Source organism: Gammaproteobacteria bacterium (assembly GCA_009845905.1).
Classification (GTDB): domain Bacteria; phylum Pseudomonadota; class Gammaproteobacteria; order Steroidobacterales; family Foliamicaceae; genus Foliamicus.
Genome location: VXYS01000006.1, coordinates 253280 through 368622 on the forward strand (window position 1 = coordinate 253280; position 115343 = coordinate 368622).

General features: G+C 64.6%; 108 protein-coding genes and 2 tRNA genes (2 of these 110 running past the window's edge). 72 read left to right on the forward strand and 38 right to left on the reverse strand.

Annotated features, from left to right (window positions below):
• The 16 genes from dnaE to prfB form a co-directional block, all read left to right on the forward strand.
• Positions 1–1636: the 3' portion of a DNA polymerase III subunit alpha gene (gene dnaE, locus F4036_06675; protein ID MYK37419.1), read on the forward strand. 1865 nt of this gene lie to the left of the window's left edge; only the last 1636 of its 3501 coding nucleotides appear in the window; the start codon falls outside the window, past its left edge; the stop codon is at positions 1634–1636.
• A 62-nt stretch (positions 1637–1698) separates the two neighbouring features.
• Positions 1699–2655, forward strand: a complete 957-nt coding sequence (locus F4036_06680; GenBank protein MYK37420.1) for an acetyl-CoA carboxylase carboxyltransferase subunit alpha — start codon at positions 1699–1701, stop codon at positions 2653–2655.
• 20 nt (positions 2656–2675) lie between these two features.
• Positions 2676–3575 carry a DUF1838 domain-containing protein gene (locus F4036_06685; protein MYK37421.1) on the forward strand — a complete coding sequence of 300 codons (900 nt, stop codon included), beginning with the start codon at positions 2676–2678 and terminating at the stop codon, positions 3573–3575.
• A 20-nt stretch (positions 3576–3595) separates the two neighbouring features.
• On the forward strand, positions 3596–5149 hold the full coding sequence (locus tag F4036_06690) for a tannase/feruloyl esterase family alpha/beta hydrolase (protein MYK37422.1): 1554 nt from the start codon (positions 3596–3598) through the stop codon (positions 5147–5149).
• Positions 5121–6146 carry a tRNA lysidine(34) synthetase TilS gene (tilS, locus tag F4036_06695; protein MYK37423.1) on the forward strand — a complete coding sequence of 342 codons (1026 nt, stop codon included), beginning with the start codon at positions 5121–5123 and terminating at the stop codon, positions 6144–6146. The genes F4036_06690 and tilS overlap by 29 nt, the downstream gene beginning before the upstream one ends.
• A gap of 222 nt (positions 6147–6368) precedes the next feature.
• Complete coding sequence (locus F4036_06700) at positions 6369–8021, forward strand: CTP synthase (protein MYK37424.1); 1653 nt, start codon at positions 6369–6371, stop codon at positions 8019–8021.
• A gap of 6 nt (positions 8022–8027) precedes the next feature.
• A complete protein-coding gene (kdsA, locus tag F4036_06705) occupies positions 8028–8894 on the forward strand; it encodes a 3-deoxy-8-phosphooctulonate synthase (GenBank protein MYK37425.1) in 867 nt (288 codons plus the stop codon).
• Complete coding sequence (locus tag F4036_06710) at positions 8882–10174, forward strand: phosphopyruvate hydratase (protein MYK37426.1); 1293 nt, start codon at positions 8882–8884, stop codon at positions 10172–10174. Before kdsA ends, F4036_06710 begins: the two co-directional genes overlap by 13 nt.
• Positions 10164–10499: a cell division protein FtsB gene (locus F4036_06715; protein MYK37427.1), complete on the forward strand. Its 336-nt coding sequence runs from the start codon at positions 10164–10166 to the stop codon at positions 10497–10499. The genes F4036_06710 and F4036_06715 overlap by 11 nt, the downstream gene beginning before the upstream one ends.
• Before the next feature lie 7 nt (positions 10500–10506).
• On the forward strand, positions 10507–11250 hold the full coding sequence (gene surE, locus F4036_06720) for a 5'/3'-nucleotidase SurE (protein ID MYK37428.1): 744 nt from the start codon (positions 10507–10509) through the stop codon (positions 11248–11250).
• A complete protein-coding gene (locus tag F4036_06725) occupies positions 11247–11939 on the forward strand; it encodes a protein-L-isoaspartate(D-aspartate) O-methyltransferase (protein ID MYK37429.1) in 693 nt (230 codons plus the stop codon). Before surE ends, F4036_06725 begins: the two co-directional genes overlap by 4 nt.
• Before the next feature lie 14 nt (positions 11940–11953).
• Positions 11954–12535 (forward strand): DedA family protein, encoded by a 582-nt coding sequence (locus tag F4036_06730; GenBank protein ID MYK37430.1) that lies wholly within the window; start codon positions 11954–11956, stop codon positions 12533–12535.
• Positions 12520–13416: a peptidoglycan DD-metalloendopeptidase family protein gene (locus tag F4036_06735; GenBank protein MYK37431.1), complete on the forward strand. Its 897-nt coding sequence runs from the start codon at positions 12520–12522 to the stop codon at positions 13414–13416. The genes F4036_06730 and F4036_06735 overlap by 16 nt, the downstream gene beginning before the upstream one ends.
• 43 nt (positions 13417–13459) lie before the next feature.
• Entirely contained in the window at positions 13460–15073 is a 1614-nt protein-coding gene (locus tag F4036_06740) for a long-chain-fatty-acid--CoA ligase (protein ID MYK37432.1), read from the forward strand.
• A complete protein-coding gene (locus tag F4036_06745; protein ID MYK37433.1) occupies positions 14872–15435 on the forward strand; it encodes a hypothetical protein in 564 nt (187 codons plus the stop codon). Before F4036_06740 ends, F4036_06745 begins: the two co-directional genes overlap by 202 nt.
• A gap of 41 nt (positions 15436–15476) precedes the next feature.
• Positions 15477–16572 (forward strand): peptide chain release factor 2 gene (gene prfB, locus F4036_06750; GenBank protein MYK37434.1). Its coding sequence is split into 2 segments (ribosomal slippage): positions 15477–15548 and positions 15550–16572, totalling 1095 coding nucleotides; the frame shifts between segments, so codons are not numbered across the junction.
• On the opposite strand, the gene F4036_06755 is transcribed toward prfB, so the two are convergent.
• From F4036_06755 to F4036_06780, 6 genes are read right to left on the reverse strand one after another with little or no spacing between them, the layout of a single operon-like run.
• On the reverse strand, positions 16556–17932 hold the full coding sequence (locus tag F4036_06755) for an amino acid permease (protein ID MYK37435.1): 1377 nt from the start codon (positions 17930–17932) through the stop codon (positions 16556–16558). The genes prfB and F4036_06755 overlap by 17 nt on opposite strands.
• An 11-nt stretch (positions 17933–17943) precedes the next feature.
• On the reverse strand, positions 17944–18222 hold the full coding sequence (locus tag F4036_06760; GenBank protein ID MYK37436.1) for a hypothetical protein: 279 nt from the start codon (positions 18220–18222) through the stop codon (positions 17944–17946).
• 14 nt (positions 18223–18236) lie between these two features.
• Positions 18237–19436: an aminopeptidase P family protein gene (locus F4036_06765; GenBank protein MYK37437.1), complete on the reverse strand. Its 1200-nt coding sequence runs from the start codon at positions 19434–19436 to the stop codon at positions 18237–18239.
• Positions 19433–20326, reverse strand: coding sequence for a DUF4437 domain-containing protein (locus F4036_06770; protein ID MYK37438.1), 894 nt, complete (start codon positions 20324–20326; stop codon positions 19433–19435). Before F4036_06770 ends, F4036_06765 begins: the two co-directional genes overlap by 4 nt.
• Before the next feature lie 57 nt (positions 20327–20383).
• Positions 20384–20935 (reverse strand): ureidoglycolate hydrolase, encoded by a 552-nt coding sequence (locus tag F4036_06775; protein MYK37439.1) that lies wholly within the window; start codon positions 20933–20935, stop codon positions 20384–20386.
• Positions 20936–20972: 37 nt separating this feature from the next.
• On the reverse strand, positions 20973–23594 hold the full coding sequence (locus F4036_06780; protein ID MYK37440.1) for a TonB-dependent receptor: 2622 nt from the start codon (positions 23592–23594) through the stop codon (positions 20973–20975).
• An 11-nt stretch (positions 23595–23605) separates the two neighbouring features.
• Here F4036_06780 and F4036_06785 point away from each other — a divergent pair, with 11 nt between their 5' ends.
• The 8 genes from F4036_06785 to F4036_06820 are packed head-to-tail and all read left to right on the forward strand — an operon-like array spanning position 23606 to position 30148.
• Entirely contained in the window at positions 23606–24694 is a 1089-nt protein-coding gene (locus F4036_06785; GenBank protein ID MYK37441.1) for a class I SAM-dependent methyltransferase, read from the forward strand.
• Positions 24625–25080 (forward strand): hypothetical protein, encoded by a 456-nt coding sequence (locus F4036_06790; protein MYK37442.1) that lies wholly within the window; start codon positions 24625–24627, stop codon positions 25078–25080. The genes F4036_06785 and F4036_06790 overlap by 70 nt, the downstream gene beginning before the upstream one ends.
• Before the next feature lie 25 nt (positions 25081–25105).
• Entirely contained in the window at positions 25106–25948 is an 843-nt protein-coding gene (locus F4036_06795) for a DUF4437 domain-containing protein (GenBank protein MYK37443.1), read from the forward strand.
• 2 nt (positions 25949–25950) lie between these two features.
• Entirely contained in the window at positions 25951–26775 is an 825-nt protein-coding gene (locus tag F4036_06800; protein MYK37444.1) for a hypothetical protein, read from the forward strand.
• A gap of 10 nt (positions 26776–26785) precedes the next feature.
• A complete protein-coding gene (locus F4036_06805; protein ID MYK37445.1) occupies positions 26786–27619 on the forward strand; it encodes an alpha/beta hydrolase in 834 nt (277 codons plus the stop codon).
• A gap of 22 nt (positions 27620–27641) precedes the next feature.
• Positions 27642–28505: a DUF4437 domain-containing protein gene (locus tag F4036_06810; GenBank protein MYK37446.1), complete on the forward strand. Its 864-nt coding sequence runs from the start codon at positions 27642–27644 to the stop codon at positions 28503–28505.
• A 15-nt stretch (positions 28506–28520) separates the two neighbouring features.
• A complete protein-coding gene (locus tag F4036_06815) occupies positions 28521–29726 on the forward strand; it encodes an aminopeptidase P family protein (GenBank protein ID MYK37447.1) in 1206 nt (401 codons plus the stop codon).
• A gap of 8 nt (positions 29727–29734) precedes the next feature.
• A complete protein-coding gene (locus F4036_06820) occupies positions 29735–30148 on the forward strand; it encodes a hypothetical protein (protein ID MYK37448.1) in 414 nt (137 codons plus the stop codon).
• 41 nt (positions 30149–30189) lie between these two features.
• Here the strand turns inward: F4036_06820 and F4036_06825 are convergent, their stop codons facing one another.
• The 7 genes from F4036_06825 to purU all read right to left on the reverse strand — a co-directional run bounded on the left by F4036_06825 (position 30190) and on the right by purU (position 37683).
• On the reverse strand, positions 30190–31434 hold the full coding sequence (locus F4036_06825) for an alpha/beta hydrolase (protein ID MYK37449.1): 1245 nt from the start codon (positions 31432–31434) through the stop codon (positions 30190–30192).
• Between the two features lie 70 nt (positions 31435–31504).
• The gene (locus tag F4036_06830) at positions 31505–32068 is read right to left on the reverse strand and encodes a hypothetical protein (GenBank protein ID MYK37450.1); all 564 of its coding nucleotides are present in this window, start codon (positions 32066–32068) and stop codon (positions 31505–31507) included.
• Between the two features lie 85 nt (positions 32069–32153).
• Positions 32154–33881, reverse strand: coding sequence for a hypothetical protein (locus F4036_06835; GenBank protein ID MYK37451.1), 1728 nt, complete (start codon positions 33879–33881; stop codon positions 32154–32156).
• A gap of 40 nt (positions 33882–33921) precedes the next feature.
• Positions 33922–34632, reverse strand: a complete 711-nt coding sequence (locus F4036_06840; protein ID MYK37452.1) for a hypothetical protein — start codon at positions 34630–34632, stop codon at positions 33922–33924.
• Between the two features lie 78 nt (positions 34633–34710).
• On the reverse strand, positions 34711–35532 hold the full coding sequence (locus tag F4036_06845) for a DUF1838 domain-containing protein (GenBank protein MYK37453.1): 822 nt from the start codon (positions 35530–35532) through the stop codon (positions 34711–34713).
• A gap of 23 nt (positions 35533–35555) precedes the next feature.
• Positions 35556–36794: a hypothetical protein gene (locus F4036_06850; GenBank protein ID MYK37454.1), complete on the reverse strand. Its 1239-nt coding sequence runs from the start codon at positions 36792–36794 to the stop codon at positions 35556–35558.
• Between the two features lie 40 nt (positions 36795–36834).
• Positions 36835–37683 carry a formyltetrahydrofolate deformylase gene (gene purU, locus F4036_06855; GenBank protein MYK37455.1) on the reverse strand — a complete coding sequence of 283 codons (849 nt, stop codon included), beginning with the start codon at positions 37681–37683 and terminating at the stop codon, positions 36835–36837.
• A gap of 74 nt (positions 37684–37757) precedes the next feature.
• On the opposite strand from purU, the gene lysS reads away from it, so the two are divergent.
• The 6 genes from lysS to F4036_06885 all read left to right on the forward strand — a co-directional run bounded on the left by lysS (position 37758) and on the right by F4036_06885 (position 44715).
• Entirely contained in the window at positions 37758–39272 is a 1515-nt protein-coding gene (gene lysS, locus F4036_06860; GenBank protein MYK37456.1) for a lysine--tRNA ligase, read from the forward strand.
• 42 nt (positions 39273–39314) lie between these two features.
• Positions 39315–40859 (forward strand): BCCT family transporter, encoded by a 1545-nt coding sequence (locus F4036_06865; GenBank protein MYK37457.1) that lies wholly within the window; start codon positions 39315–39317, stop codon positions 40857–40859.
• 23 nt (positions 40860–40882) lie between these two features.
• The gene (locus F4036_06870) at positions 40883–42271 is read left to right on the forward strand and encodes an MFS transporter (protein ID MYK37458.1); all 1389 of its coding nucleotides are present in this window, start codon (positions 40883–40885) and stop codon (positions 42269–42271) included.
• An 18-nt stretch (positions 42272–42289) separates the two neighbouring features.
• On the forward strand, positions 42290–43207 hold the full coding sequence (locus F4036_06875) for a DUF1684 domain-containing protein (protein MYK37459.1): 918 nt from the start codon (positions 42290–42292) through the stop codon (positions 43205–43207).
• A gap of 44 nt (positions 43208–43251) precedes the next feature.
• Positions 43252–43875 (forward strand): pyridoxamine 5'-phosphate oxidase family protein, encoded by a 624-nt coding sequence (locus tag F4036_06880; protein MYK37460.1) that lies wholly within the window; start codon positions 43252–43254, stop codon positions 43873–43875.
• Positions 43876–43950: 75 nt separating this feature from the next.
• Entirely contained in the window at positions 43951–44715 is a 765-nt protein-coding gene (locus F4036_06885) for a hypothetical protein (protein ID MYK37461.1), read from the forward strand.
• Between the two features lie 6 nt (positions 44716–44721).
• On the opposite strand, the gene F4036_06890 is transcribed toward F4036_06885, so the two are convergent.
• Positions 44722–45690 (reverse strand): threonine dehydratase, encoded by a 969-nt coding sequence (locus tag F4036_06890; protein ID MYK37462.1) that lies wholly within the window; start codon positions 45688–45690, stop codon positions 44722–44724.
• 50 nt (positions 45691–45740) lie between these two features.
• Between F4036_06890 and F4036_06895 the strand changes: the two genes are divergently transcribed.
• Positions 45741–48500 carry a TonB-dependent receptor gene (locus tag F4036_06895; GenBank protein ID MYK37463.1) on the forward strand — a complete coding sequence of 920 codons (2760 nt, stop codon included), beginning with the start codon at positions 45741–45743 and terminating at the stop codon, positions 48498–48500.
• On the opposite strand, the gene F4036_06900 is transcribed toward F4036_06895, so the two are convergent.
• Genes F4036_06900 through F4036_06910 form a run of 3 tightly spaced genes read right to left on the reverse strand, consistent with a single transcriptional unit; the run spans position 48501 to position 52183 of the window.
• Positions 48501–49973 (reverse strand): aminotransferase class I/II-fold pyridoxal phosphate-dependent enzyme, encoded by a 1473-nt coding sequence (locus F4036_06900; protein ID MYK37464.1) that lies wholly within the window; start codon positions 49971–49973, stop codon positions 48501–48503. It lies immediately after the preceding gene.
• Between the two features lie 33 nt (positions 49974–50006).
• Positions 50007–51302 carry an MFS transporter gene (locus F4036_06905; protein MYK37465.1) on the reverse strand — a complete coding sequence of 432 codons (1296 nt, stop codon included), beginning with the start codon at positions 51300–51302 and terminating at the stop codon, positions 50007–50009.
• A gap of 14 nt (positions 51303–51316) precedes the next feature.
• On the reverse strand, positions 51317–52183 hold the full coding sequence (locus F4036_06910; protein ID MYK37466.1) for a folate-binding protein YgfZ: 867 nt from the start codon (positions 52181–52183) through the stop codon (positions 51317–51319).
• A gap of 20 nt (positions 52184–52203) precedes the next feature.
• Here F4036_06910 and sdhC point away from each other — a divergent pair, with 20 nt between their 5' ends.
• The 8 genes from sdhC to F4036_06950 all read left to right on the forward strand — a co-directional run bounded on the left by sdhC (position 52204) and on the right by F4036_06950 (position 61783).
• The gene (gene sdhC / locus F4036_06915; GenBank protein MYK37467.1) at positions 52204–52602 is read left to right on the forward strand and encodes a succinate dehydrogenase, cytochrome b556 subunit; all 399 of its coding nucleotides are present in this window, start codon (positions 52204–52206) and stop codon (positions 52600–52602) included.
• Positions 52365–52976 (forward strand): succinate dehydrogenase, hydrophobic membrane anchor protein, encoded by a 612-nt coding sequence (gene sdhD, locus F4036_06920; protein MYK37468.1) that lies wholly within the window; start codon positions 52365–52367, stop codon positions 52974–52976. The genes sdhC and sdhD overlap by 238 nt, the downstream gene beginning before the upstream one ends.
• Positions 52977–52995: 19 nt before the next feature.
• Positions 52996–54771: a succinate dehydrogenase flavoprotein subunit gene (locus tag F4036_06925; protein ID MYK37469.1), complete on the forward strand. Its 1776-nt coding sequence runs from the start codon at positions 52996–52998 to the stop codon at positions 54769–54771.
• Between the two features lie 58 nt (positions 54772–54829).
• Positions 54830–56338, forward strand: coding sequence for an anthranilate synthase component I (locus tag F4036_06930; protein MYK37470.1), 1509 nt, complete (start codon positions 54830–54832; stop codon positions 56336–56338).
• 86 nt (positions 56339–56424) lie between these two features.
• A complete protein-coding gene (locus F4036_06935; protein ID MYK37471.1) occupies positions 56425–58314 on the forward strand; it encodes a hypothetical protein in 1890 nt (629 codons plus the stop codon).
• Positions 58311–59564, forward strand: a complete 1254-nt coding sequence (locus F4036_06940) for a cytochrome P450 (GenBank protein ID MYK37472.1) — start codon at positions 58311–58313, stop codon at positions 59562–59564. Before F4036_06935 ends, F4036_06940 begins: the two co-directional genes overlap by 4 nt.
• A 24-nt stretch (positions 59565–59588) precedes the next feature.
• Positions 59589–60332 carry an SDR family oxidoreductase gene (locus F4036_06945; GenBank protein ID MYK37473.1) on the forward strand — a complete coding sequence of 248 codons (744 nt, stop codon included), beginning with the start codon at positions 59589–59591 and terminating at the stop codon, positions 60330–60332.
• Positions 60332–61783, forward strand: a complete 1452-nt coding sequence (locus F4036_06950) for a hypothetical protein (protein MYK37474.1) — start codon at positions 60332–60334, stop codon at positions 61781–61783. The genes F4036_06945 and F4036_06950 overlap by 1 nt, the downstream gene beginning before the upstream one ends.
• A 123-nt stretch (positions 61784–61906) precedes the next feature.
• Here the strand turns inward: F4036_06950 and F4036_06955 are convergent, their stop codons facing one another.
• Entirely contained in the window at positions 61907–64087 is a 2181-nt protein-coding gene (locus F4036_06955) for a TonB-dependent receptor (protein MYK37475.1), read from the reverse strand.
• A gap of 186 nt (positions 64088–64273) precedes the next feature.
• On the opposite strand from F4036_06955, the gene F4036_06960 reads away from it, so the two are divergent.
• Positions 64274–64876 carry an aminodeoxychorismate/anthranilate synthase component II gene (locus F4036_06960; protein ID MYK37476.1) on the forward strand — a complete coding sequence of 201 codons (603 nt, stop codon included), beginning with the start codon at positions 64274–64276 and terminating at the stop codon, positions 64874–64876.
• Here the strand turns inward: F4036_06960 and F4036_06965 are convergent.
• The 3 genes from F4036_06965 to F4036_06975 are packed head-to-tail and all read right to left on the reverse strand — an operon-like array spanning position 64857 to position 66686.
• Positions 64857–65348: a hypothetical protein gene (locus F4036_06965; protein ID MYK37477.1), complete on the reverse strand. Its 492-nt coding sequence runs from the start codon at positions 65346–65348 to the stop codon at positions 64857–64859. The genes F4036_06960 and F4036_06965 overlap by 20 nt on opposite strands.
• 4 nt (positions 65349–65352) lie before the next feature.
• Positions 65353–65844 (reverse strand): hypothetical protein, encoded by a 492-nt coding sequence (locus tag F4036_06970; GenBank protein ID MYK37478.1) that lies wholly within the window; start codon positions 65842–65844, stop codon positions 65353–65355.
• Positions 65841–66686 carry an NAD(P)H-binding protein gene (locus tag F4036_06975; protein ID MYK37479.1) on the reverse strand — a complete coding sequence of 282 codons (846 nt, stop codon included), beginning with the start codon at positions 66684–66686 and terminating at the stop codon, positions 65841–65843. The genes F4036_06970 and F4036_06975 overlap by 4 nt, the downstream gene beginning before the upstream one ends.
• Before the next feature lie 43 nt (positions 66687–66729).
• Between F4036_06975 and F4036_06980 the strand changes: the two genes are divergently transcribed.
• Entirely contained in the window at positions 66730–67563 is an 834-nt protein-coding gene (locus F4036_06980; GenBank protein MYK37480.1) for a hypothetical protein, read from the forward strand.
• A 5-nt stretch (positions 67564–67568) separates the two neighbouring features.
• Here F4036_06980 and F4036_06985 read toward each other — a convergent pair whose 3' ends face one another.
• A complete protein-coding gene (locus tag F4036_06985; GenBank protein MYK37481.1) occupies positions 67569–69197 on the reverse strand; it encodes a thioredoxin fold domain-containing protein in 1629 nt (542 codons plus the stop codon).
• Positions 69198–69300: 103 nt separating this feature from the next.
• On the opposite strand from F4036_06985, the gene F4036_06990 reads away from it, so the two are divergent.
• The 14 genes from F4036_06990 (at position 69301) to F4036_07055 (ending at position 81655) form a co-directional block, all read left to right on the forward strand.
• A complete protein-coding gene (locus tag F4036_06990) occupies positions 69301–70098 on the forward strand; it encodes a succinate dehydrogenase iron-sulfur subunit (protein ID MYK37482.1) in 798 nt (265 codons plus the stop codon).
• A 10-nt stretch (positions 70099–70108) separates the two neighbouring features.
• The gene (locus F4036_06995; GenBank protein MYK37483.1) at positions 70109–70345 is read left to right on the forward strand and encodes a succinate dehydrogenase assembly factor 2; all 237 of its coding nucleotides are present in this window, start codon (positions 70109–70111) and stop codon (positions 70343–70345) included.
• Entirely contained in the window at positions 70320–70766 is a 447-nt protein-coding gene (locus tag F4036_07000) for a hypothetical protein (protein MYK37484.1), read from the forward strand. Before F4036_06995 ends, F4036_07000 begins: the two co-directional genes overlap by 26 nt.
• A 37-nt stretch (positions 70767–70803) precedes the next feature.
• Positions 70804–71574 (forward strand): signal peptidase I, encoded by a 771-nt coding sequence (lepB, locus tag F4036_07005; protein MYK37485.1) that lies wholly within the window; start codon positions 70804–70806, stop codon positions 71572–71574.
• Entirely contained in the window at positions 71571–72254 is a 684-nt protein-coding gene (rnc, locus tag F4036_07010) for a ribonuclease III (GenBank protein MYK37486.1), read from the forward strand. The genes lepB and rnc overlap by 4 nt, the downstream gene beginning before the upstream one ends.
• Entirely contained in the window at positions 72251–73120 is an 870-nt protein-coding gene (locus F4036_07015; GenBank protein MYK37487.1) for a GTPase Era, read from the forward strand. The genes rnc and F4036_07015 overlap by 4 nt, the downstream gene beginning before the upstream one ends.
• Entirely contained in the window at positions 73117–73845 is a 729-nt protein-coding gene (gene recO / locus F4036_07020; GenBank protein ID MYK37488.1) for a DNA repair protein RecO, read from the forward strand. Before F4036_07015 ends, recO begins: the two co-directional genes overlap by 4 nt.
• Complete coding sequence (mutL, locus tag F4036_07025) at positions 73842–75641, forward strand: DNA mismatch repair endonuclease MutL (protein MYK37489.1); 1800 nt, start codon at positions 73842–73844, stop codon at positions 75639–75641. The genes recO and mutL overlap by 4 nt, the downstream gene beginning before the upstream one ends.
• Positions 75566–76609: a tRNA (adenosine(37)-N6)-dimethylallyltransferase MiaA gene (miaA, locus tag F4036_07030; protein MYK37490.1), complete on the forward strand. Its 1044-nt coding sequence runs from the start codon at positions 75566–75568 to the stop codon at positions 76607–76609. Before mutL ends, miaA begins: the two co-directional genes overlap by 76 nt.
• A 168-nt stretch (positions 76610–76777) precedes the next feature.
• Positions 76778–77017 (forward strand): RNA chaperone Hfq, encoded by a 240-nt coding sequence (gene hfq, locus F4036_07035; GenBank protein ID MYK37491.1) that lies wholly within the window; start codon positions 76778–76780, stop codon positions 77015–77017.
• Positions 77018–77029: 12 nt separating this feature from the next.
• Positions 77030–78274, forward strand: coding sequence for a GTPase HflX (gene hflX / locus F4036_07040; GenBank protein ID MYK37492.1), 1245 nt, complete (start codon positions 77030–77032; stop codon positions 78272–78274).
• Positions 78275–78309: 35 nt separating this feature from the next.
• Positions 78310–79404, forward strand: coding sequence for an FtsH protease activity modulator HflK (hflK, locus tag F4036_07045; protein MYK37493.1), 1095 nt, complete (start codon positions 78310–78312; stop codon positions 79402–79404).
• Positions 79401–80270 carry a protease modulator HflC gene (hflC, locus tag F4036_07050; GenBank protein MYK37494.1) on the forward strand — a complete coding sequence of 290 codons (870 nt, stop codon included), beginning with the start codon at positions 79401–79403 and terminating at the stop codon, positions 80268–80270. Before hflK ends, hflC begins: the two co-directional genes overlap by 4 nt.
• Before the next feature lie 71 nt (positions 80271–80341).
• Positions 80342–81655: an adenylosuccinate synthase gene (locus tag F4036_07055; GenBank protein MYK37495.1), complete on the forward strand. Its 1314-nt coding sequence runs from the start codon at positions 80342–80344 to the stop codon at positions 81653–81655.
• A 10-nt stretch (positions 81656–81665) separates the two neighbouring features.
• Here the strand turns inward: F4036_07055 and paaI are convergent, their stop codons facing one another.
• Complete coding sequence (gene paaI, locus F4036_07060; protein ID MYK37496.1) at positions 81666–82094, reverse strand: hydroxyphenylacetyl-CoA thioesterase PaaI; 429 nt, start codon at positions 82092–82094, stop codon at positions 81666–81668.
• 8 nt (positions 82095–82102) lie between these two features.
• A tRNA-Leu gene (locus tag F4036_07065) sits at positions 82103–82189 on the reverse strand.
• A gap of 120 nt (positions 82190–82309) precedes the next feature.
• Here F4036_07065 and F4036_07070 point away from each other — a divergent pair.
• From F4036_07070 to tsaB, 7 genes are all read left to right on the forward strand, one after another.
• Complete coding sequence (locus F4036_07070) at positions 82310–83803, forward strand: VacB/RNase II family 3'-5' exoribonuclease (protein MYK37497.1); 1494 nt, start codon at positions 82310–82312, stop codon at positions 83801–83803.
• A gap of 102 nt (positions 83804–83905) precedes the next feature.
• Positions 83906–84691: a 30S ribosomal protein S6 gene (gene rpsF / locus F4036_07075; protein MYK37498.1), complete on the forward strand. Its 786-nt coding sequence runs from the start codon at positions 83906–83908 to the stop codon at positions 84689–84691.
• Positions 84688–84915 carry a 30S ribosomal protein S18 gene (gene rpsR / locus F4036_07080; protein MYK37499.1) on the forward strand — a complete coding sequence of 76 codons (228 nt, stop codon included), beginning with the start codon at positions 84688–84690 and terminating at the stop codon, positions 84913–84915. Before rpsF ends, rpsR begins: the two co-directional genes overlap by 4 nt.
• A 7-nt stretch (positions 84916–84922) precedes the next feature.
• Complete coding sequence (gene rplI / locus F4036_07085; GenBank protein MYK37500.1) at positions 84923–85615, forward strand: 50S ribosomal protein L9; 693 nt, start codon at positions 84923–84925, stop codon at positions 85613–85615.
• Positions 85608–87014, forward strand: a complete 1407-nt coding sequence (gene dnaB, locus F4036_07090; GenBank protein MYK37501.1) for a replicative DNA helicase — start codon at positions 85608–85610, stop codon at positions 87012–87014. The genes rplI and dnaB overlap by 8 nt, the downstream gene beginning before the upstream one ends.
• A gap of 156 nt (positions 87015–87170) precedes the next feature.
• Positions 87171–89231, forward strand: a complete 2061-nt coding sequence (locus tag F4036_07095) for an ATP-dependent DNA helicase (GenBank protein ID MYK37502.1) — start codon at positions 87171–87173, stop codon at positions 89229–89231.
• Entirely contained in the window at positions 89228–89986 is a 759-nt protein-coding gene (gene tsaB, locus F4036_07100) for a tRNA (adenosine(37)-N6)-threonylcarbamoyltransferase complex dimerization subunit type 1 TsaB (protein ID MYK37503.1), read from the forward strand. The genes F4036_07095 and tsaB overlap by 4 nt, the downstream gene beginning before the upstream one ends.
• 59 nt (positions 89987–90045) lie before the next feature.
• Here the strand turns inward: tsaB and F4036_07105 are convergent, their stop codons facing one another.
• The 4 genes from F4036_07105 to F4036_07120 form a co-directional block, all read right to left on the reverse strand.
• Complete coding sequence (locus F4036_07105; protein ID MYK37504.1) at positions 90046–91317, reverse strand: O-acetylhomoserine aminocarboxypropyltransferase/cysteine synthase; 1272 nt, start codon at positions 91315–91317, stop codon at positions 90046–90048.
• 54 nt (positions 91318–91371) lie between these two features.
• Positions 91372–92451 (reverse strand): homoserine O-succinyltransferase, encoded by a 1080-nt coding sequence (locus F4036_07110; protein MYK37505.1) that lies wholly within the window; start codon positions 92449–92451, stop codon positions 91372–91374.
• 95 nt (positions 92452–92546) lie between these two features.
• Entirely contained in the window at positions 92547–94010 is a 1464-nt protein-coding gene (locus tag F4036_07115; GenBank protein ID MYK37506.1) for an NADH:flavin oxidoreductase, read from the reverse strand.
• 25 nt (positions 94011–94035) lie between these two features.
• Positions 94036–94428, reverse strand: a complete 393-nt coding sequence (locus F4036_07120) for a RidA family protein (GenBank protein ID MYK37507.1) — start codon at positions 94426–94428, stop codon at positions 94036–94038.
• A gap of 88 nt (positions 94429–94516) precedes the next feature.
• On the opposite strand from F4036_07120, the gene F4036_07125 reads away from it, so the two are divergent.
• From F4036_07125 to F4036_07140, 4 genes are read left to right on the forward strand one after another with little or no spacing between them, the layout of a single operon-like run.
• Positions 94517–95227 (forward strand): SDR family oxidoreductase, encoded by a 711-nt coding sequence (locus F4036_07125; GenBank protein ID MYK37508.1) that lies wholly within the window; start codon positions 94517–94519, stop codon positions 95225–95227.
• A 21-nt stretch (positions 95228–95248) separates the two neighbouring features.
• Positions 95249–96157 carry a DUF1838 domain-containing protein gene (locus F4036_07130; protein ID MYK37509.1) on the forward strand — a complete coding sequence of 303 codons (909 nt, stop codon included), beginning with the start codon at positions 95249–95251 and terminating at the stop codon, positions 96155–96157.
• Complete coding sequence (locus tag F4036_07135; GenBank protein MYK37510.1) at positions 96154–97278, forward strand: hypothetical protein; 1125 nt, start codon at positions 96154–96156, stop codon at positions 97276–97278. The genes F4036_07130 and F4036_07135 overlap by 4 nt, the downstream gene beginning before the upstream one ends.
• Positions 97279–97328: 50 nt before the next feature.
• On the forward strand, positions 97329–98543 hold the full coding sequence (locus tag F4036_07140) for an argininosuccinate synthase (protein ID MYK37511.1): 1215 nt from the start codon (positions 97329–97331) through the stop codon (positions 98541–98543).
• A 2-nt stretch (positions 98544–98545) separates the two neighbouring features.
• Here the strand turns inward: F4036_07140 and F4036_07145 are convergent, their stop codons facing one another.
• From F4036_07145 to hpnD, 5 genes are all read right to left on the reverse strand, one after another.
• The gene (locus tag F4036_07145; GenBank protein ID MYK37512.1) at positions 98546–99562 is read right to left on the reverse strand and encodes an ester cyclase; all 1017 of its coding nucleotides are present in this window, start codon (positions 99560–99562) and stop codon (positions 98546–98548) included.
• A 25-nt stretch (positions 99563–99587) separates the two neighbouring features.
• Complete coding sequence (locus tag F4036_07150) at positions 99588–100190, reverse strand: glutathione S-transferase family protein (protein ID MYK37513.1); 603 nt, start codon at positions 100188–100190, stop codon at positions 99588–99590.
• A 3-nt stretch (positions 100191–100193) separates the two neighbouring features.
• Positions 100194–101228: a nuclear transport factor 2 family protein gene (locus F4036_07155; protein ID MYK37514.1), complete on the reverse strand. Its 1035-nt coding sequence runs from the start codon at positions 101226–101228 to the stop codon at positions 100194–100196.
• A 347-nt stretch (positions 101229–101575) separates the two neighbouring features.
• The gene (locus F4036_07160) at positions 101576–102865 is read right to left on the reverse strand and encodes an NAD(P)-binding protein (GenBank protein ID MYK37515.1); all 1290 of its coding nucleotides are present in this window, start codon (positions 102863–102865) and stop codon (positions 101576–101578) included.
• Positions 102852–103718 (reverse strand): presqualene diphosphate synthase HpnD, encoded by an 867-nt coding sequence (gene hpnD / locus F4036_07165; GenBank protein ID MYK37516.1) that lies wholly within the window; start codon positions 103716–103718, stop codon positions 102852–102854. Before hpnD ends, F4036_07160 begins: the two co-directional genes overlap by 14 nt.
• A 167-nt stretch (positions 103719–103885) precedes the next feature.
• Between hpnD and hpnC the strand changes: the two genes are divergently transcribed.
• The 4 genes from hpnC (at position 103886) to F4036_07185 (ending at position 109395) form a co-directional block, all read left to right on the forward strand.
• Complete coding sequence (gene hpnC, locus F4036_07170) at positions 103886–104773, forward strand: squalene synthase HpnC (protein MYK37517.1); 888 nt, start codon at positions 103886–103888, stop codon at positions 104771–104773.
• Entirely contained in the window at positions 104766–105665 is a 900-nt protein-coding gene (locus F4036_07175) for a hypothetical protein (GenBank protein ID MYK37518.1), read from the forward strand. Before hpnC ends, F4036_07175 begins: the two co-directional genes overlap by 8 nt.
• Positions 105666–105705: 40 nt before the next feature.
• On the forward strand, positions 105706–107004 hold the full coding sequence (locus F4036_07180) for a beta-lactamase family protein (GenBank protein MYK37519.1): 1299 nt from the start codon (positions 105706–105708) through the stop codon (positions 107002–107004).
• Between the two features lie 132 nt (positions 107005–107136).
• The gene (locus tag F4036_07185; GenBank protein ID MYK37520.1) at positions 107137–109395 is read left to right on the forward strand and encodes a TonB-dependent receptor; all 2259 of its coding nucleotides are present in this window, start codon (positions 107137–107139) and stop codon (positions 109393–109395) included.
• Between the two features lie 160 nt (positions 109396–109555).
• Here F4036_07185 and F4036_07190 read toward each other — a convergent pair whose 3' ends face one another.
• A complete protein-coding gene (locus F4036_07190; protein MYK37521.1) occupies positions 109556–110671 on the reverse strand; it encodes a class I SAM-dependent methyltransferase in 1116 nt (371 codons plus the stop codon).
• Positions 110672–110778: 107 nt separating this feature from the next.
• Between F4036_07190 and F4036_07195 the strand changes: the two genes are divergently transcribed.
• Together F4036_07195 and F4036_07200 are read left to right on the forward strand one after the other, a co-directional pair.
• Entirely contained in the window at positions 110779–111096 is a 318-nt protein-coding gene (locus F4036_07195; GenBank protein ID MYK37522.1) for a hypothetical protein, read from the forward strand.
• A 50-nt stretch (positions 111097–111146) separates the two neighbouring features.
• On the forward strand, positions 111147–112109 hold the full coding sequence (locus F4036_07200) for a hypothetical protein (GenBank protein ID MYK37523.1): 963 nt from the start codon (positions 111147–111149) through the stop codon (positions 112107–112109).
• Positions 112110–112154: 45 nt separating this feature from the next.
• Here F4036_07200 and F4036_07205 read toward each other — a convergent pair whose 3' ends face one another.
• The 4 genes from F4036_07205 to F4036_07220 all read right to left on the reverse strand — a co-directional run.
• Complete coding sequence (locus F4036_07205) at positions 112155–113018, reverse strand: bile acid:sodium symporter family protein (protein MYK37524.1); 864 nt, start codon at positions 113016–113018, stop codon at positions 112155–112157.
• 22 nt (positions 113019–113040) lie between these two features.
• Positions 113041–113113 (reverse strand) — tRNA-Ala (locus F4036_07210).
• A gap of 51 nt (positions 113114–113164) precedes the next feature.
• Positions 113165–115162 carry a PQQ-binding-like beta-propeller repeat protein gene (locus F4036_07215; GenBank protein ID MYK37525.1) on the reverse strand — a complete coding sequence of 666 codons (1998 nt, stop codon included), beginning with the start codon at positions 115160–115162 and terminating at the stop codon, positions 113165–113167.
• Positions 115159–115343, reverse strand: partial view of an NAD-dependent succinate-semialdehyde dehydrogenase gene (locus tag F4036_07220; GenBank protein ID MYK37526.1) — the final stretch only. Its footprint extends 1285 nt past the window's final position; only the last 185 of its 1470 coding nucleotides appear in the window; its start codon lies off the right edge, out of view — the gene reads right to left on this strand; its stop codon occupies positions 115159–115161. The genes F4036_07215 and F4036_07220 overlap by 4 nt, the downstream gene beginning before the upstream one ends.

Below are 115343 nucleotides of genomic sequence, written 5' to 3' on the forward strand. Positions count from 1 at the left end.
CGAGTCGCGCGGCATGCGCGACCTGATCCGCGACCTCAGGCCGGACCGCTTCAGCGACATGATCGCACTGGTGGCGCTGTTCCGTCCCGGTCCGCTGCAGACCGGCATGGCGGACACCTACATCAAGCGCAAGCACGGCCAGGAATCGGTCGATTACCTTCACGACGATCTGCGTGAACTCCTGGGCGAAACCTACGGCGTGATCCTCTACCAGGAGCAGGTCATGGAAATCGCGCGCCTGATCGCCGGCTACAGCTTTGCCCAGGCGGACGTGCTGCGACGCGCGATGGGCAAGAAACTGAAGGACGAAATGGCGGATCAGCGCTCGGTATTCGTCAAGGGCGCCCTGAAGCACGGACTGACCCGGGGCAAGGCCGAGCACATCTTCAACCTGATGGAAACCTTCGCCGGCTACGGTTTCAACAAGTCGCACTCCACGGCGTATGCCATCGTCGCCTACCAGACGGCCTGGCTGAAGGCGCACTATCCGGCCCAGTACATGGCGTCCACGATGACCACCGACATGAGCGCGCATGACCGCCTCTACTGGATGACGCAGGAGTGCCTTGCCCTGGGACTTGCGGTCATGCGCCCGGACGTGAACCGCTCGCACGTGGGATTCGGCGCCGTGGACGACAAGGCCGTTCGCTGCGGGCTGGGCGCCATCCGCGGACTGGGACAGGCGGCGGCCCAGGCCATTCGGGCGGAACGCGAGGCAAACGGGCCCTATACGGGCATAGCGGATCTGTTTTCACGAATCAGCGGTGCGGGGCTGCACCAGCGGCAGGCCGAAACGCTGGTCCGGTCGGGCGCCCTGGACAGTTTGTGCGCCAATCGGGCCGCGCTGATCCGGGTGTTGCCCGCGGCGCTCGCGGCAGCGGCGCAAGCTGCCCGCGACGCCGAGAGCGGGCAGGAGGGCCTGTTCGACGAAGGCGGCGATCAGCCGATGCAAATCGAGATTCCCGACGTGCCGGAATGGGGTCTTCGGGATCTTCTGGACGGGGAGCGCCGGAGCCTCGGGTTCTGCCTGAGCGGCCACCCGTTCGACGAATGCCGGGACGAGGCGCGCGCCCTCACGGGCGGCGGACTGCGGGAGATACTGGATCGATCGCAACCGGGCCCGCGGGATGAACGCGACGCGCCGAACGTTACGGTGGCCGGCAGCGTGTTGCGCAAGTGGCGCAGGTCCGGTGCCAATTACTTCGATCTGGACGACGGAGCCACCCGGTTGCCGGTGCGCTTGCCGCGGTGGGACGCCGGCGCGCCGCCCGGCCGCCTGATCACGCCCCATTCCCTCGTGCTGGTGAAGGGTCGCCTGTCGCGCCTGCAGCGCGGTTCGCTCATGCTGTTTGCGGACTCCGTGGAGCCGCTGGACGACGTGATGGAAAATCGCGCCCGGGTGCTGTTGCTCGACTGTCGCGCGGCCGAAAAGCCGGCCGAGACCTTCACGCAGCTCAAGGATCTGCTGCGCCCCCACGTGCCCGGCGGAACGCAGGTTGTCGTGCGTTATTCCGGCCCTGCCGCCGCCGGAAGCCTGCGCCTGGGAAGTCACTGGAATGTGCGCACAACCGGCGGTCTGCGGCATGCACTGGGCGAGTCGCCGGTAATCAGCGAGTTCAGTATTCGCTACGCCTGACACGGCGCTCGCACCAATAAGGGCTTACAATCGCAAGCCCGGCCAGGTCGGACGCACTGCGCATGGAATCATTTCTTGACTTCGAGCAGCCCATCGCGGAGCTGGAAAGCAAGATCGAGCAACTGAGGTTTCTCGACAACGATTCCGGCGTGGACGTGGCCGGAGAAATTCAGCGGCTGCAGCGCAGCAGCGAGTCGCTGACCCGCAATATCTACCGCAAGCTTACGCCGTGGCAGACCGCGCAGGTGGCGCGGCATCCGAAGCGGCCCTATTCGCTGGACTACATCGCCGGCATGACCGGGGAATTCCAGGAGTTGCACGGCGATCGCATGTATGCGGACGATTACGCGCTGGTGGGTGGGCTGGCCCGCATCGAGGGAACTCCGGTGATGCTGATCGGCCACCAGAAAGGACGTGATACGGCCTCGCGGGTGCGCCGCAACTACGGCATGACCCGCCCGGAGGGTTACCGCAAGGCGCAACGGCTAATGCAGCTTGCCGAGAAGTTCTCGCTGCCCGTGGTCACGCTGATCGATACGCCCGGCGCCTATCCGGGAATCGGTGCGGAGGAGCGGGGCCAGAGCGAGGCCATCGCCTCCAGCCTGAGCTGCATGGTGGGACTGAAGACCCCCATCATCAGCGCGATCATCGGCGAGGGAGGCTCCGGAGGGGCGCTGGCCATCGGCATCGCCGACGTGGTGATCATGATGCAATACAGCATCTACTCGGTAATTTCTCCGGAAGGCTGCGCCAGCATTCTCTGGAAAAGCGCCGACCACGCCACCGAGGCCGCCCAGGCCATGGGCATCACGGCCAGGCGGCTGCTGAAGCTCAAGCTCGTGGACGAAGTGCTGGACGAGCCCGTGGGCGGCGCCCACCGCGACCCCACCGCCGCGATAGCGAGCCTCAAGAAGGCGATCGGCAAGCACCTGTTCAAGCTGACCCGCCTGGAACCCGCCGAACTGCTGGAGCGCCGCCATCGGCGGTTGCTCCAGTACGGTGTCTACCGCGAAGCCTAGTCCATGTATTGGGAGGAAATATGAAAACCAACTTGAATCGCCGTTCCATATTGGCAGGCGCGCTTGGTGCGCCGTTTCTGGCCGGGCTGGCCCCCGGTGCGCACGCGGAGGAATATTCGGGACTTACCGATCTGGATCTCACCGACGACGAAATGCTGCACTACTTCGTCAAGCTGCGCAGCAGCCTCGACGACCGGGTGACGATGGGTTGGGTGGACGCGGTCAACTATGCCTTTATCGACGGCGTGACTTACCCGATGTACCGGCTGCTGTCGACCACCATCCGCCAGATGCGCAAGGTCAACGACAGCCTCTACAAGAGTGTCTCGCTGGAAGTGGCGATGTACATGGACATCGAGACCGGCGAGTTGCTGGACAAGCTGACCATGCCGGTTACCGGCAACGTGGTGGACGTGCCCCTGTACCGCGCCGGTCCGTCGCACATGGACATGACCGTTCGGGCCGAGGACACTGCCGAGTTCACGATGGGCCAGGAGACGGTAGACGGCGAATCCTTTTTTGCCACGGGGCAGGTCGAGAGTCAGCGCTACATCAGTCTGCCGCAGTTGCGCGGCGACGACTTCTACATCCGCCAGGACATCAGTGCGCGGGTGTTCCCGGCCGGTGAATCGAGACCGAGTTTCTTCTACCGCGAGTGGACGATCAACCAGGGCAGCTGGAAGGCGCTTTCCGATCCTTCGGCGATTTCGGTGCCCGTTGACGTGGCCTATATCGCCAACACGGCGTTCCGGCCCTGGATGCAGATGGGCGATACCCCCGGTCATACAGTGCAGAACGGGCGGGGAGGCAAGGCGGAAACCCCCGAAGGATTGCCGGTTGAACTGCTCCGTCTGGTCAAGCTCCATCACCCCGACCTGATCGAGGATCCGCGCGGCGTTCTGGCCGGAGAAGCCGCATAGGGTTCGGCGGCGGGCGGAACATGAAGCCGGGCGCGCTCTTTAGCGCGGCGCTCGGCCTCGCACTGGGCGCCATCGCGCCCGCCGCAGACGGCGCCACGTCGCTTTCCGAAGCCGGCTGCGAGGGCCTGGCGGTCCGGGACTGGACCCCGGTTGGGGGCAGCGCGGTCGAAATCCGGACCGCCGCCGCGGTGAGCCCCGACGACGAGGGACTGCCGGACTACTGCCGCGTCCAGGCGACGATCGCGCCCTCCACCGGGGTGGAAATCCGGTTGCCCCTTTCCGGCTGGAACCGGAGGCTGCTGTTCACGGGTTGCGGCGGCTTGTGCGGCGTCATCTATTCCCAGCACATGCCGGACGCCCAGGCGCGCGGCTACGCGGTGGCGACCACGGACATGGGACGGCAGCTAGACGAGGGCGAAGACCCGCGCGAGTGGACGCAGGATGAGCAGTGGCGGACCGACTGGCAGTACCGGGCCACGCATAGCGCCACCGTGCTGGCCAAGGCGGTCATTGCCGAAGCCTACGGCCAGGCGCAGGACTACGCCTACTTCCGGGGATGCTCCACCGGCGGCCGCCAGGGGCTGACCGAAGCGCTGATGTATCCCGAGGACTACGACGGCGTCATTTCCGGGGCGCCGGCCATGCAGATGGTCACGCCCCATAACGTATTTTCCTACGCCTCAAGCAAGCAGCCGGACGGTTCTCCGGTTTTTTCCCCGCAATCGCTGCATCTGCTCGCGGACGCCGTGCTGGAAGCCTGCGACGAGGATGACGGCGTTCGCGACGGCGTTGTGCCGCATCCGCCGGGGTGCAGTTTCGATCCCGCTTCGCTGGAGTGCGCCGACGGACAGTCGGGCGATTGCCTGACGGCGGAGCAGGTGAAAGCGGTTCGGAAAATCCACGACGGCGCCCGCAAGTCCGACGGCAGTCGGTACTACCCGATGGGCTATGCCAGGGGATCGGAGAGGGACTGGATTACGAATTTCCTGGTCGTCGACGGCCGCCCGCCGCGCCGTGCGGGCAGCGCCCGGTTCACGCTCGACAGCAGGATCGGGCCGGACGCCACGCTGGCCGAGTTCGATTACGCGCGACACGGCGTTCAGGGCAGTCCGGTCGGCGGGATGCTTGATCTTGGCGACGACGGCAGAAGGCTGGCGGCGTTCAGGGACCGCGGCGGAAAGATCCTGCTTTATCACGGCTGGTCGGATACCGACGCCACCCCCGCGTCCTCGCTGTTCTTCCACGAGTCGCACGTCCGGGCCTTCGGCCGGGAAGAAGTGTCCGGTTTCCTGCGCCTGTTCATGCTGCCGGGAATGGCCCATTGCTCCGGCGGCGAAGGCGTGCACGCGGCCGACTACCTGACGCTCCTGGAAGAATGGGTCGAGGAGGGAGAAGCGCCCGAAAGCCTGGACGCGTACAAGACGCGACCGTCGCGATCGGGCGAGACTTACCCCGGCTTCCCCCTGCCGCCCGCGGATATCGTGTCCGGACGCCGGCTGTACCCTTATCCGGCGCATTCGGCGTACGGCGGAAAGGGCGACGTCAATGATCCCGCCAACTGGCACAAGCGCTAGGGAAAAAGAAGCTCCGAGCCGGGCGGCAGACGGCCGCGACGCCGTCAAGCCGCTTGTGGAAGCGGCGCTTGACCGTTTGTGCCCCGACTGGCGGGAGCGACCGCTGCTGGTGGCGTTCAGCGGCGGGGCAGATTCGACCGCTCTGCTGCTGGCACTGCATGAGTTGCTGGAAGAATCCGGCCGCAAACGTCTGCGCGCCGCGCACGTCAATCATGGCCTGCACCGGGATTCCGGCGACTGGGCCGCGCATTGCGAGGATCGGGCCCAGGCCCTGGGCGTGCCGCTGGCCTGCCGCGAGGTTGAAGTGCGGGCCGACGGCCGGGGCGTGGAAGCCGCGGCGCGGCGCGCACGCTACGAGGCGCTGGAGGCGCTCATGGAGCCCGGGGAATGCCTGCTGACCGCGCATCACCAGGACGATCAGTGGGAAACGCTGATGCTGCGCATGCTTCGCGGGACCGGCATTGCGGGGCTGGCGGGAATCCGCGAAAAGCGCCTCCTGGGCCGGGGATGGCTGTTGCGTCCGCTGCTCGACGTGCCCCGGGAGGATTTGAGGGCCTGGCTCGATCACAGGGGCGAGAACTGGATCGAGGATCCTTCCAATCGCGAGACCGGGTTTGACCGTTCCTTCCTGCGCAATAAAGTGCAGCCGCTGCTGCGCGGGCGCTGGCCCGGCGCCGCGGCTACGGCCGGACGAACGGCGCGGCTCGCCGCGGACACGAGCGAATTGTTGCGCGACCTGGCCGAGCATGACGGCCGCCGGATCGCGCGTGACGACTTTATCGAATGCGAGGGCCTGCTCAGGCTTTCGCCGGCGCGCCGCGCGAACCTCGTGCGCGAGCGGCTGGCCGCGCTCGGCGTCGCCGCGCCTTCGGAGGCGCGCCTGAATGCGGCGCTGGACATGCTGCTGAACGCGGCGGCCGACCGCCACCCTGAGGCCCGCTGGGGCGGCGTTCGCCTTACCCGCCGCCGGGGCCGCATCTACATCTCCCCGCCGTAGCTCTTCCCTGCCCCCTACCTCCGATCCCGCCCTATGTCATTCCCCCTGCTTCCGGGACACGCCTGCGAGCACATCCCTGTGGGCTCGGCGTCGGCATCCTGCCTCCGACGTTCCCGGAAGCAGGGGGAATGACATAGGGCTTACGCCAGCGCCAAGGAGCGCAGTCTGTGTTATCTTAGATGCCCGATCCCACACTGTGATCGGAGTGGCATGACCCGCTACATTTTCGTTACCGGCGGCGTAGTTTCCTCGCTGGGAAAGGGCATAACAGCCGCCTCGCTGGGCGCAATTCTCGAAGCCCGCGGCCTTTCCATCAGCATGATCAAACTGGATCCCTATCTGAACGTGGATCCGGGCACGATGAGCCCCTTCCAGCATGGCGAAGTGTTCGTGACCGCCGACGGCGCGGAAGCGGACCTGGATCTTGGACATTACGAAAGGTTCGTTCGCTCGGGCAGGCCCGGGAGGGACTCCAACTTCACCACCGGGCGCATCTATAACGCCGTCATCGGCCGGGAACGCCGCGGCGGATACCTGGGCGCGACCGTGCAGGTCATCCCGCACGTCACCGACGAGATCAAGCGCTCGGTCGTACTGGGCGCCGGCGATGCGGACGTCTGCATCACCGAGGTGGGCGGCACGGTGGGTGACATCGAATCATTGCCTTTCCTCGAGGCGATCCGCCAGATGGGCCTGGATATGGGCCGCGAAAACGTCGCCTTCGTGCACGCCACGCTGGTTCCGTACGTGGCCACTTCGCAGGAGATCAAGACCAAGCCCACGCAGCATTCGGTCAAGGAGCTGCGCTCCATCGGCATTCAGCCCGACGTGCTGGTATGCCGTTCGGAGCTTGCCCTGCCGGACGAACAGCGGCGCAAGATCGCGCTGTTCACCAACGTGCCGGAGTCGGCCGTGTTCTCCGCCCGCGATATGGACGACCTGTACGCGATTCCAATCGAACTGCGAAGCCAGGGACTGGACCAGGTGTTGGCCACGCAGTTCGGCATGGACCTGCCGCCGGCCGATCTGTCGGAATGGGAACAGGTGGTGGAGGCCGGCCGGAACTGCGAAGGTCAGGTGACCGTGGCCATGGTGGGCAAGTACATGGACCTGCGCGATTCGTATATTTCGCTGAACGAGGCCCTCGGACACGCCGGGCGGCGCAGCGGCGTCAACGTGCGGGTCCGGCACATCGAGTCGGAGCAGGTCGAGGAGGAAGGCGTCGACTGCCTGGCCGGCGTGCACGCGGTGCTGGTGCCCGGCGGCTTCGGCGAACGCGGGATCGAGGGCATGGTGCGCGCCGTCAAACACGCCCGCGAGAAGGAGATTCCGTACCTGGGCATCTGCCTGGGAATGCAGGTGGCCGTAATCGAGTTTTCCCGCAACGTCGCCGGACTTTCGGGCGCCAACAGCACCGAATTCGACCCGGAAACGCCGCATCCGGTGGTGGCGCTGGTAACCGAATGGCTGGATGAGTCCGGTCAGGTGGAGCGCCGCAGCGAGGATTCCGACCTGGGCGGAACCATGCGGCTGGGCGAGCAGGCCTGCCACCTCGCCAAGGACAGCCTGGCGCGCAACGAGTACGGTGCGCAGACCGTGTACGAACGCCACCGGCATCGCTACGAGTTCAACAATCGCTACCTTGAGGAACTGAAGAAGTCCGGGCTGGGTTTCTCCGGACGGTCCATCGACGGTCTCGTGGAAGTGGTGGAGTTGCCGTCGCATCCCTGGTTCCTGGCCAGCCAGTTTCATCCCGAATTCACCTCCACGCCGCGCGACGGGCATCGGCTGTTCGACGGCTTCATCGCCGCCGCCGTGAACTACCGGCAGCGTGGCGACCTGCCGGCCAAGGCGGCCAGCGCCGCCGGCGCCTAGGCGCCCGTGACGGCGCAAGCTTGCCCCGGCAGGGCGCAGGTGGCGGACTTCACCGCCGGCCTCGACCAGCCGTTGTTTCTGATCGCCGGCACCTGCGTGGTCGAATCGCGGGAATCGGCCCTGGAAACCGCGGGACTATTGGCCGAAACCGGTCGGGAACTTGGCTTTTCCCTCGTCTACAAGTCGTCCTTCGACAAGGCCAACCGCACCTCGCTGGCCAGTTTCCGCGGTCACGGGATGGAGCGGGGCCTGAAGATTCTCGAGGAGGTCAAGCGCCAGGTCGGCGTGCCCGTGCTCACCGACGTGCATGAGAACACGCCGATGGACGAAGTGGCCGCCGTGGCCGACGTGCTGCAGACGCCGGCGCTGCTCTGCCGGCAAACGGATTTCATATTGCGGGCTGCCGCCGCCGGCCGGCCGTTGAACATCAAGAAGGGCCAGTTTCTTTCCCCGGCGGAGATGTCCAACGTCGTGGACAAGGCTCGCTCGACGGGCAATTCCGACATCCTGGTCTGCGAGCGGGGTTTTTCCTTCGGCTACAACAACCTGGTGGTGGACATGCGGTCCCTGGCCGTGCTGAGGGACACCGGTTGCCCCGTCGTGTTCGATTGCACTCACTCGGTGCAGCTTCCCGGCGGCAAGGGCACGTCCTCCGGCGGGCAGCGGGAATTCGTGCCGGTGCTCGCCCGGGCTGCGGTCGGAGCCGGAGTGGCGGGACTGTTCATGGAGACCCACCCGCGCCCGGATGAAGCGCTGAGCGACGGTCCGAACGCCTGGCCCCTGCACCGCGTCCGCGAGCTGATGGAATCCCTGCTGGAACTCGACCGCCTGGTGAAGTCCCGTCCGCTGGCCGAAGGATCGTGTCTGCAATAGCCCATATACACGCGCGCGAGATTCTCGATTCTCGCGGCAATCCCACGCTGGAGGCCGAGGTGGCGCTGAGCTGCGGGGCCCGGGGCAGGGCGGCCGTACCGTCGGGGGCCTCCACCGGCGCGCGCGAGGCGGTCGAGTTGCGCGACGGCGATTCCGGCCGCTTCGGCGGGCGCGGCGTCCAGTCCGCCGTGCGCCACGTCAACGGCGAGATATGCAAGGCCCTGCTCGGCTCCGACGGCGCGCGCCAGGACGAGCTGGACGCGCGAATGGTTACGCTGGACGGCACCGCCAACAGGTCGCGGCTCGGGGCAAACGCGATCCTGGCCGTGTCCCTGGCCGCCGCCCGGGCGGCGGCGGCGTCGCGGGGCGAGCCGCTTTACCGTGGCCTGGGCGCCGGCACGCTCGTTATGCCGACGCCGATGCTGAACATACTGAACGGCGGCGCGCATGCCGACAATCGCCTGGACGTTCAGGAATTCATGGTCCTGCCGGTCGGGGCCGCCGACTTTACCGAGGCGCTGCGCTGGGGGGTCGAGGTCTACCATGTGCTGAAGGGCGTCCTGCGGAAGTCGGGCCGGTCGACGGCGGTGGGCGACGAAGGCGGATTCGCGCCCGATCTGCCTTCCAACGAAGCAGCGCTGGAGGCGCTGATCGAGGCGATTCAGAAGGCCGGATTCAGCGTGCCCGGGGATTTCCTCCTGGGTCTCGACGTGGCCGCCAGCGAACTGTATTCCGACGGCCTGTACCGCCTGGAATCCGAAGGCCGCACCTTTGACCCGGCCGACTTTGCCGGCTGGTTCGTCGAGCTTGCGGACCGCTACCCGGTCGTGAGCATCGAGGACGGTATGGCGGAGGACGACTGGGACGGCTGGGAAGCGCTGTCCCGCGCGCTGGGCGAGAGGGTGCAACTCGTCGGCGACGACCTTTTCGTGACGCAGACGGCGATTCTGGCCGAGGGCATCGAGCGCAACATCGGCAACGCCATCCTGATCAAGCCGAACCAGGTGGGCACCCTTACCGAAACGCGCGCAGCCATCGATGCGGCCGTTGCGGCGGGCTACGCGGCCGTCATCTCGCACCGCTCGGGCGAAACGGCCGACACCTTCATCGCCGACCTGGCGGTGGGTTCGGCAGCGACCCAGATCAAGACGGGCGCTCCGTGCCGCTCCGATCGCACCGAGAAGTACAACCGCCTGCTCCGCATCGCCGAAGAGCTCGGCTCCGACGCCCCCTACGCCGGCCTCAACGCCTTCCCAACCTCGATCAGACATGAAGCCTAAGACTGCCGGACTCGTGTTGGCCGGCCTGGCGCTGGCCGGCCTGCAGTACCCGCTGTGGTTCGCCGACGACGGCCTCCTGAGCCTGTTTCGCGCCCGCCAGGAGGTGGCCGAACAGGATAGCGAGAACGCCGCGCTCAGGGAGCGCAACCGCCGTCTGACCGCCGAGGTCCAGAGCCTCAAGGAAGGCGACGAGGAGATCGAGCGGCTGGCGCGCTCCGAGCTGGGCATGATCGGGCCCGACGAGAAGATCTACCTGCTGGTCGAGGAAGACGCGCAAACCGAAGACCCCGATCAGTCCGAACAACCCGGAGACCCGCGCGAGTAGCGTCCCCGTGCGGGTCCTTCTTTCCAACGACGACGGCTATCGCGCCGAGGGCCTGCAGGCCATGGAGCGCGCGCTGCTCGGGCTGGCCGAAATCATGCTCGTTGCGCCCGAGCGCAATCACAGCGGCGCCAGCAATTCGCTCACGCTGTTCGAGCCGCTTCGGGTCACGAAGCTGGGCACGAACCGCTGGTACTGTTCCGGCACGCCCACCGACTGCGTGCACATCGCCATTACCGGGCTGTTGCCGGAGGACCCCGACATGGTGTTTTCCGGCATCAACCACGGCCCCAATCTGGGCGACGACGTCCTTTATTCCGGCACCGTGGCGGCTGCGATGGAGGCGCGGGTCCTCGACGTGCCGGCGGTCGCGATATCGGTCGCCGGCTACCCGCCCAAAAATTTTGACGCCGCGCAGCGCGCGGTAAGCGAATTGTTCGAGCGACTGAACAGGAACAAGCCGCCGGGCAACATGCTTCTGAACGTGAATGTGCCCGATCTGCCCTGGGGCGACATCCGCGGCTTCAAGCTGACCCGACTGGGGCACCGCCACAAGGCCGCCCGCGTCAAGGTATCGGACGATCCCTACGGCGGCAAGCTGTATTGGATGGGTCTTCCCGGCCACGGGCTGGACGCCGGACCCGGCACCGATTTCTTTGCCGTGCAGGACGGATGGATTTCGTTGACGCCGCTTCAGTGCGACCTGACCGATCACAACCGTCTCGAAGCGACCCGCGACTGGCTGCAGCTATGAACCCGTCGCGCCCGGGACAACGCCGGCGCAGCGGGATTGGCCTGACGTCCGCCCGGGTCCGCGACCGCCTGGCGGATTCACTGCGCGAGCGCGGAATCCGCAGCCCGGAGGTCCTGGAGCAGATACGCCGCACGCCGCGCCACCTGTTCATCGAAGAAGCGCTGGAACGCTACGCCTACAACGACAACGCGCTGCCGATCGGGTCGGGGCAGACCATTTCGCAGCCTTACGTCGTGGCCCTGATGACGCAGGCGTTGCTGATGGAGGAGGACGGCCGGATGCGGCGGCCCGCCAAGGTGCTTGAGGTCGGATGCGGTTCCGGCTACCAGACCGCGATTCTGGCCCCGCTGGTACGGTCCGTGTTCAGCATCGAGCGGATCGGCTCGCTGCTCGCCGAAGCGCGGCCCCTGCTGGCGGAACTGGGCTGCAACAACGTGCGCTTTCGGCACGGCGACGGAATGCTCGGCTGGCCGGGACAGGCGCCCTTCGACGGCATCCTGGTCGCCGCGGCGGCAGCGGCGGTGCCGCAGGCGCTGCTCGACCAGCTGGCGCCGGGCGGGCGCCTCGTCATTCCCCTCGGCGACCATTCCCGCCAGGAACTCGTGCGCATCGAGCGCGGCGAGAACGGTGACGTGCGCGAGAGTCTGGCGCCGGTCGCCTTCGTCCCGCTGTTGCCGGGGCAGGGCTGACGCAGGACCACACGATGGAAACGGCGCCGGCCCGGCTTGTCGATCGCGTTGTGGCATGGGCCCGCCTGCCCGGGGCGCCGGCCGTGCTGAGCGCGGTCAGCTTTGCCGAGTCCATTTTCTTTCCGATTGCCGTGGACGTGATGCTGGTGCCGATGTGCGCCGCGCAGCCGAAGAAGACGCTCCGGCTGGTGTTCCTGACACTCGTGTTCTCGGTGGCCGGCGGCTTGTGCGGTTTGCTGCTCGGTTACCTTGCGATCGACGCCGTCCTGCCCCTGATTCAGGAATGGGGCTGGGGCGAGCAGTATTCCCGGGTCCAGTCCTGGTACGGGCGTTGGGGCTACTGGGCGCTGGTCATGGCGGCCTTTACGCCGCTCCCGTACAAGGTCTTCGCCATTGCCGCCGGCGGCATGAACATGGACGTGGGCGCCTTCGTTACGGCTTCGTTGCTCGGCCGCGGATTGCGATTCTTCCTGGTCGGTTCGCTGGCCGCCTGGCTCGGTCCCAGGGCGCTCCGCGCCATTCGTTATTCGGACCGGGCCGGTTGGGCGCTGATCGGTCTGATTGTCGTCGCAATTGGGTTATGGTGGTATTTATGAGCATGGTGCCTCGAATTCGCAACGCGGGCCGCTTGTGGCTGTTGACGGCCGGAGTATTGCTTCTGTCCGCCTGCTGGAACTGGATTCCGGAAGACCCGGCGCCCGCCGGCCAGGCTCCGCCCGAAGCCATTCCCTCCGCCGCCACTCCATCCGAGTCACCCCGGCAGCGCACGGCCGACGCCGCGGCGGCCGGCGCCGACGGCTGGTACACGGTCGAGGCGGGCGACACGCTTTTCTCCATCGCCTGGCGATTCCGCCATCCGGTGAGCGACCTGGCGGCCTGGAACGGGTTGGGCGACGGCAGCCTGATCCTGGTGGATCAGCGAATCAGGCTCACGCCTCCACCGGGTTATGCCGCTCCGGTCTCCTCTCCGGCGACCCGGGTCTCCGCAGGCGGCGCGCCCGCTGCCCAGCGGGGTTCCTCGCCGGGCGGGGCCGGAACGCGCGCTTCGTCGCCGCAGGGTTCTCCGGCCCCGTCATCTCCGCCTTCCCGGCCGGCATCGGGCGCGACCGGATGGGAGTGGCCCACAGGAGGGAGCCTGGACGTCGAGGGCGCGCGGGCGCGGGACGGCGACTACGGCATCCGTATTCTGGGGACGCGCGGTCAGGACATCATGGCCTCCGACGGAGGCAAGATCATGTACGCGGGAGACGGACTTAAGGCGTACGGACTCCTGGTAATCGTGCAGCATTCCCCGGAGTGGCTGAGCGCCTACGGCCACAACGAGAGGATTCTCGTCAAGGAGGGCGACGAGGTGCGCGCCGGCCAGCCGATCGCGACGATGGGCGTGGGGCCCGGCAATGCGGCGATGCTGCACTTCGAGATTCGCCGTAACGGCAAGCCGGTCGAGCCCGTTGGCCTGCTGCCTCCGCGCGGCTGACGACCTCCGCCCTTCAAGAGCACCAGCGCGAGGTGGATGGCCCATGAAAGGTTTGATGATGGACTACCCGCTGACAGTGACCAGCCTGATGCGCCACGTGGAGGCCCAGCACGGCGCCTCGGAGGTCTATTCGCTGACCGTGGAGAATCCCGCGCACCGGACCACCTATGCGGAAATCTTCCGCCGTTGCGCAAAGCTCGCCAATGCCCTCGGGCGCCTGGGGCTGAAGGAGGGCGACCGGGTCGCGACCATGGCCTGGAACGATTACCGGCACATGGAGCTGTACTACGGCATTTCCTGCATGGGTGGCGTCCTGCACACCGTCAATCCGAGACTGTTTCCCGAGCAGCTTCAATACATCGTCAACCACGCCGAGGACCGTTATCTGTTTGCCGACCCCTTGCTGCTGCCGCTGCTGGAAAAGCTGCACAAGGCCTTGCCGACGGTGGAGGCGTTCGTGCTTCTGTGCTCGAGGGAGGCCATGCCCGAATCTTCCGTTCCGGGGCTGATCAGCTATGAGGAACTGATCGAAGGCGAGAGCGATTCCTTCGACTGGCCGGCACTCGACGAAAACACGGCCAGTTCCATGTGCTATACCTCGGGCACAACCGGCAATCCCAAGGGCGTGCTGTATTCGCACCGCTCCACGATCCTGCACACCTATGCCAGCGGTCTGTCCGACGCAATCAATATCAACAGTACCGACAGCGTTTTGCCGGTGGTGCCCATGTTCCACGCCAATTCCTGGGGAGTGGTGTACTGCGCGCCGATGGTGGGCGCCAGGCTGGTGCTGCCGGGGCCCAAGGCGGGCGATCCCGAAGCGCTCGTAGCGATGATGAACGGCGAACGGGTGACCACGGCGCTAGGCGTTCCGACCGTTTGGCTGGGTTTGCTGAATTACCTGGAAGCCACCGGCCAGCACCTGGAAACGGTGCGGGACCTGGTGGTGGGTGGCGCGGCCTGCCCGCGTTCGATGATGGTGGATTTTGAAGAACGGCACGGAATTCATGTGATTCACGCCTGGGGAATGACCGAAATGAGCCCTCTGGGCAGCGTGAACGCGCCCACTGCCCGTACCGCCGGCATGGACGCCGAGGCCAGACTGTATCAGCGTCTGAGCCAGGGGCGTGCGCCGTACGGGGTGGAGATGCGGCTGGTCGACGACGACGGCAAGGAATTGCCGAGAGACGGAAAGGCCGTCGGGCGCCTGCAGGTTCGCGGGCCATGGGTCGCGAACCGTTACTTCCGCACGGAGGAATCGGCGCTTGAGGATGGCTGGTTCGACACGGGAGACGTCGCCAGCATCGATACGGAAGGATTCATGCGCATCACCGACCGCACCAAGGACCTGATTAAGTCCGGCGGCGAGTGGATCAGTTCGATCGAGCTGGAAGACGTGGCCATGGCGCATCCCGCCGTGGCCGAGGCGGCGGTGATCGCGACGCCGCACGAGAAATGGTCGGAACGGCCGCTGCTGATCGTCTGCCTGAAGGAGGACGCGGCGGTCGATGCCGACGCCCTGCTGGCCTGGTTCGAGGGCAAGGTCGCCAGGTGGTGGATACCCGATGCGGTGGAATTCACCGACGAATTGCCGCACACCGCCACAGGCAAGGTCAGCAAGCTCAAGTTGCGCGAACGATTCGCCGCGGCGGCGTGAAGCTTCAGCTGGAAGCCGGGGGCGCGCTCACCGTGCGGTGGTGGCGTCCGGGTGAATTGCGTATCGGCAAGGACGTCTGGCGCGAACCGGTCCTGCTGAGTCCGGACGAGGTGCGGCCCTGGCCCCTGAAGGACGATGAACCCGTTACGCTGGAGCACCTCGCGCCGCTGATCGAGCACCAGCCCGACGTCATCATCCTGGGCACCGGCGAGATACAGCGTTTTCCCGATCACGACATCGGCGGAAAGCTGCTGGTCAGAGGCATAGGGCTCGAGGTCATGGACACGGGCGCCGCCTGTCGCACCTACAACGTGCTGGCGTCCGAGGGCCGCGCCGTCGCCGCCGCCCTGCGCGTCCGCTAACCCGTTGCATCGCAGAGGGGAGTGCCGTACGCTTCGCCGCCATGGAAACGACTCAGCTCACGCCGCTGCTTGCCGATCTGGGCGCCCGACTCGAGGCGCTTAGGGGGTACCTTTGATTACGCCGGCAAGGCCCGGCGCCTGAGCGAAGTCGAAACCGAACTCGCCGACCCTTCCGTCTGGTCCGATACGCAACGCGCCGGCGCGCTGGGACGCGAACGGGCGTCCCTGCAGACCGTTACGCAAACGCTGGATCGCCTCGCGGCGGATGCGGGCGAACTGGAGGAACTGTTCGAGCTCGCCCTCGAGGAGCAGGACCAGGCCACGCTGGAAGACGTCGGCGAAGGAGTCCAAAGGCTTGCGGAGGAAGTGGAAAAGCTGGAGTTCCGCCGCATGTTCGGCGGCGCCAGGGACGGCTCCAACGCGTTTCTTGAGGTCACGGCCGGATCCGGCGGACACGATGCGCAGGATTTCGCCGAAATGCTGTTGCGCATGTACCTCAAGTTCTGCGAGGCCAACAAGTTCGACGCGCAACTGATCGAGGCTTCCGACGGCGAGGTCGCCGGAGTCAAGAGCGCCACCGTGCATGTGCGCGGCGATCACGCCTACGGCTGGCTGCGCACCGAGACCGGCGTGCACCGCCTGGTTCGAAAGTCGCCGTTCGATTCCGGCGCCCGCCGGCACACCTCGTTCGCCAGCGTTTTCGTCTCGCCGGAGATCGAGGAGGAGGCGGAGGTTGAAGTGGATCCCGGCGACCTGCGTGTCGACGTTTACCGCGCCAGCGGCGCCGGCGGCCAGCACGTAAACCGCACCGAATCCGCGGTTCGCATTACCCACCAGCCTACGGGCATCGTCGTGCAGTGCCAGAACGAGCGCTCGCAGCACAAAAACCGGGCCACGGCCATGAAGCAGCTGCGCGCCAAGCTTTTCGAGCTGGCCGAGCGAGAACGGCGTGCGGAGCAGCAGGCCCTGGAGGACAGCAAGGCCGAAATCGGCTGGGGGAACCAGATCCGCTCGTACGTGCTCGATCAGTCGCGGGTCAAGGACCTGCGCACCGGGGTGGAGTCCGGCAACCCGACGGCGGTGCTGAACGGCGCCCTGGGCCCGTTTATCGAGGCGGGCCTCAAGCAGGGGGTCTAGTCCGGCGGGTGAGCCAGACCAGGAGGCCGGCAGCGCCCCAGCCCAGCACGATGCCCCATTCCTGCGGCCAGACCAGGCTGGACGGGCTGAAGGGCATGAACAGACAGAGCAGGCCGAGGGCTAGCACGATGGCCGATATGCCGACGAAACGCGGATAGCGCAACTTGTAGGGTCGGGGCAGGTCCGGCTGGCTTCGGCGAAGGGCCAGGAACGCGATCGGAACGAACAGGTAGGCCGCCACGACGGCAAAACTGCCGCAGTTGATCAGCCACACCAGGATCGTCCGCCCGAACAGCGGTGAAATGCAGCTCAGCAGTCCGATCGCGAGCACGGCGACATAGGGCGTTTTGTGGCGTGGATGAAGCCGCCCGAACACCGCGGGCAGGCTGCCTGATTCGGCCAGGGCGAAGACCACGCGGCTGCCGCCGATAATGAAGGCGTTCCAGCTTGTGAGCACGCCGCCGATACCGCCGATCGTGAGCGCCACGCCGGCCCAGGACCCGCCCGCGGCCACGGACCAGAGCTTCTTCGCCGCATCCGCCGTAATCAGCCCGTCGCCGGCCAGCTCCTCCGGGGTGAGCGCCACCGCCACCGACCAGGCGATCGCGCCGTACCAGGCCACGGCCATGACCAGCGAGACGATCAGCAATCGCCCGATGCGCTTCGGCGGAAGGTCGATCTCCTCGGCCGATTGCGGCAGCACGTCGAATCCGACCAGCAGGGCGGGGACCATGATCAGGACGGTGAGAATGCCGGTGGCCGGAATGGCGATTTTCGGTTCCGCCAGTTCGGGCGTGCCGAAACCGGCCGCCCCCGTGAACAGCACCAGGCCGGAGACGAAGATTGCGACGGTGACGATGCCCTGGACGATTGCCGCGGTTCGGATGCCGACAACGTTGATCCAGGTCATCACGACGGCGCCTGCCAGGCCCACGAGAATGAACCCCGCATCGACGGGTGCGCCGGCGACGTGCCAAAGGGCGCCCATACGGATGGCGGGTATCAGGTACTCCACCGCGGTCGGCAGCGCCACGGACTCGAAAACGCACACGGTCACGTAGGCCATCAGCAGCGCCCAGGTGCACACGAACGACCATCCGGCCCCCAGACCGGCGTGCGTGTAGACATGCTCGCCGCCGGCCCGCGGCATCGCGGAGGCCAGCTCGGCATAGGTGAGCGCAATGAACCCGATCACAAGGCCGCCGGCGGCGAACGCGATCAATGTTCCGAGACTTCCGGCATTGCCGACCCAGTAGCCGGTCATCAGTATCCAGCTCCAGCCGATCATCGCCCCGAAGGAGAGCATCAGCACGTCGCGCGTCTTCAGCACGCGCGCAAAGCGAGTCGTTGCGGCTTGCATGTGGACGGGGTTCAGGCTTCGGCGCCGGGATCCGCGGGAGTTTTGTCGAGCGCGCGCGACAGAATGGCCTGGATGAAGGCGTCGCGGTCGCGCAGGATTTCGTCCCGCTGGCCTTCATCGGGCTTCCAGTTGTCGATCTCTTCGCGATCCAGCGCGCCGCGGCTTTCGAGCACGCGCTCCATCACCTGCAGGCGGTCCCGCGTCACGTACAGCTCCTCGGCCAGACCCATGATGACGTTCATCATGCGGTCCAGCATCTCGTCGCCCAGCCAGTCGTTTCGTTTCGCCATCGGGCTCTGTTCGCTCAGCAGGGCAGGTGTATCAGTTCGCGGGGCATATCGCAGAGGTATTCGGGGCCGTTAGGCCCGATCAGCAGGGTGTTCTCATAGTAAATACCGCCGAAACCGATCTCGCACACCTCCATGTCCATGTTCACGACCATGCCTTCCTCCAGGTCGAAGCCGCTCAGGCCCGGCGAAGCGCTGGGCAGTTCCAGGTGCTCCAGTCCCAGCCCGTGCATGAAGGCGTGGCGGAACCCCTTGATCCCGCCGCGCTTGCCGACTTCCAGCGCCAGCTTGCGCAGGTCCACCGTGTTCACGCCCGGTCGCATGGCGTCGAAGACGGCTTCCGCGGCGGCGTAGGCGGCGTTCCAGTAGCGCTTCAGCTTGGCGCTGGGCGCACCCATGACGCAGGTCCGCTGCATGTCGCCGAAGTAGCGTTGCCAGGTCAGCATGGAGTCGAAGCAGAGCTGGTCGCCCTCGCGAATCGGGTAGTCGTGGTCGTGCCACAGGCCCATGCTCTTGTGGCCCGCGCCGACGTATATACACCAGGGCATGCAGTCCTGCTCGGCCACCGAGAGGTGCCAGGCGCGGCGAATGTCCGACCACTTGACGCCCACGCCCGCCGCGTCGATGGCGACGCGCAAGGCCTGCTGATTGCGGCGGCCCGCCTCGCGCATCAGTTCCAGTTCGGCCGGCGTCTTGACCGCCCGGATCATCGTCATCAACTCCGGGCGGTCGAAGCATTGAACGTTTGCCAGTCGTTCGGCGCACAGCGAGGCCAGGCGCGCGTCATCGAAGCCTAGCCTGCGGTACCCGCCATCGCTTAGCGCCTTGAGGATCGCCTCAACCACGCCCGTGCTGGCCGTGGCGCGCGTCGCTTCCATCAGCGCCAGCGTCTTGCGGTCGGCTTCCTCGAGTTCCGCTTCCTCGTCCACCGTGTAGTGACTGAAAATGTCGTCGCCCACCTGCGTCTCATAGACCCGCAGTTCCGGCATCCAGCTCGGGTGCTCGGCCAGATTGGTCAGCTCGACGTCGTGCACGATCAGCGTGGCGGGCCGGTCCTCGGACAGCGGCAAAATCGCGCAGCCCGCCCACTGGTAGTCGAACAGCCAGTCGGACTCGTAGCCGCTGGCGTAGTAGACGTTGATCGGCTGCACGCACACCAGAGCTTCGAGGCCCGCTTCCTCCATCCTGGCGCGCGCGCGTTCGAGATTGACGATCACGCCCAGGGGTGGTTTCGGAGATGCTTGCGGATGAGGTCCATGGACCGCGGGTTCTCGCTGTAGTCGATACCGAGCAGGCCGTGGGTGAAGCAGAGGTTGACGTTGCCGTTCTTGCTGGCCAGCGGGCCGTGAATGACGCCGGCGGGCCGGCACAGGTAGCTGCCCACCACCATCGTGTAGCCCGCTTCATCGCCGACTTCGCCGATCAGCACGTCGCCCTGCAGGCAGTAGTTCTCCTCGTAAACGGGGTGCGATTCCATGCCTTCCGCGTACCAGCCGGGCATCAGGCCGGCCAGGTGCGTGCTGGCCCTCGTTTCCGGGTCCACGTGCAGGACCTTCACGAAGATGCCGGGGCGAAAGTCCTGCGACGGGTCGCTGGCGTCGAGCGGGTTGTGCCAGTCCATCGCGAAAGAGTCCAGCGACGGGATCGAATCGGGCGCGGAGGAACCTCGATCGGGTTGAAACTCCGGACCCTCCAGGAAAACGACGAATGCGCGTGCGCCCTCCGGTGATCGCCAGCGGCCTTGCCCGGAGCCGGCCGGGTGGTAGCAGAAACCGCCGGGCCCGAGCCGGTTTTCGCCCATCTGCAATTCTCCGTCGATGACGAACAGGCGCATCTCCACGGCGCAATTCAGGCCCGGACCGCTGTCGTAGCCGGGCGGCAGGTCGACCAGTCCGGTAAAGCCGCCACTGGCGGGGTCCCGGGCAAGTGGACGTAGTTGGGCGCCGGACGCGAGGCCCGGCGGGTCCCACGCGATTGGCGTGACGTCGAGTGCCGCCAGGTTTTCTACGTGTTCCTTGGTCATCAATTTGTTTGGCTGAGGAAAACCCCCGTCATTTCCTCGTCCCACCTTTCTTGAGAGACGCCATCCCTGGCTCGATTCCGCCATCCCTGGCTCCAACGCTCTCCAGAAAGGTGGGACGAGGAAATGACTCCCGTATGCGGGCTAGATATCGAACCGCAGGCGTACGCCATGCTGCTTTATCAGGTCCTGTTTCTGTATGTCGGGGCCGCGCACCTCGCCTGTGGCGGGATCGGTGTCGAGCAGGCTCTGCGTCGCCTCGCGTCTCAGCACGACCACGATATCGGCCTCGTCCTCTACCGCGAACGGGAACTCGTGCCAGGTGCCCACCTTCATGGTGAAACCGGCCGAGCCGTCGAAGCGATACGCGCGGACCTGGTCGAGGTCCGGCAGGTCCCCGTCCGTGGGCGGCGCCATGACCGCGACAAAAGGCGCGCCGCCCAGCGGAATGAAGGTCTGGGTGTGCTTGAAATGGCGCTCGATCCAGTGAACCTCGAAGGGCCGGCGCCGCACATGAGCCAGGCTGAGTTCGGTCTGCTCGTCCGACCGGAAGTCCACCGGGCGGTAGGTTTGCACCGAGCCCTTGTAGAACTGGATCGGCAAGGGCTTCGCGCCCGGGTGGCGGCCCAGCATTTCCCCGCACGCGGCCAGGGCCGCGGGCGTGGCTTCCACGAGCGGTACTACGCGGGTTTCCATGAGCGTGCTCCGGTACGGTTTTAGCGCAAGCGCCAAGCTAGAACTCGATCGCGGCGCGCAATCCGAAGGTGCGCTTGTCCTGCGGCACCAGCGTCAGGCCGAGCCTGTTGAAGTTGAAACCGACGCTCAGCACGCGCGAGAAGTCGGTGTACTCCTGACCGGAGCGCCAGTAATCCTCGTCCAGGGCGTTCTTTACGTACGCCTCCAGTCTCAGGTTGTTCCGTTCGACCGCGAACCTGAGGTTCAAGAGCGAGTAGCTCTGCAGCGTCGCCAGGTTGGTCAGGCCGGGAAAGGTCTCGCCCATGTAGGTGAGATCGCCGCGCAGCGACCAGTCCCAGCCGTTCTGGAAGGTTCCCCCATAGGTGGAGGAGACGTTGCCGGACCACTTGGGGAAGCGGCTGGAACGGTGCCCCTTGACGTTGCGGGTGCCCAGCGCGTATTCGGCGGATGCCAGGGGGATGAGGAAATTGGTGAACTCGTTGTCGTTGAACGACCAGTTGAAGCTCAGGTCCCAGTCTTCGCTGATCAGGAAATCCACTTCCAGTTCCACGCCGGAGTACTCCGAACTGCCCGGCGTGCTGACCGGGAAGAAGTTGGGGTTGGTGTTGGGGATCCCGTCGCCGTCGTCGTCGCGGTAGACCGTCACGAAGGTCGGGAAGGGCGCATTGCCCCATTCCTGCCAGTAGGCCGCCACGTTGGCGACCAGCCGTCCGTCCATCCAGGTGGACTTGACGCCGATCTCATAGGCGTCGAGTTCCTGCACCGGCGTCACGTCCACCGCGTCGGGGCCCAGCGCATCGACGTATTGCTGGCACATCGAAGACGTGCTCGGCTGGCCGGTGCGCGGATCGATGAACGGCGCACTGAAGGTGGTGGGGTCGCAGTTGATGATGTTGGAATTGATGACGCCCGGAAGAATGCCGCGCGAAACCGTAACGTAGGCCGTCATGTCTTCGGTGATACGGTACCTGAGCGAGATCCGGGGCAGGAAATCCTTGAAATTGATCTCGAAATCGCCGATGCCGTCGCTGCGCGTATCGTCCTGCCAGCGCGCTTCCAGGTCCACGGTGAACTGCTCGGTGATGTCATACGACACCGACCCGTAGAAAGCTCGCACATCCACGAAATCGCCGCCGTCCACGCCCACAGGTATGCGCGCCGGACTGGCGCACTGCGCGGGCGTGCCGAAGGCTCCGAGGTTGCCGCAGGCCACGACGAACACGCCGCCGTTCGAGCTTGTCAGGAACTCCTGCGTGTAGTAGTTGAATCCGCCCAGCCAGCGCAGTCTCGCATCCGGCGCCGAGGAAAGACGTATATCGATGCTCTCATCTTCGCCGGCCTGCGGGTTGGAGACGTACCAGGCCTCGTCCGGCGTCATGTCCCAGTCGCGCAGATTGGCGGCGGCGTTCTCGTTGTAGGCGCCGGTGGCCACCAGCGCCATGCCGTTGGCGAACTCGTAATCGAGCACCAGGCTGATGCGCGTGATCTCGCGCTCGATGCCGAAGTGGTCGATGTAGGGCACGCCTTCGACCTGCGACGGCGCGTCGATCAGCGAGTCCCGGATGAAGTTTTCGAATCCGCCGGGGAAACTGGCGGGATTCAGGGACACGCTGGGGTTGGGGAAACCGATCTGTCCGCCCGGTCCCGGAATGGTGCCGCAAAGGTACTCCCGCGGCATCAGCGTGGTGGGCTGTCCGTCGGTGGTCAGCCCCGGCATTGTCTTGCCAGTGCAACTGTCGTCCAGCCGCGCCTTGTAGAAGGTCACGCCGGCCGGACCGTCGCTGTCGTCCTGCTGGTAGTAGCGCAGCTTGATGCTGATGTTGTCGGCGGCCTGCACGAAAAGGGTCGCGAATGCCGATTCGGAGCGCTGCTTGCCCACGCCCACGCCCGCGTCGTTGTGGTACATGGCGCCCTTGTTGAAGTAGCGCCCTCCGACACGCAGGGCCAGCATGCCGGGCGCTATGGGGATGTCCGCGCTCACGTCCAGCTCGTGCTGATCGTACTGCCCGGCGTCGGCCTTGATCCTGGCGGAGAATTCCTCCATGTCCGGCGCGCGTGTGATGTAGTTGATGGCGCCGGCGAACGAGTTTCTTCCGAACGCTGCCGATTGTGGGCCCTTGATGACCTCGACTCGCTCCAGGTCGCTCAGCGCCAGTGTCTGCGCGCCCTGGAGGGCAAAGATGCCGTCGACGAACAGGGAGGCGGTCTGCAGCGTGGAATACTCGCTGCCTTCGACGCCCCGGAAACGAATGTTGCTGAACAGCCGTCCCGGCCGCGTTCCGGCCAGTTCGTTGTTGAACTGCATGCCGGCGGTCTGGAACGAGATGTCCTCCAGGTCCACGTAGCCTCCGCGTTCCAGTTCCTCCCCGGTGAACGCCGTGATCGAGAGCGGTACGTCCTGGATGCTTTCCTCGCGTTTTCGGGCCGTCACGACGATTTCCTCGAGCGCGGCCATCTGGGCCGATGCCGTCGGCGCCACGAAGCCGGCAAGCGGGATGATCAGAAATGACGCGACGGCGCCGCAGGTGGTGGTGCGAATCAGGTTCATAGGGTGCCCCCAATGCTCTCGTCCTGGCCTCGGAAAATCGGCGCAGCCCTCAATGCGCCGATCGGTCAAACGTGCGTAACACGCCTCCCTATAATATAGTCCAACTCCCATTGGGAGCCTCGATGACAGCCACTCTCGACATTCAGCGCAGCCGCGCGGAGCAGGCGCGGCTTGACTTTGTGGGGGGCCTGATGGCCTTCAATTCGACCGGTTTCGGCCCCGCGATGGGCGCCTGGTATCGCGAAAACGAGACCCGGCTGGACGATCCGTCGGACATCCGCGAGGTGGGTGCGCTGATGGAACAGGGCGCCGCCTACCGATTCGGCGCGTTCTTCGAGCGCCACAACCACGCGCAGATGTTTCGCGCCATCCTGGACATACTCGAACGCCGGGGCGACGAGGCACGGGCTTGGCTGGACGACTGCAACCGGCCGGGCGCATTGGGAAGCCTGGAACTTGACCCGGAACTGGAAACGCCCCGGTATTACCGCAAGATCGAAATCCATACGCAGCCGGGCAACTATCACGCCGAGTTCGCCGGATTCCTCTATCACTGGATGATCAGCCCGTTCCTGGTGGGCCGCGACGACGGCGACGAAATGGGCTGGAACCTGGCCCGCGCGGTGCCCGGGGGCGACCACCGGCGCATCCTGGACCTGGGTTGCGGGGTCGGCAAGAGCACCTTCCCGTATTGCGAGCTCCACCCTGATGCAGAAGTGGTGGGTCTGGACTACTCCGCCTCCATGCTCAAGTACGGCCACAAGCTGGCCGAGTCGCGCGGTCTCAATGTCCACTTCACCCAACGGCTGGCCGAGGACACCGGCTATCCCGACGCGAGTTTCGACGTGGTCAGCGCCGTGTGGCTGTTTCACGAGCTGCCCGGCAAGGTGCGCGCCGCCGTCGTTCGCGAGGCCTTCCGGCTGCTGCGCCCCGGCGGGGTCTTCGCGATCATGGAATCGCCGCCGTTCGAGGTGCTGCAGAAGGAATACAGTCCGCTATCCGCGTTTCTGCTGGACTCCACCGGGCGGCGCATGGAAGATCCTTTCCTGCCGGGGTTCCTGGCCGAGGACCGGGTGCGCATGTTCGAGGAAGGCGGGTTCAGAGAGGTCCGCGACGTGCCGCTGCCCAATGAATTGACAGGATGGGGGTTCGGCGGCGAGTACTTTTTCGGCGCCTATCCGTGGTGGGCCACGATCGGAGTCAGACCGTGAGCGACGACCTCGAACGCCGGTTTCAGGCGATTACCCACAAGCTGTGGGGCGATGAAATGGGCGAGGAAATCTATCAGTGGATCGTGACCAGCCGCCCCCCGGCGTTTCATGCAAAGTTGCGCGAGGTCATGGTGCCGATCTGGGAGATGGACCGGGTGGACCTGCGCACCAGGATCCTGTGCAGCATCGCGATGTTCACGGCCACGCACAAACAGGAAGTGGAATTCTTCATGAAGATGGCGGCCCATCACGGAATTCCCCGGGAAGAAGTAGAGGAAATCCTGTTGCTGGCGGGCCTGGAGTTCGGTTTCCCTGCCGCGGAAATGGCCATCGACATACTGACCCGCGTGTATTCCGAGCACGAAGCCCGTTTCGGCACGGGCTGACGGCGGCCCGTCCGATCAGGCATCGATGTCGCGTCCGCGGGTCGAATTTCTGCGTCTGGACGGCGTGGCGCTGACACCATCGGCCGCGCCTGCATTCGGGCATGGATTGCGGGCGGCCGTTCTCAGCGCCCAGACGGGCGAACCGGGAGCCTCCAGCCTGCTGGTACGGGCCGAGCCGTACTGGTGCTCTCACGAAAGCGGCGTACTGGAAAGCGATCTCGAAATTCTCCTTCTGGAAGGCGATTTGCGGCTGGGCGAATGTGAATTCGCGCGCGGAAGTTACGCGTTTCTGCCCCGTGGGCTTGTCATTGCCGGTGCCGAATCCGCCAGCGGGTTCGCCGCGCTGTGGATGGGCGAAGGCCGTGCCGGTCTGTCGCCGGACTCCGAACCTGCCGCGGAATATCGGGGAGAACGAAGGGCCGGTCCGCTGGATGTCAACGCCATTGCGTGGCAACCTGTGCCCGATTTTCCCGGCCGAACGAGCGAAGAGGCGGGATCCGGTCTGAGGGTACGAAGGCTGCGCAGCGATCCGGACACGGGCGCCTACACGCTGATGACGCATCAGGCGCCGGGATGGTGCGATCCCAGGCTGGAAGCGCACGAAACCTGGGAGGAACTGGTGCTGTTGCAGGGCGATTACCTGATGGGCGAGACCGGCATGATCACTTCGGGTTCATACATCTTCCGTCCGGGCGAGAAACCGCACGGACCGCAGGCCACGCGCGGCGGTTGCGTGTGGTTCTGCCGCGGCGAGAAGGAAATCGACTTCCGGTTCACCGAGCCGGACTGGAGCGCGCCGCGCTGCCGCGAGTACCTGGCGCAGGCCGCGCCGGACCCGCAACCGCAACTCTGGGGGAACTGGAGCTAGCCATGGCCGGATACACGCGTCCCTTCACGCCGAACGGCGAGGCCTCGATGCTGGAGCCGCTTCCGTGGCGCTTTGCCGGCAACCTTCTGCTGTTTCATTTCCGAGCCGATCCCGACGCGATCGCGGCCTACCTGCCGGAGCCGCTTACGCCTTCCGATCCGCCCGACGAGGCCTATGTGTGGAGCCCGCACCTGAAGTGCTATCCCGAGGGTGTGGAGCCGGCGGACTGGCCGGCGGCGCGCAGTCACTACGACGTTGCGGTGATCGGATTGCCCTGCCGGCTGCACGGCGAGCGCACGATGTTCTCCACCTTCCAGTGGTGCAACCGCGACTGGCTGGTTCTGCTGAGCTGGTTTCTGGGCGCCTGTTCCAAGCTGGCGGAGATCGAAACCAGCGGCCTGCATCCGTTGCTGCCCGGCATGACGCAGGACGGCGGCGTGGGCACGCGGCTCAAACGCGTGGTCAGCCGCAACGGCGAGGCCGTGATGCGCATGGAATTCGAACCGCAGCGCGCGATCGACCTGGCGGAACTGGAGTTCTACACGCGCAACCTGCCTCTCACCTGCATGCGTCACGTCCCGGACTGCCACGTTCCGCCGCTGGGCAAGCCTCTCGTGCACGACCTCACGCAGATGGTGATGAGCGGCCTTGAACAGGGCGAGACGCTGGCCGGCGAAGGGACGCTGGAGTTCTGCCCGGCCGACAACGAGGAACTGATGCCGCTGGCGCCGAAGGAAGTGCTGGGCGCATACTGGATGCCGATGGGGTTCCTGCTCGACGGGGTGCGGATCGTGCACCAGTACGACGCGGCAATCGCTCCGCAGTAGGGAGAACGGCATGCCTAGGGTACGCGTGGATGGCGTCAATCTGTGGTACGAAGTTCGCGGCGACGGCGAGCCGCCGCTCACGCTGATCGGCGGTTTTGCGCTGGTGGACAAGCAGTTCGAGTTCTGCGAGCCGTACCTCACGCCGCATCACCGGATCCTGCAATGGCACTACCGCGGCGTGGGCAAGTCCGACTGGACGCAATCCGAACCGTACTCGGTGGAACGCTGGGTGGACGACCTGGCCGCGATTCTGGACGCAGCCGGGATCGAACGCACGGCGCTCTGGTGCACGTCCACGGGCTCGTCGATCGGGCTGCGCTTTGCGGCCAAGTACCCGGAGCGCATGCACGCGCTGATCGCCTATCCGTTCATCCGCGTGGACGACACCTGGCGCAACATCTACGAGGCCTCCTGGTGGGTGGGCAGGGTGTTCGGCATCGAGCAGCTTTCGCGCCTGTATGCCGGCGTCGTACTCCCGCCCGACGTGCTGTATTCCGAAGAGGGGATCAAGTACGAGCGCTGGGCCAAGAAGCAATACGCCGCCAACGTGAACATGGCCACGCTGAAATCCGTGCTGGACGCCTACACCAACGTGGATCTGACCGCAGACATCCGCAACATCGAGTGCCCGACGCTGCTGCTGATGGGTGACGACAGCGCGCTCAACGAGAACGAGCGCATGGATTCGGCCAGCCACGACACGCTGATGCGCGAGTTTCTGGCCATCAAGTCGGACGTGGACAAGGCCGAGATTGCCGGCGCGGGATCGACCTATTGCATGATTACCAAGCCCAGGGAGTGCTGCGAGGCCGTTGTGGCCTGGCTCGCCGGGCAGCAGGACTGACCGAGAACGAAGGAGCAACGCCATGCCGATGCGCAGAGAAGACTGCCTCGACGTAAGCACCGTCACGCCGCAGGCGCTCAACTCCGGATTCACACCCGGGGCCGCCGCGCGCAACCTGAGCACCGAGAGCAAAACCGGCGGAGAACACCTGGTCATTGACCTGCCCGCGGGCTGGTCCCTGCCGCGCGGCCGAAACGAGGCCGACATCGACCTCTACGTGCTGGAAGGTTCCCTGGAAATCGGCGGCGAAACGTGGATGCAGGGCTGTTACGGCTATTTCCCGGCCGGCATGGCCTGGGGGCCGGCAGGCACGTCCGGCGGCTGCAGGCTCCTGCTGTTCACCAGCCGGCCGATGGCCTTCGAAGAGGCGGTCGACTCGCTGGCCGATGCGCATGTCGACCGGCATATCGGCTGCACCAACACCTGGCACCTGCCGTGGGTCGATCCGATGGCGGACATCGTCAAGCGCTCCACCTGGAAAGACCCGAACACGGGCCAGGAGGCCCGCCCGCCCGGCGTCCTCACCAAGGGGCTGCGCAAGGACGACGGCACCAAGGAGGTGATCGCCCTGACCGCGCTGGCGCCGGGCTTCGTCGATCCGGGCACCGAACATCATCCGCATAACGAATGCTTGTACCTGATCGCCGGCGATTGCTACATCGGCTACACCTTCGACCACAAGCGCGAGGACGTGAAGGAAGACCTCGTGCTCACCAGGGACCATTACATCGGCCGCCCGCCCGGCGTGCGTCACGGTCCCGTGTGCAGCATCAGCGGCGCGTTCTTCCTGATTTATCTCGCCGATTACTACACCGGTATTTTCGGCAAGGTGGACGACTGGGAAGAGCGCGTCAACAGCTACTTCGCCAGCGCCTCCTTCCGCTGATCCGGGGAATTCGGCATGTTGCTGAATCGCGAGCGGGCGATGGAGTTGATGGAGCGCGACGGCCTGGACGCGCTGATCGCGGTCACGCCCAACAACGTCCTGTACTTAAGCGATTTCGACACCGATTTCCTCTACGACGTGCCCTGGGTGGCCTGCGCCATCCTGCCGCGCGACCCGGACATTCCGCCCTGCCTGGTGGCCACCGAGATCGAGGCGGCCGTGCTGGTGCAGCGGCCCACCTGGATGCCGGACAAGCGCCTGTATTACTTCGGCGTGTACGGGGGCGTGCTGAAAGTACACACCTTTGCCGAGGACACCGAACTCAAGGGCGAGGACCTGGCCATCCGGCAGATGGTCGCGCAGCTGGAGGACGAGCCGTACGCCGGGATCAACGGCGCCGTCTGCGCCATGCTCGGCGAAACCGGCCTGGACAAGGGCAGGCTCGGGTTCGACGACACGCGCTTCGCCGGTCTTCTGGGCGATGCCGTGGAGCATGCCGAAATCGTCGACGCGGGAAATCTGCTGATCGAGATTCGGATGGTCAAGTCGCCCGATGAAATCGCGATTCTCAAGGAAGCTGCGGTCAAGAACGAGGCCGCGCTGCGCGCCGCGCTGGCCGCGATCAGCGACGGGGCCACCTGGAACGACGTGTATACCGCCTACGAGGTGCGGGTGGTGGAGCAGGGCGCCCGCCCGTTCGCCACCTTCAACGGCGCGGGTCCCATGAGCGCCGGCGCCGGGCGGCCCGAGCGGGACTACGTGATCCGTCCCGGCGACCAGGTCTGCTTCGACAGCATGATGAAGTGGCGCCGCTACATGGGCGATGCGCAGCGCACCGCGGTCCTGGGCGAGGCGTCACCGAAGCTGGAACGCTACTGGAAGGCCTACATGGCGGGAATCGACGAGGCCTATTCCAACCTGCGTCCCGGCATACAGACCGGCGAATTGCGGAACCGGGTCATCCAGGCGGTGCGCGCCGCCGGATTGCCGAGTTTCGAGCTGGCCTTCACCCACGGCATCGGCCTCGACCACATCGAGGTGCCGTTCATCGCCGGCGGCAACCTGGGCGACTTCCGCATCGAGGAAAACATGGTGCTGAACATCGACATGGAACTGCACGAAATCGGCTGGGGCGGAATGTTCTTCGAAGAATCCGTGCGCATTACCGCCAATGGGTCCGAGCGCCTCTATGACCTCGAACGCGACCTGATCCGCGTTTAGCCGGCCGAATGGGCAGCGCCTACAAACCCTTCTCCGAGGCCGAGCTCGAGCGCGGCCGCGCCATGTTTCTGCGCATCTTCGGGCCCGACTACGGGGCGGAATTGTGCGAACAACTGGAGCAGAACGATTTCAACCGGCAACTGATGACGCGCATCGCGCCTGAGGTCTGGGACCAGGAGGTGGTCGATCTCAAGACCATGATCCTGTGCGCCATCGGGATCGTCACCGCCGCCCGCCACGACGTGGGCTATTTCGTGCGCGCCGGCATCCACCACGGCATAACGCGCGAGGAGATGGAAGCGGTCATCATGCTGGCCGGCCTCGAGGCCGGCTTCCCTTCTGCCGGCGAAGCCCGCCGCCGCCTCGACGAAGCCTACGCCGCCCACCAGACCATGCTCGACCGCCTCCAGGCGCAGGAATAGTCCGGCCAGTAAATTCTCCGATTACGGAATAGCGATGTGCGCTACTTTCCGCAGTAGTTGATGATCAGATCGTTAAACAACACTGGAAATTCGATAAATGGCGCGTGACCTGCGTCGGGCATGACCTCGAGCGTTGTTGAAACACCGGCTTGAACCAGCATTTCGTTGAATAGTTCGCCCAGGCCAAGGGGCACTTGAGGGTCTTTGCCGCCCCAGATCACCAGATTCCTGGCGCTCAGGCCGCCCGCCGCGATTCTGTCATAGGCCTCCTGTTTAAGTGCCTGAAAGCTCGGATGCAGCGGAGTCATTCGCGCTGCCGCCATGTGGTCGCGCGCGATTCTGGTCTTGGGCGAATTGAATTGATCGACAACCCGTTGCGCCTTCTCCGGCGTTATGTTGTTTCCGCTGGGAGACCGCAGGGCAATGGAGCGGCGTGCGCTGTAGAACGTGGGTCCTTCGGGAGGATGGACGAAACCCGACTCGTACATCAGAAACGAGAGTGCCTGCCGCATCAGCGTCATGTCGTCAGGCACCATGACGGTATCGACATTGACCAGGCAATCGACGAGTTCCGGCCGGTTCAGCGCGAGCGCCGTTACCGGCCAGCCGCCCTGGGAATGACCCACCAGGGCCAGGTCGTTGAGGCCCAGCGCCACAACAAAGGCTTCCAGGTGTTCGGCGTCGCGGGCAAAGTAGTCCGCATAGTCTTCGGCAAGCGGCAGGTTTGCGGTTCCCGCCTGAGCCAGGCGGTCAAGCGCAATGACGCGAAAGTGTTCGGCTAGTCCCGGAACGTTTTGCTCCCATTTTTCCGCGTTGTTGTTGCTGCCGCCAGCCTGACCGCCGTGAACAAGCAGCAGGGGCGGCCCCTCTCCGAAGTCGAAATAGCGCGTCTCTATGCCCTGCACGTCGATTACCCTGGCTGCCCCCGGCGGCATGGCATTGACCCATGCGGCTTCGGGCCTGTCGCGTTTGGGCAGTAAGGTGACCGTCGACCGGCAAATTGATGATCCGGTCGAAGGGTCCACGAACCCCACCTCTACCTGACCGTTTCCCTGGTGGGCCTTGAGCGCGATGTGAAATCCGGGGCGATCGTCGCCGGGAGCGCATTTCTCAAGGGAATGCAAGTACTCGAGCGTGACGCCGGCATCGTCGAACCGGATCTGAACCGTTTCGGGCATTTCTGCGCCGCAAAGGAAAAAGTCATTCGTTTCCGCCTCGCGAATGCTGGTGTTCGCAAATCCGCATGGCTCCGCGGCGTAAACCTCCGCGTGGGCGAAGACAAGCATTACGAGAGCAGAAAGAATGTTTCGCACAAGTGAAGCGCGCGTTAGGCGAACCGCCGACACGGGGCCGGAGTTATTTCACGCGGCGTACGCGGATGCGTCCGTTGAGGCCCTCCAGGCGCATCCGGTAGCTGTTCATGAAGCCTTCCCTGATCTCCACCCTGGGATTCGTGGCGCTGTAGTTGCGCCGGGTTCGGTCTGTCTGCTGCCACACCTGGCCGTTCTCGAGCGTAAAGCGCGTGCCCGCGCGCGGGTTTCGGATTTCTCCGACCACCCTCGATTCGAGCAGGTTGTCGCCCGCGTCCCGGCCGGGAAGCATGCCGAACAACCGGTCCGTCAGCGACTGCCCGGAATCCGCTTCGGGCGCCGCCCGGTCGGCGGCTGCGGGAACGCGGATACCGTCGGGCGCATCGGCAATGACGGCCGCGGAGCCATCGTCGCTCGCGCCGGCGCTCGCCCCGGACGGCGCGGTTGCGGCGGAGGCGCTTACCGAGGCCAGCGCGTCATAGCAGGCCAGACGCACCTGCGCGTCCTGGAGTTGCGCGCAACGAAGCAGTTCATCGCGCACATCATCCGCAGAGGCAGTGCCCGCCAGCACGGCGCCCACCGCAAGAAATAAGCCGCCAACCGTCCTCATCACCCTGGGCTCCTCGAATCTTCTCCCCGCCACGATTATGGCGCAAGCGCAGCATCAGTACCCAAAGAAGAGCGGAGCCTTCCTATCACGCCGGGGCCTTCACGTGGACGGTCACGATGTCCACGTCGTGGTATTGCTGGTGGCGAACCGACGAAGCCAGGTGGCGCAGCAGTTGGAGGGAGGCTTCCTGCTCGATCGAAGGCTCGTCGGCCGCGTTCCTCAGGAGAGCGAGGCGGTCCTGAATGTTCTGCCCGATCGGAGCGACCGCAAACTCAAGCACTGCGTCGCCGTCTTTGCGGTACGCCACCAGCCGCAGTCGCCGGCCTGGTCTCTCATCCTCGGCGCCGGGTCCGACGAGGCTGAGCAGGGCTTCCTCGCCGACCGCCTCAAGTCGATCGGCCGTTGCGCTGTCCCAACCGCTTTGGGTCGCGAATGCGCGGAGGAACTCCCCAATTTTCGGCAGCGATGAACGATCCACTTCCGCTTCCATCCGGCTGCGGCGAGGGCCGAACAACTCCACGAACACGGTCATGAAGATCGCCGCCAGTCCGCCGGTCGTCATCGCATTCGCGAACATTCCACCGGCAAATTCGGACACGAGTTCGGGGAATATCATGCCGTTCTGGAATCCGATCCCGATCCAGAACGCGATACAGACGATCAGTCCCTTGCGATAGTCCAGGCCGTCCTGCAGCATGACCTTGATGCCGACCAGGAAGAGCATTGCCATCAGCACAGCGAGGTAGCCGCCGACGACCGGGCCCGGTATCGCCAGGACCACCGCGAGCGCTTTGGGCAGGAGCGCCACAAGCAGGAATACCACACCGGTGGCGATGCCGATACCGCGGGCCGCGACGCCCGTGAGTTCGGTCAGCGACGCGCTTATGGAATAGGTCGTGTTCGGAACGGTTCCGGCGAGACCGGACAGCAGGTTGCTGATGCCCTCGGCATTGATCGTGCCTTGCACGGCCCGGAAGTCCACAGCGCGTTTCCGCCGCCACGAGACGCTCTGAATGGCGACGTAACTGCTGATCGTACGCAGCGTAACGATCAGCGATACCAGCAGGAAGGCCGGAATCATCGACCAGAAGTCCGGACCGAAGCCCAGCTCGAATCCCGGCCACTCGAATGCCGGCAGACCGACCCAGGGAGCGCCGGCCACGCGATCGATGTCGTAGAGACCGAAAAACGCGCCGGCCAGCGAGCCCGCGGCGACCCCTATGACGGGCGCCCAGAGTCGCATCGCTCCCGTGGCCTTGAGCGCGATGGCCACGATGATCACGACCGTGACGGCTGCGCTTGACGTGGCGCCCGCCGCCGTGCCGCCGGAGGCCCCGGTCGTCAGCATTCCGAACACGACCGGCATGGCCGTCACGGGCACGAGCATCAGCACGGCTCCGGAAACGGCCGGAGTGAGAATCCGCCTGAACAGCGCGATTCGCGCGGACAACACGAACTGGAACAGCGCCGACACCGCCACCAGGGTCGCCAGCAGCGCCGGACCGCCTCGCTGGATCGCCTCCACGCACAGCCAGATGAAGGCTGAGGCGCTGCTCATGACAAGAACGTGGCCCGACCCTATGCGCCCGTAGCGGAGCGCCTGCAGCGCCGTGGTCGCGCCGCAGACCGCGACCGAGGCATAGACCGCCCAGTTGAGGTAGGCGTCCGTCACGCCGGCCGCGCGCATTACCGCGGTCGGGATCAATATCGGGATAGCTACGAGGAGCAGCGCAAGCTGCAGACCGAGACCCAGCGTGAGCGCCGGCGGTGGTTTCTCGTCGGGCTCGTAGCGTATCGCGACTCGCGGACTCATGATCTTGCAGTTCTTGTCTCTGTTCTCCGATTGCGGCCGATCAATCCACCCGGTCCGACTTGTGGAAGTTGAAATTCGCCATGGTCATGACGACCGTGTCGTCTTCAAGGCGCACGATCTTGTCGCGGAACCAGAAGGCGTCCCCGGTGATCACGGCTTCGTAACTGAATGCCTGGCCCCCGAAGGCGCAGGCGTTCGTGCGCATGCGCATGTGATAGCGGTTGCCGCGCTGTTCGACGATGAGATCACAGATCCCCGGGAACGGCGCGAGATCGTCCCCTGTTATGCCGTCAAGCATGGAAAGGTCCCGGTACGCTCCGATGTATTTCTCGCGGTCCGTGAAGTTGGCGAGGTTTACCCGGATGACCTGCTCCTCCTCGTCGACGGATAGCGTGTAAACGCGCTGACGATAGGTCTCGGCCGGCTGACCGTCGCGATACTCCTCGACGTAGAGCACGTTTTCGCCGATTGCCGGTGCATCCAGGCGCATGTAGTGGGACGTCACGTTGAGATAGCCCCCCATGCCACTTCCATCGAGACGCCAGACTTCCCCGGTGAAATTATCCTCGCCCATTCGCTCTTCGACTTCGGCTACCTGCCGGTCGTTGTTGTAGGTCCCTGGCCACCACGCCATGATTTGTTCAAGGTCCTGTTCCAGCGGGCTTTCCGCCCTGGCCGGCATCGATCCCAGGCAGGCCGAAACCAGCGCGAAACATGCGATCTGAATTAACCGTCGTGCGTACATGTGCATTCCCCCAAAGTCATATTGATTGCAAACAGCCGGCTAAGCCGGGCACCGGCGTAGCGTTTATTCTTGAGCATGCCCATTTCAATCCCACTCAAAGGGATCGGTCAGGCCTCCGGGATAGCGGTCATCCAACTCTCCAAGGAGCCAGGGCATCAATCCATCCGCGGTTTCGTATTTCTTGCCAAGAGACCGCAGAATCAAGTGTCCGTTGACGCGATCCATTTTCATCCACGGAAACCACGGACTCTGGCTCTGCGATGCGATGGTGGACTGAGCCATTGTCAATTCCGGGTCTTCGAGTTCGGAGAGGCTGCCATGGTAGGTGTGGATGGCTTTTTCGTAACGTTTGTTTCCTGCCGGGTCCGTGTAGATCGAAAACTGCTCGAACGGACACCAGATGTCGTCGCCAAGAACCTGCCAGGGCAGGACGAACGGTCTGTCGAACCATGTGAATTGAGCAGAGCTTGTCCCGCTATATTTCACACCCTGATCGGTGAATGTACGCTTGCCGACGTACGTTACGAAATGCGTCACGTTATTCAACTCGCCCGTGATCGGATTGCTCCACTCATCGATTACTTCGTTGGTCAACGGATCCTGCATCAGCATCCAGCCACGGTATCGCGATTGATACTCGATTTCGCTGATTCGCCGCACTGCACGTACCGTGCACCCCGTGTAGTTGAGAATAGGCTCCGCGAGTCTGCCCTCTCGAAACGCATAAATGCGTCCGGGCTGCACCCAGTATCTCGGCTGGCCCGAAAGGTCTGCCATGAGTTTAATCAATCCATAGAGGTTGTCGGCCGGTTTGGTGAAATCGAGGTTGAGCGACGCGCGCGCCGGCGAAATCAAACCAGCGGACGCCAAACCTGCAAGGGCCAGGAATTCACGGCGTTTGAACATGTGACTCTCCTGGGAGCCTGGAGTCACCCGATTCCGGGAGGCACCAGGACTCCCGCCTCGACCAGACGGCTTACTGTTTCGCGTTGTGCGGCGCGGTGCTCGTCCATGGATGCCAGCGGTGCATCCAGGTGGGTGTCAACGGGCGCGAAGTCCTTAGTGCCGTACATGTCGCGGTGCAAGGGCATCTGCAGATGGCTCAGCAGGTTTGAACCGCCAAGAGACGTGCGCTCGCGACGCAGCGCATCGATATCGATGGTGGCCACCGCATATTCCACGCCGCCGGATTGCGTACCGGCCAGTTTGTTACCCTTGAAGTCGATGATCTGCGACGGCTGGCGCCGGCGAAAGGGCGGCCGGGCGTCGGCGCCTACCGGGCCGAGATCGGACAACAGCACGTACGCCACGTTCTCGTAGGCGCGCACCCGGCGTGTCATGGTGGTGTTCACGGGGACTTCGAAACTGTGATCCGCGGGATAGGTGGCCGATGCCGTGGGGCTCAGGATCACTTCCGCCCCTTTAAGGACCATGCCCCGCGTTATTTCCGGGTAGTTCATGTCACCGGCCACCACGCAGGCGAGCCGGCCGATCGGCGTGTCGGCAACGGGAAACAGACTGTCTTCGCCGAAATGGTCCAGCCAGGCGGACAGGAGGTCCCCGGGGCGGGTCTTGCTGGTGAGGCCCGTGAGCTTTCTGTAGTTGAGGATCACATCGCCGCTGGGCCCCACGATCATGCCCGAAAGAAAGTACCGGCCCGGAAACCTGTCGATGCCTTCCATCGGATTGAAGGCGACATAAGCGTCGGCGTCCTGCGCGGCCTTGCCGATGCGCTCGATTTCGGGTCCGTCGGCGCGGATGGTTCCCGGCCACCACTGGGCCGGCGTCATGGGTGCGCTGGGGACCTGCAGTCCGAACTCCGGAAACGACATCAGGCGCGCTCCATGTTCATCGGCCCCGCGCCTGATCAGGTCGCACATATCGTCGACGTTCTGCTTCAGGGCATCGGGCAGGAAATTTCCCGACGAATCAAACGTGCGAACGACGCCGGATTGCACACAGGCCGCGGGGTAGGGCTGAACTTTGGCGCCCCGCGGTTCAATGCCCGGCGTGACCGGCGGATAGAAGGCGGACGTGTCCTGAGCCATGGCCGTTCTTCTGGGTGCTGCCAGAAAAGTGCCAGCGGCGGCCAATCCGACTCCGGCCAGCAGTGTGGACCGTCGCGTTACCCCTGCTGAGCCGGATTTCATGTTGGAGTCATCGGTCATATACGCCCCCGTTGGTGTCTTGCCGGCGTCGAAATGAACCTCAGCGGAATACGACGGTTCGGCGACCGTTGATGAGAACGCGCTTTTGCGCGTGGTATTGCACCGCACGGGCCAGAACCACCCGCTCGATGTCCTTGCCGACGGCGGCCAGCTCGTCGGGCGTCATGCGATGCCCGACCGGCTGCACGTCCTGCGCGATGATCGGCCCGTCGTCCAACTGCGCGGTGACGTAGTGGGCCGTGGCGCCGATCAGCTTGACGCCGCGCCGGTAGGCCTGGTGATAGGGCTTGGCGCCCTTGAAACCCGGCAGAAAGGAATGGTGGATATTGATCATCCGACCCGACAGCCGCTCGCACAGGGTCGGCGAAATGATCTGCATGTAGCGCGCCAGCACGACGAAGTCGATATCGTGTTTATCGATTTCCTGCACCACGCGCTGTTCCTGTTCCGCTTTGCCGGCCGGCGTGACCGGCAGGTGCAGGTAATCGATGTTGTTGGCATTCGCCAGCCATTCCGCGTCGGGATGATTGGAGACGATCAGCGGAATGTCGATCTGCAACTGTCCGAGGCGCACGCGATTGAGCAGATCGAGCAGGCAATGCAGGTGCTTTGAGACCATGATCAGGACCCGGGGGCGATGGTCGGCCCGCACGAGTTCCCAGCGCATCTCAAGCTCGCCGGCCACGGGACCGAACGACTTGCGGAGCTTCTGCGGCGCTACGTCGCCGGAGAAATGAACGCGCATGAAGAAACGCTCGCGGAAGGGGTCCTTGTAGGTGTCGCTATGCAGTACGTTGCAGCCGTTTTCGAGCAGCCAGCGCGTAACGGCGTAGATCAGCCCGGTCCGGTCCGGACAGGACAGCACAAGCAGGTATTCGGTCAAGCGTATTCCCGCGCCAGTTCAGCCGTGCGTATTATGCGCTCATCCTCGTGCATTCCGCATCAAGCCGTACAATCCGATTCATGCCCGCGCCGCCCAACGAACGGTCGTCCGAGACCGTCCCGGAACACCGTCTGATCGCCGAGCGCCGGCGCAAGCTCAAGGCGCTGCGGGAGACGGGCTGGTCGTTTCCCAATCACTACCGGCCCGACGCCGGGGCCGCGGAATTGCAGCGGGAATATGCAGACACGGACACGGCGGTGCTGAAGAAGCTCGGACGCGAGGTCAGGGTGGCGGGGCGCCTGGTGTCGCAACGCCGGATGGGGCGCTTGAGTTTCATTTCGATCCAGGACGGCAGCGGGCGGATCCAGCTGATGCTCTCGCGCGACACGATGGGCGAGGAGGCCTATGCGCAAACCGGGGGCATGGACCTGGGCGATATCGTCTGGGCGCGCGGCGTCGTGATGCGCACGCGAACCGGCGAGTTGAGCGTCGAAGTCGGCGAGACCGCGCTGCTGACCAAGGCCCTGCGCCCGTTGCCGGAGAAGTTCCACGGATTGACGGACCGCGAACAGCGCTATCGGCGCCGTTACCTGGACCTGATCGTGAACCGCGACTCCCGCGAGGTGTTCGAGCGCCGCGCCCGCGTGATTTCGGCGCTGAGGGAATTTCTGGCCGGCCGCGGGTTCATGGAGGTGGAAACGCCCGTCATGCAGTCCATTGCCGGCGGCGCAGCCGCGCGACCCTTCGCCACGAGGCATCACGCGCTGGATCGGGACCTGTACCTGCGCGTGGCGCTGGAGCTGCACCTCAAGCGCCTGGTGGTGGGCGGCATGGAGCGCGTTTTCGAGATGAACCGCTGTTTCCGCAACGAAGGTCTTTCGACCCAGCACAACCCGGAATTCACGATGCTGGAGGTTTACCAGGCCTACGCCGACTACAACGACTTCATGCGGATGACGCAGGAGATGATCCTTGCGGCGACCGAAGCGGTGCTCGGCGGGACCCGCGTGACTTACCAGGGGGGGGACTATGAACTGGGCGGCGAATGGCCGCGATTGAGCATGGAACAGGCGGTGCTGGAGCACAATCCCGATTTGGACGCGGCGCGATTGCGCGATGCGGGCTACCTTCTCGAATGTCGCAAACGCCTGGGAATCGAGAACGATCCGCCGGCAAACGCGGGCTGGGGCAAGCTCCTGGCCGAGTTGTTCGACCGCACGGTGGAGGATCGGCTTGCCGGGCCGGTGTTCATTACCGGCCATCCGGCCGAGGTTTCGCCGCTTTCGCGGGCCAACGACGACGATCCCGAGATCACCGACCGTTACGAGCTCTATATCGCCGGGCGGGAACTGGTGAACGGATTCTCGGAGTTGAACGACGCGGAAGACCAGGCCCGCCGCTTCCGCGAGCAGGTCCGCCTGCGCGAGAGCGGCGACGACGAAGCGATGCTTTACGACGAGGACTTCGTGACGGCGCTGGAATACGGCCTGCCGCCCACCGCGGGCCTGGGCCTGGGCGTGGACCGCCTGGTCATGTTTCTCACCGACCAGCCGGCCATTCGCGACGTACTGCTGTTCCCGCAGTTGCGCGGCTGATACGAACACGAGTTGATAAGCGATTCCGAAACCAGGACGAGCGTGCCTGCGGTGCAGGTTGACCGCGTTCTGTTCTGGGCGATGGTCGCCGTGATCGTCGCGTGGGGGACCATTCTGCTGGGCTTTCCCGAATTCGCCGGCAAGGCCGTCGACAGCACATATAGCTGGATTGCCGGCGAAGTGGGCGTCGTTTACCAATGGGCCGTCGCGGCGGCGACCATAGTGCTGGCCGTAATCGCCCTGGGCCGCTACGGACGCTATCGTTTGGGCGGAAAGGACGCCCGGCCTGCCTACTCCACGTTTTCCTGGGTGGCAATGCTGTTCTGCACCGGGATCGGTGGCGGCCTGTTGTACTGGGCGCCGATCGAGTGGGTGTATTACGCGGATACGCCGCCATTCGGCCTGGAGCCCGGTTCGGCGGAAGCGCTGGAGGTTGCGCCGGCCTACGCCTTCTTTCACTGGGGCATATCGGCCTGGGCGCTGTACGCCCTGGCGACGGTGGCGATTGCCTATCCGTATTACCAGCGAAAAGTTGCCTACCTGCGGCTCTCCACATCGCTGGTCGGACTGATGGGCCACGATGTGTCCAGCCGGCCCCTCGGCAGGGTGGTGGACTTCATTTTTGTCGTCGCGATGGTGGGCGGAACGGCCACCTCGTTGAGCCTCGCGACCCCGATGGTGGGCGCCTGCATCAGCGCGCTGTTCGGAATCGGCGAGACGTTCGCCATCGACGTGGGCGTGATCGCGATTTCCGTGGCCCTTTTCGCCACCAGCGTGTACCTGGGCATCGACAAAGGCATCAAGCGATTCAGCGAGATCAACGCCATTGCCGCGATCATCTTCGCGATCTATGTCCTGCTGACCGGCCCCACGGGATTCGCGCTCAAACTGGGGACCAGCAGCTTCGGACTGATGATCCAGGAATTCGTCCGAATGAGCACCTGGACCGACCCGATCCTGTCTTCGAATTTCATCGAGGACTGGACGATCTTCTACTGGGCCTGGTGGCTGGCGTATGCGCCCTTTGTGGGCCTGTTCGTTACCCGGATTTCACGCGGCCGCTCCCTGCGGCAAGTGATTGGCGGGATGCTGCTCTACGGTACGCTGGGCTGCGCCCTCTTCTTTGTTTGTATCGGCAACACGGCGCAATGGATGGACACCAGCGGAGAGCTGGCCGTTCGCGAGATTCTGGCCGCGGACGGGCCGGAAACCGCCATTGCCGGGTTTCTTTCCGCCCTCAAGCCCTTTCCCCTGCCGCTGCTGTCCTATGTGGCGCTTACCTTCATATTCATCGCGACCACCTATGATTCCGCCTCGTACGCGATCGCGGCTTCGGCCACCAGGGGACTGACAGCGGGGCTGAATCCGCACCGCTGGCATCGCGTGTTCTGGGCCCTGGCGATCGTGGTCCTGCCCATCGGATTGATTTTCGTGGGCGGATTACAGGCCGCGAAGTCGGCATCGCTGGTAGTATCTCTGCCTTTGCTGGTCATCGGCGTAGCAATGACGGTCTCGCTGTTCCGGCTTCTTCGCGAAGACCGGGCGGACCTGGACGTAAACGGCGCGGCGGCGCCGAAAGGCTCCTGAGGGAAGGGGCGAGGGAGAAAAGCATGACGGATTGGGCTGCGCGGGTTCTGAACTTCAAGCGGGGCGAGTTGCGCCTGGCCTTGCTCGCGTCGCTGTTTCATTTCTGCGTGCTGTGCGGCTATTTCTTCCTGCGCCCGGTGCGCGACGCGATGGGCGTGGCGCGGGGCATGGACGAACTCCGCTGGTTGTTTGCGGTCACCTCCGTTTCTTCCCTGATCCTTGTATTGCTTTTCGCAGGTGTGGTCGCCCGAATGAACCGGCGCCGGTTCATCCCGGCCGGCTACGGGTTCGTCGTCGTGTGTCTGCTGGGATTCGCGGCGCTGCTGTTCGCGAACGCGCAGGCTGGCGGCGGTTTGATCGGCAGCGACACGGAGACGCCGCTGGCGCGCGGAGTCGGATACACGTTCTACGTCTGGCTCAGCACGATCAACCTGTTCAGCACCAGCCTGTTCTGGGCATTCATGGCCGACATTTTTGTTGTGGACCAGGGCAAACGCATTTTTCCCTTCATCACGGTCGGCGGAACGCTGGGCGCGTCGGTGGGGGGCTGGACTACCAATCTGATCAGCAATATGACCGAGTCGGCCTACTTGCCGGTGGGACTGATGCTCACCGGCGCGGCGTTATTCGTGGTGGCGATCGTCGTGATGCTGAGGCTGGACCGGACGGCCGTTCAGTCCAGCGATTCGAGTCTTGCCGATCCGGGGCGTGCGCCCGTCACGATGCCCGGACAGCGAATTGGCGGCGGGTTTTTCGATGGTTTGAGGGCGGTGGGAACGTCGCCGTACCTGGTGGGGATCGCATTGTTCATCGTGTTCATGGCCGTCTCGAACACCCTGATCTATTTCACCCAGGCCAACTTCATCTTTGTTGCAACCGATACGTTCAGCAGCCGCGTGGGCGCTTTTGCACTCTTCGACGCGCTTGCCCAGTCGCTGACACTTCTCACTCAGGTCTTCATCGCGACCCGGGTGATCCGGCGGCTGGGCGTCGGCTGGACGCTGGCGATTCTGCCTGTGGTCACGCTGGCGGGGTTCGCAATTCTGGCCATCTGGCCACTCTTCGGCGTGATGGCTATCTTTCAGGCCGTGCATCGCACTACCCGCTACGCCTTGTCGCGCCCCGCCCGCGAGACTCTCTTCATCGTTGTGCCGCCGGCGGAGCGATACAAGGCCAAGCCGTTGATCGACGTATTCCTCTACCGGGGCGGCGATCTGGCGGGCGTCGGCATCCACGCGCTGCTCAGTGCGCTGGGCAGCCTGGGGGTCATGGTTGCTGCTGTTACGCCGTTCGCCGCCGTATGGAGCGCGCTTTCCGTGGCGCTCGGCCGCGCGCAAACCCGGCGCGATCCGGCAAATCAACCCGATTCGGCCGAACTGCCGGCAGGCGGTCGCGCGGAATCTGTCGGGTAGTTGCACGGAGTCCGGGAAATGAAGCAATTCGTCCTGTGCACGCTGCTTTCTTCGGCGTGGTTCATGGTTGCCGGCGCGGCGCCGCAACCCGCGGAATCACCCGGAGCCGCGGACTATGTCCAATCCATAGCGGATTGGCGCGCGGAGCGGGAGGAGGAACTGAAAGGGCCGGACGGCTGGCTGAATCTGGCCGGGCTCTACTGGCTTGAACCCGGCGCCACGAGTATGGGGGCGGCGCCCGACAACGACATCGTGCTGTCGGGCTTGCCGGCCGCTCCGTACCTTGGCGCGTTTGTATGGGAAAACGGAATAGTCGAATTCAGGGCAGACCCGGGCGCGAAAGTCGTCAGCAACGGCGAACGGGTGACGCAGTTGCGCTTGGTTCACGATGAGGAGGGCGAACCCACCATCCTGACACACGGTTCGCTTTCCTGGCATGCGATCGGCCGCCTGGACCGGATGGGCGTGCGCTTGCGCGACCTGAACCACCCGGCGGTGAGCGCTTTCCCGGGAATACCGGTCTATCCCACCGACCCCGAGTGGCGCGTGGAGGCGCGATTCGAGCCCTATGCGCAGCCCGAGGAGCGCATTCTGACTACGGTTGTGGAAGGGTTGGGCTGGAATCCCACGGCCCCGGGCGTGCTGGCGTTCGAGTTTGGCGGTGAACCTTTGTCGTTGGAAGCCTATGCCGCCGGTCCCGGATTTCTGCTGATTTTCGCCGACCTGACCACGGGGAAGACCACCTATCCGGCGGGTCGCTACCTGTATGCCTTTGCGTCCCGCCGCGCCGGGGGAACCGTGACACTGGATTTCAACAAGGCCATAAACCCGCCGTGCGCCTTCACCGACTTCGCGACCTGCCCGCTGCCTCAGCGCCGTAACCGTTTGAAGGTGGCCATAGAGGCCGGCGAGCAGTACGCAAAGGGAAGTTTTTGATACCGGCTGTAAGATTTTCCCCGACGCGCTAAGGGGTGCTGGAAATGGCGAGACTCAACGCACTGAAATCAGAGGACGAACTGAGAGGGTATTTTCCCGTTTCAGTGGAGCGGGCCAAACTCAAGGTCCTTGACCGGCTCGACAAACACTGCGTCGACTTCATCGCCCATTCGCCGTTCCTGTGCAACGGCACCTCGCGCCCGAACGGTTGCGCCGATGTCTCGCCGCGCGGCGATCCGCCGGGATTCGTGCATGTGGCAAACGCTAAAACGCTGCTGATCCCTGATCGTCCCGGCAACAACCGCCTGGACACGATGAGCAACATCATGCACAACCCGAAGGTGGGCCTGCTGTTCTTCATTCCCGGCCTGGGCGAGACCCTGCGAGTGAACGGCGACGCAAGGATCATCGACGACGAGGCCGAGCTCGCCCGGTTCGAGTTCCGGCGCCACATCCCCAGGGTGGCGATCGCCGTCACCGTCAGGGAAGCCTTCGTGCATTGCGCAAAGGCCATCAGGCGATCCCGGCTCTGGGAGGAAGACGCGAAGATCGATCCGAAGTCATTCACGCGGATCGGCGACATCATTTCGGATCACATCCAGGGCCGCAAGTCCGGTGACGAGATCGAGGAGATCCTCAAGGAGAACTACCGCACCCAGATGTACTAGGGTTCGATTCTCCCGGACGCCAGGCTGGAAAAAGTGATTTCTTCTCACCCGGAGAGGACCCGGGAGCGGATTCGGTTGCTGCAGGCTTACGTGCGCGAACACCTGCTCTCCGGGAACGGCCGGTTCACTTGCGGCAGCTATTCGGAGTGCCGGGCGAGCCGGAGCGCGTTTCCGTTCCATCCGGGGCAGATGAGCCACGTGGGCAGGCATTACGACCTCGAGGTCGATGAACGGGCGATGCGCATTGTCGTGCTCGGGCAGGAATACGGGCAGGCCCGCGAGTGCGTCGATCTGGCGGGGCGCTCGGAAATGCTCGCCCGTTCCGCGGCCGCGGGCTTCCGGGGACGCAATCCGCATATGAAGGGAGTAACCTCGACGCTGCGACTGCTGCTGGGACGGGAGCTCGGCGACGACGAGGAGGGCGAACGCCTCCTCGACGGACATGTCTTCGATGGCTGCGCCCAGGTGAATTACCTGCTGTGCACGGCGTTGACGGCGCCCAGAAGCAGGGACGCGCACGGAGGGGGGCGGGGACACTCAAGCGTCGCGATGCAGCGCAACTGCGCCCCTCATTTTCTGCGCACGATGGAAATCCTCCAGCCGACGGTAATCGTGGTCCACGGCCTGGGGCTCAGGCGCTGGATGGCCAATGCCCTGCTGCTGCCGCCGGCGGGCGACACGTGGGAAACCGCGCGGATTGCCGGCAAGCCGGTGGATCTGCTTACATTCACGCATCCGTCCGCGGGCGGTCATTCGGGTTGGTGGGGGACAACCCCGCGAACCCGCTATCTGCGTGAGACGGTCGCGCCCGCGATCAGCGCCTTTCTGGAGCGGAGCTGAATCGGCTCAGGGTTTCGGCACGCCGCCGGCAAGCACCTCGCGGAACACTTCGGCATCGACGTTGCCGCCGGACAGGATCACGGCGGCGCGCTTGCCCCTCATCCGTTCCCGTTCCCGCATCAGCGCGGCGAACGCGGCGGCGCCGGCCCCCTCGGCGACGTTGTGGGTATTGCGGTACAGGATCCGCATGGCTTCAGCGATGTCTTCCTCGCCGACTTCGACAACGCGCGCGGCGCCGCGCCGCACGATTTCAAGAGGCTCGGCCATCGGCACCCGGCAGGCCATTCCGTCGGCAAAGGTGTCGGCGGAATCGGTCGCGATGATTTCGCCGGCCTCGAAGCTGCGGGCCATGGCAGGGGCGCGCTCCGCCACCACCCCGACGATGTCGGTCTTCAGCCGCAGCAGGTCGCGCGTACGAATCAGTCCGCAAATGCCGGAACCCATTCCGATCGGCACGTAGACCGTGTCGAGATCGGAGACCGCCTCGAACAGCTCCGCCGCATAGGTAGCCACGCCGCGCGCCAGGGCCGGATGAAACGGCGGCAGGAACAGGGCGCCTTCGGCTTCGACGCGGCGCGCCGCTTCCTGGCGCGCCTCTTCGTAGTCGTTGCCGAATTCGACCAGTTCCGCGCCCCAGCCGACCATCGCGGCGTTCTTCTCGGCGCTGTTGCCTTTCGGCGCCAGAACGGTGACCGACACGCCGTGCGGGACGGCCGCGAACGGGATGCTCTGGCCGTGGTTTCCGCGCGTCGCCGTAATGATCCTTTCCGGCATTGCGCCGGCGCGATCGAGTTCGTCCAGCAGCACCAGGCCGCCGCGCACCTTGAACGCGCCGGTGGGCGTGTGGTTTTCGTGCTTGACCCACACGTCGCAGCCGGCGTGGCGGCGCAGACCGGGCCACCGGTACTGCGGCGTAGGGGGCATGACCCGGGCGACGACGCGCCGGGCCTGCTCAAGTCCGTTAGAGTCAAACATGTTTTGGCCGCGCCGGCGCAATATATCAGAGCGATGAGAGGCAGGAGTCGATGAAGTCCCGGCCTTGCATGCAGGAACCGGCGCTTGTTGCCGGATTGTGCGCAGTTTTGGTCGGTGCGCTTTCCGTAGTTACGGCGGTGGGGGCACAGCAGGCAGATAACGATGCCGAAGAGAAGGAGGTGCTGGAGCTGGGGCGCCAGGTAGTCACCGGCTCGCGGATTCGGCGGATTGATGTGGAGGAGGCCCGTCCGGTCGTCGTGATTACCCGGGAGGACATGGAGTTGAGCGGGCGGGAATCGGTGGCCGACGTGCTCAGAAACAACCCGGTCAACACCCTGGGATCATCGCGCGAGCATTCGGGCAATGCCTGGATCGGCCAGGCTACGATCAGCGTTCACGGAATCGGCGCGAACCGCACGCTGGTGCTGCTGGATGGCCGCCGGATGCCGCGGTCGCCGGTAACGGCCAACCAGGCCGTCGATCTCAACATCATTCCGCTGGCGGCCGTGGAACGCGTCGAAATCCTCACCGACAGCGCCTCGGCCATCTACGGCTCCGACGCGATCGGCGGCGTCGTGAACATCATCCTGCGCAAGGACTACGAAGGCATGGAGGTCCAGGCATCGGCCGACCGGCCCACGCGCGAAGGCGCCGACGCGGAATCCGGGGTGCTGACGCTGGGCGGCGCCACCAATCGCGGGCGTTTCCTGTTCAGCGCCGATTTCCGCAACAAGCAGCACATCGCGTCGGCGGACAGGTTCTATACGCTGGGAACCACGGGCTACGAGGCCGGTGCCGCCGCGTATCCGAATGCGCCGTTTCCCGCCACCTGGTATGCCTGGGAGTACGCCGACAACGTGAGTTCATGGGGCAACACCATTTGGCCCCATCTTCTCGCTACGCCCAATTGCGAGCAGGTCGTGGATCCGGCCACGGGACAGCGGGTGCTGGCCGGGCCCTACATTGCCGCCAACGGCGAGGAGCACTGCGGATTCCACTACGCAAGCTCGGCCTGGGAAACAACCGACCTCGATCGTGCGAGCGTCTTTCTGCATGCGGATTACGAGCTTTCGCCGGAGCACGCGCTGCGCCTGCAGTCGATCTTCAGCACTCAGGACGTGCAGGGCCGTTTTGCGTCCCCGCCGGGCGACATCCCGCTGGACGAAGCGGCGGCCGCCGGACTGAAGCGTGGATTCGATTTCGAGGTTCCGTATCCCGAGCTGCTTCCCTACACGCTCCGGCATCGATTTGCCGGCATGGGCAACCGCGACTTCGAAGCCTTGCTCACGCTGTCCGAGACCGCACTGCTGGCCTACGGCAGCGCAGGCATGTTCCAGTACGAACTGGAAGCCCGGCACACCCGTTACGACGGTCGCGAGGACAGTTGCTGCTTCCCCAAGGCGTTCACGACCCTGGAGTACGTTTCGCAAGGCCTGTACAACCCGTTCGATCCCCTGCATCCGGGCAATGCCGGTGCCCTGGCCGCGATTGACGCGAATTCCACCCGCGATTCCCGCGCCGATTTCCGCTCCTGGAGCGGCAACGTGAGTTTCGACCTGTTCCGGGCGCCCGGCGGTCGCCTGGGCTGGGCCTTCGGGTTCGATTACTTCGACGAGCAGTACCGCGATATCTACGATCCCCTGAGCGCGGGCGGTGATCTGCTCGGCCGCGCCGGTGTCAGCGGCCGGGGTGAGCGCCGCATCCGGGCGCTGTTCGGTGAAGCGCTGGCGCCCCTGCTGCCCGACCTGGAGCTGAGTGCTGCGTTGCGCTGGGACCAGTATGACGATTCCGCCGGCAGCGAACTGAGTTCCTACCTGTCGGCGCGCTACCAGCCCATCGACTGGCTGTTGCTGCGCGCCTCCTGGGGCGAGGGCTTCCGCGCCGGCAGCATGAACAACCTCTATGATGGCGCTTCACTCTGGCTGCAGACGGGCTTCGACCTGGTGGAATGCCGCCGCGACGGCATCGCCCCGTCGGACTGCATCGAAGGGGAAGTTCCCACCTACACCGGCGGCAACCCGGCGCTCAGGCCGGAACTGTCCGACAGCTACAACCTCGGCGTTGTGGTGGCCTGGAACTCGCTCACGGCCCGCGCGGATTTCTGGAATGTGGATCTTGAGAACGGGATCGGACTGCCGCCCCTGCAGGGGCTGATCGGCCTGGAGTTCGAGGGGCAATGCCTCGACACCGGGCGGATCGAGAACACGCGCTATTCGGCGACACCGGCGGCGATCGTCCAGTGTGGCAGCGGCAGCCTTCTAAAGCGCGATCCGGCCACCTGGGCCTTGCTGGAGGCCGACGTGTTCTGGGACAACACCTTCCGCGCGCAGTTCCGCGGCGTTGACCTGCAACTGATCTATGACCTGCCGACCGCGAGGCTGGGCGACTTCCAGTTTCGGGCCCACGCGGCGACCATCCTCCGTCTTCGGACCCGCTCGCGGACCGCCGCGGACTGGAGTTCGGGCCTGGGCGCCATCGCCGGGGCCGCCGCGGCCGCCGGCGCCCGGCCGTCGGACCGCAGTTCCGCGGTCATTATCTGGCGCTACGGCGATCACACCGTCTCCAGCTACATCCACTATGTGGGCGGGTTCGGCCTGCCGGAGGCCGAGTTCTCGATATCGGCGCACACCGAGTTCGACCTGTTCTATCAATGGTCCGCACCCTGGGACGGACGCATCACGGTGGGCGTGAAGAACCTTACCGACGAGGACCCGGAACTCGGCTCATTCCGCACGCCGCTGCCGCAGGCGTACAACCTTTACGGCCTCGACGGCCGCATCCTCTATGCGAGCTACCGCCAGTCGTTCTGACTAGCGATTCTGCTGTTTGTCGGCAGCGTTTATTCCGAACCGCTCGACCGCCTGCAGGGTCTCGCGGACGTCCGTCCAGCTTGTGTTGTGGTTGATGATGCAAAGCCGAAGCGAGAATATTCCGTGAGGAGACGCCGACGAGATGAACGCGCGGTCGTCCCAGAACATTCGGGCCAGTACTTGCCTGTTGATTTGTTCCCGGGATTCTTCATCCATGTCCGCGTCCCGCGGGTTGATGCGGAAACACACCACACCCAGTGACGCGGGACTGACCACTTCCAGTATTGAGCTGGCCTCCACGTACTCCTCCGCCCGGCGCGCAAGTCGCATCCCGTTTGCGACCGCGTCCCGAAACGCCGCCATCCCGAAGGTCTGAATCGACATCCAGACCTTGAGAGCGCGAAAGGAGCGGCTGAGCTGAAGCCCGCGATCGGAGAAGTTCGGATGATTCGCACCCCAGACGGTGTCCTGCAGCACGTCGTGGCGCACTTCGAATGCCTTCTCGAGCGTTCCGGGGTCCCTGACCAGCAGGCAGCCGGCCTCGTACGGCTGAAACAGCCACTTGTGCGCGTCCAGCCCTACCGAGTCGGCGCGCTCGATCCCACGCAGGACGGCCTTGCCCTCATCGCAGACGACCGCGAATCCGCCGTAAGCCGCGTCGACATGCAGCCAGATGTCCTCGGCTTCGCAATAGTCGGCCATTTCCGGCAACGGATCGATGGCCCCGGTGCTGGAGGCGCCGGCGTTGGCGCATACCGCCACCGGCGTGTAACCGGCCGCCCGGTCCTCGGCCACCTGGCGCACCAGCGCCGGCATATCGAGTCGGAATCGATCATCGCTGGGAACAACGCGCACGCACTCGCGCCGGATGCCGGCGATGATCGCAGCGCGATAGAACGCCGTGTGGCTCTGATCGCTCATATAGACGGTCGCGCGTTCCGGATGGTCCGCGGCTTCGCGCGCCGCCACGAAGGCGTCCAGGCTGGCGGCCGAACCGCCGCTGGTAAACAAGCCTCCCGCTCCCTCGGGATAGCCCAGCCACCGCCGGAACCATTCGATCACCACCAACTCAAGCTGGCTGGGGCCACTGGCTACCAGCCAGGTGCAGGCATTGATGTTGTAGCCGGCGGCGATGAAGTCGGCCAGCACGCCGGGCCAGGTAGTGGCTGAGGATACGAACCCGAAGGAGCGCGGATGGTCGAGCCTCAACGTATAGGGAAGAATCTCGCGGGCTGCGCGCTCGATCACCTCATCGCCCGGCCGACCCTGTTCAGGCGGCTCCTCCATCAGGGTTGCCAGCAGCCCTTCGCGGAACTCTCCGTCCCAGGCGCCCTCGCCGGGCAGGTTGTGAATCCTGTTGACGAGCAATTCCGCGGCCTGGCGCGCGAGATCCAGCATGGCTTCGGGAGCCATCTCGAGGCCGCTGACGCCTTCGCGGTCTGAGGTGGTTCGGCGATCGTTGCGTTGTGTCACGAGCTAAGGTCAGGGGTGGATGGAGTGCGGGAGTCAGGTCCGGAATCGGAGGAACAAGGCGGCTGCGGCAGCCATGAATAGCGGAATGGCGAATATAAAGTAGAGGTCGGGGCCTGTCCAACCGGTGTCGAGCAGCACGCCCGCTACCGTCGGCGCGGCCACGCCGCCCCATCTTCCTACCCCGATTGCCATTCCGGTTCCGGTCGTTCGCACTTCGGGGGGATACATCTGCGGCACCGCGGCATACGCTCCCATGATGCAGCCGGTGCCGAAGAGCCCTACCAGGAAGGCGAGCGCCAGTGCGGTAAAGAGATCTCCCGCGAGGGCGCCGAATGCAACCATGAACAGGCCGCCGATCAGGGCGTAGCCTGATTGCAGCCAGTTGAGCGGGATTCGCGACGCCATGAGTCCGAGCGCAATTCCGCCCAGGATCGCGCCCCCGTTGAGGAGGATGCCGCCGGAAAGGCCGGCGCCTTCGGAAAGGCCCGCATCGATCAATAGCTTGGGCGTCCACGACATGAAGAAATAGAACGCCAGAAGCGTGCAGAAGAAACAGACCCAGATCAGCAGTGTGTTGCGCGCCCGCCCGTGCCGGAAAAGGCTGTTCAATTTCGCCCTGGCGGGCTTTGCTTGCGTAACGGCGCCCAGTTCCCGGACCATGGTCTTGCCCATTCGCTTCAGCGTGCGGTTTACTTTTTCCAGGGTGTTCGGCGGCCTGCTGCTCAGCAGATAATCCAGCGATTCGGGCAGGAACGCCATCGCAACCGGGATCATCAGTCCCGAAAGTACTCCTCCGAAGACAAAGGCCCAGCGCCAGCCGTAGCCGAGAATGATCGGGGCGGCGACCATGCCCCAGACCATCGCACCGGCCGGAAAGCCGGCCTGCAGGATGATCAATGCCAGCGTGCGCCGGCGATCGGAGGAGTATTCGGACACCACGACCGTCAGGCTCGCAAGCATCGCGCCGATACCGAGCCCCGTGAAAAAGCGCAGTGCGATCAGTTGCGGGTAGTTCGCCGCCGCCGCCGAGGCCAGCATTCCCGCCGTAACCGCAGTCAGCGAAAGAAGCGTCATTCGGCGCCGTCCGTAGAGGTCGGCCAACGGCGCCAGGAACAGGGAGCCGAGAGCCATGCCGATGAGACTGGCGGACAACAGCCATCCCGTAACGGTCTGGCTGAGCGCCCACTCTTCCGCCACGAAGGGCGCCGTAAAGGACATGACCAGTACGTCGTAGCCGTCGAGCATGTTGATCGCCAGGCACACGGTTACCGCCAGCACCTGGAAGCCGCTCATCGGCGTGCTGTTGATCTGGTCCTGGACCGATTTCATTGCTGTTGCGGGAGTTATGTGAGGTCTTGCGCCAGCCGCACTTCGGCCAGGACTTCAGTCTCTTCTCCCGCACGCGCGGCTCCAATGACCATAATCGCACCCAGCTCCGGGTGTTGCGCCCTGGCGCCGTTGCGAATGTCGACACCGGGCGGCAACCGCAGACGGCGCATGCGCCGCTTGGGCCTGCCCCGGTGCTCCATGCGCGCGATGATCTCCTGTCCGACGTAACAGCCCTTGGTGAAACTGACCGCGCCGGACAGATCGAGGTTCAGCGAGTGCGCCAGGAACTTGCCGCTGGTTTCCTCATGGATCCAGGGCAGTTCCGCTTCGAGGTCGGCCAGCCGCCAGTCCTCAAGTGTCCAGCCGGAACCCGGAGCGCCTTCGACATTCGTCGGCGGTTCTCCCAGGAGCAAGGCCCTGTCACCGGTACCCGGCAGCCGTACGGCGCAATACGCTTCGTCCACCTTGCAGGCCCAGGCCTCTGCTCCCAGTGCCTCGATCCCCGCGCAGCCGAATACCCCTGGGGCCGAGAGCGTCCCGTCCTCGCTCCCTGGAGCCTGGTCCCAGCGTTCGATTCGAACCTTCGCGCGCAGGATGTAGCGGCCGAGGCCGTCAGCGCATGTTTGGGCCATCCCGGCCGGCAGTATCAGGAAGATCGCATCCTGCCAGTCGACGGCCACCATCAGGCACAGCACGCGTCCCTGGCGGTTGCACCAGGCTGCCGGAGCGGCCTGCGCAGGCGTGACGCCGCCCATGTCCTGGCTGAGCTGCCCCTGCAGGAAATCCACGCGGTCCTCGCCGCTGACCCGCAATGCGGCAAAGTCCTCCAGGCGCAATTGCCCGGACGGATGCGGGCTACAATTGCTCACCCTCAAGACCATCCTCCCCTAAGATTCAGTCGATGCCTTCCGCCGCCAACCGGCCGCTTTCGCCGCACCTGTCCGTATATCGCTGGCAGTACACCATGGCCCTTTCTATTCTGCACCGCTTCACCGGCGTTGTGCTCTCCATCGGCTCGGTGGCGTTGGTGGGATGCCTTCTGGCGCTCGCGTCGGGGCCGCAATGGGGCGGCAACCTGGAAGGCTTTTTCGGCCTGCGGATCGTGCGCCTGGCGGCACTGGGCTGGACGTACTGCCTCTTCTATCACTTCGCCAACGGCGTTCGGCACCTGGTCTGGGACATCGGCCGGGGATTCGAGCCCGGACACGCCCGGCTTTCCGGCTGGTTCGTGTTCCTGGCCTCGCTGGCCGCAACCGGGGCGTACTGGTGGTGGGGGCCGTTCGAGGGACGGATACTGTGAGTTTGCGCACTCCCCTGGGCCATGCGGAAGGACTCGGCTCGGCCGGTCATGGAACCGGGCACTGGTGGGCGCAAAGGATCAGCGCCGTGGCGCTTGTGCCGCTGGCGCCTTGGTTCCTTTGGCGGTTGGCATCGCTGCCCACCCTGCGATACGAAGACCTGTTGCATTGCTTCCAGGGACTGGGCAACGCCACCCTGCTGACCGCCTTCCTGCTGGCGCTCCTGTATCACTCCGAGCTGGGCGTCCGCGTGGTGCTCGAGGATTATGTGGGTGGCGGGTTGCGGGTGGCCGGACTGATCATTTCCAGGCTGGCGCATGTCGTCCTGGCGCTGGCCGGCCTGCTGGCGATCGCGCGCATTGTTACCCAGGTCTGAACGGCGAGGGGCCACGGGAATGCCGGGCGATTACACTGTAGTCGATCACACCTTCGACGTGGTCGTTGTCGGCGCCGGCGGTGCGGGCCTGCGCGCCACCTTCGGGTTGGCCGAGGCCGGGCTGGACACGGCCTGCATCACCAAGGTCTTTCCCACCCGCAGCCACACCGTGGCGGCCCAGGGCGGCATCAGCGCGGCGCTGGGCAACATGGGCGAGGACGACTGGCGCTGGCACATGTACGACACGGTCAAGGGGTCGGACTGGCTGGGCGATCAGGACGCGATCGAATACATGTGCAAGGAAGCGGCGCGCGCGGTCATCGAGCTGGAACATTACGGACTGCCTTTCTCGCGCACCGAGGACGGGCGCATCTACCAGCGCGCCTTCGGCGGCATGACCACGCATTACGGCGAGGGCCAGGCGGTACGCACCTGCGCGGCCGCCGACCGCACAGGCCACGCGATGCTGCATACGCTCTATCAGCAATCGCTGCGTCACGAAGCGCAGTTCTTCATCGAGTATTTCGCCGTCGACCTGATCATGGTCGACGGGGTGTGCCGGGGTGTCGTCGCGATCGACCTGGAGACCGGCCATCTGCACCGTTTCAACGCCCATCGCGTGATCCTCGCCACCGGAGGTTACGGCCGCGCCTACTACTCCTGCACTTCGGCGCACACCTGCACCGGGGACGGCAACGGCATGGTGCTGCGTGCCGGGTTGCCGTTGATGGACATGGAGTTCGTGCAATTCCATCCCACCGGGATTTTGGGCGCCGGCTGCCTGATCTCGGAGGGCGTGCGCGGCGAGGGCGGCTACCTGACCAACTCCGAGGATGAGCGCTTCATGGAGCGCTACGCGCCGTCCGCGAAGGACCTCGCCTCACGCGACGTGGTCAGCCGCGCGATCACGATCGAACTGCGCGAGGGGAGAGGGATCGGTCCGCGCAAGGAATACGTGCATCTCAACATCATGCACCTCGATCCCGAGGTGATCGCCGAGCGGCTGCCCGGCATCGCCGAAACGGCCAGGGTGTTCGCCGACGTGGACGTCACAAGGGAACCCATGCCGGTCGTGCCGACCGTGCACTACAACATGGGCGGCATACCCACTAACTATCACGGCGAGGCCCTGAAGGACAGGGACAACATCGCGCCCGGACTGCTGGCGGTGGGTGAGGCCGCCTGCGTATCGGTGCACGGAGCCAACCGTCTGGGCTCCAACTCCCTGCTCGACCTGGTGGTGTTCGGGCGTGCCGCCGCGCGCCGCTGCGCCGACACGCTGCTAGGTGAGGGTCCGCCACCGCCGCTTCCGGCCGGCGCCGGCGACGAGTCGATCGCCCATGTGGACCGGATCCGCCACGCCGATGGGTCGCGGCCCACCGCGGAGATCCGCGTGGAGATGCAGCGGCTGATGCAGGACCACGCGGCCGTTTTCCGCACCGGCGAAGTGCTGGAAGAAGGCGTGAACCGGCTGCGCGATACCCTGCAGAGTTTTTCCGACGTGAAGATCGCCGACCGCTCGCTGATCTGGAACACCGACCTGGTCGAGACGCTGGAGCTCGAGAACCTGCTGGGCCAGGCGATGGCGACTCTCGCGTCCGCCGCAGCCCGCGAGGAAAGCCGCGGCGCGCACGCCCGCGAGGACTTCCCGGGCCGCGATGACGAAAACTGGCTCAAGCACACGCTGTCGTGGGTTGACGAGAAAGGCAGGGCACGCCTGGACTTTCGCCCGGTGCAGCTTGAGACCATGACCGACGAGGTGGAAACCGTACCCCTCAAGCAGCGCGTCTACTGAACCCTGGGAGCGAGGGCGTCCCGCCCTCGGAGAAGCGGGACCGCCAGCCTTTTTCGCGATGAAACTCTTCCCGAACCCTGAAGAATTCGCGCACCGTTACGAGGCCGGCGAAAGCCAGGTCATGTGGACGACGCTGGTAGCCGATCTCGATACGCCGGTTTCGGTGTTGCTGAAACTGGCCGGGGATTCGCCGAACAGCTTCCTGCTGGAGTCGGTGGAGGGTGGCGAGGTTCGCGGGCGCTATTCGATCATCGGAATGAAGCCCGACCTCGTCTGGCGCTGCCGCGGGAACCGCGCCGAGATCAACCGCAGCGCGCTGACGCGCGCCGACGCCTTTGAGCCCTGCAGCGGCGATGCGCTGAGCGAATTGCGCGGGCTGATCGACGACTCGCGCATCGAACTGCCCGAATCGCTCCCGCCGATGGCTGCCGGCCTCGTGGGTTACATGTCGTACGACACCGTTCGGCTGATGGAGCGACTGCCTCGACCCAATCCCGACGTGCTGGGACTTCCCGACGGCGTGTTCGTCCGCCCGACGGTGATGGCGATCTTCGATTCCGTCAGGGACCTGGTCACGCTCGTGACACCGGTGCGCCCAGCCGAGGGGATCGCGGCTGATGCGGCCTACGACAGCGCCGTGAACACGCTGTCGGATGCGGTAGCGGACGTCGAGCAGGGCCAATACCACGCACAGGGCCGGCGTGGGGCCAGGCCGGGGCCGTCGGAGCCCTCGTCCAACCTGAGCCGCGAAGCCTTTTGCGGGATGGTCGACAAGGCAAAGGAATACATTGCTGCCGGCGACATCTTCCAGGTCGTGCTTTCGCAGCGGTTCAGCCTGCCGTTCGAACTGCCGCCGTTCGCCCTTTACCGCGCGCTGCGCCGGACCAATCCTTCGCCGTTCATGTATTTCCTCAACTTCGACGGATTTGCGATCGTGGGATCGAGCCCCGAGATCCTGGTGCGGTTGCGGGACGACACGGTTACGGTGAGGCCGATTGCCGGAACCCGCAGGCGGGGAGCGAACCGCAGCGAGGACGCGGCGCTGGCGCGCGAACTCCTGGCCGATCCCAAGGAGCGCGCCGAGCACCTCATGTTGCTCGATCTCGGGCGCAATGACGTGGGACGGGTGGCCAGGATCGGTTCCGTGAAGGTGACCGAGCAAATGGTCATCGAGCACTACTCGCACGTGATGCACATCGTCTCCAACGTGCAGGGCGAAATCGACGATCGCTACGGCGCGATGGACGCGCTGTGCGGGGCATTTCCGGCCGGCACCGTAAGCGGCGCGCCAAAGGTCCGCGCCATGGAGATCATCGACGAGCTCGAACCGGAGAAGCGGGGCGTTTACGCGGGTGCGATCGGCTACTTTTCCGCCAACGGCAGCATGGACACCTGCATCGCCTTGCGCACCGCGATCGTCAAGGACGGAACCATGTACGTGCAGGCGGGAAGCGGCATCGTGGCCGACAGCGACCCCGCGGCCGAATACGAGGAAAGCCGGAACAAGGCCAACGCCCTGATTCGCGCCGCCGAGGAGGCGGTGCGGTTCGCCGCACTGGACACGTAGGCGGAGGCAACCTAAAGTTTGGCGGGGGGCGGGTTTGCCGACTGGCGGACCCGGATCATAGTCAGGCGTGAGCAAGGCGTTTCCAGATGACATTGCGATACACGGTGGCCGGCCTTCCCATGCAGGCCTTCGGCGGGCAGGTCGATAACCATGTCGCGCTGAACGCACGCAGGGCCGGCCAGGCGGTACGGACGCTGCTGTCGGTGAACGAAGGAATCAGGATCGTAGTCCTTCCCGCGTACGTTCTCAGCGGCGGTTTCCGAGAAGTGGCAAAGGACCCGCAGACCGCGCTTCTGGACGAACTGGCCGCCTCTGCCCGGGAGCACGGAATCTATATCGCCGCCTCCGACCGGTTCCTATGCGGGCATACGGCGTTCCTGATCGGTCCGAACGGGGACTTGCTGCTCACGCAGACGGCCGTAGCCGAGCAGGGCGGCGACGTTTCCTATGCGGTGGCTTCAACGCCCATAGGCGACATGGCCTGTCTGCCCAGGGACGACGTCACCTTTCCGGAATACGTGCGAGCCTGCCTGTTCAGGGGCGCGGAGCTGATCCTCAATCCCGGCATCGAGATTCCCGATCACCGCGCCCGTGCGCGCCATCGTTCGCGGGCCGCCCGCTGCTGGGAGAACCATTGCGTGCTGGTTACCGCCGGTCTGACGGCCATCATCGACGAGACAGGGACAGCCCTGCCGGGCGAGCCGGTCACGGGGCTGGCCGAGGTATGGGAGCACAGCGGGGCGCTTCTGGCATCGTCAGGCGACGCGCCGGCCCAGGCGACGATCGACCTTTCTGCGCTTCGCCGGCGTAGAACGGAGCCGTGGATCAATTTCCCGGCGCAGCTGCGCTCCGACCTGTACGCGGAAATGTACGCGCGAGCCGCGGCCGATCCCGGACCGCCGGCGAATGACGATCAGGCCCTCGACGCGCCGGTCTACGACGTATTGCTGATGCAGTGCCATGAGGTTTTCGCCACCGGTCCGAACGACCGCGACCGGGTAATCGCCGACAACATGCGGCGCGGCCTCGGGGCGGCGCGCATGTTCTGTGCACGTCCGGAAACGCGCCTGGTGGTATTCCCCGAGTTCTTCCTGGCCGGGTCCACGCCCGGAGATCTGGACTACTGGGAGAAGATGGGCATCCGCGTGCCAGGCCCCGAAACGGATACGCTGGCCGAATTCGCGAAGGAAACGGACGTGTATCTGTGCGCGCAACTGATGGAATACGACGAGGACTGGCCGCGCCGCTATTTCAATACATCCATCATCATTTCGCCCCGCGGCGAGATTGTTCTTCGCTACCGCAAACTGCAGTGCGCGGACCTCAACGGGCTTTTGAACATCACCACGCCGGGGAACATCTACACGGCGTACGTGGAGAAGTACGGCTTCGACGGGCTGATCCCGGTGGTCGAGACCGAAATCGGCATGCTGGGCACGGCCATCTGCTTCGATTCGAACTGGCCGGAACTATGGCGCGGCATGGCGCTGAAGGGCGTGGAAGTGGTCTGCAATCCCACATCGGAGATTCACAGCGACCGCGTGCCCTACTGGTGGTCGGCCAAGCGCGCCCACGCGGCGGAGAACATGTATTACGTGGCGTGCGCCAATGCGGGCAGCGAACAGTTCACGCCGGATGCGCCCGTCACCCACATGAACCGCGGGCATTCCAGCCTGATCGATTTCAACGGCGAACTCGCGACCCACGCCGACGGGCCCGGAGTCATTCCGCAGATGGGCCGAATCGATCTCGGCGCGCTGCGGCGGGCCCGTGCATCGAAGGCCGAAAACGCCCTGGCCCGGTTTCGCCCGGACGCCGTCGTGCAGGCTTACAGGGAGTTTCCGGGCTTTCCGCTCGACTGTTTTCTCGACAGGCCGATGGAGCATGCAAGTGAAGGTCCGCCACTGGTGCGCCGGCAGATCGAGCGTCTGACCGAATCGGGTATCCTCAAGCCGCCACCCGCCAAGGCCGCATGAGAGAGTCCGCAGCAAGCCCGGATAACTTCACGATCGCCGATCCGGCGGTGCAGGAATGCCCCTACGACTACTACCGGGCCCTGCACCAAAGCGAGCCGGTCCACTACGACCCGAATACCGACCTGTGGATGATCGCGTCGTACGAACTGGCGGTGGAGGCCTTGAACAACTGGAAGGTCTTTTCCTCGGCCATCGACATGCGCAGGGACGTGGGCGGGCCGGACGCCTCGCCAAGCGACGCACTGTTCGAGAAGGAGGGCTACGTTGTCCACGACGTGCTGAGCCAGGTGGATCCGCCGCGGCACACGATATTCCGGAAACTCGTCGACCGCACGTTCACCGGCCCGGTCGTGCGGCGCATGGAGGATTACCTGACGCGCCATACGGAACAGCTCATCGACGGCTTCATCGACCGGGGCCGCTGCGACTTCTTCAATGAATTCGCCGTCCCCCTGCCGCTGGGCGTGATCGCGGACCAGCTCGGCGTCCCGAAGGAGGACATGCCGCGGTTCAAGACCTGGAGCGACGCCTTCATCGAGACGCTCGGCATCATGCTGAGCCCGGAGCGCAAGCTCGAATGCACGCGGCTGATCATCGAATACCAGCACTACTTCGTCGAGCGTATCGAAGAGAAAAAATCCAGGCCCGAAGACGACATCCTGTCCGGGCTGGTGGCAGCGCGGCATGACGACGGCAGCGAGTTGACGACCGAAGAAACGCTTGCCCTGGTGCAGCAATTGCTGGTGGCCGGTAACGAAACGACCCGCAATCACCTCGCCAAGTCGGTGCTGCTGCTTATCGAGAACCCGGATCAGCAGCAGGTCCTGCGCGAGGACCTCTCGCTGGTGCCCAATTTCGTCGAGGAATCGCTGCGGCTGGAGAGCCCGGTCCAGGGCCTGTTCCGCGTCACGACCGAGGATACGGAACTGGGCGGCTACGCAATCCCGAAAGGCGCCAAGATTTACCTTGCCTACGGCGCAGCCAATCGCGACGACCGCAAGTTTCCGCAGGCCGAAACGCTCAATGTCCGGCGCAGGAACGCCATACGGCACCTGGCGTTCAGCCACGGCATCCACAGGTGCATCGGCCAGATGCTGGCGCGCAAGGAGCTGGAGATCGCCATCGGGGCGATTCTCAGGCGGATGACGGACATCGCCCTGGACGAGGCTTATCCGCATCCCGCGCATGCGCCGAGTTTCATTCTCCGGGGCCTGACCAGCCTGCACATCACGTTCAGCAGGGCTGCGTAAGAACCGCGGAAACGGAGCAACACCATGGCATGCGTACTCGTGACCGGCACCAATCGCGGCATCGGCCTGGAATTTGTCCGGCAATACGCCGAGGCCGGCGACAGGGTGATCGCCTGTTGCCGCAATCCGGACACGGCGGACGATCTCCAGGCCCTGCGCGACGCGCATGCCGGCGCCATCACGGTCGAGCCGCTGGACCTGCTGGACTTCGGTTCCATCGACGCCCTGGCGGAGCGGCTCGACAACAGTCCTATCGATATTCTGATCAACAATGCCGGCGCCTTCGGACCGCGCAACGATGAGGCGACGGACCTGTTCGAGCGCCTGGAACACCAGTTGTTCGGCAATGTCGACTACGAGGCGATGGTGGACACGATCAAGGTCAACGCCGTGGCGCCGTTGAAGCTCGTTGAAGCGCTGCACGGCAACATCAAGGCCGGGGAAGGCAGGAAGGTGGTCTACATTTCGAGTTCAGCCGGTTCCATCGCCGGAGGGCTGGCGTGGAAGGCGCCGGCGGTGCCGATGATCTACACGACCAGCAAGTGCACGACCACGAAAGTGGCCATGCAGACTTCGATGGTGCTGAAAAACGACGGCATCACCACGGTGGCGCTGTGCCCGGGGCACGTCAAGACCCGGCTGGGCGGCCCCGAGGCGATGCTCGAGATCGACCAGTCGGTGTCGGCGCTGCGCGGCCTGATCGGCGGGCTGACCATGGCGGACAATGGCACTTTCCGGATGTTCAACGGAGAAACGGTTCCCTGGTAATGACCGCGAGCGGTCCGGCCGGCGTGCAGAACCCGAGCCTGTGGCGGCTTGCGGCGTTCGCCACGCCGTGTACGCCGTGCACGATCGCCTTCGTTCCACTGGTGCTGCTGCTGCCGGGGTTCTATGCCCAGATCCTCGGTTTCGATGTGGCTTCGGTAGGCGCGGCGCTGATCGTCGCGCGCCTCGTGGACGCGGTATCCGATCCCACGATCGGTTTTCTTTCCGACCGCACGCCTTCGCGGTTCGGCCGGCGCCGTCCCTGGATCCTGATCGGCGCGCCGCTGCTGATGCTGGCGGTATGGAACCTGTTCGTTCCGCGCGAGGAAGTCAGCTCGCTGGGCCTGCAAATCGGGATCATCCTGGTCTATCTGAGCTGGACCATGGTGTTCATTCCGCACCAGGCCTGGGGGGCGGAGCTGAACAACCGCTACGGCGTGCGCACGCGAATCAACGTGTTTCTGGCCCTGTTCAACACGCTGGGCGTTTTCCTCTGCCTGCTCATTCCGTTCTTTTTCCTGAGTCCGCAGAGCGCCGTGCTCAAGCAGAAGGTTTTCGGATGGGCCATGGACGGCAGGGTGGATGTTCCGGAGACGCTCGCCCGTATCCTGGCCTTCAGCGGACAGGGCGACGTGCCGTACCAGGACATCATGTTCCTCCTCGCCATTACCGTAATCGTGCTCCTGCCCATCTCCGTCGCGCTGTGCATGGGTTCGGCAAGGGAAGTGTCGAGAGCGCCGGCGCCGATCGACTGGTCGCAGACCCTGCGCCTGTTTCAGCGCAACAAACCGTTCGCCCGCATGGTGGCCGGCAATTTCTTCCTGCAGATCAGCGTCCAGTTATGGGTGGCCGCACAGCCCTTCTATCTCACCTACATCCTGGGCATGCCGCAGAATTTCCTGCTGCTGATCGTCATCATGCAGGGCTTCGCACTGATCGCCGTGCCGGCCTGGGGCGTCGTCGCCCGGCTCTTCGGCCGGGGCCGGGGGCTTGCCCTGGCGGGCGCATGCATGGTGCTGGGTTTCTTTCTTCTCAACGTGATTCCGCCGCAGTCTCTGCCTGCCGCGATCCTTCCCTACCTGCTCCTTGGAGCGGCCTCGGACGGCAAGTGGATGCTGCCCATCGGGCTGGCCTCCGACGCCTCGGACTATGACCACTGGAAGAACGGCAGCCAGGAGGCGGGCCTGCATCTGGCTGTTCTGTTCCTCACCAACAAGATCGGAATCGCGATGGGCGGCCTGACCCTCATCGCCCTGGGCCTGTTCGGCTTTCAGCCCGGCGCGCCGGACAATTCCGAGTCGGCCATCACGGCGCTCAGATACTTCTCGACCCTGGTGCCCCTGGCCTGTTCGTTCATCGGAATCCTGATCATGTGGAATTTCCCGCTAACGCCGAGAGTCCACGAAGCCCTGCGCCGCCGCCTGGAGCGCCGCGCTACTGCTCTGACGCAATAGATCAAGGAGACCCTCATGGACAAGGCCCCGCCCGGCAGTGCCGCCGACCGACAAACCCGTTGAAGCTACTCTTGCGTCAGGTTGAATTGACGCGTTAAGTCCGATCGGGCCCCAGCGGACGACTTATCGGCTGTACTTCACGGTCAGCGACCACATCAGTGGATCCAGGGTGTGACGAATGCCCACCGGCAGACCCAACGACAGGCCGTTCACCCAATCGACATCGTCGGTCAGATTGCGCCCTGCCAATATGACGGACCAATGGTCGTTGCCTGACCGGTATCCGACCCGCGCATTAAGACGCGTTATGACCGATGCCTTCGAGATGTCGCTGTTGTCGGGCAAAGAGAAGAAGTAGTCGCGGTAAGTAAAGTCAGCTCCGAAGAAGATGCTGCCGTTCACGCCCGAAACCGGGGTTTCATAGCTGAAACCAAGAGCCCCCGTCTGATGGGGAACCCCGGCAAGACGCGTTGCACCTGTTCCGGCTATCACCGCATTGGGATCGATCCGGGTGAACTTCTCATCCTGCAGTCCCAAGGTGGCGAAGACAGTCAAACCGTCCGCAAGCAGGGCGGTCATTTCCGCCTCGAAGCCATACAGGTCCATGTCGATCGAGTTCTGAGTCAATGCGTTGCCCGGGAAGTCGGGGTCGAGTATGGGGCCCTGCAGATCGGTCATATCGTTGAAGAACGCCGACAGGTTCAGGCGTGCGCGATTGTCGGCGAAATCAAGCTTCGCTCCGACTTCATAAGCCCATACGGTTTCTTCTGCGAAAGGCTGCTCGATCACGGCCGCCGTACCGCCAAGGCCCTGATAACCACCTGCCCGGAAGCCACGGCTGATGGTGGCGTACAGGAACGTGTCGTCGCTAAACGCGTACTCCAGACCGAACTTCGGCGTGAGCGCCGAATAACTGGTTTCGTCGGCGAAAGGCACGGCCTTGATCCCGGCAATCTCTTTGTTTTCGTCGGTATACCGGGCGCCGATGATGGCCGTTGTCCTGTCGTTGATGGCGTAGTTGATTTCGCCATAGACGGCATAACTGTCCGTATTGACCGTATAGTCGGTCACCGGCAGGGGGATGGCGAAACCGAGGAAACTCAGGAAAAAGAAGTCGGTAAAGGTCTGGGCGCTGTCTTCGGTGAAGTAGTAACCGCCAACGATGTAGTCCAGCCGATCATTCATCGCGGATCCGTAAACCTGGATTTCCTGAGTGAGCTGATCGTTGAGAATCCGGCTGGTCCGGTCGAACACGCCTCGGAAATCACCCGGCATGAATTCCGTGCCGCCGCCCAGATCGAAGCGCCAGCCGTCATCGAGATCCGAATAAGCGGTGATGGACTTTAGCGTCGCAGCACCAAAGTCGTAGGTGAACCGGAAGTTGACGCCGATCTGTTCCGAATCTCCAAACGTATCGACGGGACTTTGCACGACGAAGTAATCGCCGGTCACCGGTTGCAGGGTGGCTTCATCAATCGCCGTTGTAACAAAACCATCGTTTTCCGTGTCGCTGTAATAGGCCGTCAGGACGGCATCGAAGTTGTCCGAGCCGTAGTAGTGAACCTTGGCGCGGATACCGAAGTAGTCCTTCTGGTCGATATCTTCACCGGTGGCGATGTTGTCCTTGACGCCTTCGCCTTGTTCGCGAAAGGCAACCGAAAGCGAGGCCGCCAGACTTCCCGGTGAAAGCGGGCCGCCGATCGCCGCTTTCAAGGTGCCGGTATTGTAGTTGCCGTAGCTGGCTTCAACGTCGACGTAGGTTTCGTCGCCCGGTGTGCGCGAAATCACGTTCACGGCGCCTGTCATGGAGTTGCGGCCGAAAAGTGTGCCCTGCGGGCCGCGCAGCACTTCCACACGCTCTATATCGGCAAACTCGTTGTTGGTGGCCGACAGGCGTGCCTGATACACATCGTCGAGATAGAAGGCGACCGGAGGGTCATCGGTAATGATGCCGCCGCCGCCCGTCCCAAGGCCACGCAAGGTGACATTCAAAGTCGATGGACTGCTGGTTCCGTCCGCGAGGTACATGTTGGGAACGAAGTCGGAAATGTACTCGGTCTTCGTCACCTGGCGCTGCTCGAGCTCCTCGCTGGTGAACGCCGACACCGCAACCGGTGTGGTCTGCAGGTTGGACTCGCGCCGCTCCGCGGTAACGACGATTTCGTCCAGCGTTGCGGTCTGTGCTGCCGCCGGGCCAGCCGTGCTCATCAACACGGCGCCGGAGGCAAACGTGAGAGGGCTGATCACAAAAGATAGAAAAACCGATTTTTTCATGACGCCCCCTGAATTACCGATGCGAGTCATGATTGACCCGACATATGTTGATTTTCATTATAAGCATTGCTTAAAGTGAGAAATTGTTCGGATTTCTCAACCACCGAAGTGGCGCTGCCGCATGGTCCGAAGAAGTCCCCGCGGCTCCGGCAAATCCCACGGCTATCATGATTGGAGAGAAAGCTGCCGATCTGGTTGCAGCAGTTTGACGCCGGAATGCTGGTCATCATCGACAACTACGACAGCTTCACCTACAACCTCGTCCACTACCTCGGCGAGTTGGGAGCGGACTGCGGGGTTTTCCGCAACGACGCCATTTCCGTGGAAGAGGTTCTCGCACTGGACCCTGACGGCATCGTGCTGTCTCCCGGACCCGGCTATCCGCAAAGCGCGGGCATCTGCCTGGACCTCGTGGAAAAGGCCGCCGACACCGTCCCGCTACTCGGCGTGTGTCTGGGCCATCAGGCGATAGGGCAGGCCTTCGGCGGGTGCATAGTCCGCGCGCCCAGGCTCATGCACGGCAAGCTCAGCTCGATCCGCCATGACGGGGATGGCCTGTTCCAGGGCCTGCCGCAAGGCTTCGAAGCCACCCGCTACCACTCGCTGGTGGTCGAGCGCGAGTCGTTACCGGAAACTCTTCAAGTGAACGCGGAAACCGAACATGGCGTCATCATGGGTCTGGCGCATCGGGAGCGCCCCGTCTTCGGCGTCCAGTTTCACCCCGAGAGCATCGCCTCCGAGCACGGTCACGCCCTGCTGGCCAACTTCCTCCGCGCCACCGGGCAAAAGCCCTCCGGAATTACCTCTCCGCAGGCTTGAAGCGCCATTCGCGCCAGCGCTTGCCGTCGCGGTGCTCCACCACCACCAGCGACTTGACGGCCCGTGTGCCGCCGTCTTCCGTGCGGTAGAAGTCCTCCTCGATCTGCACCAGCGTGTTGTCGGTCAACCCCCACTTGTAGACGTTGGCCCCAAGCCAGGCGCCCGAGCCCAACAGCCCGCTGAACTGAGCCCGCACCTGCTCGATGCCGCGCACGATTTCCTCGGCGCCCTGATCGGTGATCTCGTACAAGGTGAAGTCGTCATCCAGGCTGACGATGGAGCTCTCGACGTCATGCGGGTCGAAGTTTTCCTCCGAGCGGGCGATTATTTCGGCGTAGGGATTGTCCCGCTCGTAGAACTGGCCGTAAAGCCTTTCGTATGCCTCTTCCGCGCTGCCCGGGCTGTCGCCCACGAACGCCGCCAACGCGACAACTCCCAGCAGGCCGGCTGCCAGTCCGGTAGTCGTTCTCAAGGGGTTACCGGTCCTGGGGCTTGAAGCGCCATTCGCGCCAGCGCCTGCCGTCGCGGTACTCGACCACCACCAGGGACTTGACCGACCGGGTGCCGCCGTCCTCGGTGCTGTAGAAGTCCTCTTCGATCTGCACCAGGGTATTGTCGGTGAGCCCCCACTTGTAGACATTGGCGCCGAGCCAGGTGCCGGAGCCGAACACGCCGCTCAAGGCCGCCCGCACCTGCTCGATGCCGCGCACCATTTCCTCGGCGCCCTCGTCAGTGATCTCGTACATCGTGAAATCGTCATCCAGGCTGAGGATGGCGCCCTCGACGTTCATGTTCTCGAAGTGCTCCTCCGAGCGGGCGATCACTTCGGCGTAGGAATTGTCGTGCTCATAGAACTGGCCGTAGAGCTTTTCGTAGCCTTCTTGATCCGTGCCGGCCCCGTCGCTTGCGCAGGCGGCCAGAAAGATCGCACCCAGCAGTGCGGCTGCCTTGTCCGGAATCCTTGTCATTCCTGTTCTCCCTCCTGTTGTTCCGCTTCCTGCCGGGCTCTTTGCTCGGCAAGATATTTCTCGATCTCCGCCGCCGGGTCCATGATGGTGTCCGAATACATGCCCAGGGCCATGTTCCAGTAATCCCCGCCGTCCAGGTTGTCCAGAACGAAGGCGGCGAAGTCCTCGTAGGTGATCACGCGCGCGCCCGGCGTATCGCCGGTGGTGTTGAACTTCATGTCATGGCGTGCCGGTTCCTCCACCATGAAGCCGGGCCGCAACAGCATGAAGTCCAGGCCGCTGTTCGCGATCATTTCCTCCATCTTCCACATGTCGTCGTAGAGTTGCCGTGCGAGCCAGCGCCAGCGTTCGGTCAGGTCCCCCGGCGGCGGCCGGGAGGCGTTCACGTCCATGCGGTGCTCCACACCGGTGGAACTGGCCATGATGAGCCGGGTATTGCCTTTCTCCTTCATTGCGTCGATGAGGTGCTCGCCCATCACCGTGTAGATGTCGACCGGGCCGATTTCGGCTGCGGGATCCTCGGGGGCGGGCACGCCGATCATGGACACCACCACTTCGTGGCCTTCCAGCACCGGGTCGATGGTGTCGCGCTCGTAGATGTCGCCCTTGAACAGCGTCAGGTTCTCGTGTTCGATGCCGAGCTTGGAGGGCGTGCGGGCGAAACCCTTGATCGTGTGGCCCCGTTGAAGACCCTGGCGAATGATTTCGCGCCCGGACCGGGCCGTGGCGCCGAACAGTGCGATGACCGGTTTCTCCCCGTTTCCGGCGGCGCGCAGGCGCCAGGGCGCGGTGCTCAGCACGGTCAGCGCCAGCGTTCCGTTGACAAATGTTCTCCGTTTCATGCATTCCCCCTTGAGTTCGGCAATACCACCCTATACTAGCCGGATGCGTCTGCTGGAGATACGTTTCCGGGGTCCGGCGATAGAGCGTGGCAGGCTGCCGGTGGCCCACCTTGCGAATTTCCTGGACAGTTGGCGCAAGGTGGTGCAGCGGACCGGGCGGGTCTTGCGCGGCGAGACCAGGAGCGTCCGGCCGGGTCAGCCGCCTCAGGACCTCAGGTCGGAACTGGAGTTCGAACTGGTCACGTTTGCCGGTGAAGGCGATTCGACCAGCCTGGGGCTGGAGCGCCGCCTGGAGAATACGTCCTTCCCGGAAATGGATTTCGGCCTCAACGTACTGCAAAGCGCGATCGGCGGCTTGCGCGAGATCGGGAGCAGCGACCCCGGCGAGGCGTTGCCGAACGGAATCGATCCCGGCGTGCTCAGGGCCTGGCGGGATGCCGGCGTGCTGCTGGGTCAGGGTGTCGAGACCATCGAATTCACATTGAACGACAGTTCGGGAGCCGTACGTTCGGCGCTGAACCCGGAGGCGCTGGAGCGCATCCGCGAGCGCCTGACGCGGCCCAACGTCAATATCCGCAAGATCGAGGGCCGCCTGCTCATGGTCGATTTCACCGGCAAGGAGGCCCGATGCCGGATCCATCCCGTTGACGGCGAGCCGATCGAGTGCCTGGTGGACGAGGAGCGCAAGGAAGCGGTACTGGGCAACATGCTCAAGGATGTGCTCATAACGGGCGAGGTACGTCTGGACCCGGCCACCGGCAAAATCAGCAGCATCACCATTCAGGACATCGAGAGCCCGGAAATGCCGGAGGAGGGCGCGCCGGAAGAAGCTTCCGAACCCCCGGGACTATTGGACGGCCCCGAGGCGGGCGGCTAGTTTTCCTACATACCCGGCGTCGAGTCGGCGAGGCGTTGCTGCATCGCGGTGCATGCGCCGACGGAATCGTCGCCCGCGTGCTCCGCGCAGATCGCCGCGATGCCGCTGTCCAGGGCGGCCAGCGACAGGCCGGCATGGTGCTCGTTGCGCCATGCCTGCAGAGCGTCGACCAGCCAGCCGAAGGAGCGCAGGTTGCGGTTTGCCAGCGCGTCGGGCTGCCCGCGCATCTCCGCCAGGACTTCCTCCGACGCGGCGATGATGGCCCCGGTGTCCTCCGGGGTCCACTCGGTCAGCGCGCGGACGTAATTCGCGCCGTGCTGAAAGCGCGTGGCCGGACCGCGCGCCTCGCGGTAATAGCGGCCCATCCAGCGCAGTCCTCCGTCCACGTCGCCGGCCTCGAAGCTCAATGAGGCCAGCGGCGACATGAAGTAGTAGGGCTCCTCGGAAATGTCCAGTTCCTTCTCCAGCAGCGCCCGCGCCCGCTCAAGCTCCCCGGCGTCGCGCAGCAGGCTGTAGCTGTAGAAGATCAGGCTCTGGCGTTCCTGCTGGGTCCCGGCATCGGAATCGGCCTGCTCGGCCGCGGCCACGACGCGCGCGAGCAATTCCGGTGACGGCGGGGCTTCGGCGTTATCAATGCGCTCCAGTTCCAGTAGCAGTCCAAGCGAGAAGATCGGCGCGGACTTGCTTCCCGTCGGATTGGCAAGCACCGACTCGATCGCCCCGGCCAAGGCGCCGCGGAGTTCTTCCTGCTGCGCCGGCTCGGTCGCCAGCGTGGCGAAGGCGGCGGAGAGCTTGTCGGAGAACATCATGAGGATGTCGAGGTCGTGCTCCTCAGCCCCCAGCACGTTCATCAATCCCGCGTAGTGATCGGAGTCCACTTTCGGCTCGGAGGCGCCCAGCGCTTCGGACAGTCGCAGCGCCTGAACGCGCCGGCTCAACTCGGGGTCGTCTTCGGGAGTCTGCCCGGCAAGGCGGTCGAACAGCGCCAGGTATTGTTCCGGCGCCAGCGTTCGCCGGTCTTCGTACCAAGAGTGGTAAGCGAGCCGGCGATACTCGGCCGCCGTCAACGCCCGCTCTCCGCTCAGAGCAACTTGCGCCAGTTCGGTCACCGGCGCCAGGCCGGAAGAGGCGTCGTTCAGCGCTGCCAAGAAGGATTCCGGCGTCAGCGTGCTGGGAAGGCGGGTCATCTGCCGGCCGGCGGAATCGAACACGATGAGCGTCGGATAGCCCACCGCGTCGTGCTTCTCGCCCCAGACCTGTGCGCGCTGCGTGTCGCCATCCAGGTAGACGGCCACGAAATCGCGCGTTTTGGCGATGAATTCCGGCTGCTGGAAAAGAGTGCTCTTCATCAGGTTGCAGGGCGGGCACCAGATTGCGCCCCAATAAAGAAACATCGGTCTGGCCGAACGCTCGGCCTCGGCGAAGGCCTCTTCCACGGTTCCGTCATACCAGTCGATGGCCAGGTACTGGTCCGCGTCGGCCGTTGATTGGGCCGCGGGCGCTTCGGTGTCCGCCTGGCAGGCGGCCAGGGTAAGCCCGGTCAAAAGGACGAGCATTGCAGGAAATCTTGAATCAGCACGCATGGGGGACCTCCGGTAAGGGAACGCGCGGCCAGTTGCCTCGCTCGCGGCCATTTGAACGAGTGTAGCAGTACGATTCAAGGCATCGGCCGGCGGATTTTGCTAACATTTCCCGATGCCGGCCCTGCCGGCTGTCTCAATCACACAGGATCCCCGCATGGCGCAATTCCTGCTGCCCAAGAACTCCCGGGTAAGGCGCGGACAGCATCACCCGCTGCCCGCGGACTCCGAGGCCAACGGCGAGCGTCGTAGCCGCCGCTTCAAGGTCTACCGCTACGATCCGGATTCGGACGGGAACCCGCGCGTGGACACTTACGACGTGGACATGAACAACTGCGCCCCGATGGTGCTGGACGCGCTGATCCACATCAAGGACGAGGTCGATTCCACGCTGACCTTCCGACGCTCCTGCCGCGAGGGCATCTGCGGTTCCTGCGCCATGAACATCAATGGAATCAACACTCTGGCGTGCACCCAGGCGGTCAGCGATCTCAAGGGGGACGTGGCGGTCTATCCGCTGCCGCACCTGCCGGTGGTAAAGGACCTGGTGCCCGATCTGACTCATTTCTACGCCCAGTACGCATCGGTCGAGCCGTGGCTGAAGACCAAGACTCCGCCGCCGCCGGACCGCGAGCGGCTGCAGTCGCGCGAGGACCAGGAGAGGATCAACACGCCGGCCGCCTGCATCCTTTGCGCCTGCTGTTCAACCAGCTGCCCCAGCTACTGGTGGAACGGCGACCGTTACCTGGGTCCGGCCGCGCTTCTCGCCGCTTACAGGTGGCTGGAGGACAGCCGTGACGAGGCCGCCGGCGAGCGTCTGGACGAGCTCGAAGATCCGTTCAGGCTGTACCGCTGCCACACGATCATGAATTGCACCGAGGCCTGCCCCAAGGACCTCAACCCGGCCCGGGCCATCGCGGAGACCAAGAAAAGGCTGCTGGAGCGACGCGCCTGACGGACCGCTCATGGGAGAGCACACCAGACTGCGATGGCGTTGCCGCCGCGGGCGGCGGGAACTGGACCTGCTTCTTGAGCGCTACCTGGACGATCGCTACGAGCAGGCGGACGCTGCCGAGCGTGCGGGCTTCGTAGCGTTGCTTGAGCGCAGCGATCCGGAACTGGAGGACCTGCTGACCGGGCGGCTGGCGCCCGAGTCGCCGCAGCAGGCGCGCGTGATTGAGCGGATTCGCCGCCACGGTTGAGATTCGATCGGCCCGGCCGGTCTGGGCCGTACCGGCGCTCGCAGCCGGTCTTCTGCTTGCCGTTGTCGCGGTGCTGATCGCGGACCTGCCGGCCTGGCTCCGCGTTGTCCTGGCCTTGGGTGCCTGCGCGGGAGCGGTGCTTGAATGGCGGCGCGCCAGGCGCGCAGCAATCGCACCCGGAATCGAAGCCGTCTGGCTTACGCCCGCGGGCGATTGGCGACTGGTGCTGGATACCGGCGAAATGGACAAGGCCGAATTGTTGCGCCGGCGTGGATTCGTCTCGCGACGCCTGATCGGGCTTACGTTGCGGCGCGCCGCTGCCGGGCGACGCCGGGATTCAACGGTGCGGGTGTGGCTGACTCCCGCAATGCTCGGCGAACGCGACTGGCGGCTGTTGCAGGTTCGGCTGCGAAATCCATAGCGGCACGAGTCCCCTCCACGGGTAAAATCGCGGGCCTATGGAAATCTGGCTGGTTGGAATTACGGGCCTGGCGCTGGTGCTGTGGGCGGTCGAGCGCTTCATCCTGACGCCGCGGGCCAGGCGCGCTGCCGGGGAAGGCGGAGATTTGCCGCCCAGAGCGAAGATTTTCGAATACGCCGCGGCTTTTCTCCCCGTGCTCCTGGTGGTGCTGTGCATCCGGTCTTTCCTGTACGAACCCTATCGCATTCCCTCGGGCTCGATGCAGCCGACCCTTGAAATCGGCGATTTCATCTTCGTCAACAAGTTCGCATACGGACTTCGTTTGCCGGTCACCAACACCACCGTCGTCGAGTTGGGAACGCCGAAACGCGGAGACGTGGTGGTGTTCAAGCTGCCCTCCGACCCGCGGGCCAATTTCATCAAGCGTATGGTGGGTCTGCCGGGCGATGTCATCGAGTATCGGAACAAGCGGCTGCACATCAACGGCGAGCCCATCGAGGTGAGCGAGCCGGTTCCGCTGAACCCGGCGTCGCCGTATTCGGTGCGCAAGGCCGTGGAGGTTCTGGGTCAGGCCAGCCATGACGTACATTTCATGCCCGGCCGGATCAGCAGGGAAGGCAGTTTCAGGGTTCCCGCAGGCCATTATTTCGTGATGGGAGACAACCGGGACAACAGCAGGGACAGCCGCTACCCGGGAGTCGGCTATATTCCGGAGGATCGCCTTGTAGGCCGCGCTGAGCGCATCTGGTTCAATTGGGAGATTGGCAGCATGCCCGAATGGGGCCGTATCGGCGACGCGATTAATTGACCGGCGGCCGGCAGCTTTCCCGGTGGGCCGGCCGTACGCTAGGGCATGACTTTGCCCGTCCCGAATTGTTGAAACAGGCGCTGACCCATCCCAGCGCCGACGAATGGAACAACCGCCGCCTCGAGTATCTCGGTGATGCCGTCCTGGAACTGGTCGCTTCGGATTACCTCTACAAGCGCCACCGGGAAGCCCTGGAGGGCGGACTGACCCAGTTGCGCCAGCGCCTGGTGCAGCGGGCCACGCTGGCTTCCGTCGCCAGGGAAATGAACCTTGCAAAACACCTGCGCTACAAGGGCGCGGACCTGGCGCCGGACGGACCGGCGCATGAAGCTATGCTGGCGGATGCGCTGGAAGCGGTGTTCGCCGCGGTCTGGCTGGACGGGGGCATCGAGCCGGCGGCGGCCGTGTTCGAAAAGCTGTTTGCCCAGAGGCTGAAGTCCGTCGCGGACCTGCCGCGCGACGCCAAGAGCGTGCTCCAGGAGTATTTGCAGGGGCGGGGATTCAAACCGCCGGAATACCGGCTGGCCGGTTCCCGCGAAGATCCCCAGGCGCCGTCCTTCCGTTCCGTGTGCAAGGTGCCGGAACTGTCCCTTAGCGCCGAAGGCGAGGGGCGAACGATACAGGCGTCGGAAGTCGAGGCGGCGGCGTCCGTGCTGGCCGCCGTCGGCGAGTCGCCATGAGTTTCCGCGCCGGGCTGGCGCCCATTCTCGGCCGGCCCAACGTGGGCAAGTCCACGCTGCTGAACCGCCTGCTGAAAGAAAAGGTCAGTATCGAGACGCGCAAGCCGCAAACCACCCGGCACGCGATTACCGGAGTGCGCCACACGGACGAGTCGCAGCTGGTGTTGGTGGACACGCCCGGGCTGCACGCGCCCGGCTCCCGGCTGCTGTCGCGCAGCATGAACCGCGCCGCGCTGGGTTCGGTAGCCGGCGCCGACGTGGTCCTGATGATGGTCGAGGCCGGCCGGTGGCTGGCGGGCGACAAGCGGGTCCTGGAGGAAATAAGGAAGTCGGGCCTGACGTGCATACTGATCGTCAACAAGATCGATCGCCTGAAGAGCCGCGAAGAGCTCTTTCCCTTTCTCAAGGAGTGCGCCGAGAGAGGCGAGTTCGCCGAGATCGTGCCGATCTCGGCGCTGCACGGCGAGAACCTGGACCGTCTGGGCGAGGTCGTGGCGCAATATCTGCCCGAGGGCGATCCGCTGTATCCGCCCGAAGCGGTAACGGACCGTGACCTTAGCTTTCGAATCGCCGAGATGCTGCGCGAGAAACTGACCCTGAATACGCATCGCGAGGTCCCGTACGATCTGGATGTCGCCGTGACGTCCCTGGATACGCGGGGAAGGGCGGTGGTCGCGGAGCTCGAGGTGCGCGTCAACCGCGCCTCGCAGCGCGGCATCGTGATCGGCCGCGGCGGCTTGCGGCTGAAGGCGGCGGGCCGCCAGGCGCGCATGGAACTTCAGCGCATTTTCAAGCGCCCGTTCCATTTGCGGGCCCAGGTGCGGGTGCGCAAGAACTGGTTCAACAATCCGCGGTACTGTCGATGAACACGGTCCGGCGCGTGGAACTGGCCGAATCGTGGGTTCTTCACTGCCGTCCGTTTCGCGAGACGAGCCTGATCGTGGAGGCCTTCTCAAGGGAATTCGGTCGCATGGGCCTGGTCGCGCGGGGCGGGCGCAGGCCGCGTTCGGCACTGGCCCTCGCCGCACGGCCCTTTCGGCTGTTGCTGCTTTCGTGGACCGGCAGGGGCGAGCTCGCAACGCTGACCGCTGCGGAGAGCGCGCCGCAGCATTCCGCCTTGGCCCCTCCGGCCGGGGAAAGGCTTCTTGCCGCGATGTATCTGAACGAACTGGTGCTGCGCCTTACCCGGCGCGAAGACCCTCATCCGGAACTGTTCGACCACTATTCGCAGGCGCTGGGCGAACTGTGCGCGGCCGGGCCGATGGAGCCGATCCTTCGGCGCTTCGAACTGGACCTGTTGGTTTCGCTGGGCTTCGGACTGAACCTCAGGCACGACATCGAGGGTCGGGACCTGGCCCCGAATGCAGCCTATTGCTATCGTATGGAACAAGGCGCCGAGGCCTTGCCGAACGGCGCGCGGACCGGTGAGGCGATGAATTTTTCCGGCGCCGAGCTTCTGGGCATGGCGCGCGGGGACTGGGGCAGCCGTGACATACGCCGCGCGGCGCGCCGGCTCCTGAAAACGGCGATTGATTTCTATCTGGAGGGGAAGCCGCTGAACACCCGCAAGGTGTTCGCGGCCATGCGATGACGATACAACTGCTGCCGGACCACCTGGTCAACCAGATCGCCGCGGGGGAGGTCGTGGAACGCCCGGCGTCGGTAGTCAAGGAACTGGTGGAAAACAGCCTGGACGCGGGCGCGCGACGGGTCGTCGTGCAGATCGAGAAAGGCGGTTCCCGGCTGTGCCGTGTGCGCGATGACGGCGTGGGTATCGCCGCGGACGAGCTGTCGGTGGCGCTCACCCGGCACGCCACCAGCAAGATCGCCAGCCTGGAAGACCTGCGCACCGTCGCCACGCTGGGATTCCGCGGCGAGGCGCTGCCCAGCATTGCCGCCGTGGCGAGGCTCACCCTGACATCCCACGTTGCCGGCGAGCGCAGCGGCTGGACAGTGAGCAGTTCCGGCGGCAGCACCTCCGGGCCGCAGCCGGCGGCACACCCGCAAGGCACGACGGTTGAAGTGCGCGACCTGTTCTACAACACGCCGGCGCGGCGCAGTTTCCTGCGCAAACCGGTCACGGAAACGAGGCACATCGACCGGGCGCTGCTGCGAATGGCGCTCAGCCGTTACTCGACCGGCGTGCGTTACGAAAAGGACGGCCGCCTGAGCTACGACCTTCCGCCCGCGCAAACCCGCGAGCAGGAGGAGGAGCGGATTGCGAAGCTTTTGGGGCCGCAGTTCATCGAAAACGCCCTGTACTTCGAAGAACGTCGCCAGGACATACACCTGCGCGGATGGCTGGCGCGCCCGAAATACTCCCGCAGCCAGGGCGACATGCAGCACCTGTTCCTGAACGGGCGGGGAATTTTCGATCGCACGGTGGCACACGCCGTGCGTCAGGCTTATGAGGACGTGATGTTTCACGGCCGCCACCCGGCGTGGCTCCTGTACCTGGAAATGGATCCCGCGCTGGTGGATGTCAATGCGCATCCGTCCAAGCTCGAAGTTCGCTTTCGCGAAGGGCGCAAGGTCCATGACGTGGTCCGGCGTACGCTGGAAGCCGTTCTGGCGGGCACCCGGCCCGGCGAAGCGAGCGGGGACGTGGCGCTGGAGGATGGACGAGGCGGAGCCGGCTTTCGCGGTCCGGCGGAACGCGTTGGCGGAGGACCGGGCGGCGCCGGTGCGCTCGCTACGCTGCTGGGCGCCTCGCCGCTCCCCCTGAGTCACGGCCAGGCACACGCGCCCGTGCGTGAACCCCTGGCCGGGGCATCCGAGGGGGAAATGCCGCCCCTGGGATTCGCGCTGGCCCAACTGGCGGGTATCTACATCCTGGCCGAGAACAGCGAAGGCCTGATCATCGTGGACGCGCACGCGGCCCACGAGCGGGTGGTCTACGAGCGGATGAAGGCCCAGCTCGACGACCAGGGTCTGGGCTCGCAGCTCCTGCTGGAACCGGTCCGCCTGCGGGTCGGCCGCGACGACATGGACACGGCCACGCGGCAGCGCGAAACCTGGAAAAGGCTGGGATTCGTGGTGGACCAGGTGGGTCCGGAGACGCTGGCGGTTCGGGAAGTCCCGGCGCTGTTGGCCGGCGGCGACGCGGAGGCCATGCTGCGAGACCTGCTTTCGGGAGCGCAGGCGCGGCAGGAAGCCGGGACCGAGGACTCGGCCGAAGAGTTGACGGGGCGGATTCACCATATCCTCGCGACGATGGCCTGCCACACTTCGGTGCGGGCCAATCGGCGGCTCACGCTGGAGGAAATGAATGCGTTGCTGCGCGACATGGAGAAGACGCCGCGCGCCGACCAGTGCAATCACGGACGGCCGACCTGGCGGGCCTTCCGCATCCAGGAACTGGACCGCATCTTCCTGCGCGGCCAGTAGCGGGAGAGCGGGTGGAGGCGGTGCTCCTGAAGGGGCCCACTTGCGTGGGCAAGACGCGGCTCGTCGTGGATTTGGCGAAGCGGCTGCCGCTCAGGGTGATCAGCGTGGACTCGGCCTGCGTGTACCGGGGGCTGGATATCGGCACGGCCAAGCCCGGGCCGGAGGAGCGGCGCATTGCTCCGCATTACCTGACAGACCTGTGCTCTCCGCACGAGCGCTATTCCGCGGCGCGGTTTGCGGAGGATGCCCGCCGGGAGATCGCGCGGGCGCGGGAACTCGGTCAGGTGCCGGTGCTGGTGGGCGGTACGATGCTGTATTTCCGGGCGCTGGAGCAGGGACTTGCGGATTTGCCAGGCGCCGACGCCGCGCTGCGAAAGGCGATTCAGGCGCGCGCCGGGCGGGAGGGCTGGCCGGCCCTGCATGAGCAGCTCAGGCAGCTTGACCCCGCGGCTGCCGCCCGCATTTCGCCCAACGACGGCGCCCGCATCGAGCGGGCGCTGGAAGTGTTGCGGTTGACGGGGCGGCCGATCAGCGAACTCTGGCTTGACGCCTCCGGAGCAGCGCCGCCGGGTTATCTGAAATTCGCGCTGATTCCCGAAGACCGCGGCGCATGGCGCCGGCGTATCGAGGAGCGTTTCGACGACATGATGAAGAGGGGCTGGCTGGATGAAGTGCGGGCCTTGCATGCGCTCGGAATCGATCCCGGCCTGCCGGCCGCGCGGATTGCCGGCTACCGGCAGTTGCTGGAACATCTCGACGGGCAGTTCTCGCTGGACGAGGCCAAAGTGCGCGGAATCCGGGCCACCAAGGCGCTGGGAAGGCGGCAATTGACCTGGTTGCGGGCCGAGCGGGACATCGTCCGCCTTTTCGAGGGAATTCCCCGATGCGCCGCGAGACTGGAGGAGGAAATCCACTCGCATTGGCGTATTCGCGAGGGTCTGGCCGCGCCTGGAGAGGATTGCAAATGAGAGGCATCCGGGCACCGATGGCGCGATGCGGAAAAACTCGTCAAAACCGCCGAATTTCGACATTGGCGCAGCGCTGGTCTTGCTTCATTCTTGCCTTGATCCGCAAAACAATGCCCCGAAGGCCGCGGCTCGCGAGCCGGGCGTCGGGAGTCCGCCAAGGAGTCTCCCATGGAAACCCGCCAAGACCTGCAGAACCGGTTCCTGAACGCACTTCGCCGAAGCCGGGCGCGCGTTTACGTGTTCCTGGTCAATGGAATCAAGCTCAAGGGCGTGATTGGAGGCTTTGATATGTTCGTGATCCTGCTGCACAATGGCGTTAGCCAGATCGTGTACAAGCACGCCATATCCGCCATCGTCCCCGTTCGCCAGCAGGATCTGGACAGCATTCTGCGCGAGGAGAAGGCGTAGGGCCTTGGTCGTTTGATCGAGAACCTGCCTGACCAGCGGGCCGTCCTGCTGGTGCCCTCGGGCGATGACGCCCGAAGGCTGGAATTCGAATCGCTGGCCGCATCGGCAGGCGCCCGGGTCGCGGACACCGTTACCGCGCAACTGCGCCGACCCGATCCGCGCACCCTGATCCGCAGCGGCAAGCTGGAAGAACTCCGGACCCGTTGCGCGGAATTCGCGCCTGCGCTGCTGGTCGTGGACTTCGCGCTGAGTCCTTCGCAGGAGCGCAACCTTGAGCGCGCGCTGAACTGCCGCGTTGTGGACCGCACCAGCCTGATACTCGACATTTTCGCGTTGCGGGCGCGCAGCCGGGAAGGCAAGCTGCAGGTGGAACTGGCCCAGCTCAGGCACCTGTCAACGCGCCTCGTGGGCGGCTGGACCCACCTTGAGCGGCAAAAGGGCGGTATCGGACTGCGCGGCCCCGGCGAAACCCAGCTTGAGACCGACCGCCGCCTGGTGTCCCAGCGGATCCGGCGCCTGGAAACACAGCTCGACGGCGTCATGGCGCGTCGGCGCCTGGGAAGGGCCCGCCGCAGGCGATCCGACTCCGCGCTCGTTTCCCTGGCCGGATACACCAACGTCGGCAAATCGACACTCTTCAACCGACTGGCCGGCGCCTCTGTAACCGCCCATGACCGGCCCTTCGATACCCTCGATCCCACGATACGCCGGATTGCGCTCCCGCACGGTCAGGAAGTCTTGCTTTCCGACACGGTGGGCTTTATCCGCGACCTGCCGCACGAGCTGATCGCGGCGTTCAATTCCACGCTGGAGGAGATCGCCTCCGCCGATCTGATCCTGCACGTGATAGACGCTTCCGCCTCCGACCAGGTGGAGCGGATCGACGAAGTGGAAAGGGTGCTGGAAGAAATCGGAGCGGGCGACACGCCGCTGCTTCGCGTATTCAATAAGGCGGATATAATTCCCGGAGGGTTGCAAGCGGTCGATGGCGACTGCGGCGCGGCCTGGATCTCGGCGCTCTGCGGCGCCGGTGTTGAAGAGTTGCTTGCAAAGGTTGCACAGCGTTTGTCGGCGGGGCGGCTGCGCCGCACGGTACGGCTAAGCGCAGGTCAGGGAAGGCTCCGGGCATTGCTCTATCGCCGCGGCCGCGTACTCCGCGAACGACTGTTGCCCGGCGGAGGTTGGACACTGGACTTGGAAATGACTAGCCGAGCTTACGAAAAACTGGCCAGCCGCGAGGACATCGGTGCGGCCTAGGCGCTTATTGACGAGCACAACACGGAAAATCTGATATGGCTTGGAACGAACCGGGCGGTGGTAACGGTTCATGGAATCGGGGCGGCCGCCAGCAACCCGACCTGGAAGACGTCGTCCGCGATACGCTGAAAAAGCTCTTCGGCGGACTCGGCGGCGGAGGCAAGCGGTCTTTTCGGCAGACGCTGAGTTGGGCACTTGGAATCCTGGTGGCAATTTGGGCCTTTACCGGCCTCTACCGCGTGGACGAAGCCGAGCGGGCGGTTGTGCTGCTGTTCGGCGAACATGCCCGGACCACGGGCGCCGGCCTGCGCTGGCACATGCCCTGGCCGATCGAATCCGTGGAAAAGGTGAACGTCTCGGCGGTCGACAACTTCAGCCAGCAGACCCGCATGCTGACTGCCGACGAGAACATCGTGGTCGTGGACCTGGTGGTTCAGTACCAGCGCAGCGATCCGGAAGATTTCCTGTTCAACGTGCGCGATCCGGAAGAAACGATCGGCGAGGTGAGCGAAAGCGCCATCCGCGAAATCATCGGCAAGAACCAGATGGATTACATCCTGGGCGAAGGGCGCAGCGATATCGCCCAGCGCACCGAGGACCTGATACAGAATACGCTGGACGACTACCGCACGGGCATCGGCGTGACCCAGGTGAACCTGCGCGACGCCAACTATCCGCAGCAGGTGGAAGCGGCGGTGCAGGACGCCATCAAGGCGCGCGAGGACAAGGAGCGGCTGGCCTTCGAGGCCCAGGCCTACGCCAACGACGTTGTCCCCAGGGCTCGCGGTGAAAGGGCCCGGCGCTTGCAGGACGCGGAAGCCTACAAGGCCCGCGTCATTGCCGACGCCGAGGGTGAGGCGCAGCGCTTCGAGAAGCTGCTGGCGGAATACCTGAAAGCGCCGGAAGTGACCCGGGAGCGCCTTTACATTGAGGCGCTGGAGGCGTTCTACGGCGGCGCCAACAAGGTCCTGCTGGAGGCCGAGGGCAGCGGCAATCTGCTGTATCTGCCGGTCGACCAGTTGATGAAGCGTGGAAGTTCGGGACAGCAGACCGGCACTTTGCCCGAGCAGGAACCCACGGTTACGGAAATGGAAGACGCGCGCATGCGCAGGGGAGGTTCGGGATCATGAAATTCAAGGCCTTGTTTCCTTTGGCGGTGCTGGCCGTCCTCCTCGTGAACAGCAGCCTGTTCGTGGTGGACGAACGCGAGCACGCGGTGCGGTTCCGGTTCGGCGAGATCGTTCAGACCTATGCCGATGCCGGGTTGTATTTCAAACTGCCGATCGTCAATAACGTCGAGTTTTACCCGGACAGGATTCTTACGATCAACAACCCGCAGGAAGCTTTTCTGACCGCGGAGAAGAAGAACCTGCTGGTGGACTTCTTCGTCAAGTGGCGCATCGTGGACATCGGCAGGTACTACACCTCCAACGACGGCGGCAACGAGCTTCGCGCCCAGCAGCGTTTGCTGGAAATCATCAAGGACGACATCCGCGCCGAGTTTGCCAAGCGCACGGTACCGGAAGTGGTTTCGGCGGAACGCCGGGAACTCATGTTCGACATGCTGAACAACGCGCGCAACGCCGCCGCGACGCTGGGGATCGATGTCGTGGACGTGCGCGTAAAGCGCATCGAGTTCCGCGATGAGGTCAGCGAGTCCGTGTTTCAGCGGATGCGCCAGGAGCGGGCCCGCGTGGCCTCGGAGTTGCGCGCCGAGGGGGCCGAGACGGCCGAGCAGATTCGCGCCGACGCCGACCGGCAACGCACGGTAATTCTGGCCGAGGCCTACCGCGATGCGGAAATCCTTCGGGGTGAGGGTGACGCGAAGGCGGCCGAGACTTACGCCGGCGCCTACAACAAGGACCGGGAGTTCTATTCTTTCTACCGCAGCATCAACGCGTACCGCAATTCCTTCGGCAACGGCGGCGACCTGCTGGTGCTGGACAGCGAAAGCGATTTCTTCCGGTATCTGAACGAGTCGGAAAGCCAGGAATAGCCCCGCCTTCCGCCGTCCCCCGGGAGCGAGGGCATGTCCCTCGCGGCGTCCTGCCCTCGGACTCGCAATCTATGTCTGATGCCTCAAACTCTGCCCGCGGCGTTGTCCTGATCGGTGCCCAATGGGGCGATGAGGGCAAGGGCAAGGTGGTGGACCTGATTGCCGGGCGATGCGACGCTGTCGTTCGCTTTCAGGGAGGCCATAACGCCGGGCACACGGTCATTCACGGTGGTGACACGCTGGTGCTGCATCTGCTGCCCAGCGGCATCCTGAACCCCCGCGTGGAATGCCTGATCGGGAACGGCGTGGCGCTGTATCTGCCGCAGCTCTTCAAGGAGCTTGCGTCGATCAGGGAGCGTGGCGTGGACCCGGCCGGCCGGCTGTTCGTGAGTCCGGACTGCCCGCTGATTCTTCCCTCGCACATGGCGCTGGACCAGGCGCGCGAACGACATGCCGGCCGGGGGCGGATAGGGACGACCGGCCGCGGGATCGGTCCGGCATACGAGGACAAGGCGGCGCGCCGGGCGGTTCGCGTCGGCGAATTGTTTGCTCCAGACGCGTTCCGGCGGCGGCTGGGAGCAGCCCTGGACCTGCACAATTTCATGCTGGAAAACTACTACGAGGTGGAGCCGGTGGACGCGGACCGCGTAGCGGAGGAATGGCTGGCGCTGGCGGAGGAACTGCGCCCCCTGGTTGTTGATGTTGCCGGCCGTCTCGAAAGGCTGAACGCCGAGGCTAAGGCGGTACTCTTCGAAGGCGCCCAGGGCGTGATGCTGGACATCGACCACGGTACTTATCCGTACGTGACTTCCTCGAGCACCGTGGCTGCCGGGGCCCTGGCCGGTTCCGGCGCCCATATTGCGCAACTCAGGGAGGTCGTGGGTGTCGTAAAGGCCTACACGACACGGGTGGGCGAAGGACCTTTTCCTACCGAACTGCACGACGAGGTGGGCGAACGCCTGGCCCGCGAGGGTGCGGAATGGGGCGCGACCACCGGACGCGCGCGCCGTTGCGGCTGGTTCGACGCCGTGGCGGTGCGCTCGGCCGCACAGAGGGGTTCGATCGGCAGTCTTTGCATCACCAAGCTGGACGTGCTCGACGGAGTGCATCCGCTTCGGATCTGCACCGGATACCGAACGGACGGAGGAGCGATCGATACGCGCCCGACGCTCATGAGCCGGTACGCGGAGTGCAAACCCTGCTACGAGCAGATGGACGGATGGAGCGGAAGCACACGCGGCGTCGCCCGCTGGGAAGACCTCCCCAACGGCGCGCGCGCCTATATTGAGAAGCTGGAAGCCCTGGTGGGCCTGGAGGCCTGCATTGTGTCAACCGGACCGGCGCGCGAGGAAACGATCGTGCGCCGTCATCCCTTCGATTCCTGACAATCGCGGCTTATTCGACCCACTCGCCGCCGATCGTTCGGCTGTAGCCCCGAAACTCCGCTACCTTCGCGCCTTGATCATCCGTTACGGTCACGTCGAAGATGCCGTTGCGACCATAGACGGCGCGGGCGGACGCATGCGCGCTGAGTCGGGCTCCCGCCGCGACCCTGTCGATGAAGGAGATCGAGCAGTGCATGGTCACCGCCCGCCGGTTCAGGCTGTTGCAGGCGAAGGCGAAGGCCGTGTCGGCCATGGCGAATATGAATCCGCCATGGCACACGCCGTGGCTGTTGAGCATGCCGGGCCTGACGGTGAGGTGCACGGAGGCCTCGCCCGGCGTCACTTCTCCGAGTTCCAGGCCCATTTCCTTCGATGCGCGCTCATTGGCCCACATGAGCCGGGCAGTGGCCTGCGCCACTTCAAGTTCGGTCTTGCTCATCTGTGGATTGGTGCCGAGAAGAGGACTCGAACCTCCACGGGGTTGCCCCCACTGGCACCTGAAGCCAGCGCGTCTGCCAATTCCGCCACCTCGGCACGATGTTGCCTTGCGAGCCCGGCGCGGTTAGCTGACGCCGGGGCGCCAAGGCGCCTGGAACAGGCCGGGATTTTGCGTTTTACCGCTCCATATGTCAATGATTCCCCCACATTACGAACATGCCGACCGCGATCGAACAACTCGTAATCTCTGAGACCGGGCTTCGGGCGTTCTGGCCCGACCGCGTTCGCGGGCATGCAGGCAGAATCGCCGCGCGTCCTCCTTCCGCCGGTGAGCGGGAAGACCTGCGGGAGCTGCCGCTGGTGACCATCGACGGCGCCAACGCCCGCGATTTCGACGACGCAGTTTTCGCCGAGCCCGCGGGCTCCGGCTGGCGCGTCATAGTGGCGATCGCGGACGTATCGCACTACGTGCGTCCGGCGGATCCGCTGGACCGGGAGGCCGCCCGGCGCGGAGTGTCGGTGTATTTCCCGGGCTCGGTGCTGCCGATGCTTCCCGAAGTGCTTTCCAACGATCTGTGTTCCCTCAAGCCCGGCGTGGACCGCCTTTGCCTGGCCTGCGAAATGCGTCTGGACGCCCGCGGACATGTCAAGTCCTGGCGGTTCTTCCGCGCCGTCATGCGGTCGGCCGCCAGGCTCACGTATTCGGGCGTGCACGGTGCGATCGAGGCAGGCGACACGAAGGCTCGCCGCGAGCTGGGCGCGCTGCTGGAAGCGGTGGAACGGCTCTACGCGGTCTGGCGCGTGCTGGCCGTTGGCCGCCGCCGCCGCGGTGCGCTGGAAGTGGACCTGCCGGAAACCCGCGTGCGCCTGGGACCGGACGGAGAAGTGCGTGCGATGGAGCAGGCCGAGCGTTACAACGCCCACAGGGTGATCGAGGAACTGATGATCACCGCCAATGTCGCCACCGCACGATTCCTGGGACGGGCGCGGATGCCCGCGCTGTACCGCGTGCACTCTCCGCCCGACGCTGATGGTTTCGAAGAGCTCCGCCACCTTTACGCCGGCGCCGGACATCCGCTCTCCGAGGCGGCCGCGCGCAATCCCGATGAGATCAGCCGGGCGTTGCGGGCGCTTCGAGGCCAACCCGCGTACGAAGCGATCGCAGTGGCTACGCTCAAGTGCATGCAGCAGGCCTGTTACCAGCCGGCCAATATCGGCCACTACGGCCTGGCGCTGAAGTCCTATGCGCACTTCACCTCGCCGATTCGCCGCTACCCCGATCTGCTGGCGCACCGTGCGATCAAGCACCTGATCGACGGCGGCCGGGGCGAGACAGCGCCGCTGCGCGGCAACGAGCTGGCTCGAACGGGCTCGGATTGTTCCGAAAAGGAACGCCTGGCGGAGAAGGCAATGCGGACGGCCGTAAAGGCCTACAAGCTGCGCTATCTGTCCGGCTGCCTGGGCGACACCCTTGACGCCATCGTGTCGCATGCAAGCGGCAAGGGACTTTTCGTGCAGGTGCCGGAGGTCGGCATGAAAGGACTGATCCCGCGTTGGCGCCTCCCGGCCCGGCACGGCCGCCGCCGCGCCCGCGACCGGAGGGGTGGACAGGGCCTGCACGGCTTTACCCTGGGTCAGCAGGTGCTCGTGCGCGTTGCCCGAGTGGACGAAGACCGGGGGCACCTGGATCTGGACCTGCTCGCCGGTTGATGGTTCCCGTATAATCCCTCCCCCACGCTGCAGGCTTCGGCCTGCGTTTTCTCCTTAGCCGCACCGCGCCGGCGGGCGGCCGAAGACCATTGAGGAGTTCCATTGCGACACTACGAAATCATGCTTCTGATCCATCCGGATCAGAGTGAGCGGGCCCGCGTAATGATGGATCGTTACGTGGGAATCATCGAAGGCGGCCAGGGCCAGGTCCATCGCAACGAGGACCTGGGAAGGCGCATGCTGGCCTATCCCATCGCCAAGGTGCAGAAGGCGCACTACATGCTGCTGAACGTGGAGTGCGGGCAGGACACCCTGGACGAGCTGGTGGGCGCGTTGCACTTCAGCGACGCGGTCCTGCGCCACCTGGTCGTGCGCCGCGAAGAGGCGGTCACCGACAAATCGGTTCTGGCGAGGGCGGCCGAGAAGGAAGCGGCGCGGGAGAGCCGCGAGTTTCCGTACGACAAGGAACTCGCCCACGGACGGCGCGGCAAGCGCGAGGAAGCCGGCGAGTCGGATGACAAGGCGAAGGCAGCGTCTGAAGACGCGCCTGCCTCCGAAGACGCGTCCGAGGCCGACGCGGCCCCGGAAGCCGAGGCCGCCGGGACGGACGGGGCTGAGCCGGCCGCCGATGTGACGCCGGAATCGTCGGACGAGCCCGCTGAAGCGGCGGAAAAGCCGGCCGAGGCGGCAGAAGACGATCAGGCCGCGGAAGACGATCAGGCCGCGGAAGACCCTGAGGCTGCAGAGGAGGAGGCGACGGATACTTCCGCGGATGAGCCCGCCGCGGAAACGGACGATCAGACCGGGGACGAATCCGGGGAAAGCGATGCGCCGGCCGCCGATGTCGCCGCCGGGGACGACGAGGACCCGAAGGAGGAGAAGGAATGAACCGCTACAACCGCCGCCGCCGCTACTGCAAGTTCACGGCCGAGGGCATAAAGGAGATCGACTACAAGGACGTGGGACTGCTTCGGCAGTTCGTTACCGAGACGGGCAAGATCATTCCGGCCCGCACCACCGGAACCTCAGCGAAATATCAGAGGCAGCTCGCGCTGGCCGTGAAGCGGGCCCGCTATCTCGCCCTGCTGCCTTACACTGACCAGCAGAAGTAGAGCCGTCATGCGGATCATTCTCCTGGAAAGTGTCGAGAGCCTCGGCGGTATCGGGGACATCGTGGACGTGCGCGCGGGCTACGGGCGCAACTACCTGCTGCCGCAGGGCAAGGCGGCGCCCGCCACCGAAGAGCAGATCGCCGCGTTCGAAGAACGACGCGCCGAGTTGATGGCAATGGAAAGGGAACGCATGGCCGCCACCACGGCGCGGGCGGTGCAGGTGCAGGCAGTGCTGCCGCTCACCATCATCGCCAACGCCGGCCCGGTGGGCAAGCTGTACGGTTCGGTGGGCCCGGCGGAGATTTCCGCCGGTTTCGAGGAAGCCGGCGTGGAAGTGTCGCGTTCGGAAGTGCAGATGCCCGAGGGCCCGATCAAGGAGCTGGGCGAGCACCACGTTACTCTGAAGCTGCATGCCGACGTGCAGCAGGAGGCCACGATCCGCGTGGTCGGACAGGCCGGCGAGACCGAGGTTTTGCCGGGGGCCGAGCCATTGCCGGCGGACGAGGACGAGGAAGCGGAAGAGATGTTGCCGACGGACGGGGACGAGGAAGCGGAAGAGATGTTGCCGACGGACGGGGACGCGGCCGCGGAAACTGCCGGAGAAGGTCTGGAACCGGAACCGGCGGGCGAAGAGGCGATTGAGGACACTGCCGGGACCGAGCCGCAGGATCAGGCCGCGGATTCCACCGGAGATGGCTGAGAACGGCGATCTTCTTCCCTCTTCGGTTGACGCCGAGCGCGCCCTGCTTGGCGGCCTGATGCTGGATAACGAGTCCTGGGACGAGGTGGCGGACCTGCTGGCGGGCGGCGATTTCTCCCGTGACGACCACCGCCTGATTTTCGGCGCGATAAGCGATCTCATCAACGGCGGCAAGCACTGCGACAACCTGACCGTCTGCGAGCATCTCCGCTCGCGCGAACAGCTGGACGATGCCGGCGGCGCCGGATATGTAGGGAATCTGCTGCTCGGCACGCCCAGCGCGGCCAACGTCGAGACCTACGCCCGGATCGTTCGCGACATGTCGATACTGCGCCAGCTGGCGCGGGCGGGGAGGCGGATTACCGGGCGGGTGCTGAAGACCGGCGGTCGGGAAGCCGAGGAACTTCTGGAGGAAGCCGAGCAGGAAATTTTCCGGATCAACGAGCAGAGCTACAAGGGCGACCTCGACGACCTGGGCATGGGCGAGGCGTTTCGCGCCGAACTGGTCAACTGGCTACGCGAGCGGGAGAAAAGCGGCGAGGCGGTGACCGGCGTGGCCACCGGGCTGACCGACTTCGACAACCTTACGGCCGGGCTTCAGAACGGCGACCTGGTCATACTGGCCGGGCGTCCGTCACTGGGCAAGACGTCCCTGGCCCTGACGATTGCGCAATCGGCCGTGTTGAGCCAGAAGCCCGTATCGGCCCTGCTGTTCAGCCTTGAGATGCCCAAGAAGCAGATCGCGCTGCGGCTGCTATCCTCGCTGGGGGAAATCGACCATGCCGATCTTCGCATAGGGAAGATCGGGCGTAACTGGAGCAAGGTCAACAGCGCACTGAACATGCTGAAGGAAGCGCCGCTTCTGATCGACGATTCCCAGTTGCTGACTCCCGACCGGATCCGCTCGAGGGCCCGGCGGGTATCGCGTTCCGAGTCGCGCGCAGGGCGCAGGCTGGGCCTGGTCCTGGTGGACTACCTGCAACTGATCGACGCGTCGCCGTCCGAACGGCGCGACGTCAACCGGGCCATAGAGCTTGGCGCCATTTCCAAGTCCCTCAAGGCCCTGGCGCGCGAACTGGACGTGCCCGTCGTGGTCCTGTCGCAGTTGAACCGCGAGGTGGAGCGACGACCGGACCGGCGCGTGCAGCTTTCCGACCTGCGCGATTCCGGGGCCATCGAGCAGGATGCCGATGTCGTTGCCTTTGTTACATTGCCGGAGAGTCAGGAGAAACAGGATCTCTACCATGTCAACAAGCGTGTGCTGCACGTGGCCAAGCAGCGCAATGGGCCCACCGGCGAATGCGAGGTGTACTTCGAAAGCGCCTGCATGCGCTTTCGCGACCTGCAGCCCGGCGACGCCGAGGAAGAGTTGCCACCGGCTCCTTCCGTCGAGTATTAGGGCCCGTTAACATCGGGCCCTAAAGCGGCGGCGCGCTGGCGCTGCTATGCGGCCCTTCCTGGAGACGCATCAATTCATCCATGGAGCTTGGTTCCGCCATCCCTGGCTCACATACTCCCGGAAGGGCCGCACAGCAACGCCAGCGAACATCGCAAGTTGCCTCAGGCAGGGGAGGGCGAAATCAGTAATACGGCCGATCGGGTGCTGGAAGCTCTCGCTCCGGACGGACCGCTTTCGTCCGTAATCGAGGGTTTTGTCGCGCGCGAAGGTCAACGCGAGATGGCGCTTGCCGTGGCCGAAACGCTGGCCGACGGCGGTTGCCTGATCGCCGAGGCCGGACCGGGCGCCGGGAAAACCCTGGCCTATCTCGTTCCGGCCTTGCTCGCCGGTCGCCGCGCCGTCATTTCCACACACTCGCGCAATCTGCAGGACCAATTGTTCCTGCGCGACCTCCCGCAGGTGGGCGAGGCGTTGGGACGGCCGGTGAAGGTGCGCATGCTGAAGGGCCGCGCCAACTACCTGTGCCGCTACCGTCTCGCCCTGGCCGCCGAAAAGCCGGGCGAACTTGACGGCAGGGAACGCGTTAACCTGGAAAGCGTCCGGGCCTGGGCCGCGCACACCGTGTCGGGGGACCTGGCCCGGTGCGAAGAAGTGCCGGAGAACGCCCCGATCCTGAGAAGGGTTACCTCTACGCGCGAGAACTGTCTCGGCAAGGAATGTCCGGATTTCGAGTCCTGCCACGTTTTTCGGGCCCGTGAACAGGCCATGCAGGCACGGATCGTGGTGGTGAATCACCATGTGCTGATGGCCGATCTGCTACTCAAGGCGGCTGGCGCGGACGGGTTGCTGCCGAAGTTCGACTGCCTGGTTGTGGACGAAGCCCACGCATTGCCGGAGGTGGCGCGGGAGAGCCTTGCGGTGAGCCTGGGCACCGGACAGATCCTGGATGCCTTGAGGGACGTCCAGCGCGAGGCGCTTGCCGCGGGCGTCTGGGCGGAAGTGGAGGAGGAGCACGATGCGCTGCGCAATGCCGTGCGCGACCTTCGTCTGGCCTGCCCGCGGGATCCGGGAGAGAGCGACTGGGCGCCGGAAATGCTCCGCCGCGAAATCGAGATGCTTGATTTCTCGATGGAGCAGTTGATCGAGTGTTGCGAGGACGTCGCCGAAGAGGAGGAGGATGCCCTGGTTCTCGCCACCGTTGGCCTGCGGGACATGCGCGAACGCCTCGAAACCATGTGCGGAGCCCTCGATGAATTGCGCCGGGACCAGGAGTTCGAATATGCGGACCACGCGTACCCGGACGCCGATTTCGACGCAGACCCGGCCGTGCCGGGGAACCTCCGCGCCGGCTGGATCCGCACCACGCGCAGCCAGGTCAGTCTGAATCTGACCCCGGTGGAAATCGCCGGGGAATTCCAGCGCCTGGTGGCCGAGGCCGAGGCGTCGTGGATCTTTTCCTCGGCGACGCTGAGCATCGATGGCGATTTCTCGCATTTCGCGCGGCGCCTGGGATTCGAGGACGCGCGCGAACTGCTGGTGTCAAGCCCGTACGACTATCGGCGCAACACCCTGCTGTATGTTCCGCAGGAAGTTCCGGTGCCGGGACGCACGGCGGAGGGGTTCACCAAGGCAGTTCTGGAGGCGGCCCTGCCGGTGGCCTCCGCTGCCGGCGGAAGAGCGTTTTTTCTGTTTACCAGTTACCGGGCGCTGGACGAGGCGCGGGAAATGCTCGGCGATGATCCCGCATGGAAGGACCGGTTCGTCGCCCAGGGCGCGGGCAGGCCGCGCAGCCTGCTGCTGGAGGAATTCAGGAGCCGCAAGGATTGCATCCTCCTGGGCACCCGGAGCTTCTGGCAGGGCGTGGACGTGCGCGGTAGCGACCTGATACTCGTGGTCATAGACCGCCTGCCGTTCGAGGCGCCCGTAAACCCCGTTTACCGGGCCCGTCAGCACGCCGTCCGGGCGCGCGGCGGCGATCCCTTCAACGAGATATCGCTACCCGAGGCGGTGCTTGCGCTGAAACAGGGCGTGGGCAGGCTGGTGCGCGGCGAGAGCGACAAGGGCGTCGTGATGATCTGCGATCAGCGCCTGCTGACCAGGGGCTACGGCCACCGCTTTCTGGCCAGCCTGCCGCCGATGCCGCTGACCCGCGACCCCGGCGAAGCCCTGCGTTTCATGGCCCGCGTTGCCGGCGAGCATCGCCGGGAAGCGGCATGAGCGGTTTTCGCTGCCTGGCGCTGGAGACCGGCGTGCGCCCGCCGTCGATTGCCGCCTGCTACGGTGACCGGCATTTCGAGACACATTTGCCCGGCGGCGCAAGGCTCGCGGCCGTCCTGTATGAAACGATGGATGAGGTGCTGGGCCAGGTCGGTCTCTCGCTTGAGGGCCTCGATTGCATCGCCTTCGGGCGCGGCCCGGGCGCATTCACGGGGCTGCGCGTGGCGGCGGCCGCGGCCCAGGGTCTGGCGACCGGACTGGGAATCCGCTTGTGCGCGGTTTCCAGCCTCGCCGCCCTGGCTCAGGAGGCCTGGGACGGAGGCCGTCCCAGGCCTCCTGGAGGGCGGGACGGCCGAGAGGGCGGTGCCCTCTCTCCCGGGGAGGATCGCGCACCGGCAGGCACATGGATTGCGCCCGCGCTGCCGGCGGGTCGGGACCAGGTCTACCTTGGCTGGTACCGGCTCGGCGAATCAGGCCTGGTAACGGCCGACGCCGACGACTGGCTCGCCGATGCGGCCCGGTTCCGCGTCCCGGGGACCGCGCGTTTCATCGCCGCCGGCAAGGTCTGGTCCGAGGACGAGGCCCTGCAGGCTGCGAACGCAGGCCGGATAGCCGGGGTCGCGGACGGCGCCGCTCCCTGCGCCCGCGCCGTGCTTCGCCTCGCCAAGCGGGAATACGCCGACGGCCGCCTGCTGCGCCCGGAGGACGCCCGGCCCGTGTATCTGCGGGGCGCGCTCGGGGACGCGGAAGGTTGAGGGGCTTTCGGCCCGCCGCTGCGGCGGGCCTGCCTGCCCCCAAGCGCCAACCCCCTTGATCAACTTGCCGCCAGGGCCTGGTCCAGGTCTTCGAGAATGTCGTCAATGTGCTCGATTCCGACGCACAGCCGGATCATGTCGGGCGTCACGCCGGCTCCCGCCTGCTCTTCGTCGCTGAGTTGCCGGTGCGTGGTCGAGGCGGGATGCGCGGCCAGCGACTTGGCGTCGCCGATATTGACCAGCCGCCGGAACAGCTTGAGCGAGTCGTAGAACTTCACGCCGGCCTCGAAGCCGCCCTTCACGCCGAAACTCAGCAGGGCCGATGGGCGCCCGTTCGTGTACTTCTGCGCAAGGTCATAGTACGGTGACTCCGGGAGGCCCGCGTAGTGGACCCACTCCACCCGCGGGTGTTCCTTGAGGTAGTTGGCCACGGCGAAGGCATTGTCGATGTGCCGCTCCAGGCGCAGTGACAGCGTTTCGACGCCTTGAAGGATCAGAAAGGCATTCAGCGGACTCAGGGCCGATCCCGTATTCCGCAGTGGCACGGTACGGGCGCGGCCGATATAGGCTTCCGGCCCCAGGGCTTCGCTGTAGACGACGCCGTGATAGGAGGGTTCGGGCCGGGTCAGTCCGGGGTAGCGGTCGGCATGGTCCGTCCATGAAAAGTTGCCGCTGTCAATGATTGCGCCGCCCATGGAGTTGCCGTGGCCGCCGATGTACTTGGTGAGCGAGTGGACCACGATATCGGCGCCGAACTCGAACGGCTTGAGCAGGGGCGGCGGCGTGACCGTGCTGTCGACGATCAGCGGGACGCCATGGCCGTGAGCTATTTCCGCGATCGCTTCGATGTCCGCGATGTTGCTGGCGGGATTGCCGATCGTTTCCGCGAACACCGCGACAGTCTTCTCGTCGATAAGCCGTTCCAGCGCGGCGGGACTGTCGTCCTCGGCCAGCCGGACGTCGATGCCCTGCTTCGGAAGCATGTGCGTGAACAGCGTGTAGGTGCCGCCGTAAAGCAACGGCACCGAAACGATGTTGTCGCCCGCTTCGGCGATGTTCAGGATCGAGTAGTTGATGGCCGCGCTTCCGGAACTCACGGCCAGCGCCGCGACGCCGCCCTCCATGGCCGCCAGGCGCTTTTCCAGCACGTCGTTGGTCGGGTTCATGATGCGGGTGTAGATGTTCCCCGGCACGGCCAGGTTGAACAGGTCCGCGCCATGCTGGGCGTTGTCGAATTCGTAGGCCACGGTCTGGTAGATGGGCACGGCGATGGCCTTGGTGGTGGGGTCGGGCTCGTAGCCGCCGTGAATCGCAATAGTTTCCTGTCGCATTGAAGCGCTCCTTGTGGTTGCAGTTGTAGTTGGGGGGTGGGGTTTGGAGAAAGATCAGGACGCGCAGTCCCGCATGCCGAAAGCGACCTTGCGGTCGACTCCCTGCATGAAGGGCATACAGCGTTCCGAATGAGCCAAGCGGCACACCAGCCCTATCCAGTTGCTGAACAGGGCCTTGCCGGTGTCACCCCATGTGTTGTCGAGGTGCGGCTCCATTCCTCCCTCGGGAAACGCGGGCGCCGAATCGCCTCGCGCCCTGGCGCGGGTTGCCTGGTCCAGGAAAGACTCCACGAGTTCCGCGGCATGGGAGGAAAAGTAGTTGTCCGGGTAGGGCGGACGCTCGCCGGTCTCACCAGCGAGATAGCGAAGAATTTCGCGCTTGTATTCTTTCAACAGGCTGTTGTGGTCGTACTCCGGGTGGCCCTGAAAGAACACGAGCCGGGAGTGATCGGGGCTTACGGCCAGATGCACGCCGGCCTCATCGCTCTCCGCAAGAACGTGCAGGCCCTTGGATTCGAACTGTTCGCGCGTAATCTCGTTGAAGCGGGAATGCGGTACGTCAAAGCGCGTATTGATCCCCTGCAGCAAAGGGTGGCGGCGGTCGGTGGCGCGGTGGCTGTAAACGCCCCACTTCTTGCGGTTCAGCGGGCGACGATCGATGCCGTAGAACTGCTTTACCAGCGCGTGGGTCGCCAGGCAGGAGCAGAGGATGCTCTGCACGTTCTCCTGCGCCCAGTCGATGATCTCCCGGAGCGGGTTCCAGAACGGCTCCCTGTCCAGGGCGGGTTCGCTTACGTTGGCGCCGGATATGATCAATGCGTCCAGCGGCTCCTCGCGTAAACGCTCGAAGGCTGTGTAGTGTTCGGCGATATGCGCTTGCGCGGCGCCGCTGCGCGGCAGGCATCCGACGGAAAAGAAGTGCGCGTGAAACTGCACGGCCTGACTGCAGTTGGCGATCAGGCGCAGGAATTGCCGCTCGGTACTCTCCAGCGCGGCGTCCGGCATCATGTTCAGCACCCCGACATGCAGTTCGCGCGGGGCCAGGGAGAGGCTGCTCCCGGCGGACAGCACGTCGTAGCCCTGCTCGCGCAGCCTGTCGAAAGAGGGCAGATTGTTGTGCGCCACGAGGGGCATGTCGGCCACGAGGTAACGATGCGGGGCCGGTGAGTATAGGCCCGAATGATTTCAGGTCAAGGATGGAGGGCCTGTCGAAACGATGCGATGCCGTTCTATTTCTTCCAGCGGGGGGCGACCAGCCGGCGCTTTCCGTCCCTCGACATGGCGATTTCCTTTTCCTGCAGGTTTTCGCGGTCCCACAGTTCGCAGGTGACCTGGCGGTGGCGCTGGTCGAGCGCCTCGCAGTAGTTGGTGTAGAGGCACAGCCGCACTTCATCGCCGCGGCCTGAGCGGACCTTATCGAACCAGTCGGGATCCGCCAGCGCCTGGCGGGCCAGGCCGGCGATATCGCCTTCGCCGTCGGCCAGCACCTTCTCGGCCTGCTCGAAATTGTGCAGGCCGCCGACCGCGACCGTGGGCGTGTCCAGACCCGCCGCCCGTATCGCGGCGCGCACCTGTCCCGCCGGCTGAAGATTGCGGCCGAACGGCCCCTTCGCGTCGGAGTAGTACGAAGGCATGCATTCGTAGCCGCTGGGTCCGGTGTAGGGGTAGGCGGCCCAGCCGACCTTCGGTTGTTTGGCGTCCTCGAACTTGCCCCCGCGCGACAGCGAGATGAAGTCCATTCCCTGCGCCGCCAGGCGGCCGGCGAAAAATGCGGCCTCATCGGTTTCCATGCCGCCGTTCAGGCAGTCCTCGGTAAGCATCCGACAGCCAACGACGTAGTCGTCGCCCACACGGCGTCGCACGGCCTGGAGCACTTCAACGGGCAGGCGCACCCGGCCTTCCATGCCGCCGCCGTAACCGTCGTCGCGGGTGTTGATCGAGGACAGAAAAGAGGCCATCGTGTAAGCGTGCGCATAGTGCAGTTCGACGCCGTCGAAGCCGGCCTCGCTTGCCCGCTCGGCCGCGTCCGCAAACAGGCCGGGAAGCTTCCGGGGAAGGTCGCGGATGTGCGGCAGTTCCGTGTCGGTAACGCGCTCGCGTGCGCCGTATTGCAGCGCTTCCCATTCGCGCTCGTCCAGCACCTCGATGAGCTCCTCATCGGACATTTCGACCAGGGCGGCACGGATATCCGCCTCCGGAGTGGATTCTGATAATCTTAATATATCAATATGATGAGACGTTATCTTAAGATATTCTTTTAGGTATCTTTCGCGCTTGGGGCGCCTGCGTATGCTAAGGAAGTCGATGACCTGTATGAACAGGCGCGTGTAACCGCCGCTGGCTTTTCGAACGGTCTCGGTCAGTGTGCGCAGCCCGGGCAAAAACCGGTCGTGGCCGATCCGCAGCAGCGGTCCCGAGGGGATGTCGCGGATGCCCGTAGCCTCGACCACGATGGCTCCGGGGCGTCCCTCCGCGAAGCGCCGGTACCAGTCGAGAATGTCGGGCGTGACAATGCCGTCTTCGGTGGCGCGCCAGGGCACCATCGCCGGTACCCAGGTGCGTTCGTTAAGCCGGCACTGGCCGTTGCGCCCCAACGCGAGCGGCTGAAACAAGCGTGACTGACGCGCTTCCTCGCGGGTCGGCCAGCGTCCGGGTTCGGCCACATACTTGATGCGCTCGGCCGGACGCCACATTGCCACGGGGTTTCTCCCTCGCCGGCTAGTCCGGGATCACGGCGGTGGCTTCGATCTCCACCAGCGCTTTCGATTCGACCAACGCTGAAACCTCAACCAGGCTCATGGCCGGGTAGTGCCCGCCCAGCACCCTCCGGTAGGCCGCGCCGATCTCGGACTGCGCGTCCAGGTACGCCTGCCGGTCGGTAATGAACCAGGTAAGCCTGACCAGGTGTTCCGGTCCGGCGCCGGCCTCGGCCAGCACCGCCGTGACGTTCCCGAGCGCCAGTTCCACCTGACCCGCCAGCGTGTCGGAAAAATTGCCGTGGGTGTCCCAGCCGATCTGGCCGGCCGTGAAGACCAGCCTGCCCCGTGCCGAGACTCCGTTGGAGTAGCCTTTGGGGCGCGGCCAGCCGGGCGGTTGCAGGATCTCGCTCATTAGCGGTACTTTATCAGCGGCCCGGGTTTCCGGAAATCGGCTTGCAGGTGTACGATTCGACTCCCGGAAGGCGGGTTGGGAGAAACAGATGTCGTCAACCGTAATGGTCACCGGCGCCAATCGCGGATTGGGCCTGGAGTTCGCGCGGCAGTATGCGGCTGACGGATGGCGGGTGCTGGCCACCTACCGCAATCCGGACGTGGCGGGCGAATTGCTGGAGCTGGCGCAGCAGGACAATGTGCAGGCCTTCAGGCTGGACGTTTCGGACTTCGACGCCATCGCGGCGCTGGCGGAAGATCTGCACGACGAAACGATCGACGTGTTCCTGAGCAACGCCGGCCTGTTCGGACCCAAGCCCGGCGCGGAGTCCGATCTCAGGCAATCGTTCGGGCACATCGATTACGGGATCGTGCGCGATGTCCTGACCGTCAACGCGCTCGCCCCGCTGAAATGCGCCGAGTCCTTCGTGGAGCACATCGCTCGTAGCGAGCAGCGCAAGTTTGTCGCGCTTTCGTCCATCGAGGGCTCGATCAGCCGGGCGCAGCGCGACCTCTACGCCTACCGCAGCAGCAAGGCCGCGCTGAACATGGTCACGCGTCTGCTTTCCGGGGACCTGGCCGACCGCGGCATCACCGTCGTGAGCATCTGCCCCGGATGGGTGAAGACCCGCATGGGCGGCGAATTCGCGAAGCTGGAACTGACGCCCGCGATCCGCGATTTCCGCGGGCTGGTCGCCCGCCTGACGCTGGAGGAAAGCGGCAGGTTCATCGAATCGCCCGGGAATCCATTGGCCTATTGACAAAGGCAGGAGGGATTGAAGATGGGAACGCCCACGACTAATCGACGTGCTTTCATTACGTCGGCGGTCGCCGCAGGCGTGGCCGCCTCGGCGGCGACGGCCGAGAGCGCGAATCGGCGGCCGCTCGATCTGGAGGATCCCCGCGACAACCTGGACGCCTACATCAAGGCCCGCTCCGACGTATCGGGCGCCGACGCGCCGCTGTGGAGCACCGGTCAGGCCTGGAGTTACATACCGGGCCAGCGCAGCAAGCTGCTGTTCAGGACCACCGGCCTGGCCATCTCCAGGACGGTCAGGGACGACGGCGGATATACCTGGCTGAACCGCGAGTGCCTGTATTTCCAGGACCCGGATACGGGCGAGGTCATCGATACCTGGACCAACCCCTTCACGGAACAGGAAGTGCAGGTCTTTCACATCCGCAACATCCACGTCAACAGCCGGTTCGACTACGGGGGCGGGAACAGGCCGGCCCTTCAGACCTACATGGAACACATGGGCGATGTGACTTTCTATTCGGACCTCATGTTCTTCGGTCCATCGCCGCTGAGCATGGAGGACTATCCGGCCTACGTCGGCAGCCCGTACTACCAGGGCGCTTCGGTCTATAACCACCACGTCCGGCGCGACGATCTGGAGAACCTCGACCTGGGCGCGGCGCCGGCGATCGTGTCCTGGATCTCCAACCGCCAGTGGGCGCCGTGGATGGAGATGGGAAGCTGGGCGGGCGGCATGGTGATTTCGACCCGCGGCAAGAAGCTCACGATGGTCACCGACCTGCCCGCCGACATACTCGGCTACATGGAGAAGAACGACCCCGAATACCTGAGGTCTCCGGAGGAGGTCACACAAGACACTACATCCTTCTACGAGGAATTCAGGAAGTACGTGGACGATAAACGCGCCAGGCAAATGGAGGAAAAACCATGACAAACCAGATAACACGCCGCAACCTGCTGTCGGGCGGCGCAGGCGCCCTGGCCGGGATGGCCGCACTGCCGGCGCTGACCGCTTCGAAATCTTCGGCGGCCGAAACAGCCGGTTCGACGGACGGCACCTATCCCACCGCGCCGCTGCGCAGCGACACCGTGAACTTCGGCGTCGTGCAGTCGCGCGTTCATCCCGTGGACGCCGCCAATACGAAGCAGACGCTGAAGAAGAACCTCGACCACATGCTGTGGCTGATCGACCGGGCGCAGTACTACGGCGGGCACAAGGACTTCCTGGCCTTTCACGAGTTTCCGCTGACCGGCTGGGACCGGTGGACGCGCTCGGAAATACTGAGCTTCGCACCGGAACTGCCGGGCGAGGAGACCGAAGCCATCGGCGCCAAGGCCCGCGAGCACAACTGCTACATCTCCTTCGGAACCTACGCGCAGTACAAGGACTGGCCGCGCCACATCATGAGCGTGGCGGTGGTGATCGGGCCGGACGGGAAGATCGTTTCCGAGCAGTGGAAGGCCCGCAACATCCATGGCGTGTTCGTGGGCTTCGAGCTATTCACCACTTCCGTCTACGAGGTGCTGGAGCGCTACGTGGAAATGTACGGCTGGGACGCCGTGATTCCCGTGGCGCGGACCTCGGTGGGCAATGTCTGCATCTCGCCCTGCAAGATGGAGCCGGAACTTTACCGGGCCATGGCGATCAAGGGCGCCGAGATCATCATCCGGACTTCCACGGGCGGATACAACCACCTCGACATGCGCAACGTCTGCCAGTCGAACAAGGTGTACGGCGCGCTGTCGAACAACGCCGTATCGCCGGGCAACAAGAGCTTTTTCGAGACCGCGGGCGGTGGCGGCAGCGTCATCATCGGACCGGACGGAAAGATACTTGCCGAGGTGGAGGGCCATCACGAGGAACTGATCAATTACCGAATCCCGATGGCCGACTTCCGCAGCCGGCATCGGATTCCGGACTTCCACTCCGAGCTCTACGCGCACGTGCTGGACGGCTACAAGTCCCGCTACGCACCAGGCGCGTTCCTGGACTACCTGCCGGAAGGACTCGACGAGGCTTACCGGCAATTCAAGGAAAAGGCCCGCTGGTAGTCCGCCTGAATCGCCGTTTCTTTTGACCGGGCGGTCGCTGGAACTCGGCAATGGCGCGCGCGCAAAAGGTTGTGCTGGCCTATTCCGGGGGGCTGGATACGTCGGTGATTTGCCGGTGGCTGCAGGAGTCCCGCGGCGCCGAGGTGGTGACCTTTACCGCCGACATCGGCCAGGGCGAGGAGGTTGAGCCGGCGCGCGTCAAGGCGAAGTCGATGGGCGTGGAGGAAATACACGTCGAAGACCTCAGGGAGATTTTTGTCCGCGACTACGTTTTTCCCATGTTCCGCGCCAATGCGCTGTACGAAGGGGAATACCTGCTGGGCACCGCCATCGCCCGACCGCTGATCGCCAGGCGACTGGTGGAGATCGCGGAGGAAACCGGCGCCGACGCCATCGCCCACGGCGCCACCGGAAAGGGCAACGACCAGGTGCGCTTCGAGCTGGGGGCCTATGCGCTGAATCCCGACATCGAAGTGATTGCGCCCTGGCGGGAGTGGGACCTGAACTCGCGGGAGAAGCTGCTGGCCTACTGCCGGGAACACGACATACCTGTGGACTTCGAGCAGCAGGATCAGTCGCCATATTCCATGGACGCCAACCTGCTGCACATTTCCTACGAGGGCAGCGACCTGGAGGATCCCTGGGAGGAACCGGACGAGAACATCTGGCGCTGGACCGTGTCTCCCGAAGCGGCGCCGGATGAGCCGCGGGTTGTGGAGATCGAATTCGCCCGCGGCGATCCGGTGGCGCTGGACGGCGAACGGCTGAGTCCGGCGGGCTTGCTGGCGCGCCTGAACGAACTGGGCGGAGCGCATGGGGTGGGGCGCCAGGACCTGGTCGAGAATCGCTACGTGGGCATGAAGTCGCGCGGCTGCTACGAAACCCCTGGCGGTGCGATCCTGCTGAAAGCGCACCGCGCGATCGAGTCAGTGACGCTCGACCGCGAGGTGGCCCATCTCAAGGACGAACTGATGCCGCGCTACGCCCATCTCATCTACAACGGCTACTGGTGGTCGCCGGAACGCAAGGCGCTGCAGGCCCTGATCGACGAGTCGCAGGAACCCGTCAACGGCCTCGTGCGACTGAAGCTGTACAAGGGTTCCGTATCGGTGCTCGGCCGGCGCTCGCCGGACAGCCTGTTCGACGAAAGCATGGCGACGTTCGAGGACGACCGCGGCGCGTACAGCCAGGGCGACGCAACGGGCTTCATCCGCCTGAACGCCCTGCGCCTGCGCCTTGCCGCGAAGCTCGGCCGCAAGCTTTAGTTTCAGACCCTGACGTTCGGCCTGCCCCGCAGGTGCGCTACGCGCCCCAGCACGTCCGTGCCAAGCTGCAGCAGCGCCTCGATGATGTCGATCGGAATCCAGTTTTCCGCGATCAGGCCGTTCTCGATGCGATAGAAGTCCATGACGCGCATGGTCACGCGCTTTCCCGTGGCCGCCAGGCCCAGCCAGTCCGGCCCGGCGTGGGTCGCCTGCACGCTCGGCCAGCCGCCGGTAACCGCGTAGTTTCCGCAACCCATGTCGATGAAGTGGCCCGCTCCGCTGCGGTCGGGAAACGCTCTCAGAAACGGCGCCTGGTGGTGCGCTCTGTATCCTTCCATTCCCCTGGCCGTGCCGATGCCGGCGGGGCCGTACCAGAGAAAGTTCCGGGTCCAGTACTTATGCTGCTGCATGCTGTCCAGGTCCTTTTGGTCAAATCGGAACAGCCCCTGGTGCATCGCCAGCACCAGCCCGATGCTGCTGGCGCTTTGTTCGGCGTTTTCCTCGCCCAGCCGCACGCCGTCGCCCGTGGCGGGCGCGGGCCACGCCACCTCGGCTCCCAGGCTGGGTGCGATCGGCCAGATGGCCGCCTGCCGCAGCAGATCCAGGAGGTCCCACAGGGCATACGTCTGGATTATCCTGCCGTCGACCAGTTCGTGCGCTTCGCCGTAACGCAGGTGCGCCACGCCGTGCGTGGCGGGCACGCCCAGCCAGTCGGCCACGAAGTTGGACTGGTAGATCCCGATCGTCGCGACGTATTGCTTCGTGCCTGATTCGCCCACGAGAAATATCGAGTCGCGCCGCTCCATGTCCGGAAAGGAACGGCGAACGTTGTGCCAGACGTCCTTGATGGCATCGGTTCCCTCGAGCTCGTTGATCGGATGGGAACCGTACCAGCGGGCATCGGGGTGATAAATGCGCTCCACGGCCCCGTCGAGCGCTTTCCCTTCGGCTGCGGCAAGCGCCCTCAGGGCCTTGTAGATGCCGGCCTTGTTGCCGGGATGCAATGAATATTCACTCATGACTTGTTGATTCCGGAAAAGGGACTCAGGTATTCATCAAAACATGCCCCGGCTGCGCTGCAACACGGTCCAGCCAGGCACGCACGGCCGGGTAGTCCTCAAGCTCGAACCCGCCTTCGTCGGCAACGTGGGTGTAGGCGTAAAGAGCGATGTCGGCGATGGTCATCGATTCGCCTCCGAACCAGTCGGCTCCACCGAGATGGCCCTCCATGACGGAAAGCGCCGCGTGCCCGCCTTCCTGCCTGGCGGGAAGCTGGGCGCGTTGCTCGTCGGTCATTTCCATATGCTGGATCCAGTGGCGCGCGACTGCGATAAAGGGTTCGTGGCTGTACTGCTCGAAAAACATCCATTGCAGAGTGAATGCGCGGGCCAGCCGTTCGGAAGGCATGAAGCGAGTACCTTCGGCCAGGTAAAACAATATCGCGTTGGACTCCGCCAGGCAGGCGCCGTCTTCGAACTCCAGTACCGGTATGCGCCCGTTGGGGTTTTTGGCCAGGAAAGCCGGGGTCCGGGATTCTCCCTTCAGGATATCGATCTCGACGTGTTCGTAGTCGATACCCAGATGGGCGAGCAGCAGCCTGGGCTTGTAGCCGTTGCCGGACGTGCGGTTGTCGTAAAGGCGGAGCATTGCCTAATCAGGCAATTCACTGTTCCGGGTCGATTCTTCGCGCGCGGGGAGCCGCCTGCGGTCGTACGGCATGGCGTTTTCCGGGAAGCCGGGCGAGACCGACTTGCGGTACAGGTGTTCCATGTAGATTAGCGCAGACCAGGCCAGTTCGGCGTAGTGAATGAACATCCACCCCTCGGGCTTCCTGCGGAAAACCGCATTCACCCGGTAGTCGTCGTTGATCGCGGGGCGGGTGCGCGCCTTGAGGTCGAGCCGGTTGTCCCATGTGGCGATAACGATGGAGTCCGAGACCTGCCGCACCCGCAGCCGGTACGGCACGATCTTGACGCTTTCCATCAACGAGAGAGCAAAGGCGGGCGGATTGAAATAGCTGTAGAGGCCCTCCTTGCCCATGATCCAGCGGTCCCGTTCCTCGCCGAGGTAATAGGGCGCTTCTTCGTCGGGATCCCAGGTGTCGTGGATCCGGACCCAGTCGCCCCGGTTGAACTTGTCGGCCCATTCGAGCACGAGCTCTTCGATGGCGCCGGCCACTTCGGGCGGGGCGGTGGTCTCTTCATGCAGGATGGACTGGGCAGACAGGGTCGCCGGTAGAACCGCCGCAAGCAGAACGAGCAAGGCCGGTCTCATCGTTGGCGCTCCCCGTCGGACAACAGGTCGAGAAACTCCTGGCTGACCTGGCTGCGGTACAGCCGCTCCATGTACATGATGGCGGACATGGGGGCTTCGCCGTAGTGAATGAACTTCCAGCCGTCGGCGGTGTTGCGGAATATGGCATTGGCCTTGAAATGTTCGCCCTTGGCCGACCCGAACCGCGGCTTGAACTGGAAATCCACGTACCAGATTGCCAGGGCGAGGTCGCCGTCGATCATGCGCACACGGATGCGGTCCGGGGTGTACATCATTTCCGCCAGCTCGCTTTCGGCGCGGTATTCGTAATGGCTGGCCTCGATTTCCCGCAGTCCCGGCGGCGCCTCGGCGGGAATGTTCTTCTCGGGCATTGTCGGCTTGCTGGAGAAATAGCCGTTGATCTCGTCCCATCCGACCAGCCAGTCCGGTTGATGAGCGAGCAGAACGTACGGTTCGTCGCCGGGATTGAACAGGTCCTTGACCGTCGTCCAGGTTCCCGCGCGCCAGCGGCCGGCGAAGTCCGTCACCAGCGACTCGATCGCCGACGTCACTTCCGGCGGCGCGGTGCTGCCGATGTCGAACTGGGGATAGAAGGATCCGGCGTTGCCGACGTAATGCTCGCGGTCCTCGCCTTCGTACCAGGCCGTCTGCGCGATTGCGCCCGCGCCGGCGATCAAGCCTGCGCAGACCACAAGTGAAAAGATTGCGGGTCGCTTGCCCATGGCGGCCCTATGTTACGACCGTACCCCGATGATGGGTCAAACCTTGACAGGGCTCCGTGCGCACGCGGCGCGCGCTGCGCTTTCGCCGGAGCGGATGGCGCTTTCGATTGTGGCCGGCAGCCCGGTGTCGATCCAGTCTCCGGCCAGGAAGAGGTTGCGGTAGCCGCATTCCGTGGCGGGCCGGCGCCGGACCTGCGAGGGCGTTTGCGCCATCGTGGCCCGCTTCTCCTTGACCACGCGGTAGCGGGGCATGGCCTTCGGATCCAGTGTCAGTGCTTTCGCCACGTCGCGCCAGGTCCTTTCGGCAAGCACCTCGGCGCTTTCGTGCACCAGGTCGCTGCCGGCGCTGACCGTTACGGACGCGATCCGGCCGCGAGCGAATAGCCACTGGGCCGTTCCGCCGATCAGGCCAATAAATGGAATTTCCGGCGCCAGACCGGCGGGGCGCGACAGCAGAAAATGGACGTTGACGATGGGGTTGCTTTGTTCGGGCACGGTCAATCCCGGAACCAGCGCGGCCGCCACCGCGGGCGGCACCGCCAGAACGACGCTGTCGCCATCCTTCAGTGCGGCCGTTTCGGCGCCGAAGCGCAGTTCGCGCGCGAGGCCTTCCCGGTAATCGATTGCCTGCAACCGCATCTTGAACCGTATGTCCGCGCCCTTTCCGCGCAACATGTGAAGCGCGGGTTCCACAAACGCCTCGGACAGGCCATCCCTCGCCACCAGTGGCCGGCAGTCGGCCTCGCCCCGGGCAAAGGTTTCGCGCAATACCGGCCACAGAAGGCGCGCGGCCCCCGTGCCGGCGGACGTATTCAGCGCCGCAACCGCCAGCGGTTCCCACAGTCTTTCGAACAGAACGCCGCTGTTCCCTACCGTTTCCCGAACGGTGCTCTCCGGCCCGGCGAAAACGAAGCGAAGCGCCGAAAGATAGCGCCAGGCCGGCGCGTCCGGTATTCGCCGGCGTTTATCGAAGATCCACCACGGAATTCTTCCGCCGCCCGGCCGAAAGGACCAGCGCCGGCCGGTGCGTACGTCGAGAAAGGGAAAACAGGCCCGGTCAGGCCCGATCAGGGCGCCGCCGGCGCCGGTTGCGTTCAGGTAGCGCCGGGTTGCCGTATTGCCGCTGAGCAGCAGGTGATTGCCGTTGTCGATCCGGCATCCAAGCCGGGCATCCTCGTAGGAACGGCAGCGCCCGCCGGCCTGTGCGGCGGCCTCGTACATCCTGACCTGCCGTCCGCCGGCCGCCAGGGCAACTGCCGTTGAAAGTCCGGCAAGTCCTGCACCGACAACATGTACCGCGCCCGAATGGCCGCTAGAAGAGCCCATGCCGCAGCGCCAGCCAGACCTTTCGCCAACTCTTGAGCGACACCGGATCCGCGATCTTCTTCCAGCCGCGCGTATCGAGCAGATTCAGGGTTTCCTGGTAGGTTTCCATCATGATTACGGCAGGGCGCATCAGGCCCCGTCGCAGACCTTTCAGCAACCACTCCGTTTCGAGATAGTAACGTCGGGCCAGTCTCGACAACTCCAGGCAGGCGCCGGCGAAGGAGGGATGAACGATGATGCGGGACAGCGATCTTTCGTCCACACTGTACTTTTGCAGCACCTCCGAAGGAATGTAAAGCCGATTCCTGGCCGCATCCGACTTGACGTCCCGCAGGATATTGGTGAGCTGCAAGGCGTTGCCGAGGGCCACGGCGATTCGCGGGCCCGGCTTCTGAGGCATGCCGAATACCCGGATCGAGAGCATGCCCACGGCGCCCGCGACTTTCCGGCAGTAGTCGAGCAGGCCATCCACTGAACGTATGCGAACCCTGGGGGCCGCATCGATTTCCATGCCATCGATAATGGCCTGAAACTCCTCTTGCGGCAGGTCGAATTGATCTACGGGCTCCAGCAGGGCCCGGGAAGTAAGCCACTCGGGTTGTCCCCTGTAAAGCAGGTCGATTTCTTCCCGCCAACGCTCGAGCGCGCGCAACTTTTCCGCGGGTTCGCCGGGCGAATCGACGATATCGTCAACCTCGCGGCAAAAGGCGTAGACTGCGTACATGGCCTGCCGCCTTTCCGCCGGCAACAACCTCATGGCCCAGAAGAACGAAGTGCCCGACTGCCTGACAACGCGACTTGCGTGCGCGGCAGGCGATATTTTCTCCAGCACCGGGTCGGCAGGCCTAGTCATCGATTGATGTGCGATCCTGACTCGGTTCAAGCTTACCCCCTTAGCTTGTACGGCCCGTTTGTCGATTGAGAACACATTATATTCACGATCATACCGGCATCTCGCCAGACTTGCCGAGCCTATACTAGCAATCCGCCATGCGCACCGGTCTGAATCGGGAGAAAGAACTGCATCGGGTGTCAGCCGTCGAGCGTCCCTCGGGCAAGGGCGCGGGCGACGAGAACTTCCCGGTCGGCTCGTGGCTGCTGCCCGCACGGCTGCGCCGGCACATTGCTTCCTTTTATGCCTATGCGCGCGCCATAGACGATATCGCCGACGATCCCGGCCTTCAGCCGCAGGAGAAAGTAAGCCGCCTGGACCGTTTTGCGCAGGCTGTAGCGGGCGCCGATACGGACGATCCCGCTTTACGGAAGGCGCACGACATCCGCCGCAGCCTGAGGGCGACCGGAGTCACGCACCGGCATTGCGTGGACCTGACGCGCGCGTTCAAGCAGGACGCCACCCAATTGCGCTATGACGACTGGGACGAACTGATGGGCTACTGCAATTTCTCGGCGGCCCCCGTGGGTCGCTACCTGGTGGACCTGCACGGTCAGCCGGCCAGCGCGTACCCGGCGTCCGACGCCCTCTGCAACGCGTTGCAGGTGCTCAATCATCTGCAGGACTGCGCGGATGACTACAAGGCCCTGAACCGCGTGTACCTGCCGCAGCGCTGGATGAACGAGGCAGGGAGTTCGATTGAGGATCTCGCCGGAACCCGCTCCGGCCCGGCGCTGAGACAGGTAATGGACCGGTGCCTGGATGCAACCGGCGAACTGCTGGTGCTGGCCAGGACGCTGCCCGGACAGCTTCACGACCGTCGCTTCGCCATGGAAGCAGCGGCGATCGTGGCCATCGCCGACAAGCTTTGCGCCGAACTGCGCCGTCGCGACCCGCTGGCGGAACGGGTGGTGCTGAGCAAGTTGCAATATCTGGGCTGTTTTCTGGTCGGAGCCGGACGCCTGCTGGGCGACAGAATACTGCGGCGCTTTCCCGAGGAGGCGAACGATGGCTGATACCCGATCCGCCGACGCGAGACGACCGTTCTGGAGGCGCTATTACCGCCCGCCGTTTATCGGCGTGATCGCCTTTTTCGCCGTTCTGCTGGCATTGCCGCTGGCCCACTCCTTCGTGATCCTGGTGCGGGACCTGATCGGCTACGAGAACGCCGGCGGACTGTTTATCGGCGTGGGCGCCGTTGCCGCGGCGCTCCTGCTGATCGGAATCAAGCGCAACGACGAAGTCAGCGGCACTCTGCTCGGGTTCGCTGCCGGAATGCTGATCTGGATCGGCTGGGCTTCGTATTCCTTCAAGTTCAACGAGGTATCGCTCAATCTGCCCATGCCGGAGGTGGGGCCCGGTGTGAAGTGGCCCGCGCATCTGCTCTACATCCAGGGGTCCTTCGGCATCTGCGTGGCGACGCTGCTGTTCTTCGTGTTCAACAAGAACACCCGCTGCAACGCCTTTTACTGGATTCAAAAGAAGGGCCGCCTAAATCTCGGCGAACGCGAGCCGGGGCAGGGGCGCAATATCTGCCGTATTACCTTCCTGGAAACGCTCTATGTAACCTGGTTCTTCTACGGCGCCTCGCTGTTTCTCGGCGACGCCCGCTTCCTCGGCTACGGCCATCCCGTGACCTACGGCATCGCCGCCGTCCTGGCGGTCTGGGGATGCTGGCTGCTTTGGCGGCTGATGAAATTCACCCGGGTGATGGCGGCCATCCGTTACGCCATTCCCACCAAGGCCGTCTTCTGGGTCCCCTTCGGCGAACTGGCGCCGCGCTACGGGTTCTACGACGAGGTCTGGCTCAAGCCGCTGGAGTACTCGGCGGCGATGTGGACCGTGCTCGTAGTCTTCGTCGTTATCTTCCTGGCGACCGGATTCCTGCCCCAGCGCCGCCAGCACTGATTTACGGACTCAAGTGGTGACATTCGCGGGAAGGAACGCATTGGCCTTTGGGCTGATCCTGGCAGCCACCGCCAATATGGGCCTTGCAAGCGAGCCGGATGTGCCGGTCGCGCTCTCCTGGACGTCGCCCGACGCATTGGATCTGGGATTTGACGAGAAGGAACTGGGCGCTCTGCTTGATTCATACGTTCAGGATGTCCGCGACGGCAAACTGCCGGGCGCCAATCTGATGATCTCGCGCCGGGGACAGGCGGTGCTCAGGGCTTCGATCGGTTTTGCCGACCGGGAAGATCGTGCGGCGCTTTCTTTTGATCATCTCTTCCGGTTGTATTCCATGACCAAGCCGATCGCTGCGGTGTTGGCGCTGCAGCAGATTGAAGCAGGGCTGTACGGTCTAGACACGGCGGTCGGCACCTTCCTGCCGGAGTTTTCCGAGCCGCTGGTGTTTGACCCGGAAACGGGGCCGCGAAAAAGCCGATCCCGAATGACCGTTCAGCACTTGCTGACTCACACCGCCGGGTTTACCGCCGTGTGGAACGACGATGCGGTTGCAAGGATTTATGAGGAGCATGGGGTCATCGAGCACTTCCCGAACGAGTATGAAAATACCCCGTCTTCCCTGTCGGATTTCTATCGGCGCATAAGGGCGTTGCCGTTGCTCCACGATCCCGGGACCCGCAGAACCTACGGCGTATCGAACGACGTGCAGGGAGTGCTCGCGGAACGGGCGGGGGGCTCCGACGTGGCTTCGATACTCAGGTCGAGGTTGTTCGATCCATTGGGCATGCGCGAGACGTCCTTCTGCGTATCCGGACAGGATCTCGCTCGATTTGCCTCGCTCTATACGTATGACGAAGTCGGGAATCTGAGCCGGGTCGAGGGAGGCGAACAAACGGCCTACGAGTGCCCCGCAGCCCTGAATTCACTGAGCGGCGGGCTTGTCGGCACCATTTCCGACTATTGGCGATTTGCCGAAGCGCTTCGTCGCGGCGGCGCGTATGGCGAAGCGCGCATCCTGTCGCCCGAGAGCGTCGAGCTACTGTTTGCGCCGCAGCCGAATGTGGACGAGGGGGACGCTTGGATTCCAGGTGCGGAATGGGGGCTGAGTATTGCCATAGTCGTCGAACCGTCCAAGTCCGAGCGAACGGAAGTCAGGAACAATGTCTATTGGAGCGGAGCGGCCAACACTTCCTTCTGGATCGACCCTTCAAACGAACTGGTCGCCCTGATATTCACGCAGGTGAGAGGGAGTCATCCCGAATTCTCCATTCAGACGGACTTTCGCAACCGCGTGTACTCGGCGTTCCGCGGCGCGAAAGGCGGCCAAAAGCGGTTCTAGACGCCGGCTGGCGTTGCCGCAGCTTGACTGCGAATTGCACGCGAAGTAGATTTCTTGACGTTACGGGGCGAGGCGCATCGCAGCGTCCTCTTAAAGACTCGTGTGATCCAGGCCGGGGGGAGGAGGACAGACATGAGAAATCCAGGCAAGTGCCTGCGCAACGTGGTTCTGGCAGGCGGTGCCGTTTTGTTCGGTCATTCCGTGTTGGCGCAGGACCTGGCGCTAGAAGAAATCGTTGTGACGGCTTCCAAGCGGTCGCAGAGCATTCAGGACGTGTCCACTTCCGTAAGCGCGTTCAATGAAGACGACCTGAAACTTGGCGGCATAGAGGATGTCTCCCGCCTTGAGCACATGGTCCCGGGCCTGCGGTTCGGTCAGTCGGGCCACGAGGTGCGGCTGGCGATGCGGGGAACCCGCACCAACAATGTCGGCACGGAAGCGGAACAGGTGGTCGGCATATTCGAGGATGGGGTCTATGTCCCAACCACGACCCAGGCCCTGGGGGCATACGTGGATGTCGAGCGCATCGAGGTATTGCGTGGGCCGCAGGGCACGCTCTACGGACGGAACACCTTTGGCGGCACGATCAACATCATTACCAACGAGCCGTCGTTCGAGAATGTCGAATACAACGTAAGCGGACTGGTGGGAGCCTACTCCCGGTATCGCGTGGAAGGCATGCTGAATCTTCCCCTCGGCGACACTTTTGCAGTGCGGCTGGCAGCGCTCTCCGACACGCACGACGGCTACATCGAGAACACCAATCAGCCCGGGACCGCAGACGACCTGAACGACAAGGACATGCAGTTTTTCCGCGCCACGCTCAGGTGGCAGCCCACGGACGCGTTTGACGCCTCCCTTCGAGTCGCTTCTTCGACCGTGGACAGCAACGGTTCGGCCATTTGGGGCTACCAGCAGATCGGCGGCTACGTGGGCGGCGTTTATCGGCAGGGGCACCAGTATGCTCCCGCGGACGCGAGCGACCATTTCGACCAGGGCCCATGGAAGGTGAGCCGGAACCTGGAGTCGCTTGCGGATGTCGAATCGATATCCACCACGCTGTCCCTCAACTGGGACTGGAATTTTGCGACCTTGAAGGTGATTTACAACTTCACCGATTTCGAAGGTCAGCAACAGTACGATTCGGACTACAGCGATGGCGGCGATCCATTGAACAACGGGTTCACGGGGTGGGACTCCGCGCAGGAAACCTGGTCCGCCGAGGTGCAGCTCGTTTCGAGCGGAGAGGGTCCGCTTGAGTGGTTGCTTGGTTACTACTACTACGAACTTACGGCCAACTGGAACTGGAACGCGCTCGAGAACGGTCAGTGGATTGAGCCGAACTGGGATCGGCAGGGGGATTATGTTTCCGATTCAGTCGGCTATTTCGCAAACGGCAGCTACAGCCTGACGGACCGGCTCCGATTTATCGGGGGCGTCCGGTACGCGGAAGACACCAAGGGACAGCGCGACCCGCTCGACTGGAGTGTCTGGCCTCCCGTTCCCAGGCCCGGCGAGGGAGAAAGGGGCGAGTGGGACAAGACACTGTGGAAGGCCGGCATCGAATATGACCTGACCCCGGACGTCATGGTCTACGGCGTGGCTTCCACGGGTTACCGCGCCGGAGGCATCAACTTCATCGCGCCGAATGTCCCCCTGTCTTATGCGCCCGAGGAAGTGACGGCGTTCGAAGCGGGTCTGAAGAGCACTCTACAGGACGGCCGGCTGGTAGTGAACGCTGCTGCGTTCGCAAACCAGTACCGTGACATGCATGCGCAGTCGTTCATTTATCTGGGCGGGGGCGGCGTTTCCGAATTCACGGAAAACGGCGGCGAACTGGATGCCCAGGGCCTCGAGGTGGAGGTGAAATGGCTGCCTGCGGAGAACTGGGACGTCACCGGGTGGGTGTCTTTCCTGGACGCCGAGTTCGGCGAGTACAACGTTTCAAGGCTGGCCGGGCTGGGGACCGCTGGCGGGCGGCAGGACCTGAATGACCCGCAAAGGCCGCTGCTTTCTCTGGAAGGCTGGGCGCCCGCGCTGAGTCCGGAGTTTTCCACGGGTTTGCAGGTCAGCTATGACGTCGTTCTGGGTAACGGCAGCGTGCTGACGCCTTTCCTGCAGACGACCTACACGGGTAAGTACTACGCTCACGACGTGAACGTGCCGGGCGTGGATCAGGGCGCGCACACCAAGTCCGACCTGCGGCTCATCTGGACCTCAGCAAACAGCCGGATTCAGGCCCAGGCCTTCGTGCTCAATGTGGAGGACGAAGCGGTCTTGAACCGTGTCGTTGTGTTCAATCCGGGCGGAACGACGGACCTCGCTTCCCTGCAGGCGCACTGGAACAATCCGCGCACCTGGGGCGTTAGCGTTACCTACAGCTTCTACTGATTGCGCTAGCCCCCGGGTTCCTCGATGCGTGACTTTGGCGCCCTGAACCGGGCGATCCTGGTTGCCTGGTGGGTCGCGGCATTACGGACATTTCTTGCCCCTGGTATTGCCTGATCGGAGGCGTTTTGTCTATGTTGCCGTTGGTAGCTCGTTCCCGAAACTATTTCCGGGCGCAGACCATCAGGTTTCCGTAGGCCCTGTTTTCCGCCAGGCACTCGTCCTGGAACCGGGGAATCCCTTCACCCAGCTGGATCTTGTCCCGGTCGAACCCGGCCTCAACACAGATCTGGGCCATGTCCTCGTCCTGCAGCGCACCCATGTAGGGCTCGTTGTTGAACCTTGCCATCCAGTCGCAATAGTATTTTTCAAGAGCCTTGTCCGGCACGATGTTGTCCATGTGGATCATCAGGCCGCCGGGCGCCAGCAGGCGATGGCATTCCTTGTGAATGGCCCGGATCGCCTTGCGCGAGGTTTCGTGCAGGAGGGCGGTTGACACGATGAGATCGAAACTCCCGTCGTCGAAGTTGGTGTGCTCCGCGTTCTGTTGGGAGAAATGGATTTCCTTGCCCATGGCGACGGCGCGGGCATGCCCATAGCGGAGGCAGGTGGCCGCCACGTCGATCGCGTGAATTTCCGCATCCGGGAAATGATCGCAGTAAGCCAGGGTGGAGTGGCCTACCGTGCAGCCCATATCGAGGATCCGCCGGGGACCCGCGTCGCTGAAATGATCCTTCAGCCAGGCAACCAGCGTCCGGCCCATACCATCCAGGTTGGGGCCCAGGCGGCCCATGGAATAGAGGCGGTAGGTGCGGTCGAACTCGGCCCCGGCAAAGACATCGTCGTCGGTCATTTCCTGCTGGTAACTGCCGGGTTTGCAGTGAACGTCCACGGCCGCGAGGTACGGCGGCATTTCGACGCTGTCGTCCAGGGTCAGCGATCCCAGCGTGCCTTTCAAGGAATTGGCCCTGTCGATGAGTTCCGGCAGCTGCCGTTCGATGCTGGGTCCCACCGTGTCGTAAAGCACTTCCTGCGTGGTCCGCATCATGGAGCTCCACCACTTGTTCTGGGGCTCGACTTCCAGGGCTTCGCGCAGTTCCTTGCGCGAGGGACACGAGCCGTCCGGGCGTCGGGAAAGGGGATTGTCGGCAAGGATCGCGGTGTTGCCGGCATGAAAGTTGTTGGTGGTGAAAACCCTCAGGGTCTTGACGAAACTCTGGGCCGACTGTTCGTCGTGAGTGGCTTCCGGAAACATGGCGTGGTCCGAGTTGTTGCGCATCAGTGCTCTCCGAGGCGGGTGCCTGGCCTGGTAAGAATTATCGACCTATACTACCCCCTCCAAAAAATGCGGGAAAGAACCCGGTCAACAGGGCAAGGGGGCGTAAGCTGGCGGACGGAAAAGGAAAACCGAGGCAACGGGTGGCCAAGGGGCGCAGGCCCTTCTTCCTGGATTCGCCCGACTCCGACAAGTTGCTGGCCATGATCGTGGCCCTGGTCGGGGAGGTGTCCGTCGTCAAGGAACGGCTCGACACCCATGAACGGCTTGCGGCCCAGGGAAAGGTCGCCACGGCGGAAGAAATCGAAAACTACGCGCCGGACGAAGATGTGGAAGACGAACGGGAAGCCTGGCGCGCGGCCATGCTCGACCGGGTCTTCCGCATCATTTCCGCTACCCGGGACATGGATGACTCCACATCGGCATGAGAGTGCTGCGCTTGGTGCTCGCGTGCGCGGTTTGCGCAGGGAGCGTGGCGGTGAGTGAAGGGCAGTCCGCAAACGACTTCGCGCCGGCTGAATCGACGCTGCAACCGTTCGCGCGGGGCGATGTGTTCATCGGTGCGACGCTGCTGAACGACCCCGACGACGATCACGCCGGCCGCGGCCGCATCCTGCAGTTCGATGCGGACCTCAAGCTCAGGGGCGTTCTCTGGATAGAGGACACCACCCACTTGATCGGGGGTCTCACCTTCGGACCCGACAATACGCTCTGGGCGTTCGACAACTTCGCCTGGCTGGTGGTGCGGGTAAAGCCCGACGGCAGGCTGTTGCCGACGAAGAAATTCGCCGACCGGCCGTTCGGCTCGGTGCAGTTTCTCGACGACGGCCATTTCGTGCTGATCGAATACCTAAAGGGCAGCGCCCAACCTGAACAGCTCACGACCCGTTATCCCTATCTGCCCGACGATCCGGCCAGTGTCGGACATGGAGAAATCTACGAATACGACGCCGGGGAAAATCTGGTGCGAAAGTTCGTGCCCGAGGTGCACGGCGGTGTCAGCGGCAGCATGGGCGCCACCCACACCACGCTGGCTTCCGACGGCCACACCCTGGTCTATACATCCGAGACCGGCCCGAGGCTCATGCGTTTCGACCTGCGGGCCGGCGCCCAGCTCTCCGATCTGATGACCCTCCCCGAAGCGCCGCCCGGCGCGCCGCCGGCCATGATGTTTGACGTGGAGCACCTGGAGGACGACCGGCTTGTTTTGCCCCTCGGCACCAGAGTCACCGTGCTAAGGGAGTCCGGCGAGGAGGTCGCCAGTTTTCCCCTGGAGGGATTCGGCTGGGCGCTCGTTGCGCCGGGCCTCAACGGAGAGACCGCCTATGCCGCCAACTGGTTCACCGGCGAGGTGGTCAAGCTGTCGCTTGCGGATGGCGACATCCTCGCCCGCGTGACCATCGCCCCCAAATGCCTCGCCGGAATCGTTCAGTTCCACTGATCACGTTAGGTCCGCGGCCCTGGAAAGGACAGGAAGTTCCGCGCGTCAGGCGCCTGTGCGGTGGGCGCGCCGCAGTATCGCGACATAAATCAGCGCGGTAGCGAACATGGTCAGGCTGTAGGTTGCAGCCGGCACCGTCGCAAGCCCGCCGCCGAACAAGAGCACGGCGATGGCGATGGCCAGCGTCCCGTTCTGCAGACCGCATTCGATCGCGATGGCCGTTCTTTGTTTCGCTCCGGTGGCGAACCACCGCGCCAACAGGTAAGCAATCACCATCATCAGCAGGTTCAGCGCCAAAGTGGCCAATCCGGCCTGGGCGTAATAGGTGGCGAGGTTATCGAGTTCCTGGTAGATCGCTCCCGCGAGCACCAGCACGAACAGCACGGCGGACACGGTGCGGGCCATCGGTTCGACCCGCAGTGCAAAACGCTCGGCGTAACGACGGACCAGCAGGCCGATCGAGACCGGGACGGTGACGATCAGGAAAACGCTGATCGCCGTTTCGGCGACCGTAACGTCCTGCATTGCCTGCTCGCCGATGAAATGGCCGTAGGCGAATACCACCACGAATGGGACCGTGATTACGCTCAGCAGGCTGATCACCGCGGTCAGCGAGATCGACAGCGCGACGTCGCCACGCGCAAATGACGTCAGGAGATTGGAGGTCACGCCGCCCGGGGCGGCGGCAATGATCATCATTCCCAGGGCGAGTTCCGGCGCCATGGGCCAGACGCTGGCAAGGAGGAAGGCAACTACGGGCAGCACGATGATCTGGGATATTGCGCCGACCGCGAAATCCCGCGGGCGACGCGCCACCCGCACGAAATCGTCGAAGGTAAGCCCCAGCCCAAGCGCCAGCATGATGAAGGCAAGCGCCAGCGGCAGAACGACGTCAGTCACGAATCCCATGCATTCTCCCGAACGTCAGGTGTGGAGCCGATGGGATTCGAACCCACGACCTTCGCATTGCGAACGCGACGCTCTCCCAACTGAGCTACGGCCCCATGGCGGCTGCGGTCAGGAAGTGACCGGCAGCGGGACGCAATTTTAGCCTGCTAGGGCAGGGTGAGGGCGACGAGCCGGGCGGGGAGGCCGGCGCCGCCTATGGGGATGACGACGTACGGCTTGCCGTCCAGTTCATAAGCCATCAAGGCGCCGGTGGCATTGCCGGGCAGTGGAACTTCGCCGATCAGTTCGCCGGTGTCGAGGTCGAACGCCTTCAGTGAGGGCATGTAGGGACTGGCCTGGTAGCGAGCGGCGTTGTACTGCGGTGAAACGCCCACAACGGTGTTGACGCCCTCCTGCACCGCCAGCAGCATTTCGGAGGTCGCGGCGACATATGTGCGGCTTGGGATGCCCATAGGCGGCATATCCCGGCCCTTGAACTGCGGAAGCTGCTCGTATCGCCGGCCCACGGGTGTCATCCAGGCGTGTTCTCCCGTCTGCATGTCGATCGCGGTTATGCGACCGTAAGGGGGCTTGAAAATCGGCATGCCGTTGGACAGGACCGGGGCCGGCGTTGAAGTGGTGCCAAGCCAGAATTTCTGATCGCCGCCGAAGGGCATGACCTTCAGGACCATTGCCAGCGTGATGGACGGCACATAGAGGTATCCGCGAGTCGGATCATAAGCGCCGCCGGACCAGGAAGCGGCAACGCCGGGCAGCGCCAGCCGGCCGCGGACGGACGGGGGCGAATACATTGGCCCGCTGTCGAGCGAACCAAAAATCTCCTTGGCTTCCGCAAGCAGTTCCGGCGTCAGATCGTTGAGGTTCGCTTCGGTTGCGTCCTGACGGTCGAACGGTGCAGGTTTGGACGGAATCGGTTGCGTAGCTGCGGCGCGCTCGCCGGGCACGTCGGAGGGCGGAACCGGAGTGTCCCTGATGGGCCACACAGGTTCGCCGGTGATCCGATCGAACACAAACAGCATCGCCTGCTTGGTGGGCTGTGCCGCCAGCTTCCGGCCGTCCGGCGCGTCGAGCAGCACCGGGGCCGATGGCAGGTCGTAGTCCCACAGGCCGTGCCGCGTTATCTGGAAATGCCAGCGGCGCTCGCCGGTATTCATGTCCACGGCCACCAGCGTTTCACCGAACAGGTTGTCGCCGGGGCGGTTGCCGCCCCACGAGTCATTCATCGGCGAGCCGAACGGCAGGTACGCAAGGCCCGCTTCCTCGTCGCAGCTCATGTAGGTCCAGACATTGGCTGCCCCATTGCGGTTATTGGAGCCGTCCTCCCAGGTATCGGCGCCGTATTCTCCATCCTTCGGAATGCTGTGGAAGTGCCACATCAATTCGCCGGTGCGGGCGTTGAAGGCGCGCACGTCGCCGGGCGGCGTATCCGGGCGAGGCGGGAACTCGAGGATGGAAGAGCCGACCGCGATGGCTTCGCCGCACACGAGGGGTGGGGAGGAGACGCCGTACAGGTCGTTCGACACTTCCTGGCCCAGACCCTCCAGCAGGTTGACCTGGCCGCCATCACCCCAGTCCTCGATCGGCCGACCGTCTTCGGCATTCAGCGCGATCAGGCGGCTGTCGCCGGTTGCGAGGAAGATCCGCCGCTCGCTGACATTCGACCAGAGCGCCAGGCCGCGATTGATGAAGCCGAAATTCGGCGGCGTGCCGGCCCGGTAGCTGCCGGGATCGTGAACCCAGAGCAGCTTGCCGGTGGCGGCGTCCAGCGCGTAGGCCTGACTGAAGGAGGTGCTGTTGTAGAGCACGCCGGCGGCCATGATGGGCGTGGATTCGTGCTTGCCGGCCCAGAGTTCGTCGCTGCCCGCGCCGGGGATGCGAACATCGGGCGAGGTGAAGAGCCAGGCGGAGATCAGAGAGGAGAAGTTATCGCGGGTGAGTGCGGGCAGGGGGGCGTAGCGTTGCGTGCCCTGGTCGCCGGCGTAGTGGCGCCAGTCGGTGGAATGTTCGGGTTTTGTGGCGGGGACTTCCTGAGCGGGGGCGAGGACCGCGGCAAGGAGTAGGGCAGGAATGGCCAGGGAAGCCGATGGGTGTCGGTTATTCAGAGCAGCAGATTGAGGGCGGGACGCCCTCGCTCCCAGGGTCATCGGTCAAGGCCGCCCACGCAGAGGTACTTGATGTCCATGTAGTCGTCCATGCCGTAGCGTGAGCCTTCGCGGCCCCAGCCGCTGGCCTTGACGCCGCCGAAGGGCGCCATTTCGCTGGAAATGATGCCTTCGTTCATGCCCACCATCCCGTATTCGAGCGCCTCGGCTACCCGCCAGACGC

Bases quoted from the DNA above. Each gene is read 5' to 3' on its own strand.
- F4036_06845 (MYK37453.1), bottom strand. From the start codon at position 35,532: ATGTTCAAACGCCGTGAATTCCTGGCCCTTGCAGGTTTGGCGTCCGCT.
- lysS (MYK37456.1), top strand. From the start codon at position 37,758: ATGCCCGCGCCGCCCAACGAACGGTCGTCCGAGACCGTCCCGGAACAC.
- tsaB (MYK37503.1), top strand. From the start codon at position 89,228: ATGAGCGGTTTTCGCTGCCTGGCGCTGGAGACCGGCGTGCGCCCGCCG.
- F4036_06840 (MYK37452.1), bottom strand. From the start codon at position 34,632: ATGCACATGTACGCACGACGGTTAATTCAGATCGCATGTTTCGCGCTG.
- F4036_06970 (MYK37478.1), bottom strand. From the start codon at position 65,844: ATGACAAGGATTCCGGACAAGGCAGCCGCACTGCTGGGTGCGATCTTT.
- F4036_06835 (MYK37451.1), bottom strand. From the start codon at position 33,881: ATGAGTCCGCGAGTCGCGATACGCTACGAGCCCGACGAGAAACCACCG.
- F4036_06755 (MYK37435.1), bottom strand. From the start codon at position 17,932: ATGCAAGCCGCAACGACTCGCTTTGCGCGCGTGCTGAAGACGCGCGAC.
- F4036_07145 (MYK37512.1), bottom strand. From the start codon at position 99,562: ATGAGTGAATATTCATTGCATCCCGGCAACAAGGCCGGCATCTACAAG.
- hfq (MYK37491.1), top strand. From the start codon at position 76,778: ATGGAAACCCGCCAAGACCTGCAGAACCGGTTCCTGAACGCACTTCGC.
- F4036_06990 (MYK37482.1), top strand. From the start codon at position 69,301: ATGGCGCAATTCCTGCTGCCCAAGAACTCCCGGGTAAGGCGCGGACAG.
- recO (MYK37488.1), top strand. From the start codon at position 73,117: ATGAACACGGTCCGGCGCGTGGAACTGGCCGAATCGTGGGTTCTTCAC.
- F4036_06735 (MYK37431.1), top strand. From the start codon at position 12,520: ATGGTGGTATTTATGAGCATGGTGCCTCGAATTCGCAACGCGGGCCGC.
- F4036_06935 (MYK37471.1), top strand. From the start codon at position 56,425: ATGACATTGCGATACACGGTGGCCGGCCTTCCCATGCAGGCCTTCGGC.
- F4036_06960 (MYK37476.1), top strand. From the start codon at position 64,274: ATGCTGGTCATCATCGACAACTACGACAGCTTCACCTACAACCTCGTC.
- F4036_07175 (MYK37518.1), top strand. From the start codon at position 104,766: ATGGCTGATACCCGATCCGCCGACGCGAGACGACCGTTCTGGAGGCGC.
- F4036_06910 (MYK37466.1), bottom strand. From the start codon at position 52,183: ATGGTCTTGAGGGTGAGCAATTGTAGCCCGCATCCGTCCGGGCAATTG.
- F4036_06785 (MYK37441.1), top strand. From the start codon at position 23,606: ATGACAGCCACTCTCGACATTCAGCGCAGCCGCGCGGAGCAGGCGCGG.
- F4036_06925 (MYK37469.1), top strand. From the start codon at position 52,996: ATGCCGGGCGATTACACTGTAGTCGATCACACCTTCGACGTGGTCGTT.
- F4036_06905 (MYK37465.1), bottom strand. From the start codon at position 51,302: ATGAAATCGGTCCAGGACCAGATCAACAGCACGCCGATGAGCGGCTTC.
- F4036_07105 (MYK37504.1), bottom strand. From the start codon at position 91,317: ATGCGACAGGAAACTATTGCGATTCACGGCGGCTACGAGCCCGACCCC.
- dnaB (MYK37501.1), top strand. From the start codon at position 85,608: ATGGCTGAGAACGGCGATCTTCTTCCCTCTTCGGTTGACGCCGAGCGC.
- F4036_06930 (MYK37470.1), top strand. From the start codon at position 54,830: ATGAAACTCTTCCCGAACCCTGAAGAATTCGCGCACCGTTACGAGGCC.
- F4036_07215 (MYK37525.1), bottom strand. From the start codon at position 115,162: ATGACCCTGGGAGCGAGGGCGTCCCGCCCTCAATCTGCTGCTCTGAAT.
- F4036_07205 (MYK37524.1), bottom strand. From the start codon at position 113,018: ATGGGATTCGTGACTGACGTCGTTCTGCCGCTGGCGCTTGCCTTCATC.
- F4036_07110 (MYK37505.1), bottom strand. From the start codon at position 92,451: ATGCCCCTCGTGGCGCACAACAATCTGCCCTCTTTCGACAGGCTGCGC.
- sdhD (MYK37468.1), top strand. From the start codon at position 52,365: ATGGGGCGGCAACCTGGAAGGCTTTTTCGGCCTGCGGATCGTGCGCCT.
- F4036_06740 (MYK37432.1), top strand. From the start codon at position 13,460: ATGAAAGGTTTGATGATGGACTACCCGCTGACAGTGACCAGCCTGATG.
- F4036_06945 (MYK37473.1), top strand. From the start codon at position 59,589: ATGGCATGCGTACTCGTGACCGGCACCAATCGCGGCATCGGCCTGGAA.
- F4036_06995 (MYK37483.1), top strand. From the start codon at position 70,109: ATGGGAGAGCACACCAGACTGCGATGGCGTTGCCGCCGCGGGCGGCGG.
- F4036_06940 (MYK37472.1), top strand. From the start codon at position 58,311: ATGAGAGAGTCCGCAGCAAGCCCGGATAACTTCACGATCGCCGATCCG.
- F4036_07155 (MYK37514.1), bottom strand. From the start codon at position 101,228: ATGGGACGAGATCAACGGCTATTTCTCCAGCAAGCCGACAATGCCCGA.
- paaI (MYK37496.1), bottom strand. From the start codon at position 82,094: ATGAGCAAGACCGAACTTGAAGTGGCGCAGGCCACTGCCCGGCTCATG.
- F4036_07140 (MYK37511.1), top strand. From the start codon at position 97,329: ATGGCGCGCGCGCAAAAGGTTGTGCTGGCCTATTCCGGGGGGCTGGAT.
- F4036_07130 (MYK37509.1), top strand. From the start codon at position 95,249: ATGGGAACGCCCACGACTAATCGACGTGCTTTCATTACGTCGGCGGTC.
- F4036_06975 (MYK37479.1), bottom strand. From the start codon at position 66,686: ATGAAACGGAGAACATTTGTCAACGGAACGCTGGCGCTGACCGTGCTG.
- F4036_06890 (MYK37462.1), bottom strand. From the start codon at position 45,690: ATGTTTGACTCTAACGGACTTGAGCAGGCCCGGCGCGTCGTCGCCCGG.
- F4036_06680 (MYK37420.1), top strand. From the start codon at position 1,699: ATGGAATCATTTCTTGACTTCGAGCAGCCCATCGCGGAGCTGGAAAGC.
- hflC (MYK37494.1), top strand. From the start codon at position 79,401: ATGAAATTCAAGGCCTTGTTTCCTTTGGCGGTGCTGGCCGTCCTCCTC.
- F4036_07190 (MYK37521.1), bottom strand. From the start codon at position 110,671: ATGCGCAACAACTCGGACCACGCCATGTTTCCGGAAGCCACTCACGAC.
- F4036_07185 (MYK37520.1), top strand. From the start codon at position 107,137: ATGAGAAATCCAGGCAAGTGCCTGCGCAACGTGGTTCTGGCAGGCGGT.
- tilS (MYK37423.1), top strand. From the start codon at position 5,121: ATGATCCCGCCAACTGGCACAAGCGCTAGGGAAAAAGAAGCTCCGAGC.
- F4036_06725 (MYK37429.1), top strand. From the start codon at position 11,247: ATGAACCCGTCGCGCCCGGGACAACGCCGGCGCAGCGGGATTGGCCTG.
- F4036_07115 (MYK37506.1), bottom strand. From the start codon at position 94,010: ATGTGGCGTCCGGCCGAGCGCATCAAGTATGTGGCCGAACCCGGACGC.
- F4036_07150 (MYK37513.1), bottom strand. From the start codon at position 100,190: ATGCTCCGCCTTTACGACAACCGCACGTCCGGCAACGGCTACAAGCCC.
- F4036_06950 (MYK37474.1), top strand. From the start codon at position 60,332: ATGACCGCGAGCGGTCCGGCCGGCGTGCAGAACCCGAGCCTGTGGCGG.
- F4036_06810 (MYK37446.1), top strand. From the start codon at position 27,642: ATGCCGATGCGCAGAGAAGACTGCCTCGACGTAAGCACCGTCACGCCG.
- F4036_06795 (MYK37443.1), top strand. From the start codon at position 25,106: ATGTCGCGTCCGCGGGTCGAATTTCTGCGTCTGGACGGCGTGGCGCTG.
- F4036_07120 (MYK37507.1), bottom strand. From the start codon at position 94,428: ATGAGCGAGATCCTGCAACCGCCCGGCTGGCCGCGCCCCAAAGGCTAC.
- F4036_07135 (MYK37510.1), top strand. From the start codon at position 96,154: ATGACAAACCAGATAACACGCCGCAACCTGCTGTCGGGCGGCGCAGGC.
- mutL (MYK37489.1), top strand. From the start codon at position 73,842: ATGACGATACAACTGCTGCCGGACCACCTGGTCAACCAGATCGCCGCG.
- F4036_07125 (MYK37508.1), top strand. From the start codon at position 94,517: ATGTCGTCAACCGTAATGGTCACCGGCGCCAATCGCGGATTGGGCCTG.
- F4036_06980 (MYK37480.1), top strand. From the start codon at position 66,730: ATGCGTCTGCTGGAGATACGTTTCCGGGGTCCGGCGATAGAGCGTGGC.
- F4036_06715 (MYK37427.1), top strand. From the start codon at position 10,164: ATGAAGCCTAAGACTGCCGGACTCGTGTTGGCCGGCCTGGCGCTGGCC.
- F4036_06895 (MYK37463.1), top strand. From the start codon at position 45,741: ATGAAGTCCCGGCCTTGCATGCAGGAACCGGCGCTTGTTGCCGGATTG.
- F4036_06770 (MYK37438.1), bottom strand. From the start codon at position 20,326: ATGGCGGAATCGAGCCAGGGATGGCGTCTCTCAAGAAAGGTGGGACGA.
- F4036_07055 (MYK37495.1), top strand. From the start codon at position 80,342: ATGTCTGATGCCTCAAACTCTGCCCGCGGCGTTGTCCTGATCGGTGCC.
- hpnD (MYK37516.1), bottom strand. From the start codon at position 103,718: ATGACTAGGCCTGCCGACCCGGTGCTGGAGAAAATATCGCCTGCCGCG.
- F4036_06760 (MYK37436.1), bottom strand. From the start codon at position 18,222: ATGGCGAAACGAAACGACTGGCTGGGCGACGAGATGCTGGACCGCATG.
- F4036_07160 (MYK37515.1), bottom strand. From the start codon at position 102,865: ATGGGCTCTTCTAGCGGCCATTCGGGCGCGGTACATGTTGTCGGTGCA.
- F4036_06850 (MYK37454.1), bottom strand. From the start codon at position 36,794: ATGACCGATGACTCCAACATGAAATCCGGCTCAGCAGGGGTAACGCGA.
- F4036_07015 (MYK37487.1), top strand. From the start codon at position 72,251: ATGAGTTTCCGCGCCGGGCTGGCGCCCATTCTCGGCCGGCCCAACGTG.
- F4036_06745 (MYK37433.1), top strand. From the start codon at position 14,872: ATGGTCGGAACGGCCGCTGCTGATCGTCTGCCTGAAGGAGGACGCGGC.
- F4036_06875 (MYK37459.1), top strand. From the start codon at position 42,290: ATGAAGCAATTCGTCCTGTGCACGCTGCTTTCTTCGGCGTGGTTCATG.
- F4036_06805 (MYK37445.1), top strand. From the start codon at position 26,786: ATGCCTAGGGTACGCGTGGATGGCGTCAATCTGTGGTACGAAGTTCGC.
- F4036_06685 (MYK37421.1), top strand. From the start codon at position 2,676: ATGAAAACCAACTTGAATCGCCGTTCCATATTGGCAGGCGCGCTTGGT.
- F4036_06955 (MYK37475.1), bottom strand. From the start codon at position 64,087: ATGACTCGCATCGGTAATTCAGGGGGCGTCATGAAAAAATCGGTTTTT.
- hflK (MYK37493.1), top strand. From the start codon at position 78,310: ATGGCTTGGAACGAACCGGGCGGTGGTAACGGTTCATGGAATCGGGGC.
- rpsR (MYK37499.1), top strand. From the start codon at position 84,688: ATGAACCGCTACAACCGCCGCCGCCGCTACTGCAAGTTCACGGCCGAG.
- lepB (MYK37485.1), top strand. From the start codon at position 70,804: ATGGAAATCTGGCTGGTTGGAATTACGGGCCTGGCGCTGGTGCTGTGG.
- F4036_06730 (MYK37430.1), top strand. From the start codon at position 11,954: ATGGAAACGGCGCCGGCCCGGCTTGTCGATCGCGTTGTGGCATGGGCC.
- F4036_07070 (MYK37497.1), top strand. From the start codon at position 82,310: ATGCCGACCGCGATCGAACAACTCGTAATCTCTGAGACCGGGCTTCGG.
- F4036_06780 (MYK37440.1), bottom strand. From the start codon at position 23,594: ATGGGAGTTGGACTATATTATAGGGAGGCGTGTTACGCACGTTTGACC.
- sdhC (MYK37467.1), top strand. From the start codon at position 52,204: ATGCCTTCCGCCGCCAACCGGCCGCTTTCGCCGCACCTGTCCGTATAT.
- F4036_06870 (MYK37458.1), top strand. From the start codon at position 40,883: ATGACGGATTGGGCTGCGCGGGTTCTGAACTTCAAGCGGGGCGAGTTG.
- F4036_06790 (MYK37442.1), top strand. From the start codon at position 24,625: ATGGGGGTTCGGCGGCGAGTACTTTTTCGGCGCCTATCCGTGGTGGGC.
- rplI (MYK37500.1), top strand. From the start codon at position 84,923: ATGCGGATCATTCTCCTGGAAAGTGTCGAGAGCCTCGGCGGTATCGGG.
- F4036_06985 (MYK37481.1), bottom strand. From the start codon at position 69,197: ATGGCCGCGAGCGAGGCAACTGGCCGCGCGTTCCCTTACCGGAGGTCC.
- F4036_06820 (MYK37448.1), top strand. From the start codon at position 29,735: ATGGGCAGCGCCTACAAACCCTTCTCCGAGGCCGAGCTCGAGCGCGGC.
- F4036_06815 (MYK37447.1), top strand. From the start codon at position 28,521: ATGTTGCTGAATCGCGAGCGGGCGATGGAGTTGATGGAGCGCGACGGC.
- F4036_06800 (MYK37444.1), top strand. From the start codon at position 25,951: ATGGCCGGATACACGCGTCCCTTCACGCCGAACGGCGAGGCCTCGATG.
- F4036_06830 (MYK37450.1), bottom strand. From the start codon at position 32,068: ATGAGGACGGTTGGCGGCTTATTTCTTGCGGTGGGCGCCGTGCTGGCG.
- F4036_06775 (MYK37439.1), bottom strand. From the start codon at position 20,935: ATGGAAACCCGCGTAGTACCGCTCGTGGAAGCCACGCCCGCGGCCCTG.
- F4036_06880 (MYK37460.1), top strand. From the start codon at position 43,252: ATGGCGAGACTCAACGCACTGAAATCAGAGGACGAACTGAGAGGGTAT.
- F4036_06825 (MYK37449.1), bottom strand. From the start codon at position 31,434: ATGCTTGTCTTCGCCCACGCGGAGGTTTACGCCGCGGAGCCATGCGGA.
- F4036_06690 (MYK37422.1), top strand. From the start codon at position 3,596: ATGAAGCCGGGCGCGCTCTTTAGCGCGGCGCTCGGCCTCGCACTGGGC.